This is a genomic window from Mesorhizobium shangrilense, assembly GCF_028826155.1.
In the GTDB taxonomy this organism is placed as follows: Bacteria; Pseudomonadota; Alphaproteobacteria; order Rhizobiales; family Rhizobiaceae; genus Arvimicrobium; species Arvimicrobium flavum.
Map to the genome: position 1 here is coordinate 1498600 of NZ_JAQGPN010000001.1, position 111576 is coordinate 1610175.

Annotated in this window: 113 protein-coding genes (2 of these 113 cut by a window edge); 51 read left to right on the forward strand and 62 right to left on the reverse strand. The window is 64.7% G+C overall.

Features of this window, described 5'->3' with window-relative positions:
• The 3 genes from PD284_RS07420 to PD284_RS07430 all read left to right on the forward strand — a co-directional run.
• Positions 1-849: the 3' portion of an SH3 domain-containing protein gene (locus PD284_RS07420; protein WP_274627571.1), read on the forward strand. 738 nt of this gene lie to the left of the window's left edge; 849 of the gene's 1587 nt are visible here — the last part of the coding sequence; its start codon lies beyond the left edge, outside the window; the stop codon is at positions 847-849.
• Positions 850-928: 79 nt separating this feature from the next.
• Entirely contained in the window at positions 929-1411 is a 483-nt protein-coding gene (locus PD284_RS07425) for a thermonuclease family protein (protein ID WP_274627572.1), read from the forward strand.
• Positions 1412-1608: 197 nt separating this feature from the next.
• Positions 1609-1911, forward strand: coding sequence for a hypothetical protein (locus PD284_RS07430; protein WP_274627573.1), 303 nt, complete (start codon positions 1609-1611; stop codon positions 1909-1911).
• A gap of 75 nt (positions 1912-1986) precedes the next feature.
• Here the strand turns inward: PD284_RS07430 and PD284_RS07435 are convergent, their stop codons facing one another.
• The 3 genes from PD284_RS07435 to PD284_RS07445 form a co-directional block, all read right to left on the reverse strand.
• Entirely contained in the window at positions 1987-2169 is a 183-nt protein-coding gene (locus PD284_RS07435; RefSeq protein WP_274627574.1) for a hypothetical protein, read from the reverse strand.
• Between the two features lie 67 nt (positions 2170-2236).
• Positions 2237-2527 (reverse strand): hypothetical protein, encoded by a 291-nt coding sequence (locus PD284_RS07440; RefSeq protein WP_274627575.1) that lies wholly within the window; start codon positions 2525-2527, stop codon positions 2237-2239.
• On the reverse strand, positions 2524-2748 hold the full coding sequence (locus PD284_RS07445) for a hypothetical protein (RefSeq protein WP_274627576.1): 225 nt from the start codon (positions 2746-2748) through the stop codon (positions 2524-2526). The genes PD284_RS07440 and PD284_RS07445 overlap by 4 nt, the downstream gene beginning before the upstream one ends.
• A 306-nt stretch (positions 2749-3054) precedes the next feature.
• Between PD284_RS07445 and PD284_RS07450 the strand changes: the two genes are divergently transcribed.
• Positions 3055-3522: an Hsp20 family protein gene (locus tag PD284_RS07450; protein ID WP_274627577.1), complete on the forward strand. Its 468-nt coding sequence runs from the start codon at positions 3055-3057 to the stop codon at positions 3520-3522.
• A gap of 173 nt (positions 3523-3695) precedes the next feature.
• Here PD284_RS07450 and PD284_RS07455 read toward each other — a convergent pair whose 3' ends face one another.
• On the reverse strand, positions 3696-3878 hold the full coding sequence (locus tag PD284_RS07455) for a hypothetical protein (RefSeq protein ID WP_274627578.1): 183 nt from the start codon (positions 3876-3878) through the stop codon (positions 3696-3698).
• A gap of 269 nt (positions 3879-4147) precedes the next feature.
• Between PD284_RS07455 and PD284_RS07460 the strand changes: the two genes are divergently transcribed.
• The 3 genes from PD284_RS07460 (at position 4148) to PD284_RS07470 (ending at position 5472) form a co-directional block, all read left to right on the forward strand.
• On the forward strand, positions 4148-4483 hold the full coding sequence (locus PD284_RS07460) for a hypothetical protein (protein ID WP_274627579.1): 336 nt from the start codon (positions 4148-4150) through the stop codon (positions 4481-4483).
• Positions 4484-4673: 190 nt separating this feature from the next.
• A complete protein-coding gene (locus PD284_RS07465) occupies positions 4674-4799 on the forward strand; it encodes a hypothetical protein (RefSeq protein ID WP_274627580.1) in 126 nt (41 codons plus the stop codon).
• A 457-nt stretch (positions 4800-5256) separates the two neighbouring features.
• A complete protein-coding gene (locus tag PD284_RS07470) occupies positions 5257-5472 on the forward strand; it encodes a hypothetical protein (protein ID WP_274627581.1) in 216 nt (71 codons plus the stop codon).
• Positions 5473-5568: 96 nt separating this feature from the next.
• On the opposite strand, the gene PD284_RS07475 is transcribed toward PD284_RS07470, so the two are convergent.
• From PD284_RS07475 to PD284_RS07565, 19 genes are all read right to left on the reverse strand, one after another.
• Positions 5569-6369, reverse strand: a complete 801-nt coding sequence (locus PD284_RS07475; protein ID WP_274627582.1) for a MipA/OmpV family protein — start codon at positions 6367-6369, stop codon at positions 5569-5571.
• Between the two features lie 149 nt (positions 6370-6518).
• Positions 6519-7997 (reverse strand): helicase HerA-like domain-containing protein, encoded by a 1479-nt coding sequence (locus PD284_RS07480; RefSeq protein ID WP_274627583.1) that lies wholly within the window; start codon positions 7995-7997, stop codon positions 6519-6521.
• Entirely contained in the window at positions 7994-8344 is a 351-nt protein-coding gene (locus PD284_RS07485) for a hypothetical protein (RefSeq protein WP_274627584.1), read from the reverse strand. Before PD284_RS07485 ends, PD284_RS07480 begins: the two co-directional genes overlap by 4 nt.
• Positions 8345-8498: 154 nt before the next feature.
• Positions 8499-8996 carry a hypothetical protein gene (locus PD284_RS07490; RefSeq protein WP_274627585.1) on the reverse strand — a complete coding sequence of 166 codons (498 nt, stop codon included), beginning with the start codon at positions 8994-8996 and terminating at the stop codon, positions 8499-8501.
• Complete coding sequence (locus tag PD284_RS07495) at positions 8993-9388, reverse strand: hypothetical protein (RefSeq protein WP_274627586.1); 396 nt, start codon at positions 9386-9388, stop codon at positions 8993-8995. Before PD284_RS07495 ends, PD284_RS07490 begins: the two co-directional genes overlap by 4 nt.
• Positions 9388-9606: a hypothetical protein gene (locus PD284_RS07500; protein WP_274627587.1), complete on the reverse strand. Its 219-nt coding sequence runs from the start codon at positions 9604-9606 to the stop codon at positions 9388-9390. The genes PD284_RS07495 and PD284_RS07500 overlap by 1 nt, the downstream gene beginning before the upstream one ends.
• Positions 9603-10184 carry a hypothetical protein gene (locus PD284_RS07505; RefSeq protein WP_274627588.1) on the reverse strand — a complete coding sequence of 194 codons (582 nt, stop codon included), beginning with the start codon at positions 10182-10184 and terminating at the stop codon, positions 9603-9605. Before PD284_RS07505 ends, PD284_RS07500 begins: the two co-directional genes overlap by 4 nt.
• 801 nt (positions 10185-10985) lie before the next feature.
• A complete protein-coding gene (locus PD284_RS07510) occupies positions 10986-12089 on the reverse strand; it encodes a tyrosine-type recombinase/integrase (RefSeq protein ID WP_274627589.1) in 1104 nt (367 codons plus the stop codon).
• Positions 12086-12328, reverse strand: coding sequence for a helix-turn-helix transcriptional regulator (locus PD284_RS07515; RefSeq protein ID WP_274627590.1), 243 nt, complete (start codon positions 12326-12328; stop codon positions 12086-12088). The genes PD284_RS07510 and PD284_RS07515 overlap by 4 nt, the downstream gene beginning before the upstream one ends.
• Before the next feature lie 76 nt (positions 12329-12404).
• Positions 12405-12905, reverse strand: a complete 501-nt coding sequence (locus tag PD284_RS07520) for a hypothetical protein (protein ID WP_274627591.1) — start codon at positions 12903-12905, stop codon at positions 12405-12407.
• A 361-nt stretch (positions 12906-13266) separates the two neighbouring features.
• Positions 13267-15465, reverse strand: a complete 2199-nt coding sequence (locus tag PD284_RS07525; RefSeq protein WP_274627592.1) for an AAA family ATPase — start codon at positions 15463-15465, stop codon at positions 13267-13269.
• Positions 15462-16121: a hypothetical protein gene (locus PD284_RS07530; protein WP_274627593.1), complete on the reverse strand. Its 660-nt coding sequence runs from the start codon at positions 16119-16121 to the stop codon at positions 15462-15464. The genes PD284_RS07525 and PD284_RS07530 overlap by 4 nt, the downstream gene beginning before the upstream one ends.
• Complete coding sequence (locus PD284_RS07535; RefSeq protein WP_274627594.1) at positions 16118-16318, reverse strand: helix-turn-helix transcriptional regulator; 201 nt, start codon at positions 16316-16318, stop codon at positions 16118-16120. The genes PD284_RS07530 and PD284_RS07535 overlap by 4 nt, the downstream gene beginning before the upstream one ends.
• Before the next feature lie 177 nt (positions 16319-16495).
• Positions 16496-17809, reverse strand: coding sequence for a tyrosine-type recombinase/integrase (locus tag PD284_RS07540; protein WP_274627595.1), 1314 nt, complete (start codon positions 17807-17809; stop codon positions 16496-16498).
• Positions 17810-18737: 928 nt separating this feature from the next.
• Positions 18738-19022 (reverse strand): hypothetical protein, encoded by a 285-nt coding sequence (locus PD284_RS07545; protein ID WP_274627596.1) that lies wholly within the window; start codon positions 19020-19022, stop codon positions 18738-18740.
• An 869-nt stretch (positions 19023-19891) separates the two neighbouring features.
• A complete protein-coding gene (locus tag PD284_RS07550) occupies positions 19892-20188 on the reverse strand; it encodes a DUF982 domain-containing protein (RefSeq protein WP_274627597.1) in 297 nt (98 codons plus the stop codon).
• A 101-nt stretch (positions 20189-20289) separates the two neighbouring features.
• Positions 20290-20505 (reverse strand): hypothetical protein, encoded by a 216-nt coding sequence (locus tag PD284_RS07555; RefSeq protein WP_274627598.1) that lies wholly within the window; start codon positions 20503-20505, stop codon positions 20290-20292.
• 224 nt (positions 20506-20729) lie between these two features.
• A protein-coding gene (locus PD284_RS07560; protein ID WP_274627599.1) for an IS630 family transposase occupies positions 20730-21672 on the reverse strand; the annotation gives its coding sequence in 2 pieces (ribosomal slippage) (positions 20730-21335 and positions 21337-21672; 942 coding nt in all).
• A 330-nt stretch (positions 21673-22002) separates the two neighbouring features.
• Positions 22003-22653, reverse strand: coding sequence for an alpha/beta hydrolase family protein (locus tag PD284_RS07565; RefSeq protein ID WP_274627600.1), 651 nt, complete (start codon positions 22651-22653; stop codon positions 22003-22005).
• A 131-nt stretch (positions 22654-22784) separates the two neighbouring features.
• Here PD284_RS07565 and PD284_RS07570 point away from each other — a divergent pair, with 131 nt between their 5' ends.
• Both PD284_RS07570 and PD284_RS07575 read left to right on the forward strand, forming a co-directional pair.
• Entirely contained in the window at positions 22785-23807 is a 1023-nt protein-coding gene (locus tag PD284_RS07570; protein WP_274627601.1) for a PAS domain S-box protein, read from the forward strand.
• Positions 23808-23914: 107 nt separating this feature from the next.
• On the forward strand, positions 23915-24100 hold the full coding sequence (locus PD284_RS07575; RefSeq protein WP_274627602.1) for a hypothetical protein: 186 nt from the start codon (positions 23915-23917) through the stop codon (positions 24098-24100).
• Positions 24101-24415: 315 nt separating this feature from the next.
• Here PD284_RS07575 and PD284_RS07580 read toward each other — a convergent pair whose 3' ends face one another.
• Positions 24416-31651, reverse strand: a complete 7236-nt coding sequence (locus PD284_RS07580; protein WP_274627603.1) for a DUF4347 domain-containing protein — start codon at positions 31649-31651, stop codon at positions 24416-24418.
• A gap of 256 nt (positions 31652-31907) precedes the next feature.
• On the opposite strand from PD284_RS07580, the gene PD284_RS07585 reads away from it, so the two are divergent.
• The 9 genes from PD284_RS07585 to PD284_RS07625 all read left to right on the forward strand — a co-directional run bounded on the left by PD284_RS07585 (position 31908) and on the right by PD284_RS07625 (position 44516).
• Positions 31908-34886, forward strand: a complete 2979-nt coding sequence (locus PD284_RS07585) for a response regulator (protein ID WP_274627604.1) — start codon at positions 31908-31910, stop codon at positions 34884-34886.
• A gap of 202 nt (positions 34887-35088) precedes the next feature.
• Entirely contained in the window at positions 35089-36126 is a 1038-nt protein-coding gene (locus PD284_RS07590; RefSeq protein WP_274627605.1) for a PstS family phosphate ABC transporter substrate-binding protein, read from the forward strand.
• 232 nt (positions 36127-36358) lie between these two features.
• Positions 36359-37822 carry a phosphate ABC transporter permease subunit PstC gene (gene pstC / locus PD284_RS07595; RefSeq protein WP_274627606.1) on the forward strand — a complete coding sequence of 488 codons (1464 nt, stop codon included), beginning with the start codon at positions 36359-36361 and terminating at the stop codon, positions 37820-37822.
• The gene (gene pstA, locus PD284_RS07600) at positions 37819-39135 is read left to right on the forward strand and encodes a phosphate ABC transporter permease PstA (RefSeq protein WP_274627607.1); all 1317 of its coding nucleotides are present in this window, start codon (positions 37819-37821) and stop codon (positions 39133-39135) included. Before pstC ends, pstA begins: the two co-directional genes overlap by 4 nt.
• A gap of 20 nt (positions 39136-39155) precedes the next feature.
• Positions 39156-39980, forward strand: a complete 825-nt coding sequence (pstB, locus tag PD284_RS07605; RefSeq protein ID WP_274627608.1) for a phosphate ABC transporter ATP-binding protein PstB — start codon at positions 39156-39158, stop codon at positions 39978-39980.
• Positions 39981-40010: 30 nt separating this feature from the next.
• Positions 40011-40718, forward strand: a complete 708-nt coding sequence (phoU, locus tag PD284_RS07610; protein WP_274627609.1) for a phosphate signaling complex protein PhoU — start codon at positions 40011-40013, stop codon at positions 40716-40718.
• Between the two features lie 17 nt (positions 40719-40735).
• Positions 40736-41425: a phosphate regulon transcriptional regulator PhoB gene (gene phoB / locus PD284_RS07615; protein ID WP_274627610.1), complete on the forward strand. Its 690-nt coding sequence runs from the start codon at positions 40736-40738 to the stop codon at positions 41423-41425.
• 155 nt (positions 41426-41580) lie between these two features.
• A complete protein-coding gene (locus tag PD284_RS07620; protein ID WP_274627611.1) occupies positions 41581-42909 on the forward strand; it encodes a vanadium-dependent haloperoxidase in 1329 nt (442 codons plus the stop codon).
• 2 nt (positions 42910-42911) lie between these two features.
• A complete protein-coding gene (locus tag PD284_RS07625; protein WP_274627612.1) occupies positions 42912-44516 on the forward strand; it encodes a CRTAC1 family protein in 1605 nt (534 codons plus the stop codon).
• Between the two features lie 6 nt (positions 44517-44522).
• On the opposite strand, the gene PD284_RS07630 is transcribed toward PD284_RS07625, so the two are convergent.
• Together PD284_RS07630 and PD284_RS07635 are read right to left on the reverse strand one after the other, a co-directional pair.
• On the reverse strand, positions 44523-45002 hold the full coding sequence (locus PD284_RS07630) for a hypothetical protein (RefSeq protein WP_274627613.1): 480 nt from the start codon (positions 45000-45002) through the stop codon (positions 44523-44525).
• Positions 45003-45059: 57 nt separating this feature from the next.
• A complete protein-coding gene (locus PD284_RS07635) occupies positions 45060-46301 on the reverse strand; it encodes an ROK family protein (RefSeq protein ID WP_274627614.1) in 1242 nt (413 codons plus the stop codon).
• 243 nt (positions 46302-46544) lie between these two features.
• On the opposite strand from PD284_RS07635, the gene xylF reads away from it, so the two are divergent.
• From xylF to PD284_RS07650, 3 genes are all read left to right on the forward strand, one after another.
• The gene (xylF, locus tag PD284_RS07640; RefSeq protein ID WP_274627615.1) at positions 46545-47585 is read left to right on the forward strand and encodes a D-xylose ABC transporter substrate-binding protein; all 1041 of its coding nucleotides are present in this window, start codon (positions 46545-46547) and stop codon (positions 47583-47585) included.
• Between the two features lie 109 nt (positions 47586-47694).
• A complete protein-coding gene (locus PD284_RS07645) occupies positions 47695-49011 on the forward strand; it encodes a sugar ABC transporter permease (protein ID WP_274627616.1) in 1317 nt (438 codons plus the stop codon).
• A 13-nt stretch (positions 49012-49024) separates the two neighbouring features.
• A complete protein-coding gene (locus PD284_RS07650; protein ID WP_274627617.1) occupies positions 49025-49807 on the forward strand; it encodes an ATP-binding cassette domain-containing protein in 783 nt (260 codons plus the stop codon).
• A gap of 70 nt (positions 49808-49877) precedes the next feature.
• Here PD284_RS07650 and PD284_RS07655 read toward each other — a convergent pair whose 3' ends face one another.
• The 3 genes from PD284_RS07655 to PD284_RS07665 all read right to left on the reverse strand — a co-directional run bounded on the left by PD284_RS07655 (position 49878) and on the right by PD284_RS07665 (position 50867).
• Positions 49878-50138, reverse strand: coding sequence for a YMGG-like glycine zipper-containing protein (locus PD284_RS07655; RefSeq protein ID WP_274627618.1), 261 nt, complete (start codon positions 50136-50138; stop codon positions 49878-49880).
• 54 nt (positions 50139-50192) lie between these two features.
• The gene (locus PD284_RS07660; RefSeq protein ID WP_274627619.1) at positions 50193-50516 is read right to left on the reverse strand and encodes a hypothetical protein; all 324 of its coding nucleotides are present in this window, start codon (positions 50514-50516) and stop codon (positions 50193-50195) included.
• Positions 50517-50585: 69 nt separating this feature from the next.
• The gene (locus tag PD284_RS07665) at positions 50586-50867 is read right to left on the reverse strand and encodes a BolA family protein (RefSeq protein ID WP_274627620.1); all 282 of its coding nucleotides are present in this window, start codon (positions 50865-50867) and stop codon (positions 50586-50588) included.
• A 147-nt stretch (positions 50868-51014) separates the two neighbouring features.
• Here PD284_RS07665 and PD284_RS07670 point away from each other — a divergent pair, with 147 nt between their 5' ends.
• The 5 genes from PD284_RS07670 (at position 51015) to PD284_RS07690 (ending at position 56173) form a co-directional block, all read left to right on the forward strand.
• A complete protein-coding gene (locus tag PD284_RS07670; protein ID WP_274627621.1) occupies positions 51015-51626 on the forward strand; it encodes a J domain-containing protein in 612 nt (203 codons plus the stop codon).
• An 80-nt stretch (positions 51627-51706) separates the two neighbouring features.
• Positions 51707-52693 carry a cobaltochelatase subunit CobS gene (cobS, locus tag PD284_RS07675; protein ID WP_274627622.1) on the forward strand — a complete coding sequence of 329 codons (987 nt, stop codon included), beginning with the start codon at positions 51707-51709 and terminating at the stop codon, positions 52691-52693.
• Positions 52694-52942: 249 nt separating this feature from the next.
• On the forward strand, positions 52943-53212 hold the full coding sequence (locus tag PD284_RS07680) for a type II toxin-antitoxin system HicB family antitoxin (RefSeq protein WP_274627623.1): 270 nt from the start codon (positions 52943-52945) through the stop codon (positions 53210-53212).
• Between the two features lie 37 nt (positions 53213-53249).
• Entirely contained in the window at positions 53250-55142 is a 1893-nt protein-coding gene (cobT, locus tag PD284_RS07685) for a cobaltochelatase subunit CobT (RefSeq protein ID WP_274627624.1), read from the forward strand.
• Positions 55139-56173, forward strand: a complete 1035-nt coding sequence (locus tag PD284_RS07690) for an esterase-like activity of phytase family protein (RefSeq protein ID WP_274627625.1) — start codon at positions 55139-55141, stop codon at positions 56171-56173. The genes cobT and PD284_RS07690 overlap by 4 nt, the downstream gene beginning before the upstream one ends.
• A 65-nt stretch (positions 56174-56238) precedes the next feature.
• Here the strand turns inward: PD284_RS07690 and PD284_RS07695 are convergent, their stop codons facing one another.
• Positions 56239-57339: a saccharopine dehydrogenase family protein gene (locus PD284_RS07695; RefSeq protein WP_274627626.1), complete on the reverse strand. Its 1101-nt coding sequence runs from the start codon at positions 57337-57339 to the stop codon at positions 56239-56241.
• A gap of 120 nt (positions 57340-57459) precedes the next feature.
• Between PD284_RS07695 and PD284_RS07700 the strand changes: the two genes are divergently transcribed.
• Positions 57460-57888 (forward strand): Lrp/AsnC family transcriptional regulator, encoded by a 429-nt coding sequence (locus PD284_RS07700; RefSeq protein WP_274627627.1) that lies wholly within the window; start codon positions 57460-57462, stop codon positions 57886-57888.
• A gap of 108 nt (positions 57889-57996) precedes the next feature.
• Positions 57997-58374 (forward strand): VOC family protein, encoded by a 378-nt coding sequence (locus PD284_RS07705; RefSeq protein ID WP_274627628.1) that lies wholly within the window; start codon positions 57997-57999, stop codon positions 58372-58374.
• Positions 58375-58403: 29 nt separating this feature from the next.
• Here the strand turns inward: PD284_RS07705 and PD284_RS07710 are convergent, their stop codons facing one another.
• The 3 genes from PD284_RS07710 to rpmB all read right to left on the reverse strand — a co-directional run bounded on the left by PD284_RS07710 (position 58404) and on the right by rpmB (position 60148).
• Positions 58404-59081, reverse strand: a complete 678-nt coding sequence (locus PD284_RS07710; protein WP_274627629.1) for a spermidine synthase — start codon at positions 59079-59081, stop codon at positions 58404-58406.
• 3 nt (positions 59082-59084) lie between these two features.
• Positions 59085-59765 (reverse strand): queuosine precursor transporter, encoded by a 681-nt coding sequence (locus PD284_RS07715; protein WP_274627630.1) that lies wholly within the window; start codon positions 59763-59765, stop codon positions 59085-59087.
• Positions 59766-59851: 86 nt separating this feature from the next.
• The gene (rpmB, locus tag PD284_RS07720; protein ID WP_274627631.1) at positions 59852-60148 is read right to left on the reverse strand and encodes a 50S ribosomal protein L28; all 297 of its coding nucleotides are present in this window, start codon (positions 60146-60148) and stop codon (positions 59852-59854) included.
• A gap of 278 nt (positions 60149-60426) precedes the next feature.
• On the opposite strand from rpmB, the gene PD284_RS07725 reads away from it, so the two are divergent.
• Genes PD284_RS07725 through PD284_RS07735 form a run of 3 tightly spaced genes read left to right on the forward strand, consistent with a single transcriptional unit; the run spans position 60427 to position 62817 of the window.
• Positions 60427-61224 (forward strand): DUF3108 domain-containing protein, encoded by a 798-nt coding sequence (locus PD284_RS07725; RefSeq protein WP_274627632.1) that lies wholly within the window; start codon positions 60427-60429, stop codon positions 61222-61224.
• 25 nt (positions 61225-61249) lie between these two features.
• Complete coding sequence (gene yddG, locus PD284_RS07730; RefSeq protein ID WP_274627633.1) at positions 61250-62140, forward strand: aromatic amino acid exporter YddG; 891 nt, start codon at positions 61250-61252, stop codon at positions 62138-62140.
• Positions 62137-62817, forward strand: coding sequence for a lysoplasmalogenase (locus PD284_RS07735; protein WP_274627634.1), 681 nt, complete (start codon positions 62137-62139; stop codon positions 62815-62817). The genes yddG and PD284_RS07735 overlap by 4 nt, the downstream gene beginning before the upstream one ends.
• Here PD284_RS07735 and PD284_RS07740 read toward each other — a convergent pair.
• A complete protein-coding gene (locus tag PD284_RS07740; protein WP_274627635.1) occupies positions 62814-63341 on the reverse strand; it encodes a gamma-glutamylcyclotransferase in 528 nt (175 codons plus the stop codon). The two genes, PD284_RS07735 and PD284_RS07740, sit on opposite strands and share 4 nt — an antisense overlap.
• A 50-nt stretch (positions 63342-63391) precedes the next feature.
• Here PD284_RS07740 and PD284_RS07745 point away from each other — a divergent pair, with 50 nt between their 5' ends.
• The gene (locus PD284_RS07745; protein ID WP_274627636.1) at positions 63392-64369 is read left to right on the forward strand and encodes a DUF2125 domain-containing protein; all 978 of its coding nucleotides are present in this window, start codon (positions 63392-63394) and stop codon (positions 64367-64369) included.
• Positions 64370-64394: 25 nt separating this feature from the next.
• Here PD284_RS07745 and PD284_RS07750 read toward each other — a convergent pair whose 3' ends face one another.
• The 4 genes from PD284_RS07750 to PD284_RS07765 form a co-directional block, all read right to left on the reverse strand.
• A complete protein-coding gene (locus PD284_RS07750; RefSeq protein WP_274627637.1) occupies positions 64395-65330 on the reverse strand; it encodes a prephenate/arogenate dehydrogenase family protein in 936 nt (311 codons plus the stop codon).
• A 2-nt stretch (positions 65331-65332) separates the two neighbouring features.
• Positions 65333-66439, reverse strand: a complete 1107-nt coding sequence (gene hisC, locus PD284_RS07755; protein ID WP_274627638.1) for a histidinol-phosphate transaminase — start codon at positions 66437-66439, stop codon at positions 65333-65335.
• 97 nt (positions 66440-66536) lie between these two features.
• Positions 66537-67412: a lipid kinase gene (locus PD284_RS07760; protein ID WP_274627639.1), complete on the reverse strand. Its 876-nt coding sequence runs from the start codon at positions 67410-67412 to the stop codon at positions 66537-66539.
• A gap of 139 nt (positions 67413-67551) precedes the next feature.
• A complete protein-coding gene (locus PD284_RS07765) occupies positions 67552-68358 on the reverse strand; it encodes a DUF1194 domain-containing protein (RefSeq protein ID WP_274627640.1) in 807 nt (268 codons plus the stop codon).
• Between the two features lie 197 nt (positions 68359-68555).
• On the opposite strand from PD284_RS07765, the gene PD284_RS07770 reads away from it, so the two are divergent.
• Both PD284_RS07770 and PD284_RS07775 read left to right on the forward strand, forming a co-directional pair.
• Positions 68556-70322, forward strand: a complete 1767-nt coding sequence (locus PD284_RS07770; RefSeq protein ID WP_274627641.1) for an SLC13 family permease — start codon at positions 68556-68558, stop codon at positions 70320-70322.
• A gap of 140 nt (positions 70323-70462) precedes the next feature.
• Positions 70463-71719 carry a TCR/Tet family MFS transporter gene (locus PD284_RS07775; RefSeq protein ID WP_274627642.1) on the forward strand — a complete coding sequence of 419 codons (1257 nt, stop codon included), beginning with the start codon at positions 70463-70465 and terminating at the stop codon, positions 71717-71719.
• On the opposite strand, the gene PD284_RS07780 is transcribed toward PD284_RS07775, so the two are convergent.
• Complete coding sequence (locus PD284_RS07780; protein ID WP_274627643.1) at positions 71716-72471, reverse strand: class I SAM-dependent methyltransferase; 756 nt, start codon at positions 72469-72471, stop codon at positions 71716-71718. The genes PD284_RS07775 and PD284_RS07780 overlap by 4 nt on opposite strands.
• A 141-nt stretch (positions 72472-72612) precedes the next feature.
• On the opposite strand from PD284_RS07780, the gene gloB reads away from it, so the two are divergent.
• The gene (gloB, locus tag PD284_RS07785) at positions 72613-73380 is read left to right on the forward strand and encodes a hydroxyacylglutathione hydrolase (protein ID WP_274627644.1); all 768 of its coding nucleotides are present in this window, start codon (positions 72613-72615) and stop codon (positions 73378-73380) included.
• 39 nt (positions 73381-73419) lie between these two features.
• Here gloB and PD284_RS07790 read toward each other — a convergent pair whose 3' ends face one another.
• The 4 genes from PD284_RS07790 to ftsE all read right to left on the reverse strand — a co-directional run bounded on the left by PD284_RS07790 (position 73420) and on the right by ftsE (position 76691).
• On the reverse strand, positions 73420-74208 hold the full coding sequence (locus PD284_RS07790; RefSeq protein ID WP_274627645.1) for a lysophospholipid acyltransferase family protein: 789 nt from the start codon (positions 74206-74208) through the stop codon (positions 73420-73422).
• An 80-nt stretch (positions 74209-74288) separates the two neighbouring features.
• On the reverse strand, positions 74289-74924 hold the full coding sequence (locus PD284_RS07795) for a YdcF family protein (RefSeq protein WP_274627646.1): 636 nt from the start codon (positions 74922-74924) through the stop codon (positions 74289-74291).
• Between the two features lie 143 nt (positions 74925-75067).
• On the reverse strand, positions 75068-76039 hold the full coding sequence (locus tag PD284_RS07800; RefSeq protein ID WP_274627647.1) for a cell division protein FtsX: 972 nt from the start codon (positions 76037-76039) through the stop codon (positions 75068-75070).
• Positions 76032-76691 (reverse strand): cell division ATP-binding protein FtsE, encoded by a 660-nt coding sequence (ftsE, locus tag PD284_RS07805; protein ID WP_274627648.1) that lies wholly within the window; start codon positions 76689-76691, stop codon positions 76032-76034. The genes PD284_RS07800 and ftsE overlap by 8 nt, the downstream gene beginning before the upstream one ends.
• 173 nt (positions 76692-76864) lie before the next feature.
• On the opposite strand from ftsE, the gene PD284_RS07810 reads away from it, so the two are divergent.
• The 3 genes from PD284_RS07810 to PD284_RS07820 all read left to right on the forward strand — a co-directional run bounded on the left by PD284_RS07810 (position 76865) and on the right by PD284_RS07820 (position 78741).
• The gene (locus PD284_RS07810) at positions 76865-77494 is read left to right on the forward strand and encodes a hypothetical protein (protein ID WP_274627649.1); all 630 of its coding nucleotides are present in this window, start codon (positions 76865-76867) and stop codon (positions 77492-77494) included.
• Between the two features lie 10 nt (positions 77495-77504).
• Positions 77505-78041, forward strand: coding sequence for a hypoxanthine phosphoribosyltransferase (gene hpt / locus PD284_RS07815; RefSeq protein ID WP_274627650.1), 537 nt, complete (start codon positions 77505-77507; stop codon positions 78039-78041).
• Positions 78042-78357: 316 nt separating this feature from the next.
• Entirely contained in the window at positions 78358-78741 is a 384-nt protein-coding gene (locus tag PD284_RS07820; protein WP_274627651.1) for a response regulator, read from the forward strand.
• Between the two features lie 122 nt (positions 78742-78863).
• Here the strand turns inward: PD284_RS07820 and PD284_RS07825 are convergent, their stop codons facing one another.
• The 4 genes from PD284_RS07825 to PD284_RS07840 form a co-directional block, all read right to left on the reverse strand.
• Positions 78864-80762, reverse strand: coding sequence for an LTA synthase family protein (locus PD284_RS07825; RefSeq protein ID WP_274630566.1), 1899 nt, complete (start codon positions 80760-80762; stop codon positions 78864-78866).
• 220 nt (positions 80763-80982) lie between these two features.
• Positions 80983-83562, reverse strand: coding sequence for a TIGR02302 family protein (locus PD284_RS07830; protein ID WP_274627652.1), 2580 nt, complete (start codon positions 83560-83562; stop codon positions 80983-80985).
• A 191-nt stretch (positions 83563-83753) separates the two neighbouring features.
• A complete protein-coding gene (lysA, locus tag PD284_RS07835; protein ID WP_274627653.1) occupies positions 83754-85022 on the reverse strand; it encodes a diaminopimelate decarboxylase in 1269 nt (422 codons plus the stop codon).
• A gap of 57 nt (positions 85023-85079) precedes the next feature.
• Entirely contained in the window at positions 85080-85286 is a 207-nt protein-coding gene (locus tag PD284_RS07840; RefSeq protein ID WP_274627654.1) for a lipoprotein, read from the reverse strand.
• 165 nt (positions 85287-85451) lie between these two features.
• On the opposite strand from PD284_RS07840, the gene PD284_RS07845 reads away from it, so the two are divergent.
• Positions 85452-86258 carry a hypothetical protein gene (locus tag PD284_RS07845; protein WP_274627655.1) on the forward strand — a complete coding sequence of 269 codons (807 nt, stop codon included), beginning with the start codon at positions 85452-85454 and terminating at the stop codon, positions 86256-86258.
• A 22-nt stretch (positions 86259-86280) separates the two neighbouring features.
• On the opposite strand, the gene argH is transcribed toward PD284_RS07845, so the two are convergent.
• Positions 86281-87681, reverse strand: a complete 1401-nt coding sequence (argH, locus tag PD284_RS07850) for an argininosuccinate lyase (protein ID WP_274627656.1) — start codon at positions 87679-87681, stop codon at positions 86281-86283.
• A gap of 32 nt (positions 87682-87713) precedes the next feature.
• Here argH and tlpA point away from each other — a divergent pair, with 32 nt between their 5' ends.
• From tlpA to ugpC, 5 genes are all read left to right on the forward strand, one after another.
• Entirely contained in the window at positions 87714-88415 is a 702-nt protein-coding gene (tlpA, locus tag PD284_RS07855; RefSeq protein ID WP_274627657.1) for a thiol:disulfide interchange protein TlpA, read from the forward strand.
• Positions 88416-88527: 112 nt separating this feature from the next.
• Positions 88528-89838 (forward strand): sn-glycerol-3-phosphate ABC transporter substrate-binding protein UgpB, encoded by a 1311-nt coding sequence (gene ugpB, locus PD284_RS07860; RefSeq protein WP_274627658.1) that lies wholly within the window; start codon positions 88528-88530, stop codon positions 89836-89838.
• 180 nt (positions 89839-90018) lie between these two features.
• Positions 90019-90903 (forward strand): sn-glycerol-3-phosphate ABC transporter permease UgpA, encoded by an 885-nt coding sequence (ugpA, locus tag PD284_RS07865; RefSeq protein ID WP_274627659.1) that lies wholly within the window; start codon positions 90019-90021, stop codon positions 90901-90903.
• A 168-nt stretch (positions 90904-91071) separates the two neighbouring features.
• Positions 91072-91920 (forward strand): sn-glycerol-3-phosphate ABC transporter permease UgpE, encoded by an 849-nt coding sequence (gene ugpE, locus PD284_RS07870; RefSeq protein ID WP_274627660.1) that lies wholly within the window; start codon positions 91072-91074, stop codon positions 91918-91920.
• A gap of 140 nt (positions 91921-92060) precedes the next feature.
• The gene (gene ugpC / locus PD284_RS07875; protein WP_274627661.1) at positions 92061-93086 is read left to right on the forward strand and encodes a sn-glycerol-3-phosphate ABC transporter ATP-binding protein UgpC; all 1026 of its coding nucleotides are present in this window, start codon (positions 92061-92063) and stop codon (positions 93084-93086) included.
• Between the two features lie 137 nt (positions 93087-93223).
• On the opposite strand, the gene PD284_RS07880 is transcribed toward ugpC, so the two are convergent.
• Together PD284_RS07880 and PD284_RS07885 are read right to left on the reverse strand one after the other, a co-directional pair.
• Entirely contained in the window at positions 93224-93973 is a 750-nt protein-coding gene (locus PD284_RS07880; RefSeq protein ID WP_274627662.1) for a F0F1 ATP synthase subunit A, read from the reverse strand.
• A 463-nt stretch (positions 93974-94436) separates the two neighbouring features.
• Positions 94437-95312: a 3-hydroxybutyryl-CoA dehydrogenase gene (locus tag PD284_RS07885; RefSeq protein ID WP_274627663.1), complete on the reverse strand. Its 876-nt coding sequence runs from the start codon at positions 95310-95312 to the stop codon at positions 94437-94439.
• 280 nt (positions 95313-95592) lie between these two features.
• Here PD284_RS07885 and PD284_RS07890 point away from each other — a divergent pair, with 280 nt between their 5' ends.
• Positions 95593-97221 (forward strand): MFS transporter, encoded by a 1629-nt coding sequence (locus PD284_RS07890; RefSeq protein ID WP_274627664.1) that lies wholly within the window; start codon positions 95593-95595, stop codon positions 97219-97221.
• Positions 97222-97315: 94 nt separating this feature from the next.
• Here PD284_RS07890 and PD284_RS07895 read toward each other — a convergent pair whose 3' ends face one another.
• The 5 genes from PD284_RS07895 to PD284_RS07915 all read right to left on the reverse strand — a co-directional run bounded on the left by PD284_RS07895 (position 97316) and on the right by PD284_RS07915 (position 101302).
• Positions 97316-97867 (reverse strand): dihydrofolate reductase family protein, encoded by a 552-nt coding sequence (locus tag PD284_RS07895; RefSeq protein ID WP_274627665.1) that lies wholly within the window; start codon positions 97865-97867, stop codon positions 97316-97318.
• Between the two features lie 183 nt (positions 97868-98050).
• The gene (locus tag PD284_RS07900; RefSeq protein WP_411956185.1) at positions 98051-98941 is read right to left on the reverse strand and encodes an SRPBCC family protein; all 891 of its coding nucleotides are present in this window, start codon (positions 98939-98941) and stop codon (positions 98051-98053) included.
• Between the two features lie 32 nt (positions 98942-98973).
• Positions 98974-99315: an ArsR/SmtB family transcription factor gene (locus PD284_RS07905; RefSeq protein ID WP_274627667.1), complete on the reverse strand. Its 342-nt coding sequence runs from the start codon at positions 99313-99315 to the stop codon at positions 98974-98976.
• A gap of 287 nt (positions 99316-99602) precedes the next feature.
• Positions 99603-100532 (reverse strand): electron transfer flavoprotein subunit alpha/FixB family protein, encoded by a 930-nt coding sequence (locus tag PD284_RS07910; RefSeq protein ID WP_274627668.1) that lies wholly within the window; start codon positions 100530-100532, stop codon positions 99603-99605.
• Positions 100533-100555: 23 nt separating this feature from the next.
• Entirely contained in the window at positions 100556-101302 is a 747-nt protein-coding gene (locus PD284_RS07915) for an electron transfer flavoprotein subunit beta/FixA family protein (protein ID WP_274627669.1), read from the reverse strand.
• A 292-nt stretch (positions 101303-101594) separates the two neighbouring features.
• On the opposite strand from PD284_RS07915, the gene dinB reads away from it, so the two are divergent.
• Positions 101595-102854 carry a DNA polymerase IV gene (dinB, locus tag PD284_RS07920; protein WP_274627670.1) on the forward strand — a complete coding sequence of 420 codons (1260 nt, stop codon included), beginning with the start codon at positions 101595-101597 and terminating at the stop codon, positions 102852-102854.
• On the opposite strand, the gene PD284_RS07925 is transcribed toward dinB, so the two are convergent.
• From PD284_RS07925 to PD284_RS07945, 5 genes are all read right to left on the reverse strand, one after another.
• Complete coding sequence (locus PD284_RS07925; RefSeq protein WP_274627671.1) at positions 102826-103761, reverse strand: DMT family transporter; 936 nt, start codon at positions 103759-103761, stop codon at positions 102826-102828. The two genes, dinB and PD284_RS07925, sit on opposite strands and share 29 nt — an antisense overlap.
• 36 nt (positions 103762-103797) lie before the next feature.
• Positions 103798-104568 (reverse strand): rhomboid family intramembrane serine protease, encoded by a 771-nt coding sequence (locus tag PD284_RS07930; RefSeq protein WP_274627672.1) that lies wholly within the window; start codon positions 104566-104568, stop codon positions 103798-103800.
• A gap of 25 nt (positions 104569-104593) precedes the next feature.
• Positions 104594-105169, reverse strand: coding sequence for a cob(I)yrinic acid a,c-diamide adenosyltransferase (locus tag PD284_RS07935; RefSeq protein WP_274627673.1), 576 nt, complete (start codon positions 105167-105169; stop codon positions 104594-104596).
• Positions 105170-105451: 282 nt separating this feature from the next.
• Positions 105452-105646 (reverse strand): twin transmembrane helix small protein, encoded by a 195-nt coding sequence (locus PD284_RS07940; protein WP_274627674.1) that lies wholly within the window; start codon positions 105644-105646, stop codon positions 105452-105454.
• Positions 105647-105671: 25 nt separating this feature from the next.
• A complete protein-coding gene (locus PD284_RS07945) occupies positions 105672-106535 on the reverse strand; it encodes an SDR family oxidoreductase (RefSeq protein WP_274627675.1) in 864 nt (287 codons plus the stop codon).
• Between the two features lie 58 nt (positions 106536-106593).
• On the opposite strand from PD284_RS07945, the gene PD284_RS07950 reads away from it, so the two are divergent.
• Entirely contained in the window at positions 106594-107445 is an 852-nt protein-coding gene (locus PD284_RS07950) for a YihY/virulence factor BrkB family protein (protein ID WP_274627676.1), read from the forward strand.
• Here the strand turns inward: PD284_RS07950 and PD284_RS07955 are convergent.
• On the reverse strand, positions 107412-108302 hold the full coding sequence (locus tag PD284_RS07955) for a DMT family transporter (protein ID WP_274627677.1): 891 nt from the start codon (positions 108300-108302) through the stop codon (positions 107412-107414). The genes PD284_RS07950 and PD284_RS07955 overlap by 34 nt on opposite strands.
• A gap of 169 nt (positions 108303-108471) precedes the next feature.
• On the opposite strand from PD284_RS07955, the gene PD284_RS07960 reads away from it, so the two are divergent.
• Both PD284_RS07960 and PD284_RS07965 read left to right on the forward strand, forming a co-directional pair.
• Complete coding sequence (locus PD284_RS07960) at positions 108472-108759, forward strand: DUF6958 family protein (protein WP_274627678.1); 288 nt, start codon at positions 108472-108474, stop codon at positions 108757-108759.
• Positions 108760-108896: 137 nt separating this feature from the next.
• Positions 108897-109280: a hypothetical protein gene (locus PD284_RS07965; protein ID WP_274627679.1), complete on the forward strand. Its 384-nt coding sequence runs from the start codon at positions 108897-108899 to the stop codon at positions 109278-109280.
• A gap of 27 nt (positions 109281-109307) precedes the next feature.
• On the opposite strand, the gene gluQRS is transcribed toward PD284_RS07965, so the two are convergent.
• Positions 109308-110186 carry a tRNA glutamyl-Q(34) synthetase GluQRS gene (gluQRS, locus tag PD284_RS07970; protein WP_274630567.1) on the reverse strand — a complete coding sequence of 293 codons (879 nt, stop codon included), beginning with the start codon at positions 110184-110186 and terminating at the stop codon, positions 109308-109310.
• A gap of 76 nt (positions 110187-110262) precedes the next feature.
• Between gluQRS and PD284_RS07975 the strand changes: the two genes are divergently transcribed.
• Together PD284_RS07975 and PD284_RS07980 are read left to right on the forward strand one after the other, a co-directional pair.
• Positions 110263-110940, forward strand: coding sequence for a DNA-3-methyladenine glycosylase family protein (locus tag PD284_RS07975; protein ID WP_274627680.1), 678 nt, complete (start codon positions 110263-110265; stop codon positions 110938-110940).
• A gap of 96 nt (positions 110941-111036) precedes the next feature.
• Positions 111037-111576, forward strand: partial view of an HNH endonuclease gene (locus PD284_RS07980; protein ID WP_274627681.1) — the 5' portion only. 18 nt of this gene lie beyond the right edge of the window; the window shows 540 of its 558 coding nt (coding positions 1-540); the start codon lies at positions 111037-111039; the stop codon falls past the right edge of the window.

Sequence of the window (111576 nt, forward strand, 5' to 3'; positions counted from 1 at the left end):
TCTGTGCGAGTCCGAAAGCTCATCGGGACAGTGAGCATTCCCCGAGATCTGAATCGCCCTCACCATCAAATCTCTCGTCTTCTCAAGGAAGACGAGGTTCGTCGGGACAAGCAGTCTAGGGCTAAGTACCTTTCACTTTCGGACGGGCCCCTATTTGATTTTCCTTTCGAACGGCGCCGTCTGAGGCTGTTGTCGGGTCTATTCATCGCCCTTCAACGCGAAGGGATGAGCGTCATCGCTCGAAAGCAAGACCCAGACGATTTCGAGGTGACGGTCGGGGAACAGACGATTTTCATAAAAGCCGACCATCCAGAACCCGACCGATACGGCTGGCGGAGCGATAGAGACGCGAACAGACCGGCATCGGCACCGATGACCGTTGAGATCAGCCACCATCGGTCGTCGCCCACTCATAAGACGTGGAGCGATCGTCCTCACGACCCTGTTGAGGGCCATGCGACCGACATTGTTGTCAGCGTCATCGTATTCGCTGAAATGAATTATCGTGAGGGAGAGATCAATCATCACCGATGGCTTGTGCAGCACAAGCAGCAGCTTATCGAAGACAGACGCAAGCGACATGAGGAGGCAATTCGCGCTGCGGCAGAGGCTCGCGTCAAAGCGGAAAAGGCACGTGTCGATCGACTGCTCGGCGAAGCGTCAACGTTCCGTCAAGCTCAAGACATCAGGGCATACGTCGAAGCCGCACGACGGGCCAGTGCAGACACGGCCGATCCGGTGCCTCAAACTAAATTTGAAGCATGGGCCCAATGGGCGCATGAGAATGCCGATCGCATAGATCCGGTGCTGTCGAGGGCGTTTCTGAGAGATCGCAGTGACGATCAATAAGTCCGTTGTCTGGCATGCAAACACTTGCGCGACCAAGCCTCCCCGCCAAAGCGTATCACGCCCTAATTCCCAGCCGCAAATGGTCCGTACTGCCGCAGTTTTGCTCCTCCTCACCTTCCCAGCCCTGGCCGACTCGGTCATCACAGGTCGCGCAGCGGTCGTCGACGGCGACACGATCGATGTTCATGGTCAGCGCATCCGGCTTGATGGGATAGACGCGCCTGAAAGTTGGCAGCGGTGCCAGGACGGCGCCGGCAAGGACTACCCCTGCGGACGGATCGCAGCCTCGGCGCTGGACGTATTCCTGTCTGCGTCCCGGCCGGTCACCTGCCATCTTCAGGGCCGTACCTATGACCGGCGCGTCGGTGTTTGCTATCGGGCCGACGGAGCGAACGTCAACGCCTGGATGGTCAGGCAGGGTCACGCGCTCGACTGGCCGCGGTACTCAAAAGGAAGGTATGTCCACGATCAGGCTGCTGCCCGTCGAGCCAAGTCGTGCATGTGGCGCGGGACCTTCGTCGAGCCGTGGGAGGCTAGGCGGCTGAGGCGCGAGGGCGCATAAACCGCCTGTTCCACCTTCGCGTCTTCATCGGCGGCATCATCGCCGGGATCATTGCCTTCATGATCAAGGGCGACTTCGCCTCCTAACCCCTCAACAACCCGGAGAACCACCATGCGCGCCATGCTCGCAGGATGAAACGTAGACAAGTACGCTCTGCATTTGCTTTTCAGCAATCAGCATGAGCGATTATTGACGTCATGAGCCTTGTGGAAAACTTGACGTTGGCAGAGGCCAAAGCGACGACCGCCATCCTGGCGGCGGTAGCCATTGCATCTTTGGGCTTGTTGGCTTTGGTCGTCTCGGGCGCGAGCCTCAGAAGACCATGGCGTCACCGGATGTCTGCGACGGAACTCCGCTTCCGAAATGTCTTCGCCCTGATGGACGAGAAACGGCGGGAAGACCTGATCGCCAGCACCCGAAAAAAGTTACGCTGCGACCGGGACGCCGCGATGAAATACGTTCTCGATCAGCGGGATCTAGATGCGCGAAGCTGGCGGTGATTTTGATGGACATCCCCCAAGCCCTCCCAAGGCATAGGACGGAGCCTGCCACCTTCGGTAGAGGGACGCAAGGCGCTACGGCCGCGTGCCGTCAGACGTCCTCGTCTGTTCCTCGGTTTCGTCTACCGGGCGGGTCAGCCCGTAGGGCTCTTTCGGTTCATCGCCGCGGTCGCCCGTGTGGGTGGGATTGGGTCGCGGCGAGCGAAGGTCTTCCTTCAGCACTCGACCGCCGGTTTCTCGCTTGTTTTCGCCTGGCATGGCTGCCTCCACTTCTGATGAGGCATGAACCCCACCGAGAGGCGAACGTTCCGCAGAGGGCGCAGAACTACGCGCTTCCGTCTGTCGCGCTGTCCTCGTCGATGATCCGCGCCGGCAGATAGCCGTTGCCCGCAAGCCAATCCTTGACGATCGAACGGATCACCTCGTTGCGGGGCACGCCAATTTCTCCAGCCACCGCATCGAGAGCGTCGTTCCACTCAGGGTCCAGCGGGATCATGGCTGAGTTTCGAATGCGCAAGGCTGCGCGGCGGAGGATGATTTGCAGGTCGGCGCTGCTGATGTCGGCGATGCGCTCCGCAGCGTCCTCGAGTTCCTTGGCGTAAGATAGCATCGTCATGCCTTGGCCCTCCGTCCCTTCAGGCCAGCCGGCTTCAACGCCTCGGTCGCCGCGTGAGTGATCGCCAGGGCTTCGAGCCAGGCGCCGGCCTTCGGGGGAATCTCCTCTGTGTCACCAAGCCAGGCTTCGACCAGCGACACGTCGCATTTGAGCGCCCGCGCCAGCGTGTCGGGCGTCCATCGGATTATCGACAGGCACTCGGATAAGCGATCTGGCGTCACTGGGCCCCTCCCAAGGTTCACCAAAGGCGGAAACCTGCCACCACCGGGAGAGAGGCGCAAGACGCTGCACGGCTCCCCTGCTTGCTCCGCCCGAACCCGCGCCACTCAGGCGCGCTGCGTGCCGGCGCTTCCAGCAGATCGGTCCTCGCGCGGGCGGGTGTCGCCCCTGCTTTTTTCCCCTTGACGCGCGGAAGGACGATACCCAACTCATTCGCGTCGGCCGCTGTGATGGGGCCGGCGCGGTCAGGGAGCGCCAAGGCTTCTTGGCGCCCCTCGTATCTATGTTGCTCTAAGGAGGATGTAGCTATGAGAACGAGTATGGACTTCTCCCCCTTCTATCGCTCGAGCATTGGCTTCGACCGAATCTTCGACCTTCTCGAGAAGGCAAGCGTGCCGCAAAACGGCGACAACTGGCCGCCGTATGACATCGCCAAGCTTGGCGAGGACTCCTATCGCATTGTGATCGCGGTTGCAGGCTTCAGCGACGATGAGTTGACCATAACGCAGGAGGCCAACATGCTCGTGATCAACGGTGAGAAGGTCGAGACCGGCGCGGTTCAGTACCTTCATCATGGCCTTGCACTCAGGCCTTTCGCTCGCCGCTTCGAGCTTGCTGACCATGTCAGCGTCATTGGCGCCAAGCTTGCGAACGGCCTGTTGGTCATCGACCTCAAAAAGGAGATTCCTGAGGAGATGAAGCCGCGCCAGATCGCGATCAAGGCGGAAATGGGCAAGAAGCCGGCGAATCGGATTGAGAGCGAGGTTGCCGCCTGAGGGATACGGGGCGCGCGCATTCCGACGTGCTGATCATTCGCCCGCGTGTCCCAACGGATGCGCGGGCTCTTTTCGTTTGAGATCAGAGCGACCGCCTACGCCGCATCGTTGCTCCAACCCCCGTCCCGGCCACGTCCGCGCCGCCCGCCTGAATGCACTTGCGGACTGATGAGCTAGTGCTTCACGCCGCCTGCGTAGCGGCTTCTTGCCATCTCAGAGTTGTAAGCCGAAGCCTCTTCGGCTGTGTCAAAGGCTTTCGCAACCACGCTCCCGTCCGGGGCCAGGCTAACCGCCAAAAACGGCAGCCCCTTCGCTGGAGGAGCATAGACCACATAGGCGAGCATGCGCTTGTTCATCGCGCAACTCTATAAGGTTGGAATCACTCAATCCAGTTCAGGTTCTCAAGGCTGCGCGTCGAAGGATGATCTGCAGGTCGGCGCTGCTGATGTCTGCAGTGAGCTCCGCAGCTGCGTGCCGGCGCTCCCCTTCCTTCGCTATCGGAACATTGTCCTGCCTCCAACGTTGGGTGATCCCCAACCGAGCGATGGCGCGTCGGAAGTATGGTCCTCGGTCGAGCCACGACAGGCGAGCCATCGTCTCGCAAAAGAAACCGAGGAGATGCGCGATGAAACTGTTGTCTGCAATTGTTGTCGCCGCCGCGACCGGCCTCTCAGCCGGTACCGCCATTGCCGCTTGTCCAACTGATGCTGCCCGCCAGGGTGTTGATGCAAACAAGACGGCCGGCATAGCCAAGGATGGGACGCACGCCCCTCTGGAGACCCCGGATACGCAGGCGAAGGCCGGCAATCCGGTTGCGAAGGATGGCAGCACGATGCCGTTGGCTGATCAGGAAGGCGGCGGAAACAAGGATCTGGCCACCTCGCAGCAAGATATCGAAGCCCAACAGCGCGGGGAGAAGACAGCCGCAGCCAAAGCCCAGGACGAAGCGTGCGCCGAGTGACGACCGGGCCCTTTCTGCCGCTAACCATTTCTTCAGAATCCCCACCGACATTGCCTCAGCGGACATGTTTCGAGTACCGCCTCAGGCAACGCGCCCGCTGGCTTCGGCCGGCGGGTCTTTTTTTGTTGTCTTCGACCTGCAATCTGCCGTAGCTGAGTACAGTGAACTGCAGCGCTCTGGGAAGGTTGACGTGAGCTACGACTGGACAGGTGAACGAACCCGTCGACGCCAGAGGATCAAGCGGGCGCTGGTCGCACTGTCGGTCGCTTTTGCAGCGGGCATCGCCTGGATGCTGGATGTGCGTTCACTTCATTGATCGCATCACTCGGCCGCCCGGACCGAATGATCGGCGTCCAGACCGGCTCGGAGCGCCTCCACATTTGTTGCTCCACGAACGAACAAGCCCATCAGACGATGCGCCACATCCTCGCGATCGTCGGGGTTAATAATGCCTTTGGCCGCGCAATGCTCGTCCAGAGCCGTGCGAAGGATCTCGATCTGATCGGGGCCATAAATGTTCGGGAAAGGTATGGCTTTCTCCCCTGTGGTTTGGGCGAAAGCGCAGATCGTCTTTCAAGTACCCCCCACGCCAGAACAGGCAGGTGACGGGCACGATATCTCAAACGATGCGGCAGCGCTATGTGAATTGATGGTGACCCTGCTCTATCTCCCCCGCTCCACATGGCTGCGCCCCCCGTCTCTCTATTCACCGGGAAACATTAGGGGCCGCGAGCGTTGTGCTCTCCAACCGTGATATGGCTCAGGCAAGGAAAATGGCAGACGGCGACAAGGACGATCCGCCACAAAAATTAGTCCCCCTGGCAAAGCGCCTGGTTGCTGAAACCGGCATCTCCGAGGCTCAAGCGCGCGAGCCGATTGCTACTTTGGGCGTCGACTGGGCTTCCCTGGTGCGGGAGGCTCAGCTGTTGCGAAAGATCGGCCGCAGTTGGGCGGGAAGCAGCGGTGCGGAGTTCAGTCCAAGGGCCTAACCTAAGCGGTATGGTCGGTCATAGGCGCCAACTGGCGGCCGGGGCGCAGTCCTTCCACTCCGACTTTTGGGTGCGTGCCTGGGCTGCCGCGCTCGATCAGAAGACATCAAGCGAAAACTTCTTCGAGATCCCCAAGCCTAACGTGAACTGGTCCTCGTCCCCGGCTTCGACGATTGGGGAATCACCGGCATCACCGATCAGCTTGCTGTACGAAGCCTCGCCATTCAGGAACCAGGTTGGACGGAATTCATACCGGGCCGAGCCTTTCAGGCCGGCGGTCTTGAAGCCGCCGTCGGCATCGTAGGGGGCGACGCGAAATCCGGTGTTGGCCGCCTCCTCTGGCGACACACCGAAATAGCTCTGCATGTAGTCGCCGGAGGCGGCACTGGCGAAAGGCCCGAGCTTCAACTCCAGCTCCGGCACGGGTCGCACTACCGCGTTCGCCCCAAATTCACCGACGAAACCTTCCGCTCCCCCGAAAGCGTATCTCACCTCGCCCCATACCTCCGCGTGGGTCCATTGGTACCTGGCGCCGATACCGGCTTCGAAAGTCGAGTCGACTTCATCCAGCCCAAACAGGTCCGGATCGTCGTCGAGGTTTCGCTCGGAGATGTAGTTGAAGGCAGGGCCAAACGACAAACCCGCACGGTCGGGCTCAACGGTTCCTATCGTGAACAGCCCCGGAAGCGCCACGTAGCCAATTCCGATGGTCGGCCAGGGGGAGAGTTCGTAATCGTCGGAACCCTCGTATTCGGGCTGCCACTTGCCGCCGAAACCGAGCTCTATGATGATGTCGATATCAGATTGGGAAACCTGCGCCTCCAGATTGTCGGCGGCCCCGACAGCGGTGGACAGGAGCCCGCAAAAGAGGGTCGCTATTCCTGTTCTCGTCCACATGTCCGGGGTATCTCCGACGCTCGCAAGTGAAGCGTGTACCGGGTTCTACTGCAGCGCAAGGTTCGTTCGATAAGATAACGCGCAAGACGACACATACACGACAACGTGTGGCCGAACGGCCACCGTCGAACCCGGCCGTCAGCCTCTCGTCAGACCAGCCCGGTCCACCAAAAGCATCCCACCGCCACCGCCCCGCACACCAGCGCCATGACCAAATCCCGCCGCTTGGCCCGCGGTTCGCGCCGCGCCACCGGTGTGATGTTCGGCAGAAATTTCGCGTAGTCGCCCGGTTGCCAGTCATCGCCGGGCGCCACTTCTGGCCCAGGGTCAATCCCACGCGCGATCTTCTGCCTCCGTATGAATTGGCTGGCGGCGGCGTTGTCGCTGAGGCCGGCAGCGTACTTCGTGCGCAATTCCGTTCCCTCGATCGCTGTGCGCCGCTCGAGCTCAGATATCGGCTCCATCGAACTCGTCGGCGGCAGCACGGCGACCTTCTCCACGGGCGCGGGCGCGCCGTCGTCGCCGAACACCGAAACGAGCGCCTCACCCGTGGCCAACGCTGGCAATTCCGCCCGCGCATCGACAACGCCTTTGTTCGGTCGCAAGGTGTCGGCTGCTGCCCTCACCTGACGCATAGACTTGGCAGTATGCGCACGCATTCCGTGCAGCACACGCGTTCCGAGTTGTTCGAGCACGACGTCGGGCACATCCGCCGGACTCTGCGTCACGAAGAATACACCCACCCCCTTGGATCGGACCAAGCGGACCAAACGTTCGATCTGCTGAAGAAGGGCCGGCGGCGCGTCGCGGAACAGCAGGTGCGCTTCATCAAAGAAGAAGGCGATTTTGGGTTTCTCAAGATCGCCCGCTTCGGGCAGCCGACGGAACAGTTCTGTCAGCAGCCAGAGCAGAAAAACCGCATACGTCTTCGGGCTTTCCATCAGGTGGTCAGCGTGCAGAAGATTGATTATGCCGCGGCCGTCAGGTGCCACGCGCATGAAATCGGAAATGTCGAACGGCGGCTCTCCGAAGAGACGATCGCCCCCCTGCGCCTCGAGCGCAAGGATGCCGCGCTGGATGGCCGAAATCGAGCTCGCGGTGATGTTGCCATATTGACGGCAGACAGACTCGCGGTCCTCCAGCATGTCATTGAGGGTCCAGCGCAAATCGTTCAGCGTCAGCATCCATTCGTACCGCTCATCAGCAATTCGAAACGCTATGGCCATGGCCCCGGCTTGCGTCTCGTTGAGCCCCAACATTGTAGACAGGAGCAGCGCCCCCATGTCCTGGACACTCGTGCGGATTGGGAGCCCGTGCAAATCGAAGAGATCCCAAAAGGCTACCGGGAACGCCTCAGGCGCCCAGATGCGCCCTAAGGCGGCGGCGCGGGCCGCTGGGGGGCCGTTGGCCACGCCAGGGCTTCCCAACCCCGACAGATCGCCTTTCACGTCAGCAGCGAAGACCGGCACGCCAGCCGCCGACAGCTGCTCGACCATAACTTGAAGGGTTCGAGTTTTCCCGGACCCGGTCGCGCCGGTAACCAGCCCGTGGCGATTGGCCAGGCGGAGCGGCAGAGAGATACCCCTGCCGTCCTTCGTCACCCCGATCGTGATTGCGGCGCCCGTCACTGGAATTCTCCAGCGCGAGTCACCACATGCCCGCCGAGCACAAAATCGAACGCCGCGATTGCCTGCGCCTCGGCGTCGGTCACGTAGAACGCACGCCGCTCGGCTTCCGCAACAACGGTGGCCGCGTCCTCCGATCCGCAGAAGAACTGCGCTGCAGCATCGACGTCGATCAAATTGATCGGCAACGCCGCCGCAGCAGCCCAGGCTGCAATCGCCGCGCAATTGGAGCCTGTCGGCAAGCACAGTCGATCGACGCCGACGGCCCGAAGCTCATCGAGCCTTGCAATTGCATTGGCTGTGCTGGACAGCGGCATTGTCACGACATGACCAGCCGTGCCGCACGCCATGCCGATCGACTCCGAGTCAAAAGCGATTGATATCGTCCGCATTTTTTAGAATCCCCGTTCGGATGAAGGCCGTCCCTTGGCCAGGTGAATGCGGTCGCCCGGCACCATGCCGGCGCGATCCGCGGTTATCGCTGCCCCGTGCAGCGAATGGTCGTCAGGCGCTGTTGCTGTCGCGCGATTTGCTTTCCAGTTCGGCCAGCACGCGCTCAAGCATCGCCATGGTCTCGGGCATGAATTTTTCGACGCGCCGGGCTCTTGCAAAAAAGGTGCCGTCGCCCAGGTAACGCCGCGCGAATGTGCCCTCCCGCAGGCCGAGCGCGTGGCGCGCGGCTTCAAGGCGCGCGAGGTATTCCGCGGCGGTGCAAGGATCTGGTGCCGGGGCCAATTCGCCCCGCGCCAACAGATCCAGCACGGCCTCAATCTTGGCCAGCGTTGGTGCGTAAACTCCACCGCCGCGGCGGATTCGCCCAACGAAGTCTCGACTGCCGAAAAACCGGGCACCGAATGCGCCGTCGCCAAGACCCGATTGTTTGAGTGCCGCCTCGAGGTCAGGCAGAAACTCGACCGCGGAACGTACCGTGTTTCGTCTCGTCAGGCTGCGCGCTCCGTCGCGGGCGACAGGTCTATCGGATTGTGTTTCTCCAAGGCTCATATCCGCCTCCCCTTCCGTGAAATCGATCTGATTTTGGTTCGTGCCCGGCGTGCGGGCTGCGAACCGCCAGGCGGCGCGGCGTCCATATCCCTGACGACGGCATCAACCTCGCGCATCAGGTCAAAGCCGAGCGGATCAGACGACGCGCGCTGACTAATCCGGCGCAGCAAGTCGAATGCGCGCTGCTGAAGCGGGGCCGCGGCTTCTGAATCTTCGGCCGGGCGAGACGGTCGCAGTCGTTTGAGGGCCTGCGCGAGACGATCCTCGCGGGCCAGGGCTTTCTCGCGCTCATCCGCCATGCGGTCGAAAAGGGGCATAAAGCGCTCGCCGTAACGTTCCACAACGCGAGCCGCCTGCAGGTATGCGCGGTCGATTTCCTCAAAGGTGGACATCACTTGTCCTCCATCGCGCTTTGCAGGCTGATCGGCTCGCCGCTGCACTGCTCCAAATTCCAGTCGGTCGGCTCGGTCGCCGCTATCTCGCACGCAGCGGCGCGCGAGTTCACCGCGCAAAGGCGATCGGCCACGGCGCTCACGCCCATCACGAACAGCGCCACGGCGGCGAGGCTGGCGACGTCGTGCGCCAGATCGACAAGGTCGGTGCGCGTCATGATGCACCTCGCCGGAGCTCGGGATTGTTGGGCCAGGTGGGGCTCGAGAAGCACTGCTTCACCCGGCGATCTAGACGCCCGTCCCGCCGCACGGCGAAACGGCTGTTCGCCAGCCATTCCGCGTCGCTGGCAAACTGCAAAGGATACGCGGTGCCATCAGGCCTCGGTCGCAATGCCCAGGCGGGCGTGTGGTCCCCGCTGAAGCGGTGGACGTAGGCGGCAAGCACAAACGCCTGGTCTGCCGGATGCAAGCCGGAGCCACGGGCCGTGCAGGCGTCGGGCGAGATCTTCATAGCCGCGCCCCCGCCAGTTTCACGGAGTCGAGCGTGGCCGCGCCGTAATGCGTGCCGATAGTCGCCTCTACATGCAATCTTTTCTTCGGCCTTATCGGCGGCCGTTTCATCGGCGTCGGTCCAGCTTGCAAGCACACGGCGCGCGGCGGGATCGTAACGCTTACCCAGGCGCACAAGCGCTTCGGCATCAACGGCCGCGTAATAGCCGATTGAATGGTCGCCAGGTTCAGAGTCCAGCGTTGCGGCGAGCACTGCCGCCGGCGATGGTTCGCGGTGTTTGGTCATTATGGGAGTCCTTGAGCAAGGCTTCGCCGGCGCGCTGGAAAGCGCGGCATGCGGCGAGCTGCGTTGATGTTTTGGGTGAGTGTGGGTGCGCGCTAAGCCGGCTTACCGGCAGTCGATCCAGGCGCGCTTTGCCGCTCGAGTGGCACGGCGGTCATCGCGGCGAATGCGCTCGCGAAGGTTTGCAAAATCGTGGCGTGAAATGGTAAGGCTACGAGCAGCCATGATCGAACTCCTGAGGTTCGGTTTCGGTGAGACCCGGTGGGAGGCTGCAACCTCGCTCCGGGTCGTTTTTCTTGCACCTTCATAGTAGCAAAATCGCAGGGATTCGCAACGAAAAAAGCGAGTCCAATCAACGATTTATGCCGACTTTTGGCTCTCTTTCGAGTGCTCCAGGACTAGCCGACGTCAGGCGGAAGGCGGGCTGCCGTGCTGCCCTCGTCGAGGGCGCGGGTGCGTGCCGCAGCTCGCACGCTGCTGCGCATGCCGGCGCTGTGGCGCGGGGGTCCTGGCACGGTGGGAGCCTGCGCCCGCTAGGCTGTGCGCTGCCCTCGTGGAGCTCAGGCGAGGCCTTGACTTTTCAGGAATAAATGCCTACATGTCGATGACTGCAGCGCCACCTTCGCGCAGCGTCTAGGCTGGCCCGGATCGCCCGCCGCCTCGAGCGCCCGGCGCTCACTTTCAAGAATGACGTTTAGGGACCGTGTTTGAGAGGGGCGGGTCGAGGGTCGCCAGCCTGCCTGGTGTCGCGGACCTTACTTTTTTTCGTAGGGGTTCTTCCCCACGGTCCAAAGGCGCGAAGTTTTAGAGGTTCTCGTCGGCAAATTCTGAACCAGCGATCGGGACACCAAACGCGCGGGCAGCTAGAACCTTCTGCCTGGCCGCCTTGGTGTAGCGGGTCACTTCCTTGGAGGTCTGGTGGCCTGTGATGGCCATGATCTCGTGCTCGCTCTTGCCCTGATCGGCCAGGCGCGCGGCGGCCGCCTTACGCAGCCCGTGCGCGGAGCAATGCCGAAGCCCGGCCTCGTCGCATCGGTCGCGGAACCAGTTGCCGAAGCCGTTCGCGGTGAAGGGCTTCTTGAATTCGGTGACGAGGAAGTTGAGGTCGCCTGTCGGGCTGGCGTCAATGATGCGTTGGAGTTCGTCGACGATCGGTATCTCGAGCGTGACCGGCTTGTTGCGTTTGTTCTTCACTTGGGTGAACTTCAGCCAGCCGCTGCGGACGTGCTGGCGCCCGAACGTCACGATGTCGGATCTGCGCTGGCCGGTGTAGAGCAGGAGGGCCAGGGCTAACCGTGCTTTCGTGCCGACGGGGTGCCGCTCTTCGAACTTCTCGACTTCCTCGATCTCCCACGAGTGGAAGCCCTGCGAGCCGGTCTGGATGTAGGGGATGTCGCGCGCCGGGTTCTTGTCTAGCTGCTCGTCGGCAATGGCGAAGGTGAACACCTGCCGTAGCGCCTTCACGCGGGCATTGGCCGCCTCCGGCGTGTCGCGCGTATCGCGGTCTCGGATGGCGCGCACAACCTTGCCGGTGATCATCCCTAAGGGCATGTCGCCGAACTGCTTGCCGTTGGGCTTCTCCTTCCGGAGCGGGATCTCGCAGATCCGATCGAGGATACCACGGCGGACGCGCTGCGTGCGATCGTCCAATCGGCTGAACTCCGCGCACTCGTAGTAGTCGTTCACGAGCTTCTTCAGCGTACCGTTGACGACGCCAATGCGAACTGGAGGCGGAGATTCGACGCGAGCGGACAACATGGCACGGTACGCCTGCATGAAATCGTCGGACCAGGGCGTTCCTTTGATCCTGACCTTTTTGCCGTGCCTCCTAAAATAGACATAGGTCTTGCCGCCGGCCGTGAACTCGGTGACATATTTTGGCAGCCGCCTGTGCTTTCGGCCGGTCAATCGTATGCCCACTCGTCTGTCATTTCGGCGTCATCGCCAGGCAGCTCATCAAATGCCTTATCGACGCGACGGATGTCCCACACCCGACGGCCGTTGATCTCTTTAGGCTTGGGCATGCGACCGTCTCCGACCATCTGATCGAACAATGAAGCCGAGACGCCGACATAGGCGGCGGCCTCAGTGCGCGACAGGCCGCGGGGCGGCAGGTTTGGGGGGAGCTTCGGACCATCGAGTTTCACTGGTGGCTTCTTCTTAAGAGCAAGGCGTCAGCGACAGAGTTGCCAAGCGGGCGACTTCCAACAATGGCTGCGCCGCTCAGGTCTGCTTGTCGAGACACCCCACAAGAGCTTCGCCGGCCTTCGTCGACCCGCTAGCTTTCAAAAGGTGTGGTTGGTCGCTGATGCCATCTTTGATCGCAACCTGTCTCTGAGCTGACGCAAAGGCGGATACGAACTGCCGCGCCTGGTCACCCTGGAGCAATACCTCTGCGGCGGCGATATTATCGCCGACGGCACCAGTTGTCCCTTTGGCGCCGAGGAGCCTCTCCCCATCGAATGCGAATTCGATCGTGGGCTCTATCAGTGCCAGGTCCGGCACATAGGCCCACCCAGGAACGGCCCGAACACGGACGCCTGGCTCAGCAGTGTCGCACACGATGAAAACGCCCGAGCGTATCGTCGACATGTTGACGAGGACTTTCCGACCGCCCGAGAACGGATCATTTTCGATCTCGGCAGACCAACGCAGAAAATCTGCCGCGGCCGAGTTGATGCTCAAAGTCGATGCAGTGAAAAGCGCAAGCGTCGCAAGGCGCATGCCATCCCCTCCCAAGCTCCAATCCCCTCGCAATCTGGGCACGCCGTCCAGATTTTTGCAAGAAGGAGCCGCGGCACGCCGGCGGCGGTATCGCGGTCGGAGGGGGCATTCGACCTTCTCACTTTTGCCCCACTCTCACCTGGCCAAGCTTAGGGCTTGGCCGGTGGTGAGAATTGAGGTGGGCGGATCGGTGAGACTATAGTGAGAGTTAGTGAGAGAAAAACAGAAACCACATTTAAATCAACATTTTAGGTCTGGTGAGAGTTCGTGAGAGTGGTGAGAACAGTTCCCAAAATGACTCTCACCAAGGAGGTGAGAATGAGCCCCCTTCTCACCTCCTTGGTGAGAGTTAGCGGCGACCTCAAGCCGCCTCATCTTCGATCGCAAACGTTGCGAAGAGACCGGCGCCGTGATCGTGGGCGAAGTCTGAGTCCAGCAACTCGCGCCTCAGCCTCAACAAGGTCGAGTCTCCGCAATTCTTCGGCAGCGGATCTCCCGACTTCCAATCCGCCTTGCCGTGCCGACACCGCGTCTCCTGCCATTCCGTCCAGGAAACCGCTTTGCTTCCTGCATTCTCCATTGCACGCTCCAGACAGTCGAGCAGCACGCTCGCTGCCTTGCTCACCGAAACGATACCCTTGCGGCCGGGCCGTTGGATGGCGTCCACCGCGAGCGAGCCACGTGGCTCACCTCCGGCCTCCCATTCAACGGTCGTGAATTTGACCGACCGAGACCAACCGTCCGGCCCATCCTTCATCTTTGTGCACTTTATGGTGCCTTCCGACAGAGGAGCGCTGTCTGCATTCTCCCTCGTCAAGCCAAACACGAAATCAGCGTTGGCCTCGAAGTAGGTGGACCCCATCATCGTGCCGCTCTTGTTTTCGTGATGCACACCGATCACTGTTCCGCCGGCTGCCTTGGCCAGCCGGTCACAGCGCTCCATAAATGCCGTCACGCTTTCGGGGGCGCTCATGTCGGCGCCGGCCATCACCCTCGCAACAGTGTCGATAATCACGAGCGCGAACTTTTCGCCGTAGTCGCGGATGAACTCCTCCAACGCTTTGAAGTCCGGCGCGCTCATGAAGTTAACCGGCGTGCGCATGAACACGAAGTTGGGCGTGATCGTTTTGATCCCGTGCCGCCGGCGGAACGCTTCGGCGCGGTCAACGAAGCCCTGATGGCCTTCACGGGCCAGAACCAACACTTTGCGCGGCGGGCCTGAAATTTCAGCGCCGTGCCAATCCGGCAATCCGTATGCGATATGGAGCCCCAAATCGAACGCCAAAAAGGACTTTCCCGAACCCCACTTGCCGTAGAGGATGCCGGTGGAGTTTTCCGTAACCCAGCCCTCTACAAGCCACTTAGGCTTCGGCAGCTTGGCCAGATCGTCAAGTGTCTCGAGCACGAAGCGCGGTGGCTTCGGCGGCGCAGGCACTTCGCCCGTTGTCTCGTGGCTCGTCGACGAGGTGTTCTCGTCCGGCGCTATCTGGTCGTCCAAATCCAAGTCGATCGCCTCAAAGTCATCGCCGGGGGGGGACCAGCACCTCACCCAATCGCGGGCTAGCGCCCTAGGCGAGAGCGCTTCCTCGATGTCAGGACGGCTGGTCGACCGCGGCCAGATCCACGCGAGCCGGGCATAGTCGATGACGTCAAAACTGCCGTCCCGCTTGAGGTGGCCGGCAAGCGCGAACCGTTTCTCGTTTCCTGGGTCGCTATGGTCCTCCCAGAACTCACGAAGCTGCCGCTGTTCGAGGAATTCCTCGAAACGCCCGACGAGCTCACACGGAAGATCCGCGAAGTCCACGGCACGGTAGTCTGAAGCTTCGATCTCTGCGATGCAGGCCTGAACGCGGGGATCATCATCATTGGCGGCTGCCGTTCTCTTAGGAGCAGCCGGCAGCGCGGCGACTAGTGTGGCGCGGTCATAGACGGGACCATCCTGCCACAGGACAGTTGCGCGCCGTTCTGTACGGCCCCTTGCCCGTTTACCGGCGTCGGGCATGTTGATTGTCCCCGGCAGCCGCATGATCCGCTCGATGTTCTGCGTCGCATCGCCGCCACCCAACAGCGCCGCGGCGGCGCGGTTCATGTGCTCAATGTCGCCAGGGCCATCGGTGAGCGGGATCTTCTGTGTGAGTTTCCAGAAGGCTTGCACGCCGCCGCCGCTGTCAATCGCAAAAGTCGGCTGGACCGCGGCCTCGGAAACCGCTGACAGGAGTCGTTGCCGCTCTGACGGCAGATCAGCGTCCTTCCTCGGGTCCAGATCAACGTGAAGAGCCCGCGCGGCGACGATGTCGCCTTTCTTAAGCTTGTCATGCGGCGCGCCGGCGCGCGGCTCGTTGACGGAAAAATAGACGTTGGTGCGGCCGTTCCGCGCCTCCACCCACTTCTCAATGTCCGGCCATGTTCCCGGCTCAAAAGTGCGCCCCGAGACGGACCTCGTGTTCGGGTCAATGGCTACCAGATTGTGCCGGCCGACAGGGTCGAGTGCTTTCAAGAACTCGATGGCCGTCCAAGAGTCGATTTCGCTCGGCTCCAACCTTTCGGCGGTCTCGCTCATGCCGCCCTCCCAAACATCTGTCCCGTAAAAGACAGGCGGCCAGCATCGAGGATGTCCCGCACTTGAGCATCCGGCAACCACCCCAGGTAGGAATCGAACCACAGATATGTCCGGACTTGGGAGGCCTTCACAAGCAAGGTGCGATCATACTCGCCCATTGTGTTCAGTACGGTGTTCACTACCTTGTTGTCGTAATAGCCTTTGGAGCGACGGCGGAGCACGCCTTTTCGTTCCTCGTGCACCAAGATGAATGCTGCGGCTGCGCTCCTCGTCCACTCGTGATGTTGAGCAAAGAAACGTTCCTGATCGATGGGCTCGGCGCGCAGATCATCCGCCACGAACAGCTCATGACCATCTTGTGACAACATCACGCCGTCCGGCACGCTGCGGATTTCACGCTGCCCTCCCATCTTCTTCAGGAGTAGCCATTCCAGATCGATGTCCGAAGCCGGCGGATTATTGTCTACTTTCACGAATGTTCTCCGAAAACGAAGGCCCGCGCCGTTTTGGTTGGCCTGGCCCTTTTGGCGTCCACCAACAATCTCGGCAGCGTACTGCAGCACCGGCTTGGAAAGACCGAGCAGGGGTTTGAGCTCATTCCGGCGTTGCAGTTCGGCGATTGCGGCGTTCCGTTGGCCATTGCTTGCGACGTTCATGCCGCCCGGTCGCGCTCGGCGACCCGCTTCTCGAGCCAGTTTTCGATTTCGGATTTGATGAAGCCCTTGCGCTTACCGCTTGGCGACAAGCTTATCGGCCGGGGAAAGTCCGAGCTGGCATCCCGGCACATTTCGAAGATCATGGTCCTGCACAGACCGACCTTTTTGCACACGTCCTTGATGTGGATGACTTCCACTGTGATGCTCCTAGCGTTGCGTTTTGGGAACGCTGAGACCGAGCTGAATTTCTCAATTGGCTCGATTTGCTAAGAGGCTAATTTACTAAGGTCACAGCGGTTCATTACATAGCGGCTGTGTGCGTCTAAAACAACGGAAAAATTTCCAAGAGCAAAACCATCCTGTAATCTGGCACATTACATCACAAGCTGCACGACCGCCTTCGCCGCGAGTTCCTCCAAGCCATCCGCGATATACCGGCCGTAGTGGCGCTCGATCATAGCAACGCTGGTGTCGTGCAGGGCCGCGACAAGCCTTATGGGGAGGTTGGCGCGCAAGCCCCGCACTATCGACGAGTGCCGCAACGCGTAGGGAATGACGCCAGGCAACTCCGCGCGATCGCGGACATCCTTCCATGGACGATTGAGTTCGTTTGGTCCCCAGGGGCCGCGATTGACCTTCTCCCACGTCGTTGGTCCGGTCTGCCGCTTCCGCCAGCGCTCGAGGAGTGGCTCGTTGCCATTGCGGTCGGTCACCATCGTACGCAACTCATCTAGAACATCTGGACCGATCGGAACCGGCCGGTTAGGAGCCTTCGCGCCTTTGCCTTTCCGACTCGATGGCACGAGTATCCTTCCATTCTCCACCTGGCAGTCCGCCACGCGAATACGAGCGCACTGCGAGTAGCGGGCGCCGGTTGCGGCCATGACCAAAACCAGCCGATACAAGTCGCCGTCCCAGTCTTGAAACATGTCCGTCTGCTTTGCCGCGGCAACGAGAGCAGACACCTTGGCGTCGGTCAGCACCTGGTTCTCGCGGGCGACGTCGATCGCATCATCATCCTCGTGGTGAATAAGTAAGCCGCGTTTTATGATAGAGGGGAGGGCCGCTGGAAGATGTTTGTGGTTCGCCGAGTACGCGGAATTCAGAGCCGCTTTTAGGTCATTAGCCAGGCGCCGAACGGTCGTCTCCTTAAGAGTAGGCGGCAGCTCGCGCATCCACGCCTTCAGAACTTTTTCATCCAGTTCATGCATCGCAATGTCTGCGAGATCAGCGGGCGGGATCTCTCGGCGCTTGCCGCGCTTTGGCTGTCCGAGAATGTAGCGGCTAAGCCGCCGGCTGGCATCGGAACGAACCGGCTTACCGGCTCTCTTGCTATCTCGGGCGTCTCTTCGCGCGATATATTCTTCGACAGCGACTCGGACTTTGATTGGCTCGTTCTGGGGGGAGGCGGCCAGGGCCAACCTACGGCGCTCCACGTGCTGGCGCGCTGCTATCTCCGCAGCATCGAAACTCAGATTGCCTTCGGCGACCACGTCATCCGCAATACCCAAGGGCGTCTGCTTGTAGCCGACTCCTTCTCGCCATCGAACGATCCAGCGACCATCACGTTTACTCTTTCGGTAGCCGAGGTGGATTGTTGCATCGACCCGTCTCCAGTGCACTCCATCAGAGAGCTTCGACCGGCTACTGCGCGTCGTCAGCGCGCTCTCTGTCAACGTCTTCGCCATCGGTCACTGCCCAACACTCGTCAAATATCCGTCAAATATACGTGCCTGTGTCACCATGAACATCAGTGAACGGATATATGACTAACCCATTGAAGTGCATACAGCAATTCTCCGCCGAGTTCCACCTGAAAGTGTCTGGAATCAAGCCCTCTCACGGCGCAAACAGGGGTTCGATTCCCCTTGGGCGTACCAATCTTCCTTCCATTTCAAGAGCTTGCAGTCCGGGCCGCCAAGTAGGTTAGTCAGGCGGCTTTCCAAACCTATTTCGGCGCAAAACCGCACCGCGCTCTTCGGGGTGATGGATCGGATACCGGAGCGGCGGCTTGAGGCGCAATATGGACCGCCGCCGCTTCAGTGTCGAAACGGCGGCGGTCGCGTAGCGCCGGCCTGAGGGGGAGCTGAACCTGCCGGCATAGTCGAACTCAAATCCGGCCGACTTGTTCCGAAAATATGCGACCGCCGCTGCCGCGCTTGGGCAAGGGTCTACCGTCTCAGCTCATCCCCATACCAGACGGCAAACGCATAGACCGCCATGCAGGCGGTAACCACCAACATCGTTCCGAGCATGTGAGCCTCCAGCCGCAGATCAGCATCAATGCGGCCGGTGAACAATTCGTTCCGGCATCAACTTCAAAGATCCTCTGAAAGGAACCGTCATGGACCGCAGTTTCCAGCGGGGCGCTGAAGCTCGTCGTGAAGCATGAAGGTGGATGGGGCGATCATCCGAAGGAAGCTCTGGCCGACGTCAAGCAAGGAATGATCTGGATGCGCACCCGGATGGTCGGCGGAGCTTCGAAGCCGTGGCCGACGGGGAAGACGGCCTCGTAGGCGGACCCCACGGGAGCTTCGCGTTGTTTCGCCTTGCCGCTTGATATGAGCTCGCCAAGCAGCACGGACCACTCGGCCTACGCCAACTCCGCTTCGCGGATCATCGACGTTCATAATGGTTTTTGTCGGTGTCCGGGACTGGCGCTCGCGAACGACCCGCGTCCAGGCCGGCGCGGAGTGCCTCCACCGTTGTCACGCCATTGTTGAAGAGATCCATCAGCCGCAGCACCACGCTCGCGCGGCCATGGAGGTCGATGACGCCATGGGCTTGGCAATGCTGATCGAGCGCGATGCGTAGGATGGTGACCTGAGACGGTTGATAAATGTTCGTGAACGGCAAGGCTTCCTCCCTGAGTTGGGCGAAAGCACAGATGGTATCTTTCAAGCACCCCCACGCCGGAACTGGGCAGGTGGCGGGACACCGTATGCTCAATGTAGGGGCAGCGTGATGTCAAATGATGGTGAGGGTCATCCTTTGGGTGCCCTACCGGATGGCGGGGTTAGCTCTCCTGACACAACGGTGCCGCCGCGCCGCGCTACCGTCGCTTCAGTAGCGTGGGAGCTCGAGCATGAAGCCTTTGCCCAAATGCGCCATTTGCGATGCGACTGGATGGGTCTGCGAGCGGTGTCCCGACCGGCCATCGGATGCCTTCAGCCTTCGGTTGGACGCATGTGGTTGCGCACCAGCGATGCGTTGCATCTGCAATCGAAACGGGGGAACTCCCTGCCCGCCCCATGGCGTTCAGATTGTCCGCTAAATCCGCGTGAGGCGCGCCTTGGCCGGGGCCAGCGAGTCGCTCCTCAGTTGAGCATCGCCGGTACTCACCAAGCTATGGTGAGCATCAGGCGGAGCGTCACTCCCGTTCGGAGCGGGAAGTCACTCTTTCCGCACTGTCATGCCGGATACCAGTGCGCCGAGGAAGAGCCCTAATCCGTTGGAGTTGGCTGCGCCCCTGCAGCTGAGCCTGCCGGGCCCGGATCTTGTGCAGAAGGGGGCACTTGTGACGCGCCGCCGCTGCCGGTTTCAGGGCGCGTATCGGTCTCCACCCGTGGATTGGGATCGGGTTCGCTTGCGGTCTCTTCGGTGTCACTGCACGCCGTCAATGCGACGAGTACGCAGAGCATCGCTGACATTCGCTTCATCTTGGGCCTTCTCACTCGATAGACAGTCACTCTTCCGAGCAGGAACAAGGCCGATCGCGGTTGGTTCCGCCTAGGTCCGATGGGCGGCGGTGGATCTGGCTCGCCGACTGGCTATGTCGGTGCGCCGCGTCCGCCGGTCTTTTTCAGAACGACTGCCTCCAAGGGCCCGCCGGAGTCGCTCGTCAGGATGCCGGCTTGTCGCGCGAACTCGACAAACGCCGCACGGGCGACCTCTTCATCGCCTTGACCAGTGAGCGCGGCACGGCAGGCGCTGAGCGCAGCCTCATGTGCGCCACCGCGTTGTCTCATCGGCCAGTCAGCGAGCATCGCGTAGGCGCGGACAACGTTCTGAACCGTACTCGGAAATCCAAGACCAATGAGGATGGTGACAGGCTTGGCGAATGGCATGGGCTCCTCCATTGCTACCGTCGGGCGGTCGGAATGCTGTTTATCAACGTCCGGCAGGTTTCCCGGCTGCGCAAACGCCGCGTTGCGCCAGAACCCAAGATTCACTCCGCTGGAACACGGATCGAACGGTCGGCCTCCTCCAGGCCAGCCCGGAGCGCCTCGACTGTGCCGGCGCCCTTGCTGAACAAATCCATCAGGCGGAAGGCGACTTCCTCGCGACCGTCGACGGTGATGATCCCTCTGACCTGGCAATACTCGTCAAGCGCGACGGTCAGGACTTTGACCTGAGATGGCTGGTAGATATTCTGGAAAGGCATGGCTTCCTCCCTTGGTGTGGGCGAAAGCGCGGGTGGTCTCTTCCAAGCGTCCGTAGCCGGAAAGATCGGACGACGAGGACACAATACGCTCCTGCGACCTGGGGTGCACTTCAAAATGATAGTGAAGACAAAAATTCGCCGCTGCGTGATGTCCGCATCGCCAGAGGCAACGAATGGCATTTCCCTTTTTGCTGCACTCCGGTTTGAGCTAGAGCGGCGTGCATTCAGGCATACCCGGCGGCCTTGAAGTAGTTCTGGCATTCGGTTGATGGGTAGAGGGTGCAGATGTCGCCGATGGCCTGCCAGAGGCGGTCGATGGTTCGGATGGCGCGCGTCCTGAGGTGAGCCTTCAGCTTTGAGAAGGCCATCTCGATGGGGTTGAGATCGGGGCTGTAGGGCGGCAGGAACAGCATCCATGCGCCACGCGCCCGGATGGCGGCCTGCGCCTTTGGGCTCTTGTGGGCGGCGAGGTTGTCGAGGATGACGACGTCGCCTTTGGACAGCGTCGGTGCGAGTTGGGTCTCGACATAGGTTTCGAAGATGCAGCGGTTCATCGGCCTGTCGACGACGAAGGGCGCAGTCAGGCCGAAGCATCTCAGCCCGGCAATGAAGGTCTGGGTCTTCCAGTGCCCGAACGGCGCCTTCGAGCGCAGCCGCTGGCCTTTTGGACATCGGCCGCGCAGGCGCGTCATCTTTGTGGTGGTTCCGGTCTCGTCGATGAACACCAGGCGATGGGGTTCAAGCCGCATCCTCGGCTGGCGGGCGACCCACTCCTGGCGCGCGGCTGCGACGTCGGGCCGGTCCTGCTCGCTGGCCAACAGCGTTTTTTTTGAAGCGGTAGCCGTTGCGGATCAGCCAGCGCGAGATCGAGGACGGCGCGACGACCGTGTCTCGCCCGGCCAGTTCGGAAGCCAGCTCCGGCATGGTGATGTCGTCTTGCTCGGCGATCCGGCGCACCAGGAAATCCCGGTGCGGATCGAGTTTCGAGTAGCGCCAGCCGCCCTCCGGCTTTGCCTTGAGGCTGCCGCTCGCACGATACGCCGCCATCAGCTTGACGACGAACGACACCGAAACGCTGAAATGGGCCGCAGCCGCATGGCACGTCCCGCCGCGCCCCACAAAGCCCGCAACACGCTCACGAAGATCAAGCGAATAGGATCGGGTCATCGCAAATCACCTCCAACCGAAGTGAATCACGAAAACCCAGCTGCTAGAATCTCTTAGATTCAGTCAGAACGCCCGACGCTCTAGCGCTCGACTCCGATCCGCCGTTCAGGACCAGATTGCGCTCAGGATTTTGGAGAAGCTCGATATCCCCTGATCTTGCGTGGTGAGCGGACCGATTGAGCGGCAAAGCGCCGGAGCGCCTTCTCGTTCCTGCGCCTTGATGATGCTCCGGCGAGGGCGTCCGGATTGGGCTGGACCTGCCAAACGGGCGATTCAGCGACTTTCGAACTGTCGGCCGACGCGGGCGTGGGGGCGCCCGCGCGCCCATGTCTATCCCGTTCCGCCCGGAAGGCTCCGGATCCAGGCCGAGGCTTCGGTGGAGAGCGTGCGCAGGTGGTCGGCGGCCGAGTAGCCTGACACCTTCTGGCGCGGCTTGAGGTCGTGGTCGCCGTCTTCCAGCCAGAGCAAGGTGATCGCCGGGGAGAGAGCGTAGGTCTCAACCTCTTCGCGCGTGCCGAACTCGTCGCGCGTGCCCTGGACGATGAGGGTGGGGGTTCGAATGTGCTCCAGGTGGTTCGTGCGCAACTGCTGCGGCTTGCCGGGCGGATGGAACGGATAGCCGAGGCAGAGCAGCCCGACGATGTCATGCGATGCGTAGAGGTCGTCCGCCAGCATGCTGGCGACGCGCCCGCCCATCGATTTCCCGCCGATGACGAGCGGGCCGCTGGCCCTCAGGTCGACCACGGCGGCCCGGTATTCAGGGATCAGCGTTTCCGCCCTCGGTGGCGGCTTTCGGCCTGCGGCGGTGCGGCGGCCGGCCATGTAGGCGAACTCAAACCGGGCGACGCGCAGCCCAGCCGAGGCGAGCGCCAGGGCGGCCGCGTTCATCGACGCAGAATCCATCGGCGCGCCGGCCCCGTGGCCAAGTAGAATGGTCACAGGAGCATTCTCTTCACCGTCGATCAGGAACGTGACGCCCATCGATCTCTATCCTCCCTGCTTTCTCCTTTGACGTCATCGGCGCGAGAAACCGGCCGCGTCAATGCGAAAGTCTCGATGGGATCATCATTGGTGGGCTGGAATGCGGCCGTCCTCCTTGCTAGTTATTGCGCATGAACAAAGTCGTCCCCTTTCGTTCGCGATCGGCTGCCGATGCCGACGCTTGGCTTGCGGCCATTGTCGATTCTTCCTTCGACGCCATTGTTGGCAAGGATCTCAACAGCATCGTCACCAGTTGGAATCGCGCCGCTGAGCAGCTGTTCGGCTACAGTGCGGACGAGATGGTCGGAAAGCCGGTTACACTGCTCATTCCGGAGGCGCTGCAGTCCGAAGAAACCGATATCATCAGCCGTATCAAACGCGGCGAACGGCTCGCCAGCTATGAAACCACCCGCATGCGCAAGGATGGCAAACTGATCCTGGTTTCGTTGACCATCTCGCCCATCTACAGCGGCGCAGGCGAGATCATCGGCGCCTCGAAGATCGCCCGTGACATCACCGCGGCCAAGGAAAGCGAGCGTCGCATCAAGTTGCTGATGCGCGAGGTCAACCATCGGGTCAAGAACCAGTTCGCCGTAATCCTGTCGATGGTTCGCGAGACGAGCAAGCGTTCGAGGGATTCGGTGGAGTTCATGGCCCAGGTCCAGGATCGGATCATGGCGCTGTCCCGCTCGCACGACCTGTTGGTCAATTCCGAATGGAGCGGCACCAGTCTTTTCGAGGTCGCGCAGGGGCACTTGGCCCCGTTCGGCCATGAAACGCAGATCAAGCTCTCCGGTCCGTTGATCACGCTGCAGCCTAACGCGGTGCAATATCTGGGCATGGCTTTCCACGAACTCGGCACCAATTCTGCAAAGTACGGCGCGCTCTCCAGCGACGCCGGTCGATTGACAGTGGAGTGGGATGTGACCACCGATACGGCCGGCCAGCGCAATCTCGAGCTGGTTTGGGAGGAAACGTCCGTTCCCCGCGCCGAAACGGAGCTGGGTTCGGAACCTCGCGCGGGATTCGGCAGCGTCGTGCTGACGCGCGTCGCGCCGCAGGCGCTCAACGGGATGGCGACGCTCGAACGCGGGCGGGGACACGTGCGATGGAAACTCGTCGCTCCGCTGGCAGGCTGCACCAACGACGAGTGATCGGGACTGCGCCCCCGCGGAGCGGTCCGTCGGCGACGGTGAAATGCTCGACAAGGATGCTTATCTATCCGGTCCGTTGGTCTTTTCGGATTGGCAGCGCTGAACGCATGAGCAAACTACGCCGTCTGACGCTTCTGGCCGTGCCGGTTCTGTGCCTGGCGGCTTCCGGCTGCGGCGCGGCGCGCGCCGTCGCAACCACCGGCGAGACGTTCGACAGGTTCGGCTGCCTGGCGCGTGACTTCAAGGACGAGCCCCCGTGTGAGCCTGCTCCCGCGCGAACGGTTTCCCCCTGAGGCGCAGACTCGCGCAGACACGGCCCGGACCCGTCCTATCTCCGCTACGCTTGCCTTTTCGAGAGACAGCACCGTCGCAATGCCGTGACCAATGATCCGGCGCAAGGTCAAAGCCGCCGCCGCGCCATAAGATGCGCCTGAGCGCGCGGCGGCGGCCCCGACGCCCGGTGGGGGGTGAGGAGGGCGCCGGCAGCGATCTTGCATCAATGCGGTCGCAGACGACAGCAGGGGAAAACGGAAGCAACCATTGCAGCACGCGGGTGGCAAGTCTGCCCAGGGGCAAACCTGCCGCTGCGCTTTTTGGATGGGTCCCCCCTACGCCACGGCGAACAGGCTGCCGCCGAAGTCTTCGGCCTGCCCGGAGGCCTGGACGATGGCGGCGAAGTCGTTGACCGCCTCGCCATAGGGGCCAAGGTCGGACCTGACCGCCTCGTAGAGCATCGAACCCAGCATGACGATCTTGGCGGCATCGTCGAGATCGACGCCGGGTCCCGCCACGCGCTCCATCGCCACCTGCTCGAAGAAGCTCTCGGCGTTCAGGAAGAAGGCCAGCGCCACCGCCGGGTCGCTGCCGGCGGCAACGTGCGCGCCGCTGGTCACGATCGCGGCGAACGCCTTCTGCACCGCCGCCTCGTAGCTGAGATCGCCGTATTCGGCGGCGAACCAGGCGATGCCGTCGGGGTTGCCGGTGGCCAGGTTGGCGGCGAAGTTCAGGTAGAGGTTTTCGAGGTTGAAGCCGGCATAGTAGGGGTCGTTGAGGTCGGTCGGGTTGGTCTGCGACAGCACCAGGAACTCGAAGCCGCCTTCGGTCGGCAGCGCTCCCATGAACAGCTGCCAGGTGGCGGCGACCAGCGCCACGTCGTCGATTTCGAGCGACCAGTCCGGCTGGCCGACGAGCGAGCCGATGGTGACCGGGGCGGCGCTGCCGAACTGCAAGAGCTCGATGCCCGACAGGATGTCGGTTCCGTCGTCGCCGTCGGCCGGATCGATGTCGACGATCTCGACCGTGCCGTCGGCCAGCCTGGTCAGCTGGTAGCCGGCAAGGTCGCCGGCGAAGAAGGCGGTGTCCAGGCCGCGGCCGCCGTTGAGCAAATCGTTGCCGCCGCGGCCCTCCAGAACATCGTCGCCACCCAAACCGTTGAGGATGTCGTCGGCCGATGCGCCGACAAGCCGGTCGTTGCCGGACGTGCCGGCGGTCGTGCCGCCGTCGTCGGCGCCGACGATGGTGACGACGATCAGCTGCGGCGTGCCGTCGGCCGCGGTGACGACAAAGCGGTCGGTGAGGGTCTCGCCGGCGGCCAGCCCGTCGACCTTCGGATGAGCGTTGTCGAGCGTGTAGGTCCAGGTCCCGCCCGCGGTCATCTCGAAGGCGCCGTAGCCGAAGATCGAGCGGGTGCCGGCGGCGATCGGCGCAAAGCCGGCGGCCGGGTTGTCGGGATCGGCGGCCGTCAGGCTGCCGGTCGCCGTCGGCGTGCCGGGATCGCCGGCCGCCGCCTCGACCACCTGGCCGGTGACCGCGCCGCCGATGACGGTGTCGTCACTGACCGGGGCGACGGCAAAACCCTGCGTGGCGGGCAGGACGCCGCCATTGCCGTCGATGACGTCATAGGTGAGGTTGACCGCGCCGTTGAAGTTGGCCGGCAGGGCGATGGTGAAGGTGTTGTCGCCATTGTCGGTCACCGTGCCGACGCTGCTCGCCAGGTTGGCGATCGAGAGCGCATCGCCGTCGGGATCGGAGAAGCCGAGAAGCAGGTCGGCGACCGACACGACATAGGGCGTGTCCTCCGTGCCGTTCGCCAGCACCGTGGTCGGCGCGCCGGTCGGTGCGTCTTCGACCGGCGTGATGTTGACCGTGATCTGGGCGACGCCTGTCGCAAGGCCTCCTCCTCCCTGCGCTCCCTGGTTGCCGTCGGCGAAGGCGTATTCCAGGACCACGCTCGCCGGCGGGGCGTCGCTGCTGTTGGTGTAGCTCACCGACCGGATGATCGCATCCACAAGCGCCGAGGTGGCAGGCGCCTCCTGGCTGGTGAAATTGATCGTCAGCACCCCGCCTGTCGACGTGAAGGTGGCGACGGTTTGGCCGTTCCCGTCATCGATTGCGCCGCCGGTCACGCTGAAACCAGGACCCGACACCAGCGAGAACTGATCGTCCGCGCTGGCCCCTCCCTGGCGCGATACCGTCAGCGAGGCGCCGGCATAGTCGCCGCTGCCGCCATTGGCAGCGTCAAGTTCCGGATCGGAAACGGTGATATCGGCGTCCAGAACGACGGGCGCCGCCTGCTCCACAGTGGTGACAGCCGGACCCACATTGGCGAAGACCGGCGTGTCGTTGGTGGCAGTGATTGCCACGTCGACAAGGTGGCTGACCGTGCCGTCGGCAGCGCCTGAACCGTCGTTGAAGGCGACCAAAAGCTGAACGCCGCCGGGCGGCGTGTCGCTGGTGTTGGCGTAGGTGATCGATCGCAGGACCGAATTGACCACCTGACTGGTGGCTAACGCCGGCGAACTGGTGAAGTGGATCGTCAGGACGCCGCCGGCATTGGTGATGGTGCCAAAGTCGTTATCGCCGTCGGTCAGGATACCGCCATTGTCGAAGAACGCGCCCGACAGCGACAGCACGTCCTCGGGAGTGCCGCCGCCCTGGAGCGTGATGGTGAGAGTGGCGCCGCCATAGTCGCCATTGCTGTCCGCCATCGGATCGAGGTCGACATCCGAAATGGTGGCGTCGGCGGCCACCCGCACGGCGTCTGCATCCTCGACAAAGGACACCGGAGCAAGCCCGGCGAGGACCGGCGCGTCGTTGACCGGTGTGATGTTGACCGTGATCTGGGCAGTGCCGGTCTGTGAGCCGCCCGAACCTTGCTGCCCCTGGTTGCCGTCGGCGAAGGCGTATTCCAGGACCACGCTGGCCGGCGGGGCGTCGCTGGTGTTCTGGTAGGTGATGTGTCGCAGGACCGCATCGACGAAGGGCTGGAACACATTCGTATCCTGCCCTGCGAAGGTGACGGTCAGCACGCCGCCCGAGATCGAATAGGTGGCGAAGTCGCCGCGTCCGTTCAACGCGGTGATGACGCCGTTCGCTGCGAGATAGTCGGCGGCCGGCAGGTCGAAGCCGAAAGAATCGTCGGCGTTGGCCCCGCCTTCGCGCATCAGCGTCAGCGTCGAGCCGCGGTAGTTGGAGGCTGCCGCCAGTTCGGAATCGAACACGCTGATGTTGCTGTCGAGCAGCACCCACGTCTGCTCGACAGCGGTTACGGCCGGCCCGACGCCGGAAAACACCGGCGCGTCGTTGACGGCGTCGACGCGGACACCGACGGTAGAGCCGACACTGTTGAGGGGGGTGACGGCGGCATTGCCGGTGGCATCGGCGATAGAACCGCCATTGGCGTCGATCGCCGCGCCGACCGATATGCCGGTCATGTCCTGTTGCCCGGCGGCGACGGTGTAGCGGAAGACCAGCGCGCCTGTGCCCGAGCCGCTGAGATAATCTGCGTAGACCGTGCCGCCCGTGTCGAGCGTGATGGCGATGCGCGGCGTGCCGGAACTGGTGTCGACGGTGACCGCCTCGCTGAAATTGACAGTGAAGTCGAGGTTCTGGCCGGCGACATAGGTGGCGCTCGCAGGCACTCCGACGGAGGTCACGGCCGGCGCCACGGTGTCGACGACGATATTGCTCTGCCCCCCGATCGAGTTCGCGCCGCCGGGCGCCGGCAGCGTCAGTACGGCGTCCCGGCCGGAGTCGGCGCTTTGTATCGTCGCGCCGTTCAGCGCCAGCGCGCTTGCCGACTGATAGTCGAGATCGGCTGAAACATCGCCTGACAGGACCGTGTAGGTGAAGGTCAGCGTGTCGGTACCCGAGCCACCGGAATAGGTCGCCACGCGGTCGGTCGCGCCGGTTTCGAGAAGGAGCGTTGGCGTCCCATTGACCGTCACGATCTGATCGAAGGTCATCGTGAGGGTAATGGTGTCGCCTGCCTTGTAGCCGCCGTCCGGTGAGGTCGCCTGGACGGAAACCACCTCGGGACCGACCTGATTGACCGTGATGTCGATCGTGTCGGTGTCGGTCAGGGCGGCGCCGCCGGTCATGCCAAGATCGTCGGTGGTGATCTCGATGGAGGCCGCACCTACATGGTCGGCAGTCGGGGTGAAGGTCAGTCCGTTCAGCGCCGCGTTGATGTCGGCGACCGTCCCCTGGAACTTCATCATGCCGTCGCCGGTACCGTCGCCGGCGCTGAACGTCAGCCCCGCTACGCCACTCAGTGACAGGACGCCGTTCGTCGCGGTCAGCGTGACTTCAACCGATCCGCTCCCGGCGTCGACGTCCGAAATCGAGATCAGGTTGAGGTTGCCGCTGCTGAACACCAGGCCGACGTCCTTGTCGGTGTCCTGGGCCGTCGGCACGGTGTTCACCGGCGCATCGTTGACGGCGGAGACGTCAAGCGTCACGGTCGTGGAAGCGGTCAGCGAAGAACCCGTGCCCGTATTGCCCCCATCGTCTATCGTCACCGTCAGGGTCACATCGGCGGTGGCGTTGGCAGCGGTGGTGAAGGACACGCCGCCCGCCGCGACAAAGGCGTTGATGTTGGCAATCGAACCCGTCAATGTCAGCGCACTCCCGGTGCCGCCGACGGTGACGCCGCCGCCTGACGTCGCCGCCAAGGCGCCGCTGGGCACGGAGAACGTGGCGGTTACGGCGCCCGACCCGGCATCCACGTCGGCGAACGAGATTCCGCTCAACGCCTTCGCGACGTCCTCGTCAACGGCTATGGTGGTGGGCGCGGTGATGGTCGGCGCGTCGTTGACGGCGCTCACCTGCAGCGGGACAGTCGCGCTGTCTGTCTGAGTGCCGCCGGAGCCGGTATTGCCGCCATCGTCGATCGAAACGGTCAACGTGACCTCGCCGGTCGCGTTGGCGGCGGTCGTGAACGCGAGGTTGCTGGCCGCGATGAAGGCGTTGATGTTGGCGATCGAGCCCGTCAGCGTCAGAGCCGAGGCGGTGCCGCCGACGGTGACGCCGCCGCCGCTGGTCGCGGAAAGCGAGCCGGACGGCACGGACAGGGTCACGGTGACGTTGGCACTGCCCGCGTCCACATCCGAAAAGCTGATGCCGGTGACCGCGCTCGCCACGTCTTCCGTGACGGAGATGTTACCGGGCACCGTCACCACCGGCGCGTCGTTCACTGCGGCAACCACGACGGTCACCGTCTGGGCGGCGGAGGTTCCGCCAGCGCCGTCGCTGAGGGTGACCTGTACGCTCCGGGTGGCGGTGCCGGGGTCGAGGCCGTCAGCGTTGGCATAGGTCAGCGCGCGCACCAGTTCCTGCACCCGGGCTGGCGTTGCCGCGGAATTCAGGGACACGACCAGGGCATTGCCGCTGATGCCATTGGCGGTGATGGTGCCGACTTGCTCGCCTGAGACGGAAACCACGCTCCCGACGGTCATCCCCGCAGATAGCGACACCCACGCAGCGAAGCCGAGAACGTCTTCGGAAGCGTTCCCGTTTGCGACGATCGAGACGGTGAGCGCGCCGCCGCTGAAATTGGCCGAATCGCCGTCCGTGACGGTCGCGTTGGACCCCGCATCGAGGAGAACTGCAGGGCCGTTCTCGGTGAAAGCGACGCTGTCGCCGCTGAGATTTGCAATGATCGGCGGCAAGGCGCTCGTTCCCGTAATGAAGCTGAACTGGGTGGCATCGGTGATGCCGGCATGAATGGCGCCATCCATATCGACGAAGGCGCCGGCCTCAATGCGCACGCCGTAGTACGTGCTGGCGGCGAGATCGGCTGGCGGGTCGATCGTCCAGGTTGTGCCGGAACCCGTCACTTGGGCCGAGGTGACGGCTATTGTCTGGACGGCCACATTGTCGGAGAGGCGAACGATGTAGATATTCCCACTCCCCTTCGTCACCGCCTCGTCGAAGGTGACGACGAGATTGGCCGTGGGGGACACGTTGGTCGCGTCGTCGGCCGGGGTGGTGGAGACGATGACAGGCGGTGAGCCGTCGCCGCCCGAATCGCTGCCCTGGATCCAGACACCGAGCCCACCGGCCGGATCGCGATCGAGGATGTCGAGGTCGCCGTCATTGTCGTAGTCGACGACGAACAAGTTGGTCAGTTGCTGTCCGGCAAAATCGAAGCCTGCGAAAGGCGTGCCGGCGGCATTGGCATTGGTGAGGGTCGTAAAGGAGCTGCCGTCGTTTCGGATGTAGCCGAATCCGACGCCGGCGGTGTTGCCTGCCTGATAGAGGATATCGATGTCACCGTCGCTGTCGAAGTCGCCGAACTGCATGCGGCCTTCGGCGACCCCCGCATTGATAAGGCCAAGTGGGTCGGCAACGCGAGTGAAGGCGCCATTGTCGTTGCGCCAGGCGCCAATCGTGTTCGCGCCCCCGCCGGTGTTGTCGCGATCGAGGATGTCGAGATCACCGTCACCGTCGTAGTCCACGACGTAGAGCGAAAGCGTGGTCATGAGCTGACCACTGAAATCGGCTGTCGCGAACGGCGTTCCGGCAGTGTTTGCGTTAGCGACATTCGTGAACGAGCCGCTTCCGTTGTTCTGCAGATATCCGAAGCCGCTGCCTGGCGTGTTGCCTGCCTGGTACAGGAAGTCGACGTCGCCATCACTGTCGAAGTCTCCGGCGATCATGCGTCCTTCGCCGGACCCGCCATTGATCTGTCCCAGCGGATCTGCGGCCAGCGTGAATGCGCCGTTGTCGTTCCGCCATGCAGCCAGTCCGCCGGCTGGGTCGCGATCGATGATGTCGACGTCGCCGTCATTGTCGTAGTCCACGACAAAGAGGCTGTTCAGTTGCTGCCCGGAGAAATTGAAGGTGACGAATGGCGTCCCGGCGGAGTTGGCATTCGTGTAATTGAAGAAAGTGCCGTCGCCGTTGTTCCGAAAGTATCCGAAGCCGGAGCCCGCCGTATTGCCGGACTGATAAAGAACATCGATGTTGCCGTCTCCGTCGAAGTCGCCAAACACCATTCGGCCTTCGCCGGATCCGCTGTTTATTTGACCCAGCGGGTCGGCTCCCTCCGTGAACTTGACCGCGAGAAGCCCCGGATAGGCAGCGAGCGCGGCGGGTGGCGCAAAGAGATGGATTTCACCGTGCTGCGTGCGGACATCAAGGTCCCAGCACCCGCCCAGCTCCGCCGAGCCCACTTTGGAACTGGAGGCGGCGACATTCGCACCCGTCGCCGCCGCAAACCGGTCGATGAAGCTGCGGCCTGCCGCGTCGGCCCCCGTCTCGCAACCATAGAGCAGGATGTCGGCTCCCGGGGCCAGCGCCTCGCCGATCGATGCGAGTTCCTTCGCGCTCTCGTCCAATGCAGGTCCGTCGATGACACGGCCGCCGAGCAGGATCGCGCCCGGCTGCCCGTGCGAGAGCACGTGCATTGCTTCGTAGCCGGCCTTGCCCATTGCCCAGCCGGCAATCCGGCCAAGCCCTTCGGTCCCGGGCTCGAGGCGCACGATCTCTGCGCTCTCCGACACTGACGAAAGGAGCGCGTCGACATCAGCCAACGCGCCATCGACGATGACGACGGTCTTCATGATCGTGCAGTGCCCCCCACCCAGATGTGCAAGTAATTGCCCAAGCACTACCGGGACACGGATTGTGTGTCGAGTAAACGCGAGCGGAAATGCAATCGGTGCGCGAATCTTGCGTCGCTGTGTTGCGTCAGCGCCGCATCCGGCCGCGACCGAATTTCTTCGAACAAGGTTAGCCTCCCGTTAATGTATGTCCCGCAAAGTGCCGCCCCGGAGGAAGCGCTCTTCAATGAGGGGGCGTTCGCGGGGTGACGACGGAATGTCTGAGGGGACTGTCTCGGAAGGGAGGCGGCGCGGCGCCGCGCCTGAGGAACCGGGCGCTGGCGGCGGCGGCGATCCCGACGATCTCATAGAACTCGGCCGCGGCCGGCCGCTGGGCGGCGAGGCAAGCTCTCCGTCCAGCGACATGCAACGTGTGCTCGACGCGATGTCCATTGGCGTGGTGCTGCTCGATTCGGAGCTCAACGCGGAGATCATCAACAAGACCTTCCACGATATCTGGTCCCTGCAGCCGGACCAGCTCGAGGTCGGCGCGCCTTTCCGCGCGCTGATGGACATCAACCGGTGCAATGGCTTCTACGACGTAGAGGACGGCGGCTGGGAGGACTATGTCGCCTGGCGGCTCGACGAGATCCGTGCCGGCGACGTGCAGCCTCGCGAGTTCCATCGCGCCGACGGCCGCACCCTCATCTACTCGGTGACGACGCTCTCGGGCGGCAAGCGGCTCGTGTGCTACTACGACGTCAGCGAGATCAAGCGCCGCGAGGCCGAGGCGGAGCAGGCGCACAGCCAACTCGCCAGCGTGCTGGACTCGCTGCCGGCGGGCGTTCTCATCCATGACCGGGACGACCGCTTCGTCTATGCCAATGAACGGCTCAGGGCGTTCCTCCCCGAACTCGAGCCGGTCTGGAAACCGACGAAGACCTTCCGCGATGCGGCCGAGCTCGGCCACAGCATGGGCTTCTTCCGCAGCAGCGGCGACGCCGCGGTCGACGCGCTCTACGACACAGACCGTGACGCATGGATCGCAGCCTTCATGGCGCGGCATCGCGAGCCGCACGTGACCTTCGAGCGTCGCAATCCGGACGGCCGCTGGTTCCAGGTGACGGATGCGTGGACCAGCGACGGCATCTTCGTCGGGGTGCGCGTCGACATCACCGAGCTGAAGGAGAGGGAAGAACAACTGCGCGCGTCGATGCGCGAGAACGAGGTGTTCCGCAGCCTCATCGACAACCTGCCTGTCGCCATCTACGCCAAGAAGCCGGATCTTTCGACCTTCTACGTCAACAAGACGTGGTCGGATCTCACCGGTGTTCCCGCCGAGTTCGCGATCGGCAGGAACGATGTCGATTTCTTCGGAGCGGAAGGCGAGGTGCTGGCGGCGGCCGACCTGGAAATCCTCGCAACCAGAGAGATGCGGGAGATCGAGGAGACGCTGACCTCGCCGGATGGCTCGGTTCGGCGCCAGCTCGCCCGCAAAAGCACCTTCACCGCATCGGACGGATCGCTCTATCTCGGCGGGTCGACCATAGACATCACCGACCAGAAGCAGCGCGAGCAGGAGCTGCACGACGCGCGCCAGCGCGCCGTGGTGGCCGATCGCGCCAAGTCCGAGTTCCTCGCCAACATGAGCCATGAGATTCGCACGCCGATGAACGGCGTGCTCGGCATGGCCGAGCTGCTCTCGAAATCGGAGCTCACGTCCAAGCAGCGCACCTTCACCGACATCATCGTCAAGTCGGGCAACGCGCTGCTGACCATCATCAACGACATTCTCGACTTCTCGAAGATCGACGCCGGCCAGCTGACGCTCGACCCGGGACCCTTCAACCTCGCCGAGGCGGTCGAGGATGTCGCCACCCTGCTGTCGACCCGGGCGAAGGAGAAGGATCTCGAACTGATCGTACGCGTCCAGCAGGGGCTGCGGGAGGAGTTCGTCGGCGATGTCGGGCGGCTGCGGCAGATCATCACCAACATGGTCGGCAATGCGGTGAAGTTCACCGAGGCGGGGCATGTGCTGATAGACGTCAGCGGCGAGGGCGACTCCCAGACAACGAAGCTGAAGTTCAGCATCACCGATACCGGCATCGGCATACCGCCCGACAAGCTGGAACTGGTCTTCGACAAGTTCAGCCAGGTGGACGCTTCCTCGACCCGTCGTCACGAGGGCACCGGGCTCGGCCTCGCCATCACCTCGCGCCTGGTGCAGTTGATGGGCGGCGAGATCGGCGTAGAGAGCCAGGTGGGGGAGGGCTCGACCTTCTGGTTCACCGTCGAGCTGCCCAACTCGGCAGCCAAGGCGCGCCGGGTCGTGATGCCCATCGACGTGACCGGGGCGCGGGTGCTGGTGGTCGACGACAATGCAGCAAACCGCACGATCCTCTCCGAGCAGATGCGGTCCTGGACCTTCGATTCCTGCGCCGCCGAAAGCGGGCCGGAGGCGATCCAGGTGCTCAAGGCGGTTTCGGGCATGGGCATGGCGGTCGACTGCGTCGTGCTCGACTTCCAGATGCCGGGCATGAACGGCGCCCAGGTGGCGCGCATGATCCGTCAGACTCCCGAATTTGCGGACACGCCCATCGTCATGCTGACGTCCGTCGATCACTCGCAGGCGAACTATCGCGACTTGATGATCGAGGCGCATATCGTCAAGCCGGCGCGCTCGTCGGAATTGCTGGAATCGCTTGTCTCAGCGATACAGAAGCGCCACGCAAAGCAGCGCGGAATCGAGCCTGTGCCGCGGGCGGCGCGGGGTTCGGCGGCGTTGCCCCATGCCGCAGCAAGCCCCGTCCATACCGAGACGCGGTTCGGCGCGGGGCGCGATGCCGAAAAGACAGGCGGGCGCCTCGACATCCTTGTCGCCGAGGACAACGAGGTCAACCAGCTGGTCTTCACGCAGATCCTGCAGGAAACGCCGCACCGGTTCGAGATCGTGCCCAACGGCAGGCTTGCGGTCGAAGCCGCGAAAAAATTCAAGCCGCGCATGATCCTCATGGACATCTCGATGCCGGAAATGAACGGGCTCGAGGCAACCGCCGCAATCCGTGAAGCGGAGGCGGTGACGGGAGACCATGTCCCGATCGTCGGCGTGACGGCGCATGCGCTGAAGGGCGACCGTGAGCGTTGCATCGACGCCGGCATGGACGACTACCTCGCCAAGCCCATCAGCCCCAAGGCGTTGCTCGACAAGATCGCCCGCTGGATCGAGGGGGTCGCCCTGGAGGTTCGATCCGGCTGAGCAAGGGGCAGCGATGTTCGGGCATCGCATAGTGTCACTCCCTGCATGATGAAGATCGGGGCGTCGCAGCATCCGGTCGCCCGCTCACGCGGCCGGAAAAAGAGACACAAATCTGTCATCCAACTGTTACAGAAGGACGTTAGAGCCTGCCCCGGACGCCAAGGATGGCGCCACGAGATACTTCCGAACAGGAGCAGGCCACATGAAGAAGTTCCTCCTCTCGGCGTCAGCCGCGGTCATCGCGGTTGCCGCATCGGCCGGTTACGCGGCCGCCCGCGACCAGGTCCAGATCGCCGGTTCCTCGACCGTCCTTCCCTACGCCAAGATCGTGGCGGAGACGTTCGGCGAGACGTTCACCAACTTCAAGACGCCGGTCGTCGAATCCGGCGGCAGCGGCGCCGGCATCAAGGAATTCTGCAAGGGCGTCGGCGAGAACACCATCGACATCGCCAACTCCTCCCGCAAGATGAAGGAGCAGGAACTGCAGTCCTGCGTCGACGCGGGCGTCAAGGAGATCGAGGAAGTCAAGCTCGGCTATGACGGCATCGTCTTCGCCACCGACGCAGCCGGTCCCGACTGGGCGCTGACGGCGGAAGACGTCTACAAGGCGCTGGCCGCCAAGGTCGTCGTCGACGGCAAGCTGGTCGACAACCCGAACACCAAGTGGAACCAGGTCAACCCGAACCTGCCCGAGTGGGATATCGTCGCCTACATCCCCGGCGAGAAGCACGGCACCCGCGAAGTCTTCGAGGAGAAGCTGCTGATCGCCGGCTGCGAGGCCCTGGGCGGCCCCGAGGCTGCCAAGGCCGACGGCCTGGACGAGAAGGCCGCCGCCAACGCCTGCAAGGCGGTGCGCAAGGACGGCAAGGCGGTTGATATCGACGGCGACTATTCCGAGACGCTCGCCCGCATCGACAGCAACAAGACCGGCGTCGGCGTGTTCGGCCTCTCCTTCTACGAGAACAATGCCGACAAGCTGAAGGTCGCCACCATCGGCGGCATCTCGCCGTCGACCGAAACCATCGCGTCGGGCGAGTATCCGGTGTCGCGCCCGCTCTATTTCTACGTGAAGAAGGCGCACCTCGGCGTCGTTCCGGGCCTCAAGGAGTATGTCGAGTTCTTCCTCGACGACCAGATGGTCGGCCCGGAGAGCCCGCTGGCCGACTACGGCCTCGTGCCGGCCCCGGATCCCGAGCGCCAGGAGCAGCGCGACAACTTCGCCGCCGGCAAGACGATGTAATCAGCGGAAGGCGGGCTGCCAACGCGCGGCCCGCCTTCCCCTTCGCTTGCATACCTCCGAGCCGTCGACCTTGCGCAGACGTCGCCCGGCCACGGGTCTTTTCGCAGGGACAAAGATTTCCGGTGAACGTGTGGAATAAGGCGTTGCCTTCTCCGTTCTGTCTGAGGAAAGAGCCCGACAGGGTCAATTGGGGCGGGTTCGCCTCGCAACGTATCGCGGCTAAGGTGCCTTGATGTCGCCACTGCTCACATCGCTCATCGTGCTTGCGGTTGCCTTCGCCGCCTTCCTGGTCGCACGGACCAGGGCGGCTGCGCATGAAGGCGGCGAGATCAAGCCGCATTCGCGTGCGCCCTATCACGGGTGGTGGGCGTTCCTCCTCAGCGGACTCCCCGCCTTCGCCTTCCTCGCCCTGTGGTCGATCGGCTCCTCGATCTATGTCGAGCGCAGCATCCACACGGCGTTGCCGTCCCACGTCGCCGAATCCGGCGCCAGCGAGACGCTGGCCGTCAGCCTGGTCAGGGGATTGTCGCGGGGCCTCGACCGGCTCGACACGGCTGATCTCGAGCGACTGCCCTCGACCTTTGCGGAGCTGCGGCCAATCCTCGCCGAAAAGGGCGTCGCGCTGGCGCCCGACACGCAGGACTACATGATCCCGATCGCGGTTGAAACGAACCGCAGCATCGACAGATTTGGCCTCATCGGCACGGTAGTCGCGATCTTCCTTGCGCTGGCAGGCGCGGTCATCGGCGTGCGCCAGGTGGCGCCGCGGGCGCGGGCGCGCAACTCCGTCGAGAACCTGATGCTCTGGGGTCTGCTCGGCGCTTCCACCATCGCCATCGTCACCACCATCGGCATCGTCCTGTCGATGCTGTTCCAGACCATCCAGTTCTTCGAGAGCGTGTCGCTCTCCAACTTCTTCTTCGGCACGGTGTGGGATCCGCGCTTCGCAGCGGCCGGATCGGGCGGTTCCGAGGGGCAGTTCGGCCTCATCCCGCTGCTGGCCGGCACGCTCTACATCGCGCTGGTCGCCTTGCTTGTGGCGGTGCCGATCGGCCTGATGTCGGCGGTCTACATGGCCGAGTATGCGACGCCCAGGGTGCGCGCCGTCGTCAAGCCGGCGCTCGAACTCCTGGCCGGCATCCCCACCATCGTCTACGGCATCTTCGCGCTGGTCACGCTCGGGCCGTTCCTGCGCGACCTCAGTGCGGCGCTCGCAGGCGGCTCGCCGTTCATCCAGGCCCAGTCGATATTCACCGCCGGTCTCGTCATGGGCGTCATGCTCATCCCGGTCGTCTCGTCGCTCTCCGACGACATCATCACCGCCGTGCCGCGGGCGCTGCGCGACGGCTCGTTGGGCCTGGGCGCGACCCGCTCCGAGACGATCAAGCGGGTCATCCTGCCGGCGGCGCTGCCGGGCATCGTCGGCGCTATCCTGCTCACCGCCTCGCGCGCCATCGGCGAAACCATGATCGTCGTGCTCGCGGCCGGCGTCGCCGCCAACCTTACGCTCAACCCGTTCGAGGCGATGACGACGATCACCGTCAAGATCGTCAACCAGCTCACCGGCGACCTCGAGTTCAACTCGCCGCAGACGCTGGTCGCCTTCGCGCTGGGCATCACCCTGTTCTTCGTCACGCTGGTGATGAACATCGTCGCGCTCTACATCGTCCGCAAGTACCGGGAGCAGTACGAATGACCGACGTCTCGCTCGGATCGCTCGCCCCAACCGCCGCGCGCCCACGCCGCGACATCGGCATCAAGCGCCGCTACGCCGCCGAGCGCCGCTTCCGCCTCTACGGCGTGCTGGCCGCCTCGGTGGGCCTCGTCTTCCTGGCGATCATGCTTGTCTCGATCATCGCGAAGGGCCACACCGCCTTCTGGCAGACGACGGTTAGCCTTCCGATCTCCTTCGATGAAAAGGTCATCGACCCGTCGGGCAAGCGCGCCTCGGATCCGGATGTGCTGATACGGGCGAACTATCCCAAACTCGCCGAGAACGCGCTGATCGAGGCGCTGGGGATCGATCCCAAGGACAAGGCTGCGATCCGCAAACTGAAAGGCTTCCTGTCGGACGGCGTGCGCGTCCAGCTGCGCAACATCGTCGTCGCGGATCCGTCCGTCATCGGCACCACCCGCAACGTCGACCTGCTCGCCGCCGCCAACATCGATTCGGCCTACAAGGGCCAGATCGACCTCACCGTCGACGAGAAGCGCCGCAAGGTTTCCGACCAGCAGGTTGAGTGGATGAACCGGCTCAAGGCCGAAGGCGCGATGGCCGAGCGCTTCAACACCGGACTGTTCACCTTCGGCGCCTCCAGCCGGCCCGAGACCTCGGGCGTGGGAGTGGCAATCATCGGCTCACTCTATATGATGGGGATCGTGCTTCTGCTGGCGCTGCCGATCGGTGTCGCCGCGTCGATCTACCTCGAGGAATTCGCCAAGAAGTCCCGGCTGACCGACCTCATCGAGGTCAACATCAACAACCTCGCTGCCGTGCCGTCGATCGTCTTCGGTCTGCTGGGTCTCGCCGTGTTCGTCAATTTCCTTGGCATGCCGCGCTCTGCGTCGCTGGTCGGCGGCCTGGTGCTGACGCTGATGACGCTGCCCACCATCATCATCGCCACGCGCGCAGCACTTGCCGCCGTGCCGCCGTCGATCCGATCGGCCGCACTCGGCCTCGGCGCCTCGAAGATGCAGATGGTGTTCCATCACGTGCTGCCGCTGGCGCTGCCCGGCATCCTGACCGGCACCATCATCGGGCTGGCCCGCGCATTGGGCGAGACGGCGCCGCTGCTGCTCATCGGCATGGTGGCCTTCGTCGCCGACTATCCGACGACGCCGCTCGATCCGGCGACCGCACTGCCGGTGCAGATCTACATGTGGGCCAACGAGGCGGAGCGCGCCTTCGTGGAGCGCATGTCTGGCGCCATCATCATCCTGCTCGTCTTCCTCATGGCGATGAACATCACCGCCATCGTCCTGAGACGGAAGTTCGAGCGCCGCTGGTAAGGCTAGGGGAAAGTGACGATATGAACATCATGACCGATACGACCCTCGAGAAAGCCGTGAGCGGCAGCATGGACGAGATGGCCAACGAGCCGATCAAGTTGCGCGGCGAGAAGGTCTGCGTGCACTACGGCGAGAAGCAGGCGCTGTTCGACGTCGATCTGAACGTCCGTGAGAACCAGGTGACGGCGCTGATCGGCCCGTCGGGCTGCGGCAAGTCGACATTCCTGCGTTGCCTGAACCGCATGAACGACACCATCGACAGCGCCCGCGTCAGCGGCAAGATCACGTTGGACGGCGAGGACATCTACGACCGCAACATCGACGTGGTGGAACTCCGCGCCCGCGTCGGGATGGTGTTCCAGAAGCCCAACCCGTTTCCGAAGTCGATCTACGAGAACGTCGCCTACGGACCGCGCATCCACGGGCTCGGCCGCACCAAGGCCGATTTCGACCGCATCGTGGAGTCCAGCCTGCAGAAGGCGGCGCTGTGGAACGAGGTAAAGGACCGCCTGCACGAGCCCGGCACAGGGCTTTCCGGCGGCCAGCAGCAGCGCCTCTGCATCGCCCGCGCGATCGCCGTCAGTCCCGAGGTGATCCTGATGGACGAGCCGTGTTCCGCGCTCGATCCGATCGCCACGGCGAAGGTGGAGGAACTCATCGACGAGCTGCGCCAGAACTACACGATCGTCATCGTGACGCACTCCATGCAGCAGGCCGCGCGCGTGTCGCAGCGCACCGCGATGTTCCACCTCGGCTACCTGGTCGAGGAAGGGGCGACGGACAAGATGTTCACCAACCCCGACGACAAGCGCACGCAGGACTACATCACCGGCCGTTTCGGCTGAGTGGACGCGACTCTAGACGCCGAGGACATCATGGGCGAGCACACCGTCTCCTCCTTCGACGAGGACCTGAAGCATATCCATCAGCTCATCCGCGACATGGGCGAGCATGCCGGCCGGATGGTGCAGGCCGCGACCCGCGCGCTCTTGGCCTCCGACGTGGCGTTGGGGCAGCGTGTCGTCTCCGACGACGCGATCATGGACACCAAGCAGCGCGAGCTGGACGACCGTGCGATCAGGCTGATCGCCCTGCGCCAGCCTATGGCGCAGGACCTGCGCGCCGTGGTCGGGGCCATCCGCATGGCGGCCGATCTCGAACGCATCGGAGATCTCGCCAAGAACATCGCCAAGCGCGTCGGCGCGGTCGGAATGACGGCCATCCCCAAGGCGCCGTCCAACAGCATCGAGCTGATGGCCGCCCAGGTGCTCGAGCAGGTCGAAGGCGTCATCGAACACTATGTCGGCAAGGATGCCGAGGCGCTTGTCCAACTGCGCGTCGACGACCGCCAGATCGACGCCAAGTATACCGCGGTGTTCCGCGAGCTGCTGACCTACATGATGGAGGACCCGCGCAACATCACGGCCTGCACGCACCTCCTGTTCTGCGCCAAGAACCTGGAGCGCATCGGCGACCATGTCACCAACATCGCCGAGAACGCCTATTTCGTGATCACCGGCAGGCAGTTGCCGCTCAACCGGCCGAAGCTCGACGAAACGTCGGCGTCGGCTCTCGCCGACTGAAGCTGCAGGACAGGCCGATGATTGCTCCCAAGGTCATGGTGGTGGAGGACGAGGAGCCGCTGTGCGAACTCCTCCGCTACAATCTGGAGGCCGAAGGCTACCAGGTCGAGGTCGTCACCCGCGGCGACGAAGCCGAGCTTCGCCTGCAGGAGAACGTGCCCGACCTGCTGGTGCTCGACTGGATGATTCCGGCGGTGTCCGGCATCGAGCTCTGTCGCCGCCTGCGGATGCGGCCGGAGACGGAGCGGCTGCCGGTCATCATGCTGACGGCGCGCGGCGAGGAGAGCGACCGCGTGCGCGGCCTCTCGACGGGCGCTGACGACTACCTCGTGAAGCCGTTCTCAACGCCCGAGTTCGTGGCGCGCGTGCGTGCGCTGCTGCGCCGCGCCAAGCCCGAGGTGCTGTCCAGCGTGCTCAAGGTCGGCGACATCGTGCTCGACCGCGAATCCCATCGGGTCTATCGCAAGAAGACCGAGATCAAGCTCGGCCCGACAGAGTTCCGCCTGCTGGAATTCATGATGCAGCATCCCGGCCGCGTCTTTTCCCGTGGCCAGCTCCTCGACAATGTCTGGGGCGAAACGATCTACATCGATGAGCGGACGGTCGACGTTCACGTCGGGCGGCTGCGCAAGGCTGTCAACAATGGCCGCATGCCGGACGTCATCCGTACCATCCGCGGCGCCGGCTACGCCATCAACGAGGCGTAGCGGGTAGGTGGCCTCGGGCGAAAAGTTGCCCAAGAAACAGCTATCCTGGAACTGACGAACTGCGAGTTCGCAGTGGCCGCAACCGCCTTGTCCGAGGCGGGTGCGGCATGCTTACCTGAGGCCTTCGTACGACGGGAACCTGGGGGAGGGTGCACGTGGAGGTAACGCGCCGAACGGTTGCGGTGGCGATCGTCGCGACGATCGCGTGTCTGGCCGCGCGTGTCCCCGCCGCCATGGCTGCGCCCCCTGCTTCCCAGCCCCAGCCCATCATCTTCGCCTGGAACCGTCTCGTCCTCGAACTGGTGCGGCACACGCCGACCTATTCGCCCCCGGTCGCCAGCCGGGCGCTCGCCTATCTCGGAGTGACCGCCTTCGAGGCGATCGCCGGCGGCTCGGCCGGACTGCGCTCCCTGGCGGGCCAGCTAAACGGGCTGCAGCCCGTTCCGGCGCGGGAGAACGGCGCGGCCTATGCGGACGCCGTGGTGGTCCAGGCGGCGATGGCGCATGCCGTGCGCGAGCTCTTCTCCAACACCGGACCGACCGGCCTACGCGCGCTGAAGCTGGTCGAACGGAACCTGCATTTGGCCGCAGCCTCGGGCGTCGCCGAAGATGTCGCCGGCCGCAGCACCGCCTATGGCCGGGCGGTGGCCGAGCACATCCTCGCCTGGTCGCGCACGGACGGCGGAGCGACCATCGAGAACATGGGCTTCCCCTACGAATACAAGCTCACGGAAGGGCCGGCGCACTGGGTGCCGACGAGCCTGGTGGCGCAGCAGCAGCTGCCGCTCCTGCCCGACTGGGGGAAGGTGCGCCCCTTCGCGATGCCGAGCGGTGCGGCCTGCGGCATACCTCCTCCGCTCGAATACAGCGAGGAAGAGACCTCGCCCTTCTATCGGGAGGCGCTCGAGGTCCACGACGCGGTGAAGGGGCTGACGCCCGAGCAGCGCGCCATCGCGCGGTTCTGGTCGGACGACCCGATGCTCTCGCCCACGCCGCCCGGGCACTGGATCTCGATCGCCCTGCAGGTGCTGGAGGGCGAGGGCGCGGACGCGGAGACCACGGTGGACGTTCTGGCTCGCCTCGGCATCGCCATGGCCGACGCCTTCATCGGCTGCTGGGACGCCAAGTTCCGCTACGACCTCGTGCGGCCGCTCACCTACATCCGACGGGTCATCGATCCAAAGTGGGAAGCCCTGCTCAACACGCCCCCATTCCCGGAGTATCCCAGCGGCCACAGCACGCAGTCGGGCGCCGCCGCCACCGTGCTCACCGATCTCTTCGGCACGGACTATGCCTTCGAGGACGCGACCCACAGCGCCGACGGGCTAAAGCCGCGCAGCTTCCCGAGCTTCTGGGCAGCAGCCGAGGAGGCCGGCATCTCGCGCCTCTACGGCGGCATCCATTTTCGCGACGCGATCGAACGGGGCCTCGACCAGGGCCGCTGCATCGGCGCCTATGTCAACGCACTCGACACGCGGAAATAGCCATGCGTCGGTTTCTCGTTCTGCTGTCGTCGATGTCGGTGCTCGCCGCGGAAGCGCGCGCCGAGGAGGCGCCCTTCGTCATCCCGACCTTCGTGGAGGAGACGGCCAGCGCCGGCATCGACAGCGTCTATGCCGGCGACTGGGAATACATGGTCGGCGGCGGCGCAGCCACCTTCGACTGCAACGATGACGGCTATGCGGACCTGCTTCTGGCAGGCGGGGAGACGCCCGCGAAATTCTACCGCAACGCCAGCAAGCAGGGCGGCGCGCTCCGCTTTGAAGCAGAGGCGAGCGGGCTCGAGCTGGACAAGGTCGCGGCCGCCTATCCTCTCGACGTCGACGGCGACGGCCACACAGACCTGGCGCTTCTGAGGGTAGGCGAGAACGTCCTTATGCGCGGCTTGGGCGGCTGCCGCTTCGAGCGCGCCAACGAAACGTGGGGCTTCGACGGTGGGGACGGCTGGTCGACCGCCTTCGCCGCCACCTGGGAGCGCGACGCCGAGTGGCCGACGCTGGCGGTCGGCAACTACATCGACCGCACCCAGGCAGTGCCGTGGGGCTCTTGCACGGACAACTGGCTACACCGGCCGGGCGTCGCCGACGGGGAGCGCAGGAAGTTCGCCGCGCCGTTGCCGCTCACGCCCAGCTACTGCGCGCTCTCCATGCTGTTCACCGACTGGAACCGCTCGGGCACGCCGAGCCTGCGCGTCTCCAATGACCGCGAGTACTACAAGGGCGGGCAGGAGCAGCTCTGGCGCGTCGAGCCGGGCAACCCGCCCGTTGCGTATGGCGCAGGCGACGGCTGGAAGACGCTGCGCATCTGGGGCATGGGCATCGCCAGCACCGATCTCGACGGCGACGGCTACCCCGAATACTTCCTGACCAGCATGGCCGACAACAAGCTGCAGACCTTGTCCGCCGTGCCGACGGAGGGCGCACCGCAACCCGACTATAAGGACGTCGCCTACGCCAAAGGCGTCACCGCGCACCGCCCCTATATCGGCGACGACCTGAAGCCGAGCACCGCCTGGCACACGCAGTTCGAGGACGTGAACAATGACGGCCGCGTCGACCTGTTCATCGCCAAGGGCAATGTCGCCGAGATGCCGGACTTTGCGGCCAAGGACCCCAACAACCTCCTGCTGCAGCGCGCCGACGGGACGTTCGAGGAAGCCGGCGACAGGGCCGGCGTCGCCAGCACCGAGATCTCGCGCGGGGGCGCCCTCTCCGATTTCAACTTGGACGGACTGCTGGACCTCATCGTCGTCAATCGCGGGGTGAGCGCCCAGGTCTGGCGCAACGCCAGCGTCGGCGCCGGGCGCTGGCTGCAGGTCGAACTCAGGCAGTCTGGACCAAACCGGGACGCCATCGGCGCATGGATCGAAGTGCGCTGCGCGGGAAAGGTGACGCGCCGCGAGATCACTGTCGGCGGCGGCCATGCCGGCGGGCAGACCGGCTGGTGGCATTTCGGCGTCGGCGACACTGAAGAGCCGGAAGTGCGCGTCATCTGGCCCGATGGTACAGCCAGCGACTGGGAGCTCGTCGAGAGCGACAATTTCTACATCGTCGAACGCGGCCAGCCGGCACGGGCATGGCATCCTGAATAGGGACTGTTAACTGCGTACGTCATCCGTTCCAACGCTGTCCGGCGGCGCCGGGAAGCGTTCCAGGTAGCGCCGGGCGCGGGGCAGGGCGTCGTGGAGGAACTGCTCCGGTCCCCTCAACCACAGGCCGGGGATCGTCTTCGAGCGCGCCTCGCTTGTCAGGACCTTGGGAGGGATCGGGACGATCTCCGCGTCCCACCCCGGCCAGAAATGACGCGCCCTGCGCCATGTGTGCGCGATGAAGCGCTCGCGGTCCGAGTAGCCGTGGTAGTCGAAAACCCAGTCGGCGGCCGCCACGAATATGTGGTTGCCGGTGTGGCCCTCCGCAGGCTTGATCCAAAGGACGTCGAGACCGGGACGGGGATGCCTCTCCAGGAAGGCATGGGCGAGGATATTGCATGCGCCGCAGGCGAAGAACACGCGGTCGGGCAGCGCCCAACGCATGACCTGGTTCTTCTTTGAATAGCCCGGGGTCCTGATTCGATACATGGCAGGATATTGCCTGCCGGGCACCCCTCGGCGGCAAGAGCCGACTGAAGTCTTCCCTTATGCCACGGCCTTTCCCGCGGGCAACGCGCCGGGCGCGAAGATGCCCTCGTCGACGAACTGCAGCGCGCGCTTGGCGCTACCCTCGCGGATGATGGGCGCCTCGTAGGGCTCGGTGAGGAAAGTGATGGAGCCTGAATGCTGGCCGCCGGCCGTTTTCGCGATCGCTTCGCGCAGGCTTGGCTCCATCAGGTCGAAGGCCGTCGCGCCGACGCCGATGAAGGCGACGGGGGCCGGATCGATGATGGCGAACAGGCTGCCCAGGCCGAAGCCGAGCGCTTCGCCTGCCCGACGGAACGCCTCGCGTTCCGAACCGTCCGCGCGGCGGGCCTGCTCGGCGAGTTCGGTGATGTCGGCGTCGGTGACGTCCGCCTTCGGCATCTCGTCCTCCGGCTGGTGATGGGCCTTGCGCCAGATCGCGTAGTTCCCGGCATAGGCCTCGATGCAGCCACGCCGTCCGCAGCGGCAGAGCGCGCCGTCCGGCCGGTGGATCATGTGGCCGAACTCGCCGCCCGAGGAATGCGTGCCGGTGAACAGCTCGCCCTTCAGCATCATGCCCATGCCGATGCCGTGCGAGAGCAGGATGGCGATGAAGTCGTCGTGATAAATCTCGGGATCGCGGGACCGCAGGGCGAACGCCATCATGTTGCAGTCGTTCTCGACCGTCGTCGCGACGCCGAAGGCTTCCTCGAGCGCTTCCGCGAAGGGGATGTCCGCATGGACCGTGATCGGCGACCACAGCATGCTGCGGGCGCTGGCGTCGGTGACGCCCTGGATCGATACGACGATGCGCTTGGCCGCCGCCTGTCGCGACGGCTGCATCTCGAAGAGCCCGCGGACCATGCCGATGGTCTCGTGCACCAGGTCGGCGGCTGCCATTTCGAGGGTTGGAAGGCGGCGCTTTTCGGCGGCCAGCACCGTTCCGCCATAGTCGAACAGGGCTGCCGATAGCGAGTTCAGCGACAGGTCCACCGTCACGACGGTGGCCGCTTCCGCGTTGAGGCCGATGGCCACCTGCGGCCGCCCCCGCTTCAGGGCGGACGGCTCGGTTGCCTTCGGTTCGGCCAAGATGCCCTCCTGGAGGAGGTCGGACGAGATTGCCGAGATCGTCGAGTGACTGAGCCCCGTCGCTGCTGCGATCTCTGTCCGGGATGGATGGACCGCGCGGCGGACGGCCGCGATCACGGCCGCGCGGTTGCGCCGCCTCAGATCGTCGTGACGGATTCTCACCGCCGTTTGCATCTTTCCTCCCCTGCGCTTGCCGGCCGTCTTCCCTGCCACCGGTCGAGACGCAGGAGAAGTCTGTCAGAACTCGCCGGTCATGTCATTGTTTATTTCGACCCTCGAAAAAATAAGAATTCCTCTTCAAAATCGCCTTGACAGCTTTTGAGGTTTCGGACAGTATTTTTTCGAGGATCGAAATAAAGTACATTTTGACGGGCCGTCGGCCAGATTTTCGCATCCTCGCGATGCAGGGAGGAAATCATGAAGACATTTGCAGCCGCCATGCTGGCGGGTGTTGCGATGACGCTGTCGCTGGCAGCAGTCGCAGAGGCCAAGGACAAGGTCATCGGCGTGTCCTGGTCGAATTTCCAGGAAGAGCGGTGGAAGACCGACGAAGCCGCGATCAAGGCGGCGGTCGAGGCCGCCGGCGACAAGTACATCTCCGCCGACGCGCAGTCGTCGGCCTCCAAGCAGCTCACCGACGTCGAGAGCCTGATCAGCCAGGGCGCGAACGCCCTCATCATCCTCTCGCAGGACGCCTCCGCGATCGGCCCGGCCGTCGACAAGGCGCTCGCCGAGGGCATCCCGGTCGTCGGCTATGACCGCCTGATCGAGAACAAGGACGTCTTCTACCTGACCTTCGACAACAAGGAAGTGGGCCGCATGCAGGCTCGCGAGGTGTTCAAGGTCAAGCCGGAGGGCAACTACGCCTTCATCAAGGGCTCGTCGGCCGATCCGAACGCCGACTTCCTGTTCTCCGGGCAGATGGAGGTCCTCAAGGAAGCCATCGATGCCGGCAAGATCAAGAACGTCGGCGAGGCCTACACCGACGGCTGGCTGCCCGCCAACGCGCAGAAGAACATGGAGCAGATCCTGACGACCAACGACAACAAGGTCGACGCGGTCGTGGCCTCCAACGACGGCACCGCCGGCGGCGTCGTGGCGGCTCTCGAGGCGCAGGGCCTCGCGGGCTCGGTGCCGGTCTCCGGTCAGGACGGCGACCATGCCGCCCTCAACCGCGTCGCGCTCGGCACGCAGACGGTCTCTGTCTGGAAGGATGCGCGCGAGCTCGGCAAGGCCGCAGGCGAAATCGCCTCATCGCTGGCCGAAGGCAAGGCGATGACGGACATCCCGAACGTCGTCGACTTCACCACGCCCGGCGGCAACGTGACCAAGTCGGTCTTCCTGACGCCGATGCCGATCACCAAGGACAACCTGAACGTCGTGATCGACGCGGGCTGGGTGACCAAGGATGTCGTCTGCGCCGGCGTGGCGGCCGGCTCGGTCGCCGCCTGCAACTAGGCCGAAAATCGGCATCGATACGGACGCCGCGGTTTGACGAAAACCGCGGCGTCTCTCTAAGATCGGGAGGCCGGACACCCTGACGACAGGGAGCCGGCGGGAGGAAGCCATGACCGACACGACGTCCGGATCTCCGGTCGATACCGCGCGCGCCTCCGAACTCAACGCGCTGGGCCGCTTCCTCAAGGCAACCGAACTCGACACGCGCATGCTCGGCATGGTGGGCGCGCTGCTGATCATCTGGATCGGCCTCCACCTCATGTCCGGCGGCCTGTTCCTGACCCCGCGCAACCTCTGGAACCTGTCCGTCCAGTCCTCCTCCGTCGCCATCATGGCGACCGGCATGGTGCTCGTCATAGTCACCCGCAACATCGACCTGTCGGTCGGCTCGCTGCTCGGCTTTGTCGGCATGATCATCGGCGTGACGCAGGCGGAATTCCTGCCCCGCGTGATGGGTTTCCCGCTCGGCGACCCGTGGATCTGGATCATCGCCGTGGCCGTCGGCCTGCTGGTCGGCCTGCTGATCGGCGGCTTTCAGGGCTACCTGATCGCCTATCTCGGCATCCCGGCCTTCATCGTGACGCTCGGCGGCCTGCTCGTCTGGCGCGGCGCGGCATGGTGGGTGACCAGCGGCCGCACCGTGGCGCCGATGGACGCGACGTTCCGCCTGCTCGGCGGCGGGCCGCAAGGCGCCATCGGGGCGACGTGGAGCTGGATCGTCGGGGTCGTCGCATGTCTGGGCGTCGTCGCGCTGCTCGCCAGCGGCCGCCGCCAGCGCCAGCGCTTCAAGTTCCCGCTCAGGCCGGTCTGGGCGGAGGTCTTCCTCGGGACGGTGACCTGCGCGGCGATCCTCGGCGCGGTCTGGGTGGCCAATTCGTATCCATGGCCGGTCAACATCGTGAAGCGTTATGCCGAGGCCAACGGCATCACAGTTCCCGAGGGCGGCATGTTCATCGCGCACGGCATCGCCATCCCGGTCCTCATCGCCGTGGCGGTGGGCATCGTGATGACCTTCATCGCGACCCGCACGCGCTTCGGCCGCTACGTCTTCGCCATCGGCGGCAATCCCGAGGCGGCGACACTCGCGGGCATCAACACGCGCTGGGTGACGATGAAGATCTTCATGCTGATGGGGCTGCTGGCCGCCATCAGCGCTTCGATCTCCACCGCCCGCCTCAACGCCGCCACCAATGCGCTCGGCACGCTGGACGAACTGCTGGTCATTGCCGCGGCGGTCATCGGCGGCACATCGCTCGCCGGCGGCGCGGGCACCATCGCCGGCGCTATGCTTGGCGCGCTGCTCATGCAGTCGCTACAGTCGGGCATGGTGCTGCTCGGCATCGACACGCCGCTGCAGAACATCGTGGTCGGCCTTGTCCTCGTCGTGGCCGTCTGGCTCGACACCGTGTACCGCAAGCGCGTGTAGGGGAGACGCTCCGATGACTGAGACCGCTGCCCCGCTCGTCGAGATGAAGAACATCTCCATCGCCTTCGGCGGCATCCGCGCCGTGGACGACGCCTCCTGCGATCTCTATCCCGGCGAGGTGGTTGCGCTCCTCGGCCATAATGGTGCGGGAAAGTCCACGCTGATCAAGATCCTGTCCGGCGCCTACAAGCGCGATGCGGGCACGATCCACGTCAATGGCGAGGAAGCCTCGATCGGCAACCCGCGCGACGCCAAGAAATACGGCATCGAGACGATCTACCAGACGCTGGCGCTCGCCGACAACGTCGATGCGGCCGCCAACCTGTTCCTCGGCCGCGAACTGAGGACGGCCTGGGGCACGCTCGACGACGTCGCCATGGAGGCTGAGGCGCGCAAGGTGATGGGCCGCCTCAATCCTCGATTCCAGCGCTTCAAGGATCCGGTAATCAAGCTTTCCGGCGGCCAGCGGCAATCGGTGGCGATTGCGCGGGCGATCCTCTTCAACGCCCGCATCCTCATCATGGACGAGCCGACCGCCGCGCTCGGGCCGCAGGAGACGGCGCAGGTCGGCGAACTGGTGAAACAGCTGAAATCGGACGGCATCGGTATCTTCCTCATCAGCCACGACATCCATGACGTGTTCGATCTCGCCGATCGCGTCTGCGTGATGAAGAATGGTCAGGTCGTCGGCACGGCTCACACCGGGGAGGTCACCAAGGACGAGGTGCTGGGCATGATCATCCTGGGCAAATGCCCGCCCGGCGCGGTTCCCGGCCCGGGCGCCGTGGTCGGCTGAAAATTTCGTTCTTGATATGCAATCAGGCCGGCGATGGCCGGCCTGATGATGTTTTCTACGGTAGCGCCGCTCAATAGCCTTTGGGGCAGCGCGACACGTAACGCTCGCCAGTGCGGCGGTCGCGATAGAGGCAGCGGCCGTCGCGCTGCCTGGTGACGAGGTACCCAGCCAGCGCACCCACCGCGCCGCCGACCAGCGCGCCTTCGACGTCACCGCTGATGATGGCGCCCGCTGTCGCGCCCACCGCCGCGCCGACGCCGACGTCCTGCTCTGCCGTCGTGCATGCGGAAAGCGCCATGGCCGCAGCCATGGCGAGAATCACTGCTCTCATCCCTCTCTCCCGAAAAAATGGGCCAGAAAAGCCCTGAAAAATATGCTTCCTGCACTATTCCTGTCGGACGCCGTCTTCCGCCCGCCGCCCGGAGGCGACAACAACGTCACTAACGGCCGTTATGCTGGCGACGAGACGTCCGTCCTTGGTGACGTCCCATTCCAGCACCGCGTCCTCTTCTTCCATTGCGGGATCAACATACACGCAGTCCGCGAAAACCCGTGAATCTTTTCCGCGCGCGCTCTTCAGCGTCGACGGGAGCACGGCGGCGCACTCCTCCATCGTCTCGAAAATGGGGGTAGGGGCGGGCAGCTCCCGGCATTCCTGGAGGTCGCCCGAGCATCCGACGATGAGCAAAAGGGCAGCAATGTGTTCCATGGCCCTCTCCTTTCAGGACCAGAAACGCGTTTGCCGGAAATTGAGTTCCCTGGGATGCCCGGGTGCGGGCTACCAGCGCGTGGCTTCGCCGGGCGCGGCGGCCTCGATGGCCAAGGCGTGGAGACCAGCCTTCAGTTCGGGCGCAAGAAGGTCGTTGACCGCACGGTGACGGGCGATCCGGCTCATGCCGGCAAAGGCCGGAGCCTCTATGCGGACGCGGAAATGCGTCTCGCCGGTGCCATCGAAGGACTCCTGGTGGCCGGCATGGAGGTGGCTCTCGTTGAGGACCTTGAGCCGCACTGGCGCAAAAGCCTCAGTGAGCTTCGTCTCGATCGAGGACTGTATGGACATTTTCGGCTCCACTCACCAAATGTGACCCATCCGACACAATGGCACGCATGCGCGGATTGCGCCCACGCGATTCAGCGGTTAGGTCCATCGCGCCCCGAATGTCAATTCTTGTATCCCGCGGCGAACGCCCCATAATTCAGTCGAACCATGTCTACCTATTCGAAATATTTCGAGAAGATTCGCGTGCGCCCGGACCGCCAGGCGGAGGTGAAGTCGCACGCGCCGCGCTGCCAGTGGGACGGGTGCGATGAGCCCGGCACCCACCGTGCGCCGGTCGGGCGCATGCGCGAGGGCGAATACTTCCGGTTCTGCTTCGACCATGTGCGCGAGTACAACAAGGGCTTCAACTATTTCTCGGGCGTCTCCGATAGCGAGATCGCGCGTTTCCAGAAGGAGGCGCTGACCGGCCATCGACCGACCTGGGTGATGGGCGCCAACAGCGGCGCCAAGGCGGCGTCGGATTTTTCGCACATACGTTCCGGCCGCGCCGGCTACTACAACCGCGTCCGCGATCCGTACAACATGTTCGGTGGCGGGCGCGCCGAGCCCCGTCAGCGCCAGGCCAAGCCGCTTGAGGCCAAGGCGCTGGAAACGCTTGGACTTGACACAAAGGCGACTGGCGCGGACATCAAGGCCCGCTATAAGGAACTGGTGAAGCGCCACCATCCCGATGCGAATGGCGGCGACAGAGGTTCGGAAGACCGGTTCCGCGACGTGCTGCAGGCCTACCGTCTGCTCAAACAAGCTGGTTTGTGTTGAGCAAAGGGTCTGATAAAGACCGCCTCCGACTAGAGATGATGTGATACCGGCTGATCCCAAGCAGCCGGCATGAGGCTGGGATGAACAAGATCGATCGCGACATTGCAAATCTGCCGGACACGACGGTGTCGGTGAAGGAAGTCTTCGGCTTCGAGTCCAAGATGGTCGTGCCGGCCTATTCGGTCGCCACCGAGCACGTTCCCGACATCGATCCCGACTACCTGTTCGACCGCCAGACCACGATGGCGATCCTGGCCGGCTTCGCCTACAACCGCCGCGTCATGGTGTCGGGCTATCACGGCACCGGCAAGTCGACCCACATCGAGCAGGTCGCCGCTCGGCTCAACTGGCCGATGGTCCGCGTCAACCTCGACAGCCACGTCAGCCGCATCGATCTCGTCGGCAAGGACGCGATCGTGCTGTCGGAAGGCAAGCAGGTGACCGAGTTCCGCGACGGCATCCTGCCCTGGGCCTACCAGCACAATGTCGCGCTCTGCTTCGACGAGTACGACGCGGGACGTCCCGATGTGATGTTCGTCATCCAGCGCGTGCTGGAGTCGTCGGGCCGCCTGACGCTTCTCGATCAAAGCCGCGTGATCCGGCCGCATCCGGCCTTCCGCCTGTTCGCCACCGCCAATACGGTGGGCCTCGGCGACACGACGGGCCTCTATCACGGCACCCAGCAGATCAACCAGGCGCAGATGGACCGCTGGTCGATCGTGACGACGCTGAACTACCTGCCGCACGACAACGAGGTGAACATCGTTCTCGCCAAGGCCAAGCACTACCGCGACGCCAAGGGCAAGGAGATCGTCAACAAGATGGTCCGCATCGCCGACATGACGCGCTCGGCCTTCGTGAACGGCGACCTGTCAACCGTCATGAGCCCGCGCACCGTGATCACCTGGGCCGAGAACGCCGAGATCTTCGGCGACGTCGGGCTTGCCTTCCGGCTGACCTTCCTCAACAAGTGCGACGAACTGGAGCGTCCGCTGGTGGCGGAGTTCTACCAGCGCGCATTCGGTCAGGAACTGCCGGAGAGCGCCGCGAACGTGGTGCTCGGCTAAACCGGCGGCTGGCGGATTGGGGAAAACGATCGAGCGGATGCGCGCCAACCCGAGGGCGGATTGGCAAATCTCCGACGTTGAGAAAGCATGCAAGGAGGCGGGCATCGCCGTTCTGAAGCCAGCGGGCGGGTCGCACTTCAAGGTCGGTAATCCGCATGCTGGCCGCCGTCTCACAATACCGGCGCGCCGACCGATAAAGCCGGTGTATATTGCGATGCTTGTCAATTTCCTGGACGAAGAAGGTGCGGCATGATCGTACGTTCAAAGCTTATCGACACGGAAGGCGGTGTTTTCGATCCTGCAGCCTATGAAGTCACCGTACGGCCGCTGCAGGCGGTGGAAGGTGGCGGCTGGCTGGCGACCATTCCGACTTTGCCCGGTTGTGTGGGGGACGGCGAGACGGAGATGGATGCAATACAGGACGTCAGGCTGGCCGCACTGGAATGGGCGGAGGCGGCCATGAAGGACGGAGATCCAATTCCCGCACCGTCGCACCGCAATCCGATGGCCGCGGAATAGGCGTGTAGGGAATCGGTAGAGGCGAAGAAGAGTTCTGATGGCGGGAGCAGGCGACAACACGCGCAACAAGCCGAAGGCGGGCGGGGAGACGGACGTCTTCAAGCGCGCGCTGACGGTATGCATGCGCGCCATTTCCGGCGATCATGAGCTCGAGGTCGGCTTTGCAAAGGACAAGCCGGCGCTGGCAGGAAGCCGCGCGCGGCTTCCGGAATTGCCGAAGAAGCCGACCGCCAACGACCTTGCGGTGAGCCGCGGCCTCGGCGACTCCATGGCGTTGAAGCGGGCCTGCCACGACAATCGCGTGCATCTCCGGCTGGCGCCGGAGGGCAAGCACGCCCGCGCCGTTTTCGATGCGGTCGAACAGGCGCGGGTGGAGGCGATCGGCAGCCGGGCGATGCAGGGCGTCGGCGACAACATCGGCTCCATGCTGGAGGACAAGTATCTGCGGGCCAACCTGGCCGAGGTGCGCGAGCAGGCCGACGCGCCGCTCGAGGAGGCTGTGGCGCTCATCGTGCGCGAAAAGCTGACCGGCCGCCCCGTGCCGAAGAGCGGCGAGCGCCTGGTCGGGCTCTGGCGCGACTGGGTCGAGGAGAAGGCGGGCAAGGACCTCGATGGCCTTTCCGGCCAGCTGGAAGACCAGCAGGCATTCGCGCGCCTGGTGCGCGACATGCTGGTTTCGCTCGACATGGCGGAAGAGCTCGGCGAAGACCAGCAGCAGGACGAGAGCGACGACAGCGAAGACGACCAGCCGCAGGGCGAGGACAATTCGGAAGAGGGTGGCGAGGACGATTCGAGCGGTGATCAGTCGCAGGCCGACGACGCCGAATCATCGTCGGAGGACGAGCAGGCTGGCGAGATGGAGGCGGCGGACGCCACCGCGGACGACGTCTCCGATGAGGAGGCGGACGCCGAGACGCCCGGTGAGGCCAAGCGGCCCGACCATTCGCTCGCCAATCTCAGCCGGGACATCGACTATAAGATCTTCACCACGTCGTTCGACGAGACCGTCGGCGCCGAGGATCTCTGCGACGAGGAAGAGCTCGACCGCCTGCGCGCATTCCTGGACAAGCAGCTCGCCAATCTGCAGGGCGTCGTCGGCCGTCTCGCCAACCGCCTGCAGCGCCGCCTCATGGCCCAGCAGAACCGCTCCTGGGACTTCGATCTGGAAGAGGGTTATCTCGATCCGGCGCGGCTGGTGCGTGTCGTCATCGATCCGATGCAGCCGCTCTCCTTCAAGCAGGAGCGCGACACCAAGTTTCGCGACACGGTCGTGACGCTGCTGCTCGACAATTCCGGCTCGATGCGCGGCCGCCCGATTACCGTTGCCGCCACCTGCGCCGACATCCTGGCGCGCACGCTGGAGCGCTGCGGCGTCTCGGTCGAGATCCTCGGCTTCACGACGCGCGCCTGGAAGGGCGGGCAGGCCCGGGAGAAGTGGCTGAAGGACGGCAAGCCGCCGGCGCCGGGCCGCCTCAACGATTTGCGCCACATCATCTACAAGAGCGCCGACGCGCCGTGGCGTCGCGCCCGCCGCAATCTCGGCCTGATGATGCGCGAGGGTCTGCTGAAGGAGAACATCGACGGCGAGGCGCTTCTGTGGGCGCACAACCGCCTGCTGGGCCGACCGGAGCAACGGAAGATCCTGATGATGATATCGGATGGCGCGCCGGTCGACGATTCGACGCTGTCGGTCAATCCGGGCAACTATCTCGAACGGCACCTGCGCGCCGTGATCGACCTGATTGAGACGCGCTCGCCGGTCGAGCTTCTCGCCATCGGCATCGGACACGACGTCACCCGCTACTATCAGCGCGCGGTCACCATCGTCGACGCCGAGGAACTGGCCGGAGCGATGACGGAACAGCTGGCATCCCTGTTCGACGAAGCATCGCCGCGCGATCGCCGCTTCCAGTTGAGACGCGCCGGATGATAAAGCGGCTGCGGCATTGGGGCGTGGCGGCGTCGATTGCCGCAGCGATCGTCGTAGCTGCCGCGGTCTGGCCGGCCCGGTCTCCGGCAGACGAGATCGAGGGACCGTTCCCGGTCGAAATCAGGGCGCGTCCGATATCGGACTTCCGTATCGGCAGCGCAGACAGGCAGTTCGGCCAGCTGGAATTCGTCGGCGGGCTCGAGATGAACGGCAGTTCGCGCCATTTCGGCGCCAGCTCTGCCTTTCGCTTCCTGAAACCGGGCAGCGACTTCATTGGCGTCGCCGACACCGGGTTCTGGTTCTTCGGGACCATCGAGCGCGACGCTCAGGGCAAGCCCGTCGGCGTGGACAACTTCTCGATGGCCCAGATGGTCGACGAGAGCGGAAAGCTGATATCCGAGAAATGGGAGGTTGATGCGGAAGGGCTGGACGTGGAGGGCGACATCGCCACGGTCGGCTTCGAGCGCAACCACCGCATCGCCCAGTTCAAGATTGACCCGGCAGGGATGAAGGGGCCGATAAGGACCCTCGACTTTGTCGTGCCGAAGCGTGAGCTGCGGCGCAACCGTGGGTTCGAGACCGTCACCCGCGCCGATCCGCAAGGGCAGCACGCCGGTGGACTCGTCGTGGTTTCGGAGAAAAGCCTGGACGACCGCGGCAATATCCTGGCCGCGGTCATCGAAGGCCCCAACAAGGGACCCTTCACGGTCAAGCGCGACGGCGAGTTCAGCATCACCGACGGCGCCTTCCTGCCAAATGGCGACCTGCTCCTCCTGGAGCGCAGCTTCTCGATGGGCGCGGGGGTCAAGATGCGCCTGAGGCGCATCTACGGCGAAAGCATAGCCAAGGACGCCGTCGCCGACGGGCCGGTGCTGCTCGAGGCCGACATGTCATTCCAGATCGACAACATGGAAGCCATGGACGTGTGGACGCGCCAAGACGGCGCGCTGATGGTGTCGCTGATGTCCGACGACAACCACTCCATCCTGCAGCGCAACCTCTACCTGGAGTTCCGCCTGCACGAGGACTAAGGCGTGGTACGTCCGCCGCGCTGGTGCTCAGCTCAAACGATTGTCGTTGCGGGCGTTCGGATCCGTCAGGCCGCCAGATGGGTCACGCCCGCCTGGGCGTAGTTGTGCCCGAAGCGGTTGGCGAGGAAGGCGTCGAGCGGGATGTCCTCCTGCCGCACGAAGCCTTTCGCCGGCAGGCTGCCGGACGCCAGCATGTCGAGCACGGCGCAGATGCCGGAGGCGGTCGTGATCTGGATCGCGCTGCGCACCGCGCCGTTGATGCTGCGGCTGTAGATCTTGTTGGCGTAGCTCTCCTGAAGCAGGCGTCCGCCCTTGCGGCCGGAAACCGTCACGAAGATCACCACGACGTCCTGCAGGGTCGCCGGCAGGGCGTTCTCCAGGATGTCCTTCAGCACCTCGCGGCGGTGGCGCAGGCCGAGGTCGTTGAGCAGCGCCTTCATGATCGATGCGTGGCCGGGATAGCGGATCGTCCGGTAGTTCAGCGTGCGCACCTTGCCCTCATAGGTCTCGCACAGCGTCCCAAGGCCGCCTGACGTGTTGAACGCCTCGTAGGTGATGCCGTCGAGCGAGAATTCCTCGCGCTCCTCCAGCGGCGGCACTTCGATCAGCTCGCCCTCGGCGATTGCCTCGCAGGGCTCGCAATACTCGTTGATGACGCCGTCGGTGCTCCAGGTCAGGTTGTAGTTCAGCGCGTTGGAGGGGTACTGCGGCAGCGCGCCGACGCGCATGCGCACGCTCTCCAGCGTGTCGAAGCGGCGCGCGAGATCGTTGGCCACGATGGAGATGAAGCCGGGCGCCAGGCCGCATTGCGGGATGAAGGCGCTGCGCGCCGTGGCCGCAAGCTCCTTGACGCGCCGCGTGCTCGCCACGTCCTCGGTGAGGTCGAGATAGTGCACGCCGGCTTCCGCCGCGGCTTCGGCGATCTTCACGGTGAGGTGGAAGGGGGCCGCCGAAAGCACCGCGAACTTGCCCGCCAGCGCCTTGCCGAGGGCGTCGCGGTCGGAAATGTCGATGCAGAGCCGCTCCACCTCCTGCGTCACCTCCAGCGCGTCAAGCTGCGCCTGGGCGCGGTCAATGACGGCGACGCGATAGTCGCCCGTGGCGGCCAGCAGGTCAGCGATTGTGGAACCGATCTTGCCGGCCCCGGCGACCACGATATTCTTCAAGGCATCGTCCCCCGATTGTGTCTCTCTGCCGATACTACCGGCAGTTCATGACAGATCACAGTATCGCTTTGGACAGATCGCCGTTATCGTTTGTGCAGAACAACGAAGTCAGTGTGCAAAATGACGACAGATGCGGACAATGCCCTGATCGCGCTGCTGCGCGAGAACGCACGCGCCTCGATCGCCGATCTCGCCCGGCGGCTGGGCGTCTCGCGCACGACGGTGCAGAGCCGCATCGAGCGGCTGGAGCGAAGCGGAGTGATCGCCGGCTACAGCGTGCGGTTGTCGGCGGAGCACGAGAGGGGGCTGGTCCGCGCCCACATCCTCGTCACCGTGCCGCCGAAGCAGTCGGCTGCGGTGGCGGCCGAACTCGCCCGCATCCCGCAGGTCCGGGCCCTGCATTCGGTCAGCGGCAACTTCGACATGATCATCGTGGTCGAGGCGCCCTCCGTCAGCGACCTCGACACGCTCATCGACAGGATCGGCGCGCTTGACGGCGTCGAGCGCACGCTGTCCTCGATCATCCTGTCCACCCGAATCAACCGCTAGGGAAAGTGTCGGATCCGGCCTCGCCAGCACGTCCTTGGAATGGCGTCCCCCGCACGCAACCATGGCAAACGGGTGGCGTTTCCCATCCACCACAAGCTGGAGGAAGCCATGCTCAAGGACAAATCGTCATCCGCCATCGTCGCCGTGAGCGACATCGAGCGGGCAAGGACCTTCTATCGCGACACGCTGGGACTGCAGCTGCTGGACGACAGCATGGGCGATGTCCTGGTTTTCCGCACCGGCGACACGTCGCTGGTCGTCTACCGTTCCGACTTCGCCGGAACCAACAAGGCCAACGCAGCCGTCTGGGATGTCGGCAGCGAGGTCGAATCGATCGCCGCCATGCTGAAGGGTCGTGGTGTGAGCTTCGAGCGCTACGACAATCCCGGAATGGACCTGAAGGGCGACGTCTATGTCGCCGGCTCGATGAAGCTGTTCTGGTTCAAGGACCCGGACGGCAACATCCTGCATGTCAACGGTACGTGAGGCGCCGGGCCACCGCTGCGAGCGTGAGCCTACCGCGCCGTGCGCGTCGCCATCCAGATGACATGCCGGGCGCCGCGCTTGCCGTTGGCGCGGGTGTTGACCTCTTCGACGGCGAAGCCGGCCTGCTTGAGCCGCCTGGTGAAGCCGGCGTCGGGCGCCGACGACCAGACCGAGAGGACCCCGCCGGGCCGCAGGGCGGCGTGCGCGGCCCGGAGTCCCGACAGATCGTAGAGGGCATTGTTGTCCTCCCGGGTCAGCCCTTCCGGGCCGTTGTCGACATCCAGCAGGATTGCATCGTAGCGGGCCTTGGCTGACCGGATGATGCCCCCGACATCGGCCTGGCGCAGATTGACGCGGCGATCGTCGAGGCAGCCGGCGAAGATCTCCGCCATCGGCCCGCGGGCCCAGGCAACCACGGCGGGAACCAGTTCGGCAACGGTTACCCTGGCGTCAGCTCCGAGTTCGGCAAGGGCGGCGCGCAGCGTGAAACCCATGCCGAGGCCGCCGATAAGCATGTGCGGAGCCTGCCGGCCGGCGATCCCGGCGCAGGACAGCCGCGCCATCGCCTCCTCCGAGCCGCTGAGGCGGCTGTTCATCAGTTCGTTGGTGCCGAGCATGATGGAGAACTCGGCGCCGCGCTGTTTGAGGCGAAGGGTCTCGTGCGATCCGGGAATCGCGGCCGTGTCGAGCTGGACCCATGGAATCATTGCTTAGACGGCAATCGCCGGCTGGCTCCAGCGCGCGGCGATGAGCCGGTAGGGAATCAGCGCGAACACGGCGATCAGGAGCTTGACGCCCAGATCGCCCAGCGCCCACGACACCCAGCGCGGCGCTTCCGTCGCCAGCATGCCGAACAGCGGCGCGGCCTCCAGCGCGAAGGCGTCCTCCGGTCCGACGAAGGAGAAGGCCGCCGCGAAGGCGATGGAGAAGAAGATCATGGTGTCCACCACAGATCCGGCGAGCGTGCCGAAGATCGGTGCGCGCCACCAGCTCTGGCGGCGCAGCCAGTTGAACACGGTGACGTCGAGGAGCTGTGCGGTGAGGAACGCCGCGCCGGATGCCACGGCGATCCGCACCAGCCGGTCAGCTGCGGTCTCGAACTCGATGAAGCCGTGGCGGAACAGGAAAGGCGGCACAACGATCGAGCAGACGACTGCCGTCATGAAGCCGACGAAGACGATCCGACGCGCCATCTGCGGCCCGTAGCGGCGGTTGGCGAGATCGGTCACCAGGAAGGCGAATGGATAGGTGAAGGCGCCCCAGGTCAGGAGGTCGGCCAGGGACAAGGGCCCAAGCGTGCCCTGCACGGGGAACTGCACAAGCACGTTCGACGCCACGACGACGAGCGCCATGGCGACCACAAAGGGCACATAGATCGAGAAACGGAGCATTTTTTTAACCTGGGTTATGGAACCAGTGGCAGGCCGGTCCCCCGACCGGCTGCCCGAGAAGGCGGTTGTCCCCCGCCTTGAAAGAATCAGGCGGTGGCCTCCTCGTCCGCCTTCTTGGCGATCTGCTTCTTCAGCAGACGAGCGCGCGGCGACAGCTCTGCGCTGTCGGCTTTGGCGAGGAAGCCGTCGAGGCCGCCACGATGTTCGACCGAACGCAGGGCGTTGGCCGAGATGCGCAGGCGCACGCTCTGGTTCAGGGCTTCCGACTGAAGCGTGACGTTGACCAGGTTCGGCAGGAAGCGACGCTTGGTCTTGTTGTTGGCGTGGCTCACATTGTGGCCGGACATTACGGCCTTGCCGGTCAGTTCGCAGGAGCGGGACATTATTCGTACCTTCGGTTCACAATTAGGCCAAAGACCAAAGTCGCACCAGACATGCGGGCGCGCGGTCTCTTCGGCGGCCTTTGGAAAAGTCGGGGTTCCATAGTGAGATTTCAGCGAAGCGTCAAGCCCGGCAAGCTGGTCGCGCCTTTGGAGGACGATCGGCCGCTTGCGGACCGCCAACGGAGATGCAGGGGAACGGCCCGCTCACAGAATTGCCGAATTCCGACCCCACTTATTAACACACCTACAAGAATGTGGACGGACGGGCATCTCAGGCCATGAACGCATTCATCCACCGATTTCTGGTGCTGTCGGTCGCTGTCCTGGCGGTCGTGCCGTCGGCGTCGAGCGCAAGGACCGGGGGAAAATCCTTCCGCGGCGAGTATGCTGTCACCTATCTCGGCCTTACGGTCGCACGCTCCAGCATGACATCGACCTTGCGCGACAACGCCTATTCGATCGAAGGCTCGGTTTCGACGGCCGGCCTCGGCAAGATTTTCGATGACACGAAAGCGACGCTGTCCGTCAGCGGGCGCATCTCGCGTGACCGGGCCGTGCCCGAGCGCGCCCACACCAGCTACAAGCACGAGAAGAAGAGCAAGAGCCTCACGATCGATTTCGCCAAAGGCAATGTCGTCGGCACGAAGGTGGTGCCGCCCCCGAAGCCGCGCGGCCCGGACTGGGTGCCGGTCACGAACGCGCAGCTCCGCGCGGTGCTCGACCCGCTTTCCGCCTTCCTGGTGCCGGCGAGCAGTCCCGAGCAGGTCTGCGCAAAGCCGCTGAAGCTCTATGACGGCGAGATGCGCGTCGACCTGAAGCTGCGCCATGTGGAGACGAGTACGGTCAAGCTCGTCGGCTACGAGGGCCCGGCCGTCACCTGCAGCGCCCGCTTCAGCCCGGTTTCGGGCTACCGGGCCAGCAAGAAGTCGATCAAGTTCATGCGCGACCGGGCGCGCATCTCGATCACATTTGCGCCGCTGGGCACAACCGGGGTATATGCGCCGGTCCGCGCCAGCGTCGGCACCGAGATCGGCACGCTGACGCTGCAGGCGCGGAAGGTCGAAATCATCGATTAGGGGGCGATCCGCCCCGGAGGAAGCGATGGGGCGGGCGACACTGATCGGCTTCTCGGCCGTGGCCATGTGGGCGCTGCTGGCGCTCCTGACCGACGCCTCGGGCGAAGTGCCGCCCTTCCTGCTGTCCGCCATCACCTTCGCCATCGGAACGCTGGTGGGCATCGTCGCGCGCCTCGTGTCTCCGACTGCCACCGCCCCGGTGAAGATCCCCCCGCAGGTGTGGGGCATCGGCATTGCCGGCCTGTTCGGATACCACTTCTTCTATTTTACGGCGCTGCGCAACGCGCCGGCCGTCGAGGCAAGCCTGATCGCCTATCTGTGGCCGCTGTTCATCGTGCTCGGCTCGGCGCTGATGCCGGGCGAGCGGCTGCAATGGTACCACGTGGCGGGGGCGGTGCTCGGGCTCGCCGGCACGTTCCTCATCGTCACCAATGGCGGCCGGTTCGCCTTCGACAGCCGCTACCTGTTCGGCTACGCCATGGCCGGCGCCTGCGCCTTCATCTGGACCGGCTATTCGCTGCTCTCGCGACAGTTCCAGGCGGTGCCGACCGCGGTCGTCGCATGGTTCTGCGCGGCGACATCGGCACTATCGCTGGTCTGCCACTTCCTGCTGGAGGACACCGTCCTGCCGTCCGGTCCGGGCGAGTGGCTGGCGGTCGTCGGCTTGGGCCTCATGCCGGTCGGCGCGGCGTTCTATGCGTGGGACCACGGCGTCAAGCGCGGCAACATCCAGGTGCTTGGCGCTGCGAGCTACGCTGCGCCGCTTCTCTCTACGCTCATCCTCATCGCCGCCGGCTTCGCCGAGGCGACGCCCCACATCCTGCTCGCCTGCGTGCTGATCACGGCGGGCGCGGTGCTTGCGGCCAAGTCGCTGCTGTTCAAGCGCCGCGCATCGCCAGAGGCCGCCGGCGCATGATGCCCTTTGGCGGCGGCCTCGACTCGGCCTCGAACGGAACGCTGATCTTCTCGATTGGCGCAGCCATCTTCTATCTCAACGCGCTCGACGCGCCGCCGAACCTCCGGCGCACGGCGGCGAAGGCGCTCGCGGTGGGCTTTCTCGCACTGCTCGCCCTGATCGAAGGCGGACCGCTCCTGCTCGTGGCCGCGCTCGCGGCGAGCGCTGCCGGCGACGCGTTCCTGTCGCGCCCGGGCGAGCGCGCTTTCCTCGGGGGCTTGGCGGCCTTTCTCGTGGCGCACGTCCTCTACGTGGCGCTGTTCCTCACTGCAGGGGAGGGCGCCGATTTCGTCCTGGAGCATCCGGCGCGCATGGTAGTCGGCGCGGTCATGATCGCCGCGACCGGCCTTCTGCTGGCGAGGCTGCGCGTCGTGGCGCCGTCAGAGCTGAAGGCGCCGGTGACCGCCTACGCGGCGGCCATCCTCGCCATGGGGCTCACTTCCCTCACAATGCCCGGTCCCTGGATCGTGCTCGGGGCGGTCTGCTTCATAGCATCGGACGCCATGCTGGCCGTCGAGAAGTTCATGCCCGTGCCCGATCCCACGCTGCGGACGGCGATGCGCACCGCCGTCTGGGTGGCCTACTATGCCGCGCAGGCCATCATCACGCTCGGCTTCCTGCTCGGGAGCGCGAGCTAACCCTGCTCGGGCCTGATGCGGCGGCCGACGTCTTCCAGCCAGTGATCGCGGATCTCGAGCGCGTTGAGGTGCTCGAGCGTGTTGATGACATATTCGTCATTTGGGCCCGACTGGCCATGCGATGTGGCGACGATCTCGGCGGCGTGTCCGGCGTCCATGCGGCCGGCATATTGCTCATGGCCGCGGTCGACGACGTAGCAGACCGCCGTGGCGGTGCCGCCGCTGGAGAGCTTTATCGGCAGCGTGCGCTCCAGATAGACCCTGGTGACGAGCTCGCGCTCGCGCAGGTAGGCAAGCACTTCCTCGCGCAGTTCGATCGGCACGCGAAAGGCCAGCCCGATGCAGGAGCCGCCACGGTCGAGCCCCAGCACCAGGCCGGGGTGTTCTTGGGTGCCGCGGTGCACCCAGGAGCGCACGCAGAGCGAACGCCGGAAGCCGTGCAGCCGTGCCCGCTGGACCTCGACATGCGCGAAGCCGGGGCGCCACATCAGCGAACCATAGCCAAAGACCCAAAAATCGCCCATATCATCGCCGCTCGTCAGGGTGACCGGCGAGGCGTAACGAAAGAGAGAGCATGGCGTCAAGCGAGACCACTCCCCGCTATTCCCGCCGCATGGTCTGGCTGGCGGCCTTCATCGTCGTGCTCTTCGGCGGCTACAGTGCCGGCTGGTTCTATGTCGGCAACATGCTCGAAGGCCAAGTGCGGACGGCGCTCGCGAACGCCGGGCAGAAGGGCGTCGCCGCCGACTGCGCCAATCCGACGGCGCGCGGCTTCCCGTTTCGCATCGGCGTCTACTGCGACAAGGTCAGCTTCGACGACGGCAAGGGGGTGAACGTCTCCGCCGGCGCGCTGAGGTCGGCCGCACAGGTCTACAATCCATTCCACGTCGTCAGCGAGCTCGACGGGCCGGCAACCGTCGGCCTCGGCAGCGCGGGCTCCCTTCAGCTGGACTGGAAGGCGCTGCGCGCCAGCGCGCGGCTCGCGACCCCGCTCCCGGAACGCGTGTCGATCGAGGGCACGGACATCGCCGCAGGTCCCGTTTCCGCCGCCCCACAGCTCAATGCGAAGACGTTCGAGGGCCACATGCGCCCCAAAGGCAGCGATCTCGACGTGGCGGGCAGCATCGGCGACCTGACGGCGGCTGCGGGGCTTGTCCAGGGACGCGTGCTGCCGCCGTTGTCCGGCCAGATCGACGCGACCATCGCCAACGGCGTCGCCCTGCTGCGTTCCGGTGCCGCTGACCTCAAGGGACAGTCGGCGACGATCCGCAATCTCTGGCTCTCGACCGGCCCGAACACGGGGGTCGGGGTGAAGGGCAGTATCGCGGCCGACGCCGCCGGCCTGATCGACGCCGACCTGACGCTGACCATCCGCAACGCCAAGGGCCTTGCCCAAGTCGCGGCTCAGGCGTTCCCCGAAGCCAGCAAGCAGATCAATAACGCCATGCTCGGCCTGGCGATGCTTGGCGAGAACACGTCCGTGCCTCTCAGGATCGTGAAGGGGAAGGCGACGCTCGGCTTCATTTCGCTCGGCGACATTCCGCCGATCTGACGCCCCGCTTCGGAACGGCGCAGTTTTACTTCTTGACCGGGTGCTCGATCGCCTGACGCCCGAAGTCCGGGGCATCGATCTCCTGGCCCGCCTCGATGATCGAGCGGCGGATCGCGCGGGTCCGCGTGAACATGTCGAACAGCTTGTCGCCGTCACCCCAGCGGATCGCCCGCTGCAGCGAGGCGAGATCCTCGGAGAAGCGCGCCAGCATTTCGAGGATGGCGTCCTTGTTGTGCAGGCAGACGTCGCGCCACATGGTCGGGTCGGAGGCGGCGAGGCGCGTGAAATCGCGGAAACCCGAAGCCGAGTACTTGATCACTTCGGACTTCGTCACCTGCTGCAGGTCGTCGGCCGTGCCGACGATGTTGTAGGCGATGATATGCGGCAGGTGCGAGACGATGGCGAGCACCATGTCGTGATGGTCGTGCTCCATCGTGTCGATGTTGGAGCCACAGCGCCGCCAGAACTCCGACAGCTTCTCCAGCGCTTCCGGGTCGGTGCCCGGCAGCGGGGTAAAAATGCACCAGCGGTTCTCGAAGAGGTCCGCGAAGCCGGCGTCGGGGCCTGACTTCTCCGTTCCCGCAATAGGGTGGCCAGGAATGAAATGCACGCCCGCAGGGATGTGCGGCGCCATCTGGGCGATCACCGAGGACTTGGTCGAGCCGACGTCGGTCACGATTGCGCCCGGCTTCAGGGCAGGCGCGATCTGCTGCGCCACCTCGCCGGAGGATCCGACCGGAACCGAAACGATCACCAGATCGGCGTCGCGGACGGCTTCCTCGAGGTCGGTCGTGTAGCTGTCGCCCAGCTTCAGCTCCGCCGCACGGGCGAGGGTCTTTTCGCTGCGCGTCGCGATCGCGACATGGCCGGCCAGGTTCTCGCGGCGGATGACGCGCGCCAGCGAGGAGCCGATCAGGCCGATGCCGATCAGGGCGATTTTCTCGAACATCGGGTTGGGCATGATCAGCTCTTCAGAAATTCGGACAGCGCGTCGATGACGCCGCGATTGGCTTCTTCGGTACCGACCGACATGCGCAACGCATTGGGGAAGCCGTAGCCGGTCACTGCGCGCAGCACGTAACCGCGCTCGGTGAGATAGGCGTCCGCCGCGGCGGCGCTGTGCCTGCCATCTTCGGGGAAGTGCACCAGCAGGAAGTTGCCGACGCTCGGCGTGACGCGCAGGCCAAGCGCGGTGAATTGCTCGGTCAGCCAGGTGCGCCAGCGTTCGTTGTGCGTGACGCTGAGCTCGAGATAGGCGCGATCGTGGACGGCGGCGATCCCCGCCTCGATGGCGACGGCGTTGACGTTGAAGGGACCGCGCATGCGGTTGATCGCGTCGACGATGGGAAGCGGTGCGTACATCCAGCCGATGCGCGCGCCGCCGAGGCCGAGCTTCGAGAAGGTGCGTGTCATCACGACATTGTCGGAACTGGAGACCAGTTCGATGCCGGCCTCGTAGTCGTTGCGCCTGACGAACTCGGCATAGGCGGCGTCGAGCACGAAGAGCACGTGAGGAGGCAGGCCGGCATGCAGGCGCCGGATCTCGTCGAAGGGCAGGTATGTGCCCGTCGGGTTGTTGGGATTGGCCAGGAAAAGGATCTTCGTGCGCGGGGTTACCGCGGCCAGGATGGCGTCGACGTCGGCGCGTTCGTCGCGCTCCTTGACGATCACCGGCGTGCCGCCCGCCGCCTTGACGTAGATCTTGTAGACCATGAAGGCGTGTTCGGTGAAAATCGCCTCGTCGCCCGGCGACAGGTAGGTCTGCGCGAGCAGGCCCAGGATCTCGTCGGAGCCGTTCGAGCAGACGATGTTCGCCGCGTTCAGGCCATGCGCCTCCGCCAGCGCCTCGCGCAGCCGCCGGGCGGTGCCGTCGGGATAGATGTCAAGTTTGCCGGCCACTTCGCGCGCCGCCGCGATCGCCTTTGGCGACGGCCCCAGCGGGTTCTCGTTGGACGACAGCTTGTGCAGCTTGACGCCGGCCGGCGCGGTGCTCTTGCCGGGAACGTAGGCGTCGATGTCCATGACGCCGGGTTTCGGCTGCGGGCGAGTAGGTGCGTTCGTGTTCGACATCGAAAATCCAGTCAAGGCCGGGAGGCGCTCGCGGAAATACAGGCGGGAAAAGGGATTGTCGAGGGAAAGCGTGGTCGCGGCAAGGAGGCCGCCGGCCCTACGGCGTGTAGACGACCACCGATTTCGGGCGGATGCGGAAATGCGCCGGCGTCCACGTCGTCAGCTCGCCGTCGGTATTGACGGGCCGCGGGCGGCGGGTTCGGATGGTGACTTCGGTCGTCTTGAAGGCGCGCACGTCGTCCCACTGGCCCTGCGTGCCGGCGCGGAGGCTCGGCAGCAGCCGCAGCAGGCGCCACCAGTGGTCGACCTCCAGGCTGTAAAGGTCGAGCCAGCCGTCATCCGCGGTGGCCGATTCCTCAACGGTCATTCCGCCTCCGTAATGACGGCCATTGCCGACCGAGACCTGCATGGTGCGGATCATTTCGGTTGTGCCATCATGGTCGAGAAAGGCACTGAACAGGCGCGAGCGCAGCAATATGCGGGAGGCCACGATCGCATAACCGAGGGTTCCCCATCTTTTCTGGGCATGCTCGGTCAGCTCGCGCGCGAGCTCCGCGCTGAAGCCGATGCTGGCGACGTTGAAGAAGAGGTGACCGTTCACCTCGCCGAGGTCGACATGCTTGGTGCGGCCCTGCACGATAAGCTCAGCCGCCTGCAGCGGGTCGGTCGGTATGCCCATGGTGCGGGCGAAGTCGTTGGCGGTGCCGAGCGGCAGCACCCCGAGAGGGAGCCCCGTATAGACGAGGGCGGACGCGGCCGCATTCAAGGTGCCGTCGCCTCCGCCCAGGATGACGAGGTCGCAGCGGTTGGCATTGCGCGAAATGAGGTCGGAGATGCTCTCGCCCGCGTCGGGCTGCATGTCGATCAACTCGAAGTTGGCGTCCTCGAGCAGCGTGCGGGCAGGCCCGAGCGGCGTCTCGCCTCGACGGGCGCGGGGGTTGGTTATGACCAGGGCGCGCTTGGAATTCGACACGGGCGACTCGAGGGGTTGCGGAAGAGGTTGGAAACGAAGGTTGTGAGGAATTCAGTCATATCTATGCCGTGCGGGCAGCTTTGGAAGACCTTGCGGCGCGCCGACGCACGCGGGCCGTGGCGCCGCCCCAGGCCTGCCGCTATCGGTCCAGCTCGGGCAGGTAGGGGTCCGAATAGGTCCGGCGCAGTTTTTCTCCGATCTGGCAGTCGACCGGCGATTGAGCCGCGTTCTTGACCACGGCAGGCAGGTCCGCCCCGCTCACCTCCAGGATCAGCTTGCGGCGAATAGCGTTGGCGAATTCGGATGCGGCCCGCACCGGCAGGACAAAACTCCCCGGACCACCCGTCACGCATTCCGCGTAGTAGGCGTCGAGATCACCGACGCTCGGCGAGGGGCGTATCAGGATCGGCAGGCCGTTGATGGTGATGCCCTGTGAGATGGCTGCCTTGCGGGCCTCCACGACCGGGCCGCCGATATTGTTGGGGCCGTCCCCCGAGATGTCGATGACCTTCCGCGTTGCGCGGATGTCGTTTTCCTCGAGGCGCATGGCCGCGTGGCGCAAGGCGGCCGACACGGAGGTGCCCCGGAAGGTCGCCGCGGGCCGGCGCTCCAGCGTGTCGGCGAAGGCGTTGGCGCTCTCGGCCCCGTCGATGATGCGCCATTCCACTTGCGAGGAGGCGTGAACGCTGCCGGCCCATTCGAAATAGGTCAATGCGATGCGTCCGTTGGCTCCGTAGCCGATCGCCCGGATGAAATCGGGATGGCGCAGGGCGGCGACATAGCCCGCACGCTGCACGGCAAACTCCTCCGGATCCATCGAGCGGGAGATGTCGACGGCCAGCACCAGCTCCAGATCGACTGCCTGGTCGCCCGAAGCGGCGATCAGGCTCCCCGCCGGCGCGGACAGGACGGCGACCGCCGCGATTGGCAGGAGACGGCGCGCCAATACATGCAGGCTCCACATTTTTTGGCCCGTTCTGTCATCAGGCGGCAGGCACTTTATCATCAAATGTTGTAGCCCGCTGTCGGCGCGAGTCGGATTCCCGCTTGCAGGGTGCAAATCGTCGGATCAATTTCGGCCATGTTCCCGCAACGGCCGTCAACGTCATGCGTTGAATCGTGATACCCAGCGGAGGGACGGCAGTGACGAGCACCCAATTACTGTCCTTCGCCGTCATCGCGCTCATGATGGGCGCATTCGTCTGGGGGCGATTCCGCTACGACCTGATTGCGGCGACCGCCCTGATCGTCTCGATCGCTGTCGGCATCGTGCCTTTTGATGCGGCCTTCGACGGTTTCAGCGACGATATCGTCATCATCGTGGGCAGCGCGCTCGTGGTCAGCTATGGCGTCGCCCGCTCAGGCGTCATGGAGTACGCGGTGCAGCGCTATGCGCCCAGCGTCTCGTCGCTGCGCGCCCAACTGGCGCTGCTGGTCATCGTGGTCACTGTGCTGTCGGCCTTCGTCAAGAACATCGGAGCGCTGGCGATCATGATCCCCATCGCATTCCAGTTCGCGAAGCGGTCCAACGCATCGCCCTCCGTGTTCCTTATGCCGATGGCGTTCGGTTCGCTGCTGGGCGGGCTTCTGACCCAGGTGGGGACATCGCCGAACATCATCATCTCGCGGGTGCGCGAAGAGATGACCGGGACGTCGTTCAGCATGTTCGATTTCACGCCCGTCGCCGCCATGCTGTGCGCCGCCGGCATCGTGTTCCTCCTGCTGTTCTATTGGCTGGTTCCCGCCCGCTCGCGCGAAAGCGCGTCCATGCACGAGGCCATCGACATCAAGAACTATCTGGTCGAGGCCAGGGTCACGACCGATTCCAACCTGCACGGAAAGCCTGTTGGGGAACTGGTCAAGCTTGCGGAAGGAGACGCGGTCGTCACATCGATCATGCGGCGCGGCTTGCGCATCGCGCCGCTGCCGGACACGGTGTTCAGTTCCGGCGACGTTGTGCTGCTGGAGGGCGACCCCGAGGCGCTGGGGCGCGTTGTCTCCCACGCAAAGCTCGACCTGACCGGCGACCGCAGCGTCATCAGCCCCAAAGGCACCGAGGCCGAGGCTGTGGAAGCCGTCATCGGCGAGAATTCCCCGCTGATCGGATGGTCGGCGAAGAGCTTTGCGCTGCACGAACGCTTCAATGTCAATTTGCTCGCGGTGAGCCGCAAGGATGAACGCCTCACCGAGCGGCCGGCCGAGGTCAGGCTGCGCCTGGGCGACGTGATCGTGCTGCAGGGCAGCCGAGCCTCGATGCCCGAGGTGCTGCGCACCTTCGGCTGCCTGCCGCTCGCCGAGCGACCGATTCTGCTGGGCAGCGTCAGGCGGGGAATCGTGCCCATCCTGATCCTTGCCGCGGCGATGGGCGCCACAGCGCTCGGCGCGCTGCCGATTTCGATCGCCTTCTTCGTTGCAGCGGTCGGTATGGTCGCCCTGAACGCCGTGCCCCTGCGCGAGGTCTACGGTGCGATGGACGGGCCGATCCTCGTGATGCTCGCTACGCTCATTCCGGTGAGCGATTCGCTGAGGACCAGCGGCGCCACCGACCTCATCGCCGCCTATCTGGCGGAAGTCGGAACGGCGCTGCCCGCATATGGCGCGCTGGCGCTCATCCTTGTCTGCGCCATGGCCGTCACGCCGTTCCTCAACAATGCGGCGACCGCGCTGGTCATGGCGCCCATCGCCGCAGGGTTCGCGACAGGCCTGGGCTACAAGCCGGAAGCGTTCCTGATGGCGGTGGCGATCGGCGCCGGCTGCGATTTCCTCACGCCGATCGGACACCAGTGCAACACGCTCGTCATGGGGCCGGGTGGATACCGCTTCTCCGACTACGCGCGGCTCGGCCTGCCGCTGTCGATTCTCGTGATCGTGGTCGCCGTGCCGGCGTTGATCCTGGTGTGGCCGCTGTAGCAATGCCGGATCGGGCCTTCCCGGGCGGTCGGGCCACCGATTTGTCAGGAGGCTTGGCTGGACCAACAGGTCGCGGATAGCCATCCGGGGTGCGGCGACGTATAAGCGCTCCCTTTTTCGAAAACGCCGAGACCTGAGAAATGTCCGTCCTTTCCGGCTCAAAGCGCCAGGCGGCGATCGCCTTCATCCTCATCACCGCCGCGCTCGACATCGTGGCGATGGGGATCGTGATCCCGGTCCTGCCCCAGTTGATCGAGGAGTTCGCCGGGTCGAACGCCAATGCCGGCTGGTACAACGGCATCTTCGTCGCGCTCTGGGCGCTGATGCAGTTCGTCTGCTCGCCGATCGTCGGCTCGCTGTCCGACCGCTACGGACGCCGGCCGGTCATCCTGCTGTCGACGATAGGACTTGCCGCAGACTACGTGCTGATGGCGCTGGCGCCCAACCTCTGGTGGCTGGCCGTGGGCCGCATCATCGCAGGCATCACCTCCTCCAGCTTCACGACGGCTTTCGCCTACATGGCCGACATAACGCCGCCGGAGGGCCGTGCGCGCGCCTACGGGCTGATCGGCGCCGCATTCAGCGGCGGCTTCGTGCTCGGACCGTTGATCGGCGGGTTCGTCGGGGAGATTTCGCCCCGCGCGCCGTTCTGGCTGGCGGCGGCGATGAGCGGCCTCGCCTTTATCTACGGCCTCGTCGTGCTGCCGGAGTCGCTTGCGCCGGCCAAGCGCATGGCCTTCTCGTGGAAGCGCGCCAATCCGTTCGGAGCGATGGTGCTGTTGCGTTCCCATCATGAGCTGTTCGGCCTGGCGCTGGTGAACTTCCTGCTGCACTTCGCTCACCACGTGTTCTCGGCGGTCTTCGTGCTCTATGCGGGCTACCGCTACGGATGGGGCGCGTGGCAGGTCGGCCTTTTGCTGGCCTTGGTCGGCGTGCTGGACATGGCGGTGCAGGGTCTGCTCGTGGGCCCCATGGTGAAGCGCTTCGGCGACCGCGCCGTGATGGTGTTCGGGCTGTTTGGCGGCGCCATCGGCATTGCCTGCATGGGCCTGGCGCCGGATTGGATCAGCTTTACCCTGGCCATGCTACCCAACGCGCTGTGGGGTCTCGCCATGCCGACGATCCAGTCGCTGATGACCCGCCACGTCTCCGAATCGGAGCAGGGTCAGCTCCAGGGCGCCAACATGAGCCTTGCCAGCATCGCCGGCGTGCTGTCGCCGCTCTTCTTCGGCTGGGTCTATTCCCAGTCGGTATGGGAGGGAGCGCCACGCTGGCTGTCCGGGCTGTCGCTGCTGATTGCGGCGGGGGTTCTGCTCGGCGCGGCCGTGCTTGGCTGGTGGGTCGCCCGCCAGGCGGGACGCTTCGAGAGCGTCCAGCGATCCGCGGAAACTGCTTAGGGCCTGTCGGTCCTGAGCGAAGCGGCGCGCGTGGCCCCCTGCGGCGTCAACACCGGAACGAAGACGCGCCGGGAAGCGCGCTGCGCCATCGGAACGCCTTGGTAAAGCCGCTTCTGCGCTTCGACGACGATGACGCCGGAGAAAATCGGCCAGAAACGGCGTCCCGCGCGCTCCAGAATGTTGTGGAAGCGCATCATGAAGCGCCGCTTCGACGGCGGAAAGAAGAGTGCGTCAGCCCAGGCGGACGGGGTGAAGTTGGTCTCGCGCAAGAGATCGGTGAGCTGACCGCGCGAGAATGGGCGGCCCGTTCCGAACGGGGTGTGCTCGAAACGCGCCCACACGCCCCGGCGATTCGGGACGACGATGACGACGCGGCCGGCCGGCGACAGCACGCGCCAGATCTCCTTCAGAGTCTCGCGCGGGTTTTCGGCGTGCTCCAGCGCGTGGACCACGAGCATGCGGTCGATGGAGGCGTCGACCAGCGGCAGTTCCTCGTCGAAGACGAGCGCTGTGGCGGACGGACCGCCTGCCGGCCAGATCACCGCGCCCTGGGTTGCCGGCATGAAGGCGAACACGCGGTCTGCGTCGGCGCCGAAACGATCGAGCCAGGGCAACGAATAGCCGAGACCCACGAGACGCTCGTTCGGCAGCTTCGCCCAGACGGCCGAAAGCGCCATGGTGATCGACCGCTCCGCCAACCGGCCTAGAACGGAGCTGTAGAAGGAGCGCAGCATGACGACGTCGGAATTCATACGCAGGAAGCTAGAGCAAGATGCATGCGGATTGAAGCGCTCCGCGTGCAGCCCGGCTTCGGCTGCGACCGTTTGCGCGGCCCCACAGGGTGACAGCACACACCCGCAGCCCTATGTTCCGGCCAGAATCCGGAGGCTCCCATGACTATCCAAATCGACCAGTTCCCCTGCCGCGCGGACAATTTCGGCGTGCTCATCCACGACAGCGCAAGTGGGGAAACCGCTCTGATCGACGCCCCCGAAGAGACGGCCATCCTCGAGGCGATCAAGCGGACCGGCTGGAAGCCGAGCGTGCTCTTCATCACCCACCACCATGCCGACCACGTCGAAGCCAATCTGTCGCTCAAGCAGAAATTCGATCTGAAGATCATCGGCCCGAAGGCCGAGGCGTCGAAGATCCCCGGCATCGACCAGACGGTGGCGGAAGGCGACGTGCTGACGTTCGGCGGCGAAGAGGTGCGCGTCATCGAGACGCCCGGCCACACGGCGGGACACGTCTCCTACTACTTGCCCAAATCGGGCGTGGCGTTTACCGCGGACACGCTGTTTGCCCTCGGCTGCGGACGCCTGTTCGAGGCGCCTGCGCCGGTCATGTACGAATCGCTGAAGAAGCTCGCCGCGCTGCCGCCGGAAACCCAGGTCTATTGCGGCCACGAATACACGCTCTCCAACGCGCGGTTCGCGCTGACGGTCGACCCGACCAACCCGAAGCTCAAGGCGCGCGCGGAAAAGATCGAGAAGCTGCGCGCGGAGGGGAAGGCGACGCTGCCGACGAGCATCGGCGAAGAACTGGAGACCAACCCCTTCCTGCGCTGGGACGATGCTGCGATCCGCAAGAATCTCGGCATGGAAAATGCCTCTGACGCCGAGGTTTTTACCGAAATCCGCAAGCGGAAGGATAATTTTTGAGTAAATCGGCCGGCATTTTGATCGAATGCGGGGGGCGATTCAGAGGCTCACGCCCAATTCGGCCAGCCGCTTGACCGCGCTTGGCGGCATCGGCGGCGGGTTCTGCGACCGCGCCGCCTCAATGAGGAGTTGGTCGCAGGCGGCTTCCGTCTCGGAAATCAGGCGGTTGATGAACTCTTCGCGGCCAAGGCCCGGCTCTATCGGTTTCAGGAAGCGCGCCTTGATCGTGCCGGGATAGCGCAGGAATTTCCGCCGCGGCCAATAAAGCCCGGCGACGTGGGCAACCGGCACCACCGGAACGCCGAGCTGGCAGTAGAGCTCCACGATGCCCCATTTGTAGGCCGGTTCAGCCCCCGGCGAGCGGCGCGTGCCTTCGGGATAGATGATCAGCTGGCGCGGGTTGCGCGCCATCTCGGCCTTGGTCGCCGCCACCACCGCCTTCAGGGCCTTGGACCGGCTGCCTCGGTCGACCGGGATCATGCGCATCTTCATGATGTACCAGCCGAAGAACGGGATCCACTGGAGTTCGCGCTTCAGGATGTAGAGAGGGTCGTCCAGATACGGGAAGAAGGCGATCGCGTCCCAGAAGGACTGGTGTTTGGGCGCGAGGATGAATGAGCCCTCCGGCAGGTTCTCTGCGCCAGTGATCTCGCTCCTGGTCCCGGCGATCTTCTCGTACAGCCAAGCGCTGCTGCGCGCCCAGAACTTCGGCACGAACCACGCCATGTGGCGCGGCGCCAGGAAGTAGAACGGCGTCCAGAAGAGCATCTGAAGGATCAGGCTGGCGTAGAAGGCCAGATTGAATGCCAGCGATCGAATGGCGAGCATGGATGGGCCTGCGGCTGATATGACGGCCGCTCGTTACACCATTGTGCCGGAGAAAGAAAAGCAGCTTCGCCGGCAGAGGATCAGCCGCTGGTCGGAGCCGCATCGACCATTTCCAGCGTTTGCGCCGGCGGCTCGGCCGGGATCACGCCGCGAGCAAGGGCGGCGAGGTACTTCGTGTATTCCGTGAACAGGACCCGCAGCACTTCTCTGCTCGTGAGCCAGCTGCCGCTGCCGACGCCCTTGTTGACGACGGGGTAGGGAACGAAATCGATCGCTCCGACCACGCGCTTCATCTCCAGCATCGTGCGCGGCATGTGATAGTTGTTGGTGACCAGGATCGCGCTGGCATAGGCGTGGTCCTTCAACCATTTGGCGCTTTCCTGCGCGTTGCCGATGGTGTCGAGGGCGGCATAGTCGACGTCGACGCAGCATTTGAACAGCGACTTGTCGCCGCCGGTGGCGGCGCGCAGATCGTCCAGATTGGCGTTCGGATGGACGCCGCTGATCAGCAGGCGTTCGCCCTTTCCCGATTTGAGAAGGCCCACAGCGGCCTCCAGGCGCGACTTGCCGCCGGTCACCACGATGACGGCGTCGGCCGTGCCGGGGTCGCTCGGCGTCGCCAACGAACTCACATAATCGGCAAACAAGCCGAAGCCGGCGGCAAAGACGGCGACGCCTGCCAACAGGCTGAGGACGCCAACGCGAATCGAGCGCATCCAACGGCCCCTGCGGGGCGAAGGCTTGCGTGCAACGACCTCACGCTCTGCGCCAGGGCGGTCCAAATCAGCCATGTCGCGTCCGTCCATCATCTTCAGGCTAGCCCGGAATTTTGCCGGCGCATAGTAGCGCTCTCATCTCGTCAACTGGCATCGTGCTGCCGCGCTTCGATGTCGGTCAGATAGGCGATCACCGTGAGGTGCGACGTCAGTGCGGTGATGCCGGCAACAGCGAGCATGACGAAGGCCACGCCGGCATAGCCGCTCACGCCGATCGAGAAATTGCCGAACAGCGCGGTTGCCTGGTCCGCCTCCGGCGTCGCCATGTTCATCGACGACCACCAGGAAAAGGCAATGAACGTAAATACCGCGGCAATCCCACCCGCGACGGCGCCCTTGGCGCCGGTCAGCAGGAAGTGGCGGCGGAACTGAACCGCGATGAAGCGCGCCTCGGCGCCGACGAAATGCAGCACGTCGATGATGTGTCCGGCCCCCGCCATGGCCCCGCGGGTGGCGAATATCACCGTCAACACGGTTGCCGTCAGCATCAGGGCCAGCACCGACATGCCGATGGTGACCATGGTGCGCGCCATGGCGATCAGCCGATCCACCCAGGTGCGGTGATCGTCGAGCGTGGCGGTCGGCAGTTCCGGCGCCAGCCATGTCCGCATCGCGGTGAAGTCGGGCGGGCTTGCCTGGTCGATGGTGATGATGACCAGACGCGGTATCGGCAGCTGGTTGAAGTCGATGTTGGATCCAAGCCAGGGCTCGAGCAGCCTCGCGGTCGCCTTCTGGTCGACGATGCGCACGCCGGTGACGCCCGGGAAGCCGGACGCAATGTCGGCCGCCTTGACGAGGGCTGCGTCCATGTCGAGGCCCTCGGCCGGCTTGATCTGGATGGTGGCCTCGCGGGAGATCTGGGTCTGCCAGTCCGCCGCGGTGTCGCGGATCATGGTTACCGCGCCGAGCGTCAAGCACGAGAGGAAGGTCATGATCGCGATGACCAGCACCAGCGCCTGACCGGCCATGCTCTGGTCGGGGATGATCGAGGCCGGCTTGCGGTGTGCACGCTGGGCGGTCTGAGCGCGCGGTATCTCGGCCGGGACATCAGTCATAGATGTCCAGCCTTCCGGCGGTCAGGATCATGCGGCGCGCGTCGACCTGCTCCATCAAGTGCAGGTCGTGGGTGGCGATCACCACCGCCGTGCCCAGCCGGTTCATCTCGATGAACAGCCGCAGCAGACGGCGCGCCAGGGGCGGATCCACATTGCCGGTGGGCTCGTCCGCCAGCAGGATCTCGGGCTGCTCGATGAGGGCGCGGGCGATCGCCACGCGCTGCTTCTCGCCGCCCGAGAGCACCGGCGGCAGCACATGCATGCGGTCGCCGAGGCCCACCCATTTGAGCAGTTCGGACACGTCGTGACGGTAGCTCGATTCCTCGCGCCCGCGCACGCGCAGGGGCAGGGCGACGTTGTCGAAGGTCGACATGTGGTCGAGCAGTCGGAAATCCTGGAACACGATGCCGATGCGGCGGCGCAGAAGGGGCAGTTCCTGCCGTGTGATGCGCGAGCGGTCCTTTCCGAACATGTTGATGAGGCCGCGCGTCGGCTTCAGGGACATGAAGAGGAGCCGGAGAAGCGAAGTCTTGCCGGCGCCCGAGGGACCGCTCAGGAACTGGAACGAGCGCTCCGGAAGGTCGAAGGAGATGTCACGCAGGATCTCCGGTCCCAAACCGTAGCGCAGGCCGACATTCTCGAACCGGATCACTCTGTCCTACACCCTTTGGATTTTCGGCGCATGGCGCCCATCGAACGACATTTGGGCCAGCATGGTTAACCGAGCGTTAATTTTCGCGGCCGCGCTCCACCCGGTCGGTAAGCGTTAACCAATTTCCTTTACCACCGCCTGGCACCGAGGCCAAAAAGGATGACGCGGCCCGCATGGCTGATTCCGGCAGCGCACGCTCCGTTTCCGGCGAAATGATGACCGCTGGAGGTGCGACCGCCCGTGGTGCGGACGCCCTGAGCGATGTCATCGACGCCGACTATGTCGAGATTGTGCCGGAACCTCGCATGCCCACGCCGCGCGAGGCCGTTGGCGCAATCTCCTCCTTCAATTCCACCGGCATGGCTGTGCTGGAGAGGGGAGCGGCCGCCGCCTCGCCATCCGCCGGAGCGCGCGGAGGTCCGGTGTTCTGGGTCGCGGGAGCGATCGCCGTGTGCGCTGCCTTCTGGATATCGGGCGGTCACGCATTGGTGCGCGAAAACCTCAGTCCGGCAACCCAGGACATATCGCCGAAGCTGCTGATCGGCGACGTGCGCTCGCGTTCGGAAACGGTCGAAGGGACACCTGCGCTGCTCGTCGATGGAGAGGTTCTGAACGAAGGCCGGGCTTCAGGCGAAATGCCCAGCCTGGCGATCCGCGTGACCTCGATGGACAGCGGGGTGACGACCTACTTGTTGGGAACATCGCGTCAGCCTTTGGCGCCTGGTGCGAAATACCGCTTTTCTAGCCGCCTGGACATGCCTAAGGACGGGGTGAAGACCGTTACGGTCGCCTTCGACGAGTAGGATGCGTGTCATGCCAGTTGTCCGCGGCAAGGAAATCGAGGTTCTGTATTCCGCCTCGGCCATCGCCCGCCGTAACCTCGAACTGGCGAAGGAGATCGCCGCACATGAGTATCACGACCTTCTGGTCATCTCTGTGCTCAAGGGATCGTTCATCTTCGCCGCCGACCTGATCCGCGCCATGCACGACGTCGGCCTGTCGCCAGAGGTGGAGTTCATCTTCATCTCAAGTTACGGCGCCGGCACCACGAGTGGGGAAGTGCGCGTGCTGCGCGACATCGACAACGATGTGGCGGGGCGCGACGTGCTGCTGATCGACGACATTCTCGAATCCGGCAAGACGCTCTCTTTTGCGCGCGAGCTCATGCTGTCGCGCGGCGCCAAGAGCTGCTCGCTCGCAGTGCTGCTCGACAAGCGGATGCGCCGGCAGGCCAAGATCGATGCCGATTTCGTCGGCTTCGACTGCCCCGACTATTTCGTCGTCGGCTACGGCATGGACGTCGCCCATGCGTTCCGGGAGCTTCCCTTCGTCGGCGTGGTGAAGAGCTAGCCAGCGGAATGCGGGCATTCATTCCGCCGTCCAGGGTCGTAGAGCGCGAGTTCGTCAGCCGTTGGACGCTGGAAACGTTCCGACCATCGCAGACGCTCAGGCCTGCTGATCTCGAACGCGCCAAACGGCCGATCCTTGTTGCGCCGCCAAATGCGTTTCCAGAGCCCGTCGAGGGAGGGCGCCGAGATGCGCGTCGATCCAGGGTTAACGTCCATGGGGCTGGTGAGGCGTCCCTATCGCCCCTCATCTAGCCGGCTGCCGCAGCGTTAAGGAATCGCTTCAGGGAACATCAAGGATTCGCCGCCAAGGTCGCGCCATGGCGAAGATCCTTATTGTCGAAGACGACGACTCGGTGCGCACGCTGGCCGCCCGGGCGCTCCAACGAAACGGATACGAGGTCGAGGTGGCCGTCGACGGCGGCAGCGGCCTCGACTGTATACGGGCGGCCGAGGGAAGCTATGACCTGGTCGTCTCGGACGTACGGATGCCGGGGATGGACGGCATCGAGATGGCGCGCGCGGCGGCTGCCTCCTATCCCGCGCTGAAGCTGATGCTGATGACAGGATACGCGGACCAGCGCGAGCGCTGCGAGTCCCTGCGGGGCGTGGTCCGGGACGTGCTGCAGAAGCCTTTCTCGCTGGCGGATCTGCGCGAGCGCGTCGAGCATCTCCTGGCGGAAGCCGTCGAGCCGGCAGCCTGACCACCGCCCATCGCGGCAGCGGCAGGCATTCTGACGACTGCAGCTTCGCTGCTCTATCTGCTTGTGAACCGCATTTTTGCGACGCTAGACGAGCCCGTCTGGCTGCGAAATGCGCAGCGACGTCAGCCGACGATGCGGTCGCCGTAGTGCCGAGTGATGGCGTCCGGCGGCCGCTGGTCCGCAGGCAGCGTCTCGGGGAAGTATGTCGGCGCGCCGTGCCGCTTGCCGAACATAATGTCGAACTGCAGGAAGCGGAAATCCCGGATGATCGGGGCGACCGACTTGGCGCGTGACCACTCCGGCGTCGCTGCGTCGTCGGCGCCGATCAGCATGCTGCGCTCGACCACCCGGTACTGCTCGCGAACCTTCCCAAGGAAATCCGTGTAGTAGGGATGCTGGATGCCGGCGGCCTTAAAAATCTCCAGCGGCAGGAAGGCGGGGCTGATCGAGCCTGTCTCGGCGGAGCCGGCGCGATTCGACCAGACGACCAGCGGCGTCTCGCGGTGCAGCGCCATTTTCTCGGCGGATTCCTTGCGGTCCGGCACCGGATTCTTGAGGAACCCGGTGTCGACATAGGCAGGCCCGAGCGGTGGCAGGTGGTCGCCGAAGAAGGCGATAACCGTCGGACGATCGCGGTTCGACGCCCATTCGATCAGTTGCTCCAGGCCTTTGTCGGCGTCCGAGGCGCCTTCCGCATAGGTGAGGATCGAGCCGCGGGCCCAGGGGCCGCCGATGGTGCTCACCGTGTGGGTCGCGGCCGCGTAGCGATTCGGCTCATAGGGACCATGGCTTTGCAGGCTGACGGCGAAGATGAAGAACGGATCGGTCTTGGCCTCGGCTTCCCTGATGATCTCATCGGTAAGCGCCGCGTCGGAGACCAGCTGCCCGCGCTTTGCCATGGGCGGCAGCGTCTCCGAGGAGAGGAAGTCGGTAAAGCCGAACGCCTTGTAGACGGGCTTGCGGTTCCAGAACCAGCCCTCGAAAGGATGGATGGCGAGCGTGTCGTAGCCCTGGCTCTTCAGGAAGGTCGCCATCGACGGCAGCGAGTCGCGCACATACTGCTGATAGGGGATGCTTCCGTAAGGCAGGAAGGCGTTGGAGAAGCCGGTCAGCGCCTCGAACTCGACGTTGGCCGTCATACCGCCGAACTCCGGCGAAAAGACGTGACCGGACTGCAGCCGGCGCGCATTCGCGATCGGGTCCGGAGTGATCATGGTGCCCGGCAGCCGCGACGGATCCCAGAAGGATTCGCTCATCACCACGATGATGTCGGGGCGGTCGAGCGGAACCGAAGCGGCCGTCGCGGGCTGCGGCGCCGCCGCGATGGCGGCCTGCGAATAGCCGCTCGGGGCCGAGACCTTGGCCATCGGGACGTTGAGCGCGAAGGCGAGCGCGAAGCCGTTGTGCGCGTAGTTTTCCTTCTGGTCCCACATTATGGGGAAGATCTGAAGGCGGTCTCGCGCCCACGAGAAGGTCGCGTAGTCCATGATCGACACGAAGAAGGCCAGCGCCGGCAACGCCACCGCCAGTCTGATGATGCGATCGCCCTTTGAAAGGCGCGGGAACTTGCGCCGCCAGAAACGCCACGCGAAGAAAAGCGCGGCGCTCGCGACGACCATGGAGAGCACCAGGCCGACCGCTGTCCACGGCCTGTCGGCGACGAGCAGGGGCATCAGTTCCACGATCTGCCTGGCGTATAGGAAATCGGTCGGGTAGAGCGGATCGCCGAGATAATAGGCCTTCTGGTGCCCGGTGAAGGCGAGGACCATGAACACCGGCGCAAGCACCAGCAATCCCTGATGCGCGCGACCGAGAAGCGCGTCGAGGCCGAGAAAAAGCAGGCAGAAGATGACGACGGTCGTCCAGCCCGGCCGATAGGGCTGCAGGAAGAAGCCGAGCGCACCGCCCGCAGAACCACGCGCGACCAGTTCAATCGTGAAGGTGAGGACGAGCGCGATCAGGAAGGTGACGGAGACGGTCTGCACGGCGCGCGCCAGGCGCTGCCGCCGTGAGGGCGTCAACTCCGGAACAGCCGAATTTACCGACGCCACGGCGCCGCTTGCGGTCAATGCACTCAAAACACATCCTCATTGCGGCGCGCGCGCGTGTCACGCATCTGTCATCGAACCGTCATCAAAGCTAGGGCTCGCGGCCAAATTGTGAAGAGCGCCGCGACTTTCGCTACGCCGTATAGGGGGCTGGGGATAAAGCTGGGGAGGCGGGGCCGACCGGCCTTTGGCCTCAGCGCATGTCGAGCAGGCGCTCGAGATAGTCGCGCTCGAGCGCGGGGCTGAGCGCGTTGCCCAGGCGTTTGCGGATGGCTTCGAGGATCTGGCGGGCCCGCTGGACGTCGATCTCGTCGGGCACCTTGACGGAGTCTCCGAAATCGGGGCCGGTGGTGGCGCGCGGGCGGCCGAGCGGATCGCGATCGGCATTCTGCTGCCGTCCGCCCTGTTCGCTGCCGCCCTGGTCGCCCTGCATGGCCTGCATCATCTGCTGCATCATGTCCTGGGCGCCCCGGCGCAAAGCTTCAAGGGCGCGCCCCTGCTCGCCGACGGCGCGTTCGTCCTCGCCCTCGCCAAGCGAACCTTCGGCTTCGCCCATCGCCTCGCCGGCGTCGCCGAACCCTTCGCCCGGCTGGACGCCGAGACCTTCGAGGTCCTTCATCAGCCCCTGCAGGTCCTTCTGGAGTTGACCCTGGCCCTCCTGCAACTGCTTCAGCGCCTCGGCAAATTCCTCAGGAGTCATGCCGGGGCCGTCCTGCGGCTGGCCTTCGCCGTTCTCGCCCGCCTGGGGCTCGCCGCCCTGTTCGCCGGGATCGCCGCGCTGCTGCCTGTCCCTCTGCTGCTGCCCGAGCCCGAAGGTCTCGTTCATGGTCTGCTGCTGGCGACGCATGATGTCGCCCAGCCGATCCATCTGCTTCTTCATCTCGCCGGACTGGCCGTCCTGCTGGCGTTGCTGCTGGCGGCGGCCGGCCTGGAGATTGTTCATCAGGTTCTGGAGCTCGGAAAGGAGCTGTTGCGCCTGGTCGCGGTTGCCCGACTTGGCGAGGTTCTCGATCTGGTCCAGCATACGCTGCAGATCGCTCTCGCGCAGTTGCTGGCCGTTCTGGGGCAGCTGCTCGGCGAGGTTCGGATCCTGCTGCGCGCGTTCGGCGAATTCGCGCAGGAATTCATCCATCGCCTCGCGCAGTTCCTTCATGAGCTGATCGATCTCTTCATCGCTGGCGCCATTCTCCAGCGCCTGCTTGAGATTCTCCTGGGCCTGGCGCAGCCGCTTTTCCGCAGCCGAAAGATCGCCGTCCTCGATGGTCAGCGCCATCTGCCAGAGATAGTCGGCCGCCTCGCGCAGCTGGTCGTCGCTCTGGGCGAGCTTCAGCCGCGTCATGCCCGCCATGATGCCGAGATAGTGGGAGAGATTGTCGAACGTGTCCTCCGGGCGCAGCGTGATGGCGTCCATCAGGCCACGCACGTCAGCCTTGCGGTTGGCGTCGAGCGCGAGCATCCGACGCTGCTCCACTACCGCTTTCGCCAGCGGATTGGTGAAGGGACGCGCCGGCAGGATGATGCGCTTGGTCTCGCTGGTCGCCTCCTGACCGGCGTCGTCGACGGCCTTGAGCGTCAGGGTCACCGGCAGGCCGGCCCAGGCATGCTCGGTCAGGTCCCGCGAAGCCTTGGCGGCCTTGGCCTCTGCGCCGCGCCGCGGAAGCGCCAGCGGCAGGTCCGGCGCCTCGTAGAGCGGACGCGCATTGGACGCGGAGGGATCGATCAGCTTGAACTCTGCCTCGGCGGACGCGGCGCCATAGTCGTCGGCGATCTCGTAGTTCAACTCGAGCGTGCCGTTGACCGCCCGCTTCGGCTCGCCGACGAACGTGATCGTCGGGGGGCTGTCGGGCACGATCTTGAACGCCCAGCTCCTCAGCTCGGCATCGCCGGATTTGAGAACCAGCGTTCCGTCCATGGTCAGCTTGCCGGCGAACTGCCGCGATGCGCTCGCGCTCTGGACCACGGGCGGCGCGGCATCGGGCGCAGCGACCTTGGGAGCGATGTCATGGAAGACGCCGTTCGCCTCCACGAAGGCCAGTGTCTCGTCGCCGGCGCCGCCGGTGACGCGCAGGGCGACGTCGCTGCCTTCCGGCACGGTAAAGGTTGCGCCCGGCTGTGCGGCATCCGCTGTCAGGAAGATCGGGGCCTTGCGGGTGTAGGCAGGCGGCGTCACCCAGGCGTCGATGCGGGCGGGCAGAGAGTCGACGCTGGCATGGGCGCGGAAGCCGTCGTCCAGGCGGCCGCCCAGGGGGCCGAAGGAGAACGCGAACGCGGCGAGGAGAAGGAGGGGAACGGCGGCGCGCAGACCCCACGGGTCCCGCTCGGGTACTCGCGGCCGCGGCAGATCGCCCGACAGATCCCTCAGCCTTGCGGCCATGCGGCGCTGGTGCTCGCGCCAGAGCGCCTCGCCAAACCCCGTCTCGCGACCGCTCAGCCGGTCGCCCTGAACGGTCACAGGCGTGTGCAGCAGGCGGTTCGAACTTTCGATGCGGCGGTCGATCTCCGTCGCCGATGGCCGTCTGAAGTAGCGCAGGGGATAGACCGCGCCCAACACGGCGATGCCGAACAGCGCGAGGACGGCGAGCCGCATCACGTCGGGCATCAGCCGGAACAGTCCGAACCAGGATATCGCGAGGAAGAGGCCGCCGACAATCAGCAGGGGCAGGAGCAGCGGCCAGAGGCGCTCGACATGGATCGCCGTCCAGGTGCCGAGGCGAGCCCAACGGAGCCGTCCGTTCCGGCTGTTGGTGGCGCTCGCAGTCGTCGGTTCCTTCATCCGCCCTTTCCGGGTGGGGCGGCAATTCCTGCCGCCGCCTTACAAACCTGAACAATAGCAACAATCGCGGCAAAGGCGAGGCAGTTGCGAAAACGTGATGGGCCGACAGCGCACGGGCCGGGAACCGTTCAGCGTCGTGACTGGTTCAAACTCCGGGATGCGCGTGCGAGGCGCCAGGTAAAGCTCTCCGGCTACGCCAGCCAGTCCGGCAGCGAATCAAGACCGATGAGGTCTTCATAGGTGCCGCGCGGCCGGATCACGTGGAAGCGGTCGCCGTCGACAAGCACTTCCGGGATCAGGAGTCGCGTGTTGTAGGTCCCTGCCTGCACCGCGCCGTAGGCGCCTGCCGTGCCGACCGCGATCAGGTCGCCGGGTTTCATGCGCGGCAGGTCGCGGTCCTGACCCAGATAGTCGCCTGTTTCGCAGACGGGCCCGACGATGTCGGCGGTCATGCGCGGCGCATCGGGCGCGGCCTGCACGACGGGCCTGATCTCGTGGAAGGCGTCGTAGAGCGTCGGTCGAATCAGGTCGTTCATCGCCGCGTCGACGATGACGAAGTTTTTCGCCTCGCCTTCCTTCACGTAGATCACCTCGGAGACCAGGATGCCGGCGTTGCCGACGATCATGCGGCCGGGCTCGAAGATGACCTTCATGCCTAGATTCGCGACATGCTTGCGGGCGATCGCCGCATAGGCGTCGGGCAGGGGAGGCGGGTTGTTGTCGGTGCGGTAGGGGATGCCGAGCCCGCCGCCGAGGTCGATGTGCCTGATGTCGTGGCCGTCGGCCTTGAGAGCTCCGACCAATTCGGCTAGCAGCGCATAGGCGTCGTCGAAGGGCTGCAGGTCGGTGATCTGGCTGCCGATGTGCGTGTCGACGCCCGATACCTTGATCCCAGGCAGTTTTGCAGCACGCGCGTAGACCTGGCGGGCCTTCTGCAGCGGGATGCCGAACTTGTTCTCGGCCTTGCCCGTGGAGATCTTCTTGTGAGTCTTGGCATCCACGTCGGGATTGATGCGCAGCGAGACCGAGGCTGTCTTGCCGAGTGCGGCTGCGCGCGCCGAGAGAAGTTCGAGTTCCGGCTCCGATTCCACGTTGAAGCACAAGATGTCGGCGTTCAGCGCAAAATCCATCTCGCGGGCGGTCTTGCCGACGCCCGAGAAGACGATCTTCTTCGGCGGAACGCCGGCGGCCAGCGCCCTCCGCAACTCGCCTTCCGAAACCACGTCGGCGCCTGCGCCGAGCTTCGCCAGCGTCCTGATGACGGCCTGGTTGGAGTTGGCCTTCAGCGCGTAGCAGACCAGGATGTCGGCGTTCTCGAAGGCCCTGCTGAAGACGCCGAAATGGCGTGTGAGCGTGGCCGTCGAATAGCAATAGAACGGTGTCCCGACCGCGGCGGCGATCTCCGGGACGGGCACATCTTCGGCGTACAGCACGCCATCGCGGTATTCGAAGTGGTTCATGGCATTCGGAGGTCTGAAAGATACGGAAGTCCGTTCGGCCTGGGCCGGGCGGCAGTGCTAGTCGATCAGCCTGTCGAGGATGAACGGTTTGTCGGCGACCGGTTTTTCCGGCGCTGGCGGCACGGGCTGCCCGGCCTTTTCGGCCTCACGCCGCGCCTCCAGCTGCGCCTCGTAGGGCGTGATCAGGTCTGACTTGCGGCCGCAGGCGGCAAGCCCGAACGCGGCGATGAGAACAGCGGATAGAACGAAGCGCGAAGCGGTCATGCCAAGGGAGTCCCGTCGGAAGATGTGACGCTCTTAGCCGAGATCGGGAAAGAATGCATCATCGCTCGGACGCCGGTCGTGCGACATCCGCACCTTCTTGCGGCGGACGTGGACCGCGCGGCATCCGTTGATAAGGTGGTTCCCGGCATATCGGAGGGCTTTTAGATGACTGCGACAGGGTCGATCGAGGCGATCACGACCGCGCTTCGGGACGAGGCGGGCATCAGGGCCCTCTTCCTGAGCGGCAGTCGCGGATACGCGCTGGATGATGCCTACAGCGACATCGACTTCCTGGCGGTTGCCGTCGACGGGCCGACAGACCGCTTTTCGGCGCTTTGGCGCGATGCAGTGGGCCGGACCGGCGAGATCGTCCTCTGGTGGGATAGGCAGGTGAAGCCCATGCTGATCAACGCCATCACCGATGCTTGGGTGCGCGTCGACGTCCTTATCGTGAAACCGGACCAGGTGGCCGGGCACGCGCGCGACGGGCTCAGGGTGCTGTTCGACCGCGACGGCATCTTCGACCGGCTGCCCGCATCGCTGGGCCCGGCTGTTCCCAACCCGCCCCGCCTGAAATGGCAAATCGAGGAGTTTGTCCGGATCGTCGGCCTGCTGCCGCTGGCGATGGGCAGGCAGGAATACCTGAACTCGGTCACCGGCGCCTTTTACCTGCGCAACTTGCTGATCGACCTTTTTATCGAGGAAACTGGCGCGCCGAACAGGGGCGGTGCGCTCCATCTCAACCGGCTGATCACGGAGGAGCAGAAGGAGCTGCTGCGTGCGCTGCCGCCCTTCCTCCCGACGCGCGACGCCATGCTGGCGGCCTACCTTGAACATGCGGCCATCTACCTGCCGCGGGCCCGCAGGCTGGCGACGAAACTCGGCGTGGAGTGGCCTGAGCGGTTCGAAGCGGCAACCCGGGCACACCTCGGCCGGGAACTGGCGATCGAGTTGCCGGCCTCGCGCTTATGAGGGGCAGGCGGGAGCCGTGCGGCTAAGCCTTGGCCAGCCGCTTCTGCCAGTAGCGGATCTGCCGGCGCACCTCGGCCGGTGCGGTGCCGCCGAAAGACTTGCGGCTCTTCACCGAGTTCTGGACAGCGAGCACCGAAAACACGTCGTCGGTGATGCCGTCGTGGATCGACTTCAGGTCGTCCAGGCTGAGCTTTTCCAGGCCGACCTTCTTCTGCTCGGCAAGCGCCACGGCGCGGCCGGTGACATGGTGCGCCTCGCGGAAGGGCAGGCCGAGCGTGCGCACCAGCCAGTCGGCGAGGTCGGTGGCAGTGGAATAGCCGGAGCCGGCAGCCTTCTTCATGGCCGGCTCGTTCACGGTCATGTCGCCCACCATTCCGGTCATGGCGGCGAGCATGAGATCGAGCGTCTCGGCGGCGTCGAAGACGGCCTCCTTGTCCTCCTGCATATCCTTCGAATAGGTCAGCGGCAGGCCCTTCATGACGGTGAGCAGCCCAATCAGATGGCCGTTCACGCGGCCGGTCTTGGCCCGCACCAGTTCGGCGGCGTCCGGGTTCTTTTTCTGCGGCATGATCGAGGAGCCGGTCGAGAACGAATCGGACAGCCGGACGAAGGCGAATTGCGGCGTCGACCAGATGACGATCTCTTCCGCCAGCCGCGACAGGTGGGTGGCGCAGATCGCCGCTGTCGACAGGAACTCCAGCGCGTAATCGCGGTCGGAGACGCTGTCGAGCGAGTTGCGGGTGGGCTCCCGAAAGCCGAGCGCCTTCGCGGTCATGTGCCGGTCGATCGGGAAGCCGGTGCCGGCCAGCGCGGCGGCGCCCAGCGGGCTCTCGTCCATGCGCTCGATGGCGTCGCGCACGCGGCTGAGGTCGCGCGCGAACATCTCCACGTAGGCCATGCAATGATGGCCGAAGGTCACCGGCTGCGCGGTCTGCAGATGGGTGAAACCCGGCATCACGGTTGCGGCATGCTCTTCCGCGCGGCGCAGGAACACGGCGATCAGACCCTTGAGGGCGACCGCGACGCGGTTGAACTCGTCCTTGACCCAGAGGCGGAAATCGACCGCGACCTGGTCGTTGCGCGAGCGCGCGGTGTGCAGGCGTCCGGCGGCCGGTCCGATCAGTTCGGCAAGTCGCGCCTCGACGTTCATGTGGATGTCTTCGAGGCGGGTCGAGAAGGTGAACTTGCCGTCCTCGATCTCTTTCAAAATCGTGTTCAGCCCGTGAGCGATTTTCTCTTGATCCGCCTTCGAAATGATGGAGGTTTCGGCCAGCATCTCGGCATGCGCGAGCGATCCTCTGATGTCCTGGCCGTAAAGCTTCCTGTCGAAGCCGATGGAGGCATTGATCGCTTCCATGATTGCTGACGGGCCCGCGGCGAAACGGCCACCCCACATCTGGTTGCTGGTCTTGGCGTCGCTCATCGTGGTAACCGGAAGGCTGGAGAACAAGAAGAATGGCCGACCCGAAGAAACTCTTGCCCGCCCCGAAACTGATCGTGGCAGCCGCGGTGGCAGGCATCCTGGCCGGTGCGGTGGCGGTATATGTCACCGAGCCGCGCTCTGGCAACCCGACTGCATCGGCTGGCGAGGCCGTCGTCGATGCCGGCGACAACAAGTGCGCCGCCAGGGCGGACCTTGCCAAGGCGGTGGCCGCGTCGGCAAAGGGCGATGTGGCGGCGATGCTTCCGGCCGATCCCCCGCAATCGCTGAAGACGCTGGCGTTCAACGGACCGGACGATGCGCCGATGACGCTCGCGGACCGGACCGGAAAAACCTTGCTCATCAATCTGTGGGCGACCTGGTGCGCCCCATGCCGCGAGGAGATGCCTGCCCTCGACGCACTGCAGAAGGACATGGGCGGCGACGAATTCGAGGTGGTGGCGATCAACGTCGATACCGGCGACGACACGAAGCCCAAGAAGTTCCTGGAGGAGATCAAGGTGCAGTCGCTGGCCTCCTACCGCGACAACACCATGGACATCTTCAACGAGTTGAAGACCCGCGGACTGGCGCTCGGGCTGCCCGTCACGCTCCTCATCGACGAGGACGGGTGCCTGCTGGCGAACATGAATGGACCGGCGCACTGGTCGGGGCCCGACGCCAAGGCGTTCCTGACGGCGGCGATGGGCGAGACGTCCGAAGCGCCGACTAACTAAAAGCAAGAAACGCTTTTCACCAGCCTGCAACAAATCGGTTGTCGGGCTGTCATATTCCGCCGATACTCCCGTTCGCGAACCTACCTCGCCAATGAATAAACGGGAGAAAACGATGAAATTCCAGGGCTTTGCGGTCGGTATGGCTGCGACCTTCACCTTGCTCTCGGCGTCTGCGTCCTATGCGGCAACCGAGATTTCATGGTGGCATGCGATGACCGGCGCCAACAACGAGGTCGTTGAGCAGCTTTCGAAGGAATTCAACGAAAGCCAGAGCGACTACAAGATCACGCCTGTCTTCAAGGGCACCTATCCCGAGACGCTCAACGCCGGCATCGCCGCCTTCCGCGCGGGCCAGGCTCCGCACATCATGCAGGTCTTCGACGCCGGCACCGGCACCATGATGGCCGCGGAGCAGGCGATCAAGCCGGTGGCCGACGTGATCTCCATGGGCGGCTCCGCCTTCGACAAGAGCCAGTACCTGTCGGGCATCGTCGCCTATTACTCCAAGCCCGACGGCACCATGCTGTCCTTCCCGTACAACTCGTCGTCGCCGATCCTCTACTACAACAAGGACATCTTCCAGAAGGCCGGGCTCGACGTCGACAACCCGCCGAAGACCTGGGGCGAGGTCTTCGAGGCAGCCAAGAAGATCAAGTCGAGCGGCGCCGCTCCCTGCGGCTTCACCTCGACCTGGCTGACCTGGATCCACACCGAGAACTTCGCGGCCTGGAACAACCAACAGTGGGGCACCAACGAGAACGGCATCGCCGCCCTTGACGTCGAACTCAAGGTCAATTCGCCGGTCTTCGTAAAGCACTTCCAGGCGCTGGCGGACCTCGCCAAGGACGGCACCTTCAAGTACGGCGGCCGCACCTCCGAGGCCAAGCAGATCTTCCTCGCCGGCGAATGCGGCATCTTCACCGAATCGTCCGGCGGTCTCGGCGACATCGTGAAGTCCGGCATGAACTACGGCACCGGCAGCCTGCCCTACGATGCGGACGTGCAGGGCGCCCCGCAGAACACCATCCCCGGCGGCGCCAGCCTCTGGGTCTTCGGCGGCAAGTCCGACGAGGAGTACAAGGGCGTGGCCGCGTTCTTCAACTTCCTGTCGCAGACCGACATCCAGGCCCGCCTGCATCAGGTCTCCGGCTATCTTCCGGTGACGATGGCGGCCTACGAGAAGACCAAAGCCGACGGCTTCTACGAGAAGAACCCGGCGCGCGAGATCCCGATCAAGCAGATGATGGGCAAGGCTCCGACGGAGAATTCCAAGGGCGTTCGCCTCGCCAACCTGCCGCAGGTGCGCGACATCATGAACGAGGAGTACGAGAAGATGCTGGCCGGCGACCAGACCGCCCAGCAGGCGCTCGACAACATCGTTTCGCGCGGCAACGCCGCCATCAAGGAAGCGATCGGGAACTGATCCCGGCGTCGCGGGCGGCTCCCTCCCCCTTGAGGGGAGGGTGGCCGCGAAGCGGCCGGGTGGGGTGGCAGCGGCAGTGCGCCAGCCTTTCTCCTTCAGCGTCGTAATGGAGGTTCCTTCTTTGGCTACCCCCTCCGCCGCCTTCGGCGGCACCTCCCCCTCAAGGGGGGAGGACAGGCGATGACACCCCGCATCGTCTTCCCCAACAAGCTTCTGCCCTACCTGCTGGTCGCGCCGCAGCTCGCCATCACGCTGGTGTTCTTCTACTGGCCGGCCAGCCAGGCGATCCGTCAGTCGATGCTCCGGGAGGATCCATTCGGGCTGCGGTCGAAATTCGTGTGGTTCGCCAATTTCGAGAAGGTTCTAGCGGACCCGAACTATCTGAATTCCGTCAAGGTGACGGTAGTCTTCTCCGTCTCGACGGCCTTCGTCGCCATGTCGGTTGCGCTGCTGCTTGCGGTCATGGCTGATCGCGTGGTGCGCGGCAAAGGCTTCTATCGCACCCTGATGATCTGGCCCTATGCAGTCGCGCCGGCGATTGCCGGCATGTTCTGGCTGTTCCTGTTCAACCCGTCGATCGGCACGCTGGCCGTGGCGCTGCGCTGGCTCGGCGTGGCGTGGGACCCGTTGCTCAACGGCAACCAGGCCATGGTGCTGGTCGTCGCCGCCGCGGCGTGGAAGCAGATCAGCTACAACTTCCTGTTCTTCGTCGCGGGGCTGCAGGCGATCCCCAAGACGCTCATCGAGGCCGCCGCGATCGACGGCGCCGGCGAAACGAAGCGCTTCTGGACCATCGTCTTCCCGCTGCTGGCGCCGACGACCTTCTTTCTGCTCGTCATCAACACGACCTATGCCTTCTTCGACACCTTCGGCATCATCCACGCCGTCACCGGCGGCGGTCCCGGCAAGGCGACCGAGACGCTGGTCTACAAGGTCTACAGCGACGGCGCCCTCAACCAGCTCCTCGGCGACTCGGCCGCCCAGTCGGTCATCCTCATGGCCATCGTGATCGCGCTGACGGCCGTGCAGTTCCGCTACGTGGAGAGGAAGGTGCACTATGGGTAGCGCCAGGGTTTTCTCCTCCCTTGAGGGGGAGATGCCCGCGAAGCGGGCAGAGGGGGGCACCTCAGACGCCACCTCCCCCTCGAGGGGGGAGGAAACGCCCCGCGCTGCCGGACCTACCCCACCCGGCGAGCTTCGCCCGCCGACCTCCCCTCAAGGGGGAGGTGAACCATGATCGGCCAGTCCCGCATCCGCGGCGTCGTCGCCCACATCGTGCTGATCCTGGGCATCCTGATCGTCGCGTTCCCGATCTATTACACCTTCGTCGCCTCGACCCACACGCTGCAGACCATCCTGCGTCCGCCGCTGCCGCTGGTGCCCGGGCGCGAGTTCTTCGCCAACTACTACGAAGCGCTGTTCGGCGGCGTCGGCCGCATCGGCGGCGTCAACGTCTGGACGCTGCTGTTCAACACGACCGTGATGGCGTTCGCCATCGCCATCGGCAAGATCGTCATCTCGATCCTGTCCGCCTACGCGATCGTGTTCTTCCGCTTCCCGTTCCGGATGACCTTTTTCTGGCTGATCTTCATCACGCTGATGCTGCCGGTCGAGGTGCGCATCATGCCGACCTACAAGGTGATGGTCGATCTCGGCCTGATCGACACCTATACCGGCCTGACCCTGCCGCTGATGGCCTCGGCCACGGCCACGCTGCTCTTCCGCCAGTTCTTCCTCACCATCCCCGGCGAACTCGTGGAGGCGGCGCGCATCGACGGCGCCGGCCCGTGGCGCTTCTTCCGGGACATCCTGCTGCCGCTGTCGCGCACCAACATCGCGGCGCTGTTCGTCATCCTCTTCATCTACGGCTGGACGCAGTATCTCTGGCCGCTGCTGATGACCAACCGCAACGACATGAACACCATCGTCATCGCACTGAAGAAGATGGTGTCCTTCGCCGACGCGGACACCGAATGGCACCTCGTCATGGTCACCGCCATGCTCGCCATCGTACCGCCCATCGTCGTGGTCGTCCTAATGCAGCGCTGGTTCGTGCGCGGGCTGATCGAGACGGAGAAGTGAAGGTGCTCACTATTCAGCCACGCCCCCTCCACCGCCTTCGGCGGTTCCCCTCCCCCGTAAACGGGGGAGGGGGACCACGCGAAGCGTGGTGGAGGGGGCGTATGGCCCACGCGTCGGTAGAATGTGGTTCGGGTGAATAGATGGCCACCGTTGATCTGAACAACGTCCAGAAGACCTATGCCGGCAATGTGCATGCCGTGAAGGGCGTCTCCATCGCCATTCCGGACGGGTCGCTGTGCGTCCTGGTTGGCCCCTCGGGCTGCGGCAAGTCCACGCTGCTGCGCATGATCGCGGGACTGGAATCCATCACGGAAGGCTCGGTCTCCATCGACGGCAAGGTGGTCAATGACGTCGGACCGGCCGAGCGCGACATCGCCATGGTGTTCCAGAACTACGCGCTCTACCCGCACATGAACGTCTACGACAACATGGCCTACGGCTTGCGCAACCGCGGCACGCCGAAGGACGAGATCGATCGGCGCGTGCGCGAGACGGCCAAGACGCTGGAACTGGCGCACCTCCTGGAGAGGCGGCCGCGCGAGCTCTCCGGCGGCCAGCGCCAGCGCGTCGCCATGGGGCGCGCCATCGTGCGCAACCCGAAGGTCTTCCTGTTCGACGAGCCGCTGTCCAACCTCGACGCCAAGCTGCGCGGCCAGATGCGGGTCGAGATCAAGAACCTGCAGCGGTCGCTCGACGTCACCAGCGTCTACGTCACTCACGACCAGCTCGAGGCGATGACGCTCGCCGATACGCTGGTGGTGATGAATGCCGGCGTGGTCGAGCAGGCCGGCGCGCCGCTCGACATCTACGAGAAGCCGGCCTCGACATTCGTGGCGAGTTTCATTGGCGCGCCGCCGATGAACCTGCTGCCGGCCGACGGGGCAGGGCTACCGCCGGCGGCGGCGGGCGCCGCAACGCTCGGTTTCCGGCCCGAGGACGCCGTGATCGGCGGGCCCGAGGCAGACGGCGCGCTGACGCTTGAGGCCACTGTCGAAGGCGTCGAGCCGGTCGGCGCGGAGAGCTTCCTCTACTGCATGGCGGGTGGCGAGAGGCTGGTGGTGCGCGTCCCGGGCCGCTCGGCCGCAAATCCCGGCGACCGGCTCACCATCGGCGCCCAGCCAGGCAAGCTGCACTGGTTCGACGCTGCCGGTAAACGGATAGGCTAGACGTCCAGCTTCCCGTCCGCGGAAGACATTCCTTCAAAGCGAAAGAGCCCCACTCCGTTCACCGGAATGAGGCTCCTCGTCGAAAAGATCTGGACGTCCGCCTGCCGTGGCCGCAGGTGACGGGCGCGAATTGCGTCTCAGTGGCCGGGGTGCAGCGCGTCGTTCAGGTACATGCAGGTGAGCATGGTGAAGATGTAGGCCTGGATCACCGCCATCAGCAGCTCCAGCGCCGTCAGCGCGATGGTCATCAGGAGCGGCGCGATGGCGCCGACGACCCCGAGCGCGCCGAGGCTGCTCAGGTCCACGATGAAGCCGGCGAAGACTTTCAACGTGATGTGGCCGGCTAGCATGACCGCGAACAGACGCACGGAATGACTGATCGGGCGCGACAGGTAGGAGACGACCTCGATCGGGATGATGATGGGCGCTAGCACCAGGGGAATGCCCGAAGGCAGGAACAGCCGGAAGAAGCCCAGCCCATGCTTGTACAGGCCGTAGAGCGTCACCGTCAGGAACACCAGCATCGCCAGAGAGAAGGTGACGAGGATGTGGCTGGTCACCGTGAAGGCGTAGGGGAACATCCCGATCACGTTGGCGAACAGGATGAACATGAACAGCGAGAAGACCAGCGGGAAGAAGCGCATTCCTTGCTCGCCGGCATTGTCACTCAATGTCTTGGCGACGAATTCGTAGAGGAGTTCGGCGCTCGACTGCCAGCGGCCGGGAACCAGCGCGCGGCCCGAGGTCGAGAACAGGAGGAACATGCCCGCGGACACCACGGTCAGCACCATATAGGCGGACGAGTTGGTGAAGCTCAGCTCAACGCCGCCGATCTCGGCAAGCGCCAAGAGCGGCTTGATTTCGAATTGTTCGATAGGTCCGGCCACGGCGATCCCCTAGGTTGGTTGGGGTCGTCCCCGGCATAGGCAATGGCACGGGTCGTCCCGTGCTTGGGTTGCGGTTACCGGAGACGCCGCCACTTTTCAAGCCCGGAAGCGGCCTCCGTCCGAGGAAGACTTCGGCCAACTCGCATACCAAGAGCGCCGACTTGCCGAAGCGCACCCAAAGGGCTGCCGGAAGCCACGAACAGCGGTCGTCGGCAGAAGGGGGAGGCAGGCCCGCAGTGCGGTTTTCGAAGCCCTCCCGTGTGCGGCAACGGGCGCTTTGGGGGCGTTGACGGCTGTCCAGGCTTGTCGTTTCTGCGAAGATCGGACGCGCTCAATGCCTGCCGATGGGCTATGCGCTTCCGGACAGGTCGCGTGTCCTGCGCGGAACGCTGGCGCTCTCCGCCAGGGTCCTGCGAATGGTGCAGAGGCTACAGGCGACGCCAGTGGTGGTGGCGGCCAAAGCTTAGCGGGTCGGGACCGGATGCTCTCCGCGATAGTCGTAGAAACCGCGGCCGGCCTTGCGGCCCAGCCAGCCGGCCTCGACATATTTGACCAGGAGCGGGCAGGGTCGGTACTTGGAATCCGACAGGCCGTCATGCAGCACCTGCATGATCGACAGGCAGGTATCCAGGCCGATGAAGTCGGCGAGCTGCAGCGGCCCCATCGGATGGTTGGCGCCGAGCCGCATCGCGGTGTCGATAGCCTCGACCGTGCCGACGCCCTCGTAGAGCGTGTAGATCGCCTCGTTGATCATCGGCAGCAGGATGCGGTTGACGATGAAGGCCGGAAAATCCTCGGCCACGGTGACGGTCTTGTCGAGGCTGGTAACGAATGCCTTGGCGGCCTCGAACGTCGTATCCTCGGTGGCGATGCCGCGCACCAGCTCGACCAGTTTCATTACCGGCACGGGGTTCATGAAGTGGATGCCGATGAACCGCTCCGGCCGATCGGTCTGCGCGGCAAGACGGGTGATGGAGATCGACGAGGTGTTGGTGGCGAGCAGCGCCGTCGGGTTCAGCTTGGGGCAAAGCTGGCCGTAGATCTTGCGCTTGATCGTCTCGTCCTCGGTCGCCGCCTCGATGACGAGGTCCGCGCCGGCGAGCCCTTCCATGTCGGCGACGCCGCTGATGCGCGCGAGAGCCTGCTGGCGCACTGCGTCCTCAAGCTTGCCCGAGGAGACCTGGCGGGCCATGTTGCCGCTGATGGTCGCGATGCCGTTTTCGATGCGGTCCGAAGAGATGTCGAAGAGCAGGACCTTGTAACCCGCCATCGCCGCCACATGCGCGATGCCGCCGCCCATCTGGCCGGCCCCGACAATGCCCACCGTCTCGATCTTCATCTGCTCACACATCCCGTCAGGGCGCTTCCGCCCAGGTATTGTGCGGCGCACACTAGGAGAGCCGTGACACTTCGTCTACCCCGGCGCGGGCAATTTTGCGCGCCGCTTGCGCCAATGTCAAAGCGAGTGTTGCGCCTAGCCGCCTCGTCGCGCACGAAGATACTCGGATGCGGCCGATATCCGCATTGATAGTAGGCAGCGCCGCTCCGAAGGGGTATGCCGGATCAGGTCGCGCCACGCACGCTACGCTGGGCGCCCGGCCTCGCAGGGAAGACGAGAATTGCTCCAAAGAAGCCCCACGCTCGCTCCGTTCCAGCATCAGAACTTCCGCACCTTGTGGAGCGCCACGCTCATTTCGAACCTGGGCGGTCTCGTGCAGGCGGTGGGAGCCGGCTGGCTGATGACCACCATCACGGACTCCAAGAGCATGGTGGCGCTGGTGCAGGGCGCGACGACGCTGCCGATCATGCTGTTCTCGCTGGCGAGCGGGGCCCTGGCCGACAATTTCGACCGCCGCCGCATCATGCTGACGGCACAGGTCATCATGATGCTCGCGTCCGTGGTCCTGGCGGTCGTTGCCGTGCAGGGGCTGCTGACGCCCTGGCTGATGCTGGGCATCACCTTCGTCATCGGCTGCGGCACCGCGCTGCATAATCCGTCCTGGCAGGCCTCCATGGGGGACATGGTGCCGCGCGAAGACCTGGCAGCGGCCGTCACGCTCAACGCCATGGGCTTCAATCTGATGCGCAGCGTCGGCCCGGCGATCGGCGGCATCATCGTGGCGACCGCGGGAGCGGCGGCTGCCTTCATCCTGAACGCCGTAAGCTATGTCGCGCTGATCGTGGCGCTGTTGCGCTGGAAGCCCGCCTACGCCGTGAGCAAGCTGCCGCGCGAAAGCTTCGGGAGGGCCGTCGCCGCGGGTCTGCGCTACATCGCCATGTCGCCCAACCTGCTGACGGTGATGCTGCGCAGCTTCCTGTTCGGCCTTGCTGCGGTGGCGATCCTCGCCTTGCTGCCGCTCGTGGCGAGCGAACTCCTTGTCGGCGGCGCGTTGACCTACGGCAGTCTGCTCGGCAGCTTCGGCATAGGCGCGATCGGTGGCGGGCTGCTCAACTCCAGCTTGCGCGAGCGGCTGAGCAACGAAACCATCGTGCGGCTGGCGAGCCTCGGCTTTGCGGCGAGCTGCGTGCTGCTGGCGTTCAGCAGAGAGGTATGGCTCAGCCACCTCCTGCTCCTGCCGGTCGGCGCGTGCTGGGTGCTGGCGCTGTCGCTGTTCAACGTCACCGTGCAGCTGTCGACGCCGCGCTGGGTGGTCGGGCGGGCGCTGTCGCTCTACCAGACCGCGACCTTCGGCGGCATGGCGGCCGGCAGCTGGCTATGGGGCGCGGTCGCCGACGTCCACGGCGCGAGCCTGGCCCTGGTCGGCTCTGGCGTCGTACTGGTTCTGGCTGCGGTCGTGGGCCTATGGTTCCGGCTGCCCGAGTTTAGTTCCCTCAACCTCAATCCGCTCGATCAGTTCAGGGAGCCCGAACTCAGGCTCGACCTCAAGGCGCGCAGCGGACCGATCATGATCATGGTCGACTTCAGGATCGCGCAGGAGGATGTGCCTGCATTCCTCACCGCGATGGCGGACCGCCGGCGCATTCGCATCCGCGACGGCGCGAGGCAATGGGTACTGCTGCGCGATCTCGAGAATCCGGAGATCTGGACGGAGAGCTACCATGTGCCGACCTGGGTCGAATATGTGCGCCATAACCAGCGCCGCACCCATGCGGACGCCGAGGTTACCCAGCGCCTGCTCAAGCTCCACCGCGGTCCCGAAAGTCCGCGCGTCCACCGCATGATCGAGCGGCAGACGGTGCCGCTCCAGGACGACATGCCGCTCAAGGAGACGCCTGAGATTCATTAGGCATCTTGCTGCTGACGGAATCGCCTGGCGTCGCACACATGCGGCTAAGAACCGATCGAGCAGCGAACTTGCTCTCGTCAGAATGGCCTACGCTCTAGGCGGCCTCCGCGGCCGGGGCGTAGTGCAGGATGACGACACCCGACTTGAGGGTCCTGGTCTGCAGATGCTTCAGGGGTATCCGGTTCGGGCTACCCTTGAAGAGCGGCGTGCCTCTCCCGAGGATGACGGGATTGATCCCGAGGCGATACTCGTCGATCAGGCCATGCTCCATCAGGGTCGCCGTGAAATCGGCGCTGCCGAACACGAAGATGTCTCCGCCGTCGCTGGCCTTCAACTTGGGGACTTCTTCCGCGACATTGCGGTTGAAGAGCTTGGTGTTATTCCAGTGGGGGCTCTTCTGCGTCCGCGAGAAGACCACCTTCTCGATGCCGTTCATGAAGTCCGCGATCCAGCCTTGCGCGGACGGCCAATAGGCGGCCATCATCTCGTAGGTCGCGCGGCCGAAGATCAGGGTGTCGGCCTGTTGCTGGGTCTCACGAATATAGTTCTCGAGTTCTTCCTCGAAGGCAAACCAGCTGATGTCCCTGTCGGGACCTTCAAAGAAGCCGTCGACGGTCACCATGTCCCATATGATCAGCTTTCTCATGAAACACTCCTCCTCGTGTATCTCTTCGTGAATTCTCGGCCCTATGCCGCGAAGCGCATGCTCGCGCTTTGTCCCCGCATTCCCGGTGACAAGCGGTCGCCGCCGTCGATGAGGACGGACGCGACATGGATGAAGGACCTCGTCCGCAAGCCCGCTTCGAACCCGAAGCGGAAACCGCAGCGTTCAGCGGGATGTGACGAAGCGCTCCAGCTTGCCCAGGGTTTGCAGTCCCAGCTCCACCGCGCCGAAGCCTTTCGCGTCCTGGAATTCCGCAGCCGTGCTGAACACCATGCCCAGCGTCACCTTCGTCGCGCCGTCCTGATCCTCGAACGAGGCCCAGGCGTCGGCATGCTTCGGCCCGTTCTCGCCCCAGAGCAGCGCATAGCCGATCCTCTCCTCGGGCCGGACCTCGCCATAGAGATGGTGGTTCGGGAAGACCGTGCCGTCGGGTGCGATCATGTCGAATACCCATTGGCCGCCGCTTCGCAGGTCGATCTTTTGCGTGCGACAGGAGAAACCATCAGGCCCCCACCATTGCGGCAGCGTCTCGGGGTTCATCCACGCAGCCCACACGACGGATCGCGGCGCCCGGATCACCCGCTGCAGCACCATGGTGCGCTCGGCCGCGCTCGCGAGGTTGTCCATGCCGGCACCGAAGCCTGCCCGGTAGCCGGCCTCCATATCCTCTGCCAGCGAGGAAAGCTGCACGGTCAAGACAAGCCGGCTGCGCTCGCCAGTGCCTGAGATATCCGCCGTCACCAGCGCTGCCGATTGCGTCACGCCCTCGCACGAGACCACCTCGTAGTTCACGCTGCGCACCTCCGGCTGCAGCTCCAGCCAGCCGCTTTCGCAGCGGATGTCCGGCTGCCCCTTGACCTTGCAGAGCGAGACCTCGCGTCCGCCGATCCGGGTGTCGGCCTCGAGGAACTCCACGGTGACCGAGGGAGTGGGCGCGGCCCAGACTGCCCGCGCGGCCGGAGCCGTCCAGGCCTGCCACAGCACCGACGCCGGCGCGACCACGTCCCGCGCGAAGGTCAGCGTCGCAAAACGGTTCCTGTTGTCATCGAGGCCCATGGGGGTCGTGCTGCCTGCATCCGTGTTCAGTGTCATTCTGCGCATCCCTTCATCACGTTCATCACAAATTCGTCCAACCGGTCGAGGCGAGCTTCCCAGATGGCCCGCTGGTCATCGAGCCATGTGCGCGCCGGATCCAGGGCCTCGGGCACAATGGCGCAGGTGCGTATCCGTCCGTCCTTGGACGTGGCGATCAACCCTGCCTCCTCCAGCACTGAAAGGTGCCGCATCACCGTGGGCAGGCGCAGCCCCGTGGGGCCAGCCAGATCCGTCACCCGCGCAGGCCCTTCAGCTAGCCGGGTCAGCATCGATCGGCGTGTCGGGTCGGCGAGCGCGTGGAAGAGCAGGGAGAGATCGGGATCATGCTTAGCCATAATGCTAAGTATGGCGCAATCTATCGGGGACGCAAGAGAAAACTTCGCCAAGTTGCTAAGTGTTTTCAGCCCGAGTACGCCGAGCCCTTGGAGCAGGTGGCTTCCGTTACCCGGCGCGACGCCGACAATGGAGAGGGTCAAAGCACCAAGGCGCGGTCCGTTAACCACCGATCTGCGGCGTTCGACGCGAGGCCGCCAGGCTTCTGCCGCCCAACAAAAAAGGCCCGCCGGTTGCGCGGCGGGCCTTTCGGATTTCTGTTGACTGCTGCAGGGTCGCGGGAGCGCCCTTAGAGCGCCTTCTCGAGTTCCGGCAGGATGGTGAACAGGTCGCCGACGAGGCCGTAGTCGGCGACCTGGAAGATCGGCGCTTCCTCGTCCTTGTTGATGGCGACGATGACCTTGGAGTCCTTCATGCCGGCGAGATGCTGGATCGCGCCGGAGATGCCGACCGCGATGTAGAGCTGCGGCGCGACCACCTTGCCGGTCTGGCCGACCTGCCAGTCGTTCGGCGCGTAGCCGGCGTCGACCGCGGCGCGGCTGGCGCCGACGGCGGCGCCCAGCTTGTCGGCGACCGGCAGGATGACCTCCTGGAATTTTTCCGAGGAGCCCAGCGCGCGGCCGCCCGAGATGATGATCTTGGCCGAGGTCAGTTCCGGGCGGTCGCTCTCCGACAGCCTGTTCTCGACGAAGGAAGAGAGGCCGGGATCGGCCGCCGCAGCGACCGTCTCGACTTGCGCCGCGCCGCCGTCGCCGGCGGCCTGGAAGGAGGCGGTGCGCACGGTGACGACCTTCTTGGCGTCGGTCGACTGCACCGTCTGGATGGCGTTGCCGGCATAGATCGGACGCTTGAAGGTGTCGGCCGAGACCACCTCGGTGATCTCGGAGACCTGCATCACGTCGAGCAGGGCGGCGATGCGCGGCGCGACGTTCTTGCCCGACGTCGTGGCCGGCGCCACGATGGTGTCGTAGTTGCCGGCGAGCGCCACCACCGTGGCGGCCAGCGGCTCGGCCAGGCGCTCGGCGAGCGCGTCGGCCTCGGCCAGCAGAACCTTGCGCACGCCCTTCAGCTTCGATGCGGCGTCGGCCGCCGCCTTGGCGTTCTTGCCGGCGACCAGCACGTCGACGTCCGATCCGATCTGCAGCGCCGCCGACAGCGCCTTGGCGGTCTGGTCCGACAGCGAAGAATTGTCGTGTTCGGCGATGAGGAGAATTGCCATGTTCGTGTTCCTTTCCCGATCGCTCAGATGACGCCTGCGGACTTGAGGCTCGAGACCAGCTCGGCCACGTCCTTCACCTTGACGCCCGCCTTGCGGCCGCCCGGCTCCTCGGTCTTCAGGACCTTGAGGCGCGGCGCGACGTCGGCGCCGAAATCGGACGGGCTCTTCTCGTCGAGCGGCTTCTTCTTGGCCTTCATGATGTTGGGCAGTGACGCATAGCGCGGCTGGTTCAGGCGCAGGTCGGTGGTGACGATCGCCGGCAGCTTCAGCTCGACCGTCTGCAGGCCGCCGTCGACCTCGCGGGTGACCTTGGCCTTGTCGCCCTCGATCTCGACCTTGGAGGCGAACGTGCCCTGCGCCCAGCCGAGCAGCGCGGCCAGCATCTGGCCGGTCTGGTTGGCGTCGTCGTCGATAGCCTGCTTGCCGAGGATGACCAGGCCGGGCTTCTCCGCCTCGACCACGCCCTTCAGCACCTTGGCGACGCCGAGCGGCTCGACCTCGCCGTCGACCTTGACCAGGATGGCGCGGTCGGCGCCCATGGCGAGCGCCGTGCGAAGCGTCTCCTGCGCCTGCGCCGGGCCGATCGCGACCACCACGATCTCCTCGACCTTGCCGGCCTCCTTCAACCGGATCGCCTCTTCGACGCTGATCTCGTCGAACGGGTTCATCGACATCTTGACGTTGGCCAGCTCGACGCCAGAGCCGTCAGCCTTGACGCGGATCTTCACGTTCGCATCGACTACCCGCTTGACCGGGACGAGAACTTTCATGCGCTTGACCTCTCCGATGGAAACTGGGCCGTCCTAGCGTCGGCTCTGTCGGCTTGTCGAGTGCCGACATGCCTGCGCCGGAACGGACACCTAGGTGCGGCTTGCCGGCAGCAGAGCCGACGATGGTTGGGCTCTGCTCTAGTGAGCGCTTTGGCAAGCGTCAATACGGTCGCGCCGTTCAAACCGGTTGAAATTCTGCCTTCCCGAACCGGTCCGGGGTTTGGCGTTCTTGACAGTGGATCAATCGTGTTCTCTGTATGTTCTGCGATTGCCCACGGAACAGGAGGCTGGCGTGACGGGCGATAAGGATTCGCAAGCCACCATCCTCCACGCCGACCTCGACGCGTTTTACGCATCCGTGGAACAGCTTCTCGATCCGTCGCTGCGCGGCAGGCCGGTCGCCGTCGGCGGCGGTGTCGTCTTGGCCGCCTCATATGAGGCGAAGGCCTTCGGCGTGCACGGCGGGATGCCCGGCCGGAAGGCGCGGGAGCTTTGTCCCGGCCTGATCTTCGTCGGCGGCAATTTTCAACACTACAAGCGACTCGGCGACGCCGCGATCGGCGTGCTCGGGGATTTCACCCCACTGGTGGAGCGCATCTCCATCGACGAGGCCTTTGCCGACGTCGCGGGCTGCACACATCTGTTCGGCTCGCCCGAGGCGATCGCGCATCAGGTGCGCCGCCGCGTGCGGACCGAGATCGGCTTGCCGATCTCCGTCGGCGTGGCGAGAACCAAGCACCTGGCCAAGATCGCCTCGCAGGTGGCCAAGCCCGACGGGCTGGTGGTTGTCGCGCCGGAAACGGAACTCGAATTCCTGCACGGCCTGCCCGTCGAACTGATGTGGGGCGTGGGACCCGCAACCCGCGCCAAGCTCGGGGAACTGGGCGTCTCGACCATTGGCCAGCTTGCGAACACCCCGGGCTGGTCGCTTGAGCGCGTGCTCGGCCCAGCCGCGGGCGGCAAGCTTTCGGCGCTTGCCTGGAACCGCGACCCGCGGGCCATCGAAACCCATCGTTCGGCGCGCTCGGCCGGTGCGCAATCCGCTCTCGGCAAGAAGCCCGCGGCGCCGCGCATCATCCGGCCGACCATCCTGCACCTCGCGGATCGGGTAGCCAGCCGGCTGAGGGCGAAGTCCCTTTCCGGGCGCACGGTGACGGTGCGCGTGCGCTTCGCCGACCTCAGCGCGGTCACCCATGCGATCAGTCTGGACCAGCCGGTCTCAGCGACGGCGACGCTTGCCGAGATCGCCGAGGAACTGGTCTGGAGCGTGCTCGCGCGGCATCCGCGCGAACGGACCATCTCGCTCCTCGCCGTCTCGGTCTCCCATCTGGAAAAAGAGTGGGCGCTGCAGCTGGAGCTGCCGCTCGGCCTCGCGGACGAGGCCCGGCGGCCGGGAACCCGTCGCGGCGCCGCCCGCTGGTCGGCCGACCGCGCGGTCGACAAGATCCGCGCGCGCTTCGGTTCTGACGCCGTCGGCTACGGGCCGCTGGCGCTGGAAACGCCGCACTCCGTGCCTGACGCCTTCAGGGAGCTGGCGGAGCGGGAGTTGTGATCGCGGGCGATGAGGCGACTTGCGATGCCGGCCCAAGACGCCGCCGGCGGTCATCGAGGAAGACAATCAGAAGTCCACTGGAAACGACCAAGGCGATGCCCGCCAGCGCCAGCGGGTTGGGAAGGTGGCCGAACACCACAAAACCCGAGATCACCGCCCAGACCGTGAAGGCGTAGAAGAAGGGCGCGACCGCGCCGGTCGGCCCCACGCGGTAGGCCATGAAGATGAAGAAATGGCCGAAGTTCAGGAACAAGCCCGCCGCTCCCAGGAGCAGGACGTGGCGCAGGCCGGGCGTCGCCCATTCTTCCAGCAGCAGATGTCCGATCGCCGCGCCCACCAACACGACGAGCACGGCGGATAGCGCCACGATCATGCCAGGAACCGAAGCGTCGATGCGGCGGCCGGCGAGGTCGCGCACGGCGCAGAGCACGGCGTTGGCGAGCGCCAGCAACGCATAGACCGAAAAACCTTCGCCGGTCGGCTGGGCCACCATCAGCGCGCCTGCGAAGCCGACGGCGATCAGCGCTACGGTGACGCCGGCGATGCGCTCGCGCAGCACCAGGGACGCGCCGATCAGCACGATCAGCGGCGTGATCTGGCCGAGCGCGGTGGCGTCGGCGATCGGCATGTTGGCGAGCGCGACCACGAAGCACATTACGCCGGCGGTCTCGGCCATGTTGCGCAGCAGGACGCGGCGGTTGAATATCTTGGGCAGCGACCTGCCGTAACCCAGCATCAGCACCAGCGGCAGGCCCCAGAACAGGCCGGCGACGCCGCGCAGCATCAGCACCTGGTAGGGCGGCATCGCCTCGGTGGCGAGCTTCATCATGGTGTCGTTGACGACATAAAAGCCGGTCGCCAGCAACATGAACAGCGGACCGCGGAGAGGGTGGGGGGAGTGGAGCATGGCGTGCGTTGAGGAGAGGGGGGTGAGAGTTGGAACCTACTGTCTGCCCCAGCGCGGCGCAGGGCGCGTCTGGACCGGCTCCGGCGGGCTTGTCTGATTCTCGACGAGCGCCCTTGGGGTCACCATCTCCCTGTCGAAGAGCGGCACGTCCCGACGCCTCAGGATCAGGACGAGGACCGCGCCGGCGAGGATGCCCCCGACATGCGCGCCCCATGACACCTGGTCCTCGCCGCCGACGGCGAACATGACCAGCTGGAACAGGATCCACAGCGCGAGCGATATGTAGGCGGGGATGCGCAGGGGGATGCGGCCGAAGACGAGCACCCAGACTTTTACCCGCGGGTGCAGGATCAGGTAGGCGGAAACGATGCCGGCGATCGCCCCGGAGGCCCCGATCAGCGGCGCCTCGGAGACAGGCAGCATAAAGCCATGAAACAACGCGCCGGCGGCCGCACAGAGCAGGTAGAACACGAGGAAGCGGAAGTGCCCCAGCGCATCCTCGACATTGTCGCCGAACACCCACAGGAACAGCATGTTGCCGCCCAGATGCCAGAGGTCGGCATGGAGGAAGGCATAGGTGACGTAGGTAAGGTCCTCGGGAACGAGAGCGTATTCCGGCGGCAGTTCGGCGAAGTCGAACACCACGGATGGGATGTAGGACAGGCTCAGTACGGCGGCGACCTGAAATTCCTCGGTGCTTAGCGTGGTCAGCAGGTAGACGAGGACGTTTGCCGCGATCAGGCCGATCGTGACGTACTGGAACCTGATGCGCTTCAGGCTGTTGGCGTCGTGCAGCGGAATGAACATCTGCCGGCCTTGCCCCCGAGCCGCGTCACCGGTTCTTTCCGGGCACCCATAGCACGTCGGCATTTCCGTTGTCATTGACGGCCCGGGCCGCCACGAAAAGGAAATCCGATACGCGGTTTATGTATTTCAGTGCGTCGGGGCCGACCGGTTCCTTCGCAGCCAGCGCCACCATCAGCCGTTCGGCGCGGCGGGCGACCGTGCGGGAGAGGTGAAGAGCTGCCGCCGCCGGCGAGCCGCCCGGCAGGATGAACGACTTCAGCGGCTTCATTTCCTTGTTGAGCAGGTCGATGTCGGCCTCCAGCCGCTCGACCTGCGAGGCGACGACGCGCAACGGCTCGTAGTCGAGCGGCTTGCCGTCGTCGGGCATGCAGAGGTCGGCGCCGAGGTCGAAGAGATCGTTCTGGATCCCGGCGAGCATGGCGTCGATGGCGGGAGCCTCGGTCGCCGTGTGCAGCCGCGCCAGGCCGATGCAGGAGTTCGCCTCGTCGACAGTGCCGAAGGCCTCGATCCTGAGATCGGCCTTGGAGCGCCGCTCGCCGCTGCCCAGCCCCGTCGTGCCCTTGTCGCCGGTGCGGGTGTAGATCTTGTTCAGCTTGACCATGCGGACTTCGTTCCTCTGTACGACGCGAGCATGTTCAGCCTTCACGGTGGAGATGCCCCTCGACCATGCTTCGCATGATCCCCCGTCCCCGTAAACGGGGAGGACCCAGGTTGCACCGGCCCCTGCCGCTGCAGAGTGCGCCTGGGAGGCGCGGATGGTGCGATCACGGATGGCGATCGCTATTTCAGGCCAGCGATCCGCGCCGGATTGGCATCCCTCGCCGTTTCGATTTGCCAGAGGAGTGCCGAAGCGGGCGTGGCGTCAGCACCGGAGACGCCGGGATCATCCTCCCCGATTGAACCAAACCGCCAGCAGGATCAGCACGAGCGCGATGAACTGCAGGAAGACGCGCATCTGCATGAGCTTGTTCGACGTGTTGCCGGAGCCGCCCTTCATCAGGTTGATCAGGCCGCGCACCAGCACGATGACGACGGCGACCATGAACACGATCGCGAGAATGTTGAACACGGTTGCCATGTGAATTCTTCCAGTTGATCCAATTTCAGCCCTGCGACGCCATCAGGCGGTAGAAGATGGCCGCAGGCAGGATGCGCTTGAGGATGACGCCGATCCTGGCGGGCGTCGTCACCACGTAGTGGGGCCGTGGTCGCGGGTGCTCCAGCGCGTGGCGAACCACCTTGTACACGGCTTCGGGACCAAGCTTGAAGCGCGATTTGGCGCCGCCGCCGCGCAGCCTCGCCAGTTGCGCCTGGTAGGCGACCCTGTGCACCGAGTTTTCGTGATCGATGTTGCGCTCGAAATAGGCCAGCCCGTTGGAGGCGATCTTCGAGGCGACCGGGCCCGGCTCGATCAAAGACACGGTGACGCCGGAGCCGGCGAGTTCCGCCCGCATGCAGAGCATCAGGCCCTCGATGGCGTGCTTGGACGCGGAATAGGCGCCGCGGAATTTTACCGGCACGAGACCAAGGATCGAGGAACAATGGACGATGCGGCCGTGGCCCTGCGCGCGCATCACCGGAACGAGCCGGCGGGTCAGGTCGTGCCACCCGAAGAAGTTTGCCTCGAATTGCGCGCGCAGCGCGTCGACGGGCAGGTCCTCGACCGCGCCGGCCTGCGCGTAGGCGCCGTTGTTGTAGAGGGCGTCCAGCGTGCCGCCGGTGCGGGCGAGCACGGCGTCCACGAGTGCTGCGATCGATTCGGGTTCGGCATAATCGAGATAGAAGGCCTCGATGCCGTCTGCCTCGAGCGCAGCGATATCCTCAGGCTTCCTGGCAGTGGCAAAAACCCGCCAGCCGTCGCGCTTCAGGGCGCGCGCGCAGTGCGCCCCGATTCCGGAAGAGGCGCCGGTGACGATGATGCTGCGCACAGTTTCCTTCGCCCCTGCCTCTTCCGCGGAACTTGCCATTTGTGCGAAAGCCTTCCCATATTCGCAGCCGCGAAACAATCGAACGAGCACATCAGTGATGCGGAAGATCGTCGCTCTCCGGCGTGTCCTCGGAGACGCGCTGGGACATTTCAACGACGACGACGGCTGGGCGATGGCCAGTCACCTCGCGATCTCCGCCCTGATGGCGCTGTTCCCCTTCCTGATCTTCGCCACGACGCTGGCGAGCTTCCTCGGCGCGCAGGCCTTCGCCGAAACGGCCGTGCATCTGGTCTTCGACACATGGCCCGATCAGATCGCAGCGCCGATCGCGCGCGAGGTGGTCAACGTGCTCACCGTGCAGCGCGGCGACCTCTTGACCTTCGGCGTGGCGCTGGCCGGCTTCTTCGCATCCAATGGCGTCGAGGCCTTGCGCACGTCGCTGAACCGCGCCTACCGCGTGGTCGAGACGCGCTCGATTTGGTTCCGGCGCACTCAAAGCATCGTCTTCGTGCTGATCGCGACCGTCGGCTTCGTCGCCATCAGCGTGCTGCTGGTCTTCGCGCCGCTCATCGCCCGCTTCCTCGAGGCGCGGTTCGACTGGATCCAGCCCTACATGGGCACGATCACGCTGTGGCGCTTCGTGATCGCGTCCGCCGTCATCGTATTCGCGCTGGTGGCCGTGCATATCTGGCTGCCGGCCGGAAAGCGCCGTCTGGTCGACATCGTGCCCGGCATCATCTTCACGCTGATCGCCTGGCTGATCGGATCGACGGTGTTCGCCGCCTATCTCGACAATTTCGCGTCGTACGTGACGACCTATGCCGGCCTCGCCTCGATCATGATCGCGGTCGTCTTCCTCTACATCGTCTCAGTGATCTTCATCCTCGGCGGCGAGCTCAACGCCTCGGTCCGCCGCTATCTCGACGCCCGCGCCAAGGTCGCGGGCTGAGCCGTCGCCAGGCCTACGCCGAGAGTGGCGATCGCCATGCCCGCGATCTGGACGAGGCTCAGGTCCTCGCCGAACAGAACATAGGCCATGACGGCGGTGACGGCCGGCACCAGGTAGAACAGTGAGGCGACCTTCGCCATCTCGCCGTCGCGGATCATGATCATCAGCAGGAAGATCGCGCCGATCGAAAGCACCAGCACCAGCCAGGCCATGGCGAACAGCAGTTCACCGTTCCAGACGACGTGGCGGGTCTCGAACAGCGCCGAGCCCAGCAGCATCGGCACGGCGCCGCCGACATACTGGTAGAACGTGCCCCAATACATGCTGGCCGAAGTGGCGTGCCGCTTCTGCCAGATCGTGCCGGCGCTCATCGCGACGACGGCCCAGACGGCCGCGGCCAGCGTCGCCAGCGAGATGCCGCTCGCCGCCACGCCGAGCTTCGGCGACAAGACGATGACCACGCCGGCAAACCCGACCGCGAGGCCCAGCCAATGACGCGGCAGGATTTTTTCGCCGAGCAGCGTGCCTGCCATAACCGCCGTCAGCAACGGCTGCAGGCCGACAATCAGCGCCGAGATGCCGGCCGGCATGCCGTGCTTGATCGCCCAGAACACGCCGCCGAGATAACCGCCATGCATGAGCACGCCGGCGATCACCGAATGAAGCGCCTCGCGCCTGCTCGGACGGGGGGACGCGAGGACCTGGGCCAGCATCAGGAGGATGGCTGCCGCGATCAGGAAGCGGGCCGCGAGGAACGTGAACGGCTCCGACCACGGCATGGCGTAGCGGGCGCCGATGAACCCGGTCGCCCACAGCAGGACAAAGGCAGGTGGAATGAGTCTGGTGATGCCGGGCATGCACGCGATCCTTGCAGGTCGCCGCGTCGATATTGGTTAAGCGGCGGTCAGACAACGCAAAAGCGTTGAAGCAACCATTCAGCGTGGCTTCAGGAAATCGCCCCCGCCGCTGTCGGAAATGGCAGCTGTTGTGCGTCCTTGAAGGAAAACGGCCCTTCAGGAGACGTCCATGAGCAAGATCAGCGTCGAGAACATCAACCATCCCGGCTCCTCCCGGAAGGTCGATGCCGCCATGTATGAGGCGATGCGCTCGGCCTATCTGTCGCTGGTCCCGGCATCCAGGCCCGGCCTCACCATTGCCGAGATACACGCGCGCTTGCCGCAGAGGCTGCCGCAGGATCTGTTTCCAGACGAGGTGAGGGCGGGATGGTGGGCCAAGACCGTGCAACTCGATCTCGAAGCCAAAAATGTCATTGCTCGCACCGATGAGAGGCCGCTGCGCCTTTACAAAGTATGAAGCAGTATGAAGTCGCGGGAATCGGTGGAGAGACGCCTGCGCCGGGAGGGATAGCCGGCTTCGCGTGTTGAAAGCGCTCGGCGGACGTGGTCTATCACGCACCCGCCGAACAACTTCACTACGCGAGGAAAGCACGCATGCAGCGCGTCGCCGTCGTCCTGTTCGCCATTTTGCTGGCCGGGTGCCAATCGGCGACGGGCGCCCTGACGGACGAAAAAGCAGAAACAAGACCGTCCGTCCCGACCCTCTCGGGCGGCGAACTCCAGGACCTCATCGTCGGCAAGTCGCTGCGTTATTCCCACTATGGCGCGGTCTCCACCTTCTTCGCCGACAGGCGGTACGCCTATCGCGATTACGAGGTGCGAGACGGTGGCACCTATTCCATCACGGGCGACACAGTCTGCATCATGTTCGAGGATGGCGGACGCCGCTGCGACAGATACGCTCGGATAGGCTCCGACTATTACAGGATCGAGGAAGGCGGGCGGCAGACGAAAGTCGATGGCGTAGGGCCTGCTTAGGGATCTCGCCGCTCAGACAAACGCGCGTTACCCGAGGCCGACCAGCCGCCTGACATCCTCTCCGGTGGCGCCGTTCTCCCGCAATTCGTGCAACCCGGTGTCGCGCGAGCTTTTGGACAGCTTGCGGCCATCATCTCCGAGCATGAGCCTGTGGTGGTAATAGGATGGCTCCGGAAGGCCGAGCAATTCCTGCAAGAGGCGCTGCACCGCGGTGGCGTGGTAGAGGTCGCGGCCGCGCACGACATGAGTGACCGCCTGGATGGCGTCGTCGAGGACGACCGCCAGGTGATAGCTGGTCGGCACCTCCTTGCGGGCGATGATGATGTCTCCCCAGTCCTGGGGGCGCGCAGCGATGGTCGAGCTGCCGGCCAGGGTCTCGTCCGCGAACTCTGTCCAGCCCAGCGATTGGCCGACACGTGCGATCGCGGCATCCACATCCAGCCGCCACGCGAAGGGTACGCCCGCGTCGATGCGCCGGCGTCGCTCGCGCCCGGAAAGTCTGCGGTCCACGGGCGGGTAGTGCGGCACGCCGTCGGGATCGCGCGGCCAGCTCTTGCCGTGGTCGCCGGCTTCCGAGATGTAGGCCCGGATGTCGCTGCGACTCATGAAGGCGGGATAGACCAGCTCCGCGCGGATCAGCTTCTTGAGCACGTCGTCATAGTCCGCGAAATGCTCGGATTGCCGGCGCACCGGCTCCTCCCACTGCAGCCCCAGCCAGCGCAGGTCCTCATAGATCGCAGCCTCGAGTTCCGGCGTGCAGCGCGTGATGTCGATGTCCTCGATGCGGAGCAGGAAGCGTCCGCCCGTGCGCTGCGCCATGTCGGCGTTGAGGATCGCCGACAGCGCGTGGCCGAGATGCAGCGCGCCGTTCGGGCTCGGCGCGAATCGGAAAACGGGACGTGTCACCATGTGGCGGGAAACGGGTGGCTCTCGTGAACTTGGCGATTGCTACTTTGCCGGCTTGGCGCGAACAAGGCGTGTGATGCGCAGAATCGTGACGCAGGATGATATTTTGGAGGGGCTGGAGGCCTTGGAACGGCTCGATCCGCGGCTTGCGCCCGTTCGCGCCCGCGCCGGCGACGTGCCATTGCGCCTGTCCGAGCCCGGTTTTGGCAGCCTGGTCTCCATCATCGTGTCGCAGCAGGTCTCACGGGCGAGCGCGGACGCCATCTTCGGACGCCTGACGGGGCTGCTCGATCCACTGACGCACGACGCGATCCTCGGCGCACCCGAACAGGTGTTTCGCGAGGCAGGCTTGTCGCGCCCGAAGCAGCGCACGCTGATCGCGCTGTCCGAGGCAGTGCGTGACGGGCTCGATCTTGGGAACGTCGTCCACCTGGAAGCCGGCGCGGCGATGACGCGGCTAACGGGAGTGCCAGGCATCGGCCCGTGGACTGCCGAGTGCTATCTTCTCTTCGCCGCGGGCCATCCCGACATTTTTCCGGCGAAGGACGTGGCCCTGCAGAGCGCGGTCGGCCATGCCCTGGGCATCGACCCGAGGCCGGGCGACAAGGCGCTCGGCCGGCTCGCCGAATCATGGTCGCCCTGGCGAGGCGTCGCGTCGCGGTTGTTTTGGGCGTATTATCGCGAGATGCGCGGCAAAGATGCCGCGCCTCCGGGCAATCTCCCTGAAAAAAACACAAGGATGGTTGAACTTTAGCAGTTGGTGTGACGCGCAGACCGCTTCACAATCCCGTCATGTAGCGGTTACACTATCAGTGCCGATTGGTTCGACGCCTTGAGGAGGGCGATTGGAGTGACGGTTCACGTATCGCCAGAGGCGTTGCCGGCGCTGGTGCTGAATGCGGACTACCGTCCGCTCAGCTACTATCCGCTTTCGCTGTGGTCCTGGCAGGATGCGATCAAGGCAGTGTTTCTCGACCGCGTGAACATCGTGGCCGAGTACGAGCACTCTGTATCTTCGCCCTCCTTCACGATGCGGCTGCCTTCCGTGGTCAGCCTGAAAAGCTATGTGAAGCCGTCGCGCTATCCGGCCTTCACCCGCTTCAACGTATTCCTGCGTGACCGCTTCCAGTGCCAGTACTGTGGCACGCACGAGGACCTGACCTTCGATCACGTCATACCGCGGCGGTGCGGCGGCGCCACGACGTGGGAAAACGTCGTCGCGGCCTGCTCGCCCTGCAATCTTCGCAAGGGCGGCCTGATGCCGGCCCATGCCAAGATGTGGCCGGTGCAGAAGCCGTTCCAGCCGACGGTGCACGACCTGCACAACAATGGCAGGCTGTTCCCGCCGAACTATCTGCACGAAAGCTGGATGGACTATCTCTACTGGGAC

Bases quoted from the DNA above. Each gene is read 5' to 3' on its own strand.
- PD284_RS07820 (WP_274627651.1), top strand. From the start codon at position 78,358: ATGGCGAAGATCCTTATTGTCGAAGACGACGACTCGGTGCGCACGCTG.
- PD284_RS07575 (WP_274627602.1), top strand. From the start codon at position 23,915: ATGAGCAAACTACGCCGTCTGACGCTTCTGGCCGTGCCGGTTCTGTGC.
- PD284_RS07915 (WP_274627669.1), bottom strand. From the start codon at position 101,302: ATGAAAGTTCTCGTCCCGGTCAAGCGGGTAGTCGATGCGAACGTGAAG.
- PD284_RS07635 (WP_274627614.1), bottom strand. From the start codon at position 46,301: ATGCAAACGGCGGTGAGAATCCGTCACGACGATCTGAGGCGGCGCAAC.
- PD284_RS07780 (WP_274627643.1), bottom strand. From the start codon at position 72,471: ATGAATTCCGACGTCGTCATGCTGCGCTCCTTCTACAGCTCCGTTCTA.
- PD284_RS07925 (WP_274627671.1), bottom strand. From the start codon at position 103,761: ATGCTCCACTCCCCCCACCCTCTCCGCGGTCCGCTGTTCATGTTGCTG.
- PD284_RS07965 (WP_274627679.1), top strand. From the start codon at position 108,897: ATGCAGCGCGTCGCCGTCGTCCTGTTCGCCATTTTGCTGGCCGGGTGC.
- PD284_RS07800 (WP_274627647.1), bottom strand. From the start codon at position 76,039: ATGACTGATGTCCCGGCCGAGATACCGCGCGCTCAGACCGCCCAGCGT.
- PD284_RS07845 (WP_274627655.1), top strand. From the start codon at position 85,452: ATGACTGCGACAGGGTCGATCGAGGCGATCACGACCGCGCTTCGGGAC.
- PD284_RS07705 (WP_274627628.1), top strand. From the start codon at position 57,997: ATGCTCAAGGACAAATCGTCATCCGCCATCGTCGCCGTGAGCGACATC.
- xylF (WP_274627615.1), top strand. From the start codon at position 46,545: ATGAAGACATTTGCAGCCGCCATGCTGGCGGGTGTTGCGATGACGCTG.
- PD284_RS07530 (WP_274627593.1), bottom strand. From the start codon at position 16,121: ATGAACGTCGCAAGCAATGGCCAACGGAACGCCGCAATCGCCGAACTG.
- lysA (WP_274627653.1), bottom strand. From the start codon at position 85,022: ATGAACCACTTCGAATACCGCGATGGCGTGCTGTACGCCGAAGATGTG.
- PD284_RS07435 (WP_274627574.1), bottom strand. From the start codon at position 2,169: ATGCCAGGCGAAAACAAGCGAGAAACCGGCGGTCGAGTGCTGAAGGAA.
- PD284_RS07430 (WP_274627573.1), top strand. From the start codon at position 1,609: ATGAGCCTTGTGGAAAACTTGACGTTGGCAGAGGCCAAAGCGACGACC.
- ugpE (WP_274627660.1), top strand. From the start codon at position 91,072: ATGATCGGCCAGTCCCGCATCCGCGGCGTCGTCGCCCACATCGTGCTG.
- PD284_RS07455 (WP_274627578.1), bottom strand. From the start codon at position 3,878: ATGAACAAGCGCATGCTCGCCTATGTGGTCTATGCTCCTCCAGCGAAG.
- PD284_RS07750 (WP_274627637.1), bottom strand. From the start codon at position 65,330: ATGCCCAACCCGATGTTCGAGAAAATCGCCCTGATCGGCATCGGCCTG.
- cobS (WP_274627622.1), top strand. From the start codon at position 51,707: ATGAACAAGATCGATCGCGACATTGCAAATCTGCCGGACACGACGGTG.
- PD284_RS07905 (WP_274627667.1), bottom strand. From the start codon at position 99,315: ATGGCTAAGCATGATCCCGATCTCTCCCTGCTCTTCCACGCGCTCGCC.
- yddG (WP_274627633.1), top strand. From the start codon at position 61,250: ATGGGGCGGGCGACACTGATCGGCTTCTCGGCCGTGGCCATGTGGGCG.
- PD284_RS07525 (WP_274627592.1), bottom strand. From the start codon at position 15,465: ATGAGCGAGACCGCCGAAAGGTTGGAGCCGAGCGAAATCGACTCTTGG.
- PD284_RS07655 (WP_274627618.1), bottom strand. From the start codon at position 50,138: ATGAGAGCAGTGATTCTCGCCATGGCTGCGGCCATGGCGCTTTCCGCA.
- PD284_RS07440 (WP_274627575.1), bottom strand. From the start codon at position 2,527: ATGACGATGCTATCTTACGCCAAGGAACTCGAGGACGCTGCGGAGCGC.
- ugpB (WP_274627658.1), top strand. From the start codon at position 88,528: ATGAAATTCCAGGGCTTTGCGGTCGGTATGGCTGCGACCTTCACCTTG.
- PD284_RS07565 (WP_274627600.1), bottom strand. From the start codon at position 22,653: ATGGGCGTCACGTTCCTGATCGACGGTGAAGAGAATGCTCCTGTGACC.
- PD284_RS07590 (WP_274627605.1), top strand. From the start codon at position 35,089: ATGAAGAAGTTCCTCCTCTCGGCGTCAGCCGCGGTCATCGCGGTTGCC.
- ugpA (WP_274627659.1), top strand. From the start codon at position 90,019: ATGACACCCCGCATCGTCTTCCCCAACAAGCTTCTGCCCTACCTGCTG.
- PD284_RS07625 (WP_274627612.1), top strand. From the start codon at position 42,912: ATGCGTCGGTTTCTCGTTCTGCTGTCGTCGATGTCGGTGCTCGCCGCG.
- PD284_RS07830 (WP_274627652.1), bottom strand. From the start codon at position 83,562: ATGAAGGAACCGACGACTGCGAGCGCCACCAACAGCCGGAACGGACGG.
- PD284_RS07495 (WP_274627586.1), bottom strand. From the start codon at position 9,388: ATGTCCACCTTTGAGGAAATCGACCGCGCATACCTGCAGGCGGCTCGC.
- gloB (WP_274627644.1), top strand. From the start codon at position 72,613: ATGACTATCCAAATCGACCAGTTCCCCTGCCGCGCGGACAATTTCGGC.
- PD284_RS07555 (WP_274627598.1), bottom strand. From the start codon at position 20,505: ATGCCTTTCCAGAATATCTACCAGCCATCTCAGGTCAAAGTCCTGACC.
- PD284_RS07745 (WP_274627636.1), top strand. From the start codon at position 63,392: ATGGCGTCAAGCGAGACCACTCCCCGCTATTCCCGCCGCATGGTCTGG.
- PD284_RS07540 (WP_274627595.1), bottom strand. From the start codon at position 17,809: ATGGCGAAGACGTTGACAGAGAGCGCGCTGACGACGCGCAGTAGCCGG.
- PD284_RS07960 (WP_274627678.1), top strand. From the start codon at position 108,472: ATGAGCAAGATCAGCGTCGAGAACATCAACCATCCCGGCTCCTCCCGG.
- PD284_RS07715 (WP_274627630.1), bottom strand. From the start codon at position 59,765: ATGCTCCGTTTCTCGATCTATGTGCCCTTTGTGGTCGCCATGGCGCTC.
- PD284_RS07500 (WP_274627587.1), bottom strand. From the start codon at position 9,606: ATGACGCGCACCGACCTTGTCGATCTGGCGCACGACGTCGCCAGCCTC.
- PD284_RS07520 (WP_274627591.1), bottom strand. From the start codon at position 12,905: ATGCGCCTTGCGACGCTTGCGCTTTTCACTGCATCGACTTTGAGCATC.
- PD284_RS07585 (WP_274627604.1), top strand. From the start codon at position 31,908: ATGTCTGAGGGGACTGTCTCGGAAGGGAGGCGGCGCGGCGCCGCGCCT.
- pstC (WP_274627606.1), top strand. From the start codon at position 36,359: ATGTCGCCACTGCTCACATCGCTCATCGTGCTTGCGGTTGCCTTCGCC.
- ugpC (WP_274627661.1), top strand. From the start codon at position 92,061: ATGGCCACCGTTGATCTGAACAACGTCCAGAAGACCTATGCCGGCAAT.
- cobT (WP_274627624.1), top strand. From the start codon at position 53,250: ATGGCGGGAGCAGGCGACAACACGCGCAACAAGCCGAAGGCGGGCGGG.
- PD284_RS07940 (WP_274627674.1), bottom strand. From the start codon at position 105,646: ATGGCAACCGTGTTCAACATTCTCGCGATCGTGTTCATGGTCGCCGTC.
- PD284_RS07895 (WP_274627665.1), bottom strand. From the start codon at position 97,867: ATGAGAAAGCTGATCATATGGGACATGGTGACCGTCGACGGCTTCTTT.
- phoU (WP_274627609.1), top strand. From the start codon at position 40,011: ATGGGCGAGCACACCGTCTCCTCCTTCGACGAGGACCTGAAGCATATC.
- PD284_RS07505 (WP_274627588.1), bottom strand. From the start codon at position 10,184: ATGACCAAACACCGCGAACCATCGCCGGCGGCAGTGCTCGCCGCAACG.
- PD284_RS07425 (WP_274627572.1), top strand. From the start codon at position 929: ATGGTCCGTACTGCCGCAGTTTTGCTCCTCCTCACCTTCCCAGCCCTG.
- PD284_RS07910 (WP_274627668.1), bottom strand. From the start codon at position 100,532: ATGGCAATTCTCCTCATCGCCGAACACGACAATTCTTCGCTGTCGGAC.
- PD284_RS07790 (WP_274627645.1), bottom strand. From the start codon at position 74,208: ATGCTCGCCATTCGATCGCTGGCATTCAATCTGGCCTTCTACGCCAGC.
- PD284_RS07810 (WP_274627649.1), top strand. From the start codon at position 76,865: ATGGCTGATTCCGGCAGCGCACGCTCCGTTTCCGGCGAAATGATGACC.
- PD284_RS07450 (WP_274627577.1), top strand. From the start codon at position 3,055: ATGAGAACGAGTATGGACTTCTCCCCCTTCTATCGCTCGAGCATTGGC.
- PD284_RS07570 (WP_274627601.1), top strand. From the start codon at position 22,785: ATGAACAAAGTCGTCCCCTTTCGTTCGCGATCGGCTGCCGATGCCGAC.
- PD284_RS07665 (WP_274627620.1), bottom strand. From the start codon at position 50,867: ATGTCCATACAGTCCTCGATCGAGACGAAGCTCACTGAGGCTTTTGCG.
- pstB (WP_274627608.1), top strand. From the start codon at position 39,156: ATGAACATCATGACCGATACGACCCTCGAGAAAGCCGTGAGCGGCAGC.
- PD284_RS07840 (WP_274627654.1), bottom strand. From the start codon at position 85,286: ATGACCGCTTCGCGCTTCGTTCTATCCGCTGTTCTCATCGCCGCGTTC.
- PD284_RS07740 (WP_274627635.1), bottom strand. From the start codon at position 63,341: ATGGGCGATTTTTGGGTCTTTGGCTATGGTTCGCTGATGTGGCGCCCC.
- PD284_RS07900 (WP_411956185.1), bottom strand. From the start codon at position 98,941: ATGGGCCTCGATGACAACAGGAACCGTTTTGCGACGCTGACCTTCGCG.
- PD284_RS07660 (WP_274627619.1), bottom strand. From the start codon at position 50,516: ATGGAACACATTGCTGCCCTTTTGCTCATCGTCGGATGCTCGGGCGAC.
- PD284_RS07580 (WP_274627603.1), bottom strand. From the start codon at position 31,651: ATGAAGACCGTCGTCATCGTCGATGGCGCGTTGGCTGATGTCGACGCG.
- PD284_RS07950 (WP_274627676.1), top strand. From the start codon at position 106,594: ATGCGGAAGATCGTCGCTCTCCGGCGTGTCCTCGGAGACGCGCTGGGA.
- PD284_RS07490 (WP_274627585.1), bottom strand. From the start codon at position 8,996: ATGAGCCTTGGAGAAACACAATCCGATAGACCTGTCGCCCGCGACGGA.
- PD284_RS07550 (WP_274627597.1), bottom strand. From the start codon at position 20,188: ATGCCATTCGCCAAGCCTGTCACCATCCTCATTGGTCTTGGATTTCCG.
- hisC (WP_274627638.1), bottom strand. From the start codon at position 66,439: ATGTCGAACACGAACGCACCTACTCGCCCGCAGCCGAAACCCGGCGTC.
- hpt (WP_274627650.1), top strand. From the start codon at position 77,505: ATGCCAGTTGTCCGCGGCAAGGAAATCGAGGTTCTGTATTCCGCCTCG.
- PD284_RS07470 (WP_274627581.1), top strand. From the start codon at position 5,257: ATGGCAGACGGCGACAAGGACGATCCGCCACAAAAATTAGTCCCCCTG.
- PD284_RS07630 (WP_274627613.1), bottom strand. From the start codon at position 45,002: ATGTATCGAATCAGGACCCCGGGCTATTCAAAGAAGAACCAGGTCATG.
- PD284_RS07735 (WP_274627634.1), top strand. From the start codon at position 62,137: ATGATGCCCTTTGGCGGCGGCCTCGACTCGGCCTCGAACGGAACGCTG.
- PD284_RS07485 (WP_274627584.1), bottom strand. From the start codon at position 8,344: ATGGCGTGCGGCACGGCTGGTCATGTCGTGACAATGCCGCTGTCCAGC.
- PD284_RS07680 (WP_274627623.1), top strand. From the start codon at position 52,943: ATGATCGTACGTTCAAAGCTTATCGACACGGAAGGCGGTGTTTTCGAT.
- PD284_RS07700 (WP_274627627.1), top strand. From the start codon at position 57,460: ATGACGACAGATGCGGACAATGCCCTGATCGCGCTGCTGCGCGAGAAC.
- pstA (WP_274627607.1), top strand. From the start codon at position 37,819: ATGACCGACGTCTCGCTCGGATCGCTCGCCCCAACCGCCGCGCGCCCA.
- PD284_RS07710 (WP_274627629.1), bottom strand. From the start codon at position 59,081: ATGATTCCATGGGTCCAGCTCGACACGGCCGCGATTCCCGGATCGCAC.
- PD284_RS07930 (WP_274627672.1), bottom strand. From the start codon at position 104,568: ATGTTCATTCCGCTGCACGACGCCAACAGCCTGAAGCGCATCAGGTTC.
- PD284_RS07975 (WP_274627680.1), top strand. From the start codon at position 110,263: ATGCGCAGAATCGTGACGCAGGATGATATTTTGGAGGGGCTGGAGGCC.
- PD284_RS07475 (WP_274627582.1), bottom strand. From the start codon at position 6,369: ATGTGGACGAGAACAGGAATAGCGACCCTCTTTTGCGGGCTCCTGTCC.
- PD284_RS07795 (WP_274627646.1), bottom strand. From the start codon at position 74,924: ATGCGCTCGATTCGCGTTGGCGTCCTCAGCCTGTTGGCAGGCGTCGCC.
- PD284_RS07460 (WP_274627579.1), top strand. From the start codon at position 4,148: ATGAAACTGTTGTCTGCAATTGTTGTCGCCGCCGCGACCGGCCTCTCA.
- PD284_RS07645 (WP_274627616.1), top strand. From the start codon at position 47,695: ATGACCGACACGACGTCCGGATCTCCGGTCGATACCGCGCGCGCCTCC.
- PD284_RS07690 (WP_274627625.1), top strand. From the start codon at position 55,139: ATGATAAAGCGGCTGCGGCATTGGGGCGTGGCGGCGTCGATTGCCGCA.
- PD284_RS07725 (WP_274627632.1), top strand. From the start codon at position 60,427: ATGAACGCATTCATCCACCGATTTCTGGTGCTGTCGGTCGCTGTCCTG.
- PD284_RS07955 (WP_274627677.1), bottom strand. From the start codon at position 108,302: ATGCCCGGCATCACCAGACTCATTCCACCTGCCTTTGTCCTGCTGTGG.
- tlpA (WP_274627657.1), top strand. From the start codon at position 87,714: ATGGCCGACCCGAAGAAACTCTTGCCCGCCCCGAAACTGATCGTGGCA.
- PD284_RS07885 (WP_274627663.1), bottom strand. From the start codon at position 95,312: ATGAAGATCGAGACGGTGGGCATTGTCGGGGCCGGCCAGATGGGCGGC.
- PD284_RS07670 (WP_274627621.1), top strand. From the start codon at position 51,015: ATGTCTACCTATTCGAAATATTTCGAGAAGATTCGCGTGCGCCCGGAC.
- PD284_RS07775 (WP_274627642.1), top strand. From the start codon at position 70,463: ATGTCCGTCCTTTCCGGCTCAAAGCGCCAGGCGGCGATCGCCTTCATC.
- PD284_RS07650 (WP_274627617.1), top strand. From the start codon at position 49,025: ATGACTGAGACCGCTGCCCCGCTCGTCGAGATGAAGAACATCTCCATC.
- rpmB (WP_274627631.1), bottom strand. From the start codon at position 60,148: ATGTCCCGCTCCTGCGAACTGACCGGCAAGGCCGTAATGTCCGGCCAC.
- phoB (WP_274627610.1), top strand. From the start codon at position 40,736: ATGATTGCTCCCAAGGTCATGGTGGTGGAGGACGAGGAGCCGCTGTGC.
- argH (WP_274627656.1), bottom strand. From the start codon at position 87,681: ATGAGCGACGCCAAGACCAGCAACCAGATGTGGGGTGGCCGTTTCGCC.
- PD284_RS07935 (WP_274627673.1), bottom strand. From the start codon at position 105,169: ATGGTCAAGCTGAACAAGATCTACACCCGCACCGGCGACAAGGGCACG.
- PD284_RS07945 (WP_274627675.1), bottom strand. From the start codon at position 106,535: ATGGCAAGTTCCGCGGAAGAGGCAGGGGCGAAGGAAACTGTGCGCAGC.